This window comes from Rhizobium sp. 268 (assembly GCF_036571585.1).
Taxonomy (GTDB): Bacteria; Pseudomonadota; Alphaproteobacteria; order Rhizobiales; family Rhizobiaceae; genus Rhizobium; species Rhizobium redzepovicii.
Window position 1 is genome coordinate 226,714 of record NZ_JAPPSO010000011.1, and the last position, 92,967, is coordinate 319,680.

At 61.0% G+C, this 92,967-nt stretch carries 82 protein-coding genes and 2 pseudogenes (1 of these 84 only partly in view); 36 read left to right on the forward strand and 48 right to left on the reverse strand.

The genetic code is table 11. The features are described from left to right. The 6 genes from OS035_RS22470 to OS035_RS22495 all read right to left on the reverse strand — a co-directional run. Window positions 1–529: the beginning of a branched-chain amino acid ABC transporter substrate-binding protein gene (locus tag OS035_RS22470; protein WP_097629123.1), read on the reverse strand. The gene continues 593 nt to the left of window position 1, outside the view; 529 of the gene's 1,122 nt are visible here — the first part of the coding sequence; the start codon lies at window positions 527–529; its stop codon lies beyond the left edge, outside the window. Between the two features lie 120 nt (window positions 530–649). After that, window positions 650–1,003, reverse strand: coding sequence for a DUF6867 family protein (locus OS035_RS22475; protein WP_097629124.1), 354 nt, complete (start codon window positions 1,001–1,003; stop codon window positions 650–652). Window positions 1,004–1,020: 17 nt separating this feature from the next. Continuing rightward, entirely contained in the window at window positions 1,021–1,764 is a 744-nt protein-coding gene (locus OS035_RS22480; RefSeq protein WP_179867178.1) for an ABC transporter ATP-binding protein, read from the reverse strand. Next, the gene (locus OS035_RS22485; RefSeq protein WP_003581862.1) at window positions 1,764–2,639 is read right to left on the reverse strand and encodes an ABC transporter ATP-binding protein; all 876 of its coding nucleotides are present in this window, start codon (window positions 2,637–2,639) and stop codon (window positions 1,764–1,766) included. Before OS035_RS22485 ends, OS035_RS22480 begins: the two co-directional genes overlap by 1 nt. Next, window positions 2,639–4,030: a high-affinity branched-chain amino acid ABC transporter permease LivM gene (gene livM, locus OS035_RS22490; RefSeq protein WP_097629125.1), complete on the reverse strand. Its 1,392-nt coding sequence runs from the start codon at window positions 4,028–4,030 to the stop codon at window positions 2,639–2,641. The genes OS035_RS22485 and livM overlap by 1 nt, the downstream gene beginning before the upstream one ends. Window positions 4,031–4,034: 4 nt before the next feature. Then, on the reverse strand, window positions 4,035–4,937 hold the full coding sequence (locus OS035_RS22495) for a branched-chain amino acid ABC transporter permease (protein ID WP_049731672.1): 903 nt from the start codon (window positions 4,935–4,937) through the stop codon (window positions 4,035–4,037). 537 nt (window positions 4,938–5,474) lie between these two features. Here OS035_RS22495 and cysQ point away from each other — a divergent pair. Further along, the gene (cysQ, locus tag OS035_RS22500) at window positions 5,475–6,272 is read left to right on the forward strand and encodes a 3'(2'),5'-bisphosphate nucleotidase CysQ (protein WP_097629127.1); all 798 of its coding nucleotides are present in this window, start codon (window positions 5,475–5,477) and stop codon (window positions 6,270–6,272) included. Between the two features lie 530 nt (window positions 6,273–6,802). Beyond that, window positions 6,803–7,528 carry a sugar transferase gene (locus OS035_RS22505; RefSeq protein WP_003590533.1) on the forward strand — a complete coding sequence of 242 codons (726 nt, stop codon included), beginning with the start codon at window positions 6,803–6,805 and terminating at the stop codon, window positions 7,526–7,528. A 4-nt stretch (window positions 7,529–7,532) separates the two neighbouring features. Here OS035_RS22505 and OS035_RS33605 read toward each other — a convergent pair. Together OS035_RS33605 and OS035_RS22510 are read right to left on the reverse strand one after the other, a co-directional pair. After that, window positions 7,533–7,722, reverse strand: a pseudogene (locus OS035_RS33605) (hypothetical protein); the annotation flags it as partial. Between the two features lie 267 nt (window positions 7,723–7,989). Continuing rightward, window positions 7,990–8,178 carry a hypothetical protein gene (locus tag OS035_RS22510; RefSeq protein ID WP_131711333.1) on the reverse strand — a complete coding sequence of 63 codons (189 nt, stop codon included), beginning with the start codon at window positions 8,176–8,178 and terminating at the stop codon, window positions 7,990–7,992. Window positions 8,179–8,586: 408 nt separating this feature from the next. Between OS035_RS22510 and sciP the strand changes: the two genes are divergently transcribed. Continuing rightward, a complete protein-coding gene (gene sciP, locus OS035_RS22515) occupies window positions 8,587–8,862 on the forward strand; it encodes a CtrA inhibitor SciP (protein WP_007533628.1) in 276 nt (91 codons plus the stop codon). A gap of 20 nt (window positions 8,863–8,882) precedes the next feature. Here sciP and OS035_RS22520 read toward each other — a convergent pair whose 3' ends face one another. Next, the gene (locus OS035_RS22520) at window positions 8,883–9,350 is read right to left on the reverse strand and encodes a paraquat-inducible protein A (protein ID WP_097629128.1); all 468 of its coding nucleotides are present in this window, start codon (window positions 9,348–9,350) and stop codon (window positions 8,883–8,885) included. 140 nt (window positions 9,351–9,490) lie between these two features. Between OS035_RS22520 and OS035_RS22525 the strand changes: the two genes are divergently transcribed. Then, a complete protein-coding gene (locus OS035_RS22525; RefSeq protein WP_097629129.1) occupies window positions 9,491–9,769 on the forward strand; it encodes a GNAT family N-acetyltransferase in 279 nt (92 codons plus the stop codon). 152 nt (window positions 9,770–9,921) lie between these two features. On the opposite strand, the gene OS035_RS22530 is transcribed toward OS035_RS22525, so the two are convergent. Next, a complete protein-coding gene (locus OS035_RS22530; RefSeq protein WP_003566024.1) occupies window positions 9,922–10,272 on the reverse strand; it encodes a hypothetical protein in 351 nt (116 codons plus the stop codon). 435 nt (window positions 10,273–10,707) lie between these two features. On the opposite strand from OS035_RS22530, the gene ctrA reads away from it, so the two are divergent. Beyond that, on the forward strand, window positions 10,708–11,409 hold the full coding sequence (gene ctrA, locus OS035_RS22535; protein ID WP_003542362.1) for a response regulator transcription factor CtrA: 702 nt from the start codon (window positions 10,708–10,710) through the stop codon (window positions 11,407–11,409). Window positions 11,410–11,617: 208 nt separating this feature from the next. On the opposite strand, the gene OS035_RS22540 is transcribed toward ctrA, so the two are convergent. Together OS035_RS22540 and chpT are read right to left on the reverse strand one after the other, a co-directional pair. Next, window positions 11,618–11,980, reverse strand: a complete 363-nt coding sequence (locus OS035_RS22540) for a response regulator (RefSeq protein ID WP_097629130.1) — start codon at window positions 11,978–11,980, stop codon at window positions 11,618–11,620. A gap of 120 nt (window positions 11,981–12,100) precedes the next feature. Continuing rightward, complete coding sequence (gene chpT, locus OS035_RS22545; RefSeq protein WP_097629200.1) at window positions 12,101–12,751, reverse strand: histidine phosphotransferase ChpT; 651 nt, start codon at window positions 12,749–12,751, stop codon at window positions 12,101–12,103. A 195-nt stretch (window positions 12,752–12,946) separates the two neighbouring features. Here chpT and OS035_RS22550 point away from each other — a divergent pair, with 195 nt between their 5' ends. Beyond that, window positions 12,947–13,534, forward strand: a complete 588-nt coding sequence (locus OS035_RS22550; RefSeq protein WP_131711334.1) for a DUF1134 domain-containing protein — start codon at window positions 12,947–12,949, stop codon at window positions 13,532–13,534. Between the two features lie 117 nt (window positions 13,535–13,651). Next, entirely contained in the window at window positions 13,652–14,812 is a 1,161-nt protein-coding gene (locus tag OS035_RS22555; protein ID WP_097629132.1) for a hypothetical protein, read from the forward strand. A gap of 104 nt (window positions 14,813–14,916) precedes the next feature. Here the strand turns inward: OS035_RS22555 and OS035_RS22560 are convergent, their stop codons facing one another. Both OS035_RS22560 and OS035_RS22565 read right to left on the reverse strand, forming a co-directional pair. After that, window positions 14,917–15,741, reverse strand: a complete 825-nt coding sequence (locus tag OS035_RS22560) for a TrmH family RNA methyltransferase (protein WP_097629133.1) — start codon at window positions 15,739–15,741, stop codon at window positions 14,917–14,919. 7 nt (window positions 15,742–15,748) lie between these two features. Next, window positions 15,749–16,135: a hypothetical protein gene (locus OS035_RS22565; RefSeq protein ID WP_097629134.1), complete on the reverse strand. Its 387-nt coding sequence runs from the start codon at window positions 16,133–16,135 to the stop codon at window positions 15,749–15,751. A gap of 43 nt (window positions 16,136–16,178) precedes the next feature. On the opposite strand from OS035_RS22565, the gene OS035_RS22570 reads away from it, so the two are divergent. Together OS035_RS22570 and rpoH are read left to right on the forward strand one after the other, a co-directional pair. Next, window positions 16,179–17,204, forward strand: a complete 1,026-nt coding sequence (locus OS035_RS22570; protein ID WP_097629135.1) for an RluA family pseudouridine synthase — start codon at window positions 16,179–16,181, stop codon at window positions 17,202–17,204. A gap of 181 nt (window positions 17,205–17,385) precedes the next feature. Beyond that, entirely contained in the window at window positions 17,386–18,294 is a 909-nt protein-coding gene (gene rpoH, locus OS035_RS22575) for an RNA polymerase sigma factor RpoH (RefSeq protein WP_003566040.1), read from the forward strand. Between the two features lie 115 nt (window positions 18,295–18,409). On the opposite strand, the gene OS035_RS22580 is transcribed toward rpoH, so the two are convergent. Both OS035_RS22580 and OS035_RS22585 read right to left on the reverse strand, forming a co-directional pair. Further along, window positions 18,410–20,935 carry a hypothetical protein gene (locus OS035_RS22580; protein ID WP_097629136.1) on the reverse strand — a complete coding sequence of 842 codons (2,526 nt, stop codon included), beginning with the start codon at window positions 20,933–20,935 and terminating at the stop codon, window positions 18,410–18,412. A 60-nt stretch (window positions 20,936–20,995) separates the two neighbouring features. Then, the gene (locus OS035_RS22585) at window positions 20,996–22,294 is read right to left on the reverse strand and encodes an adenylosuccinate synthase (RefSeq protein ID WP_003590514.1); all 1,299 of its coding nucleotides are present in this window, start codon (window positions 22,292–22,294) and stop codon (window positions 20,996–20,998) included. 191 nt (window positions 22,295–22,485) lie between these two features. On the opposite strand from OS035_RS22585, the gene OS035_RS22590 reads away from it, so the two are divergent. Further along, window positions 22,486–23,403 (forward strand): DMT family transporter, encoded by a 918-nt coding sequence (locus OS035_RS22590; RefSeq protein WP_097629137.1) that lies wholly within the window; start codon window positions 22,486–22,488, stop codon window positions 23,401–23,403. Window positions 23,404–23,753: 350 nt separating this feature from the next. Here OS035_RS22590 and OS035_RS22595 read toward each other — a convergent pair whose 3' ends face one another. The 7 genes from OS035_RS22595 to OS035_RS22625 form a co-directional block, all read right to left on the reverse strand. Further along, the gene (locus OS035_RS22595) at window positions 23,754–24,602 is read right to left on the reverse strand and encodes a GNAT family N-acetyltransferase (protein WP_331814090.1); all 849 of its coding nucleotides are present in this window, start codon (window positions 24,600–24,602) and stop codon (window positions 23,754–23,756) included. Between the two features lie 265 nt (window positions 24,603–24,867). Next, on the reverse strand, window positions 24,868–26,694 hold the full coding sequence (locus tag OS035_RS22600) for a putative bifunctional diguanylate cyclase/phosphodiesterase (RefSeq protein ID WP_097629139.1): 1,827 nt from the start codon (window positions 26,692–26,694) through the stop codon (window positions 24,868–24,870). Between the two features lie 131 nt (window positions 26,695–26,825). Then, entirely contained in the window at window positions 26,826–28,610 is a 1,785-nt protein-coding gene (locus OS035_RS22605; RefSeq protein WP_183777501.1) for an IlvD/Edd family dehydratase, read from the reverse strand. Further along, window positions 28,607–29,518 (reverse strand): NAD(P)-dependent oxidoreductase, encoded by a 912-nt coding sequence (locus OS035_RS22610; protein WP_097629141.1) that lies wholly within the window; start codon window positions 29,516–29,518, stop codon window positions 28,607–28,609. Before OS035_RS22610 ends, OS035_RS22605 begins: the two co-directional genes overlap by 4 nt. 143 nt (window positions 29,519–29,661) lie before the next feature. Further along, window positions 29,662–32,862, reverse strand: coding sequence for an efflux RND transporter permease subunit (locus OS035_RS22615; protein WP_183777500.1), 3,201 nt, complete (start codon window positions 32,860–32,862; stop codon window positions 29,662–29,664). Window positions 32,863–32,976: 114 nt separating this feature from the next. Further along, window positions 32,977–34,167, reverse strand: a complete 1,191-nt coding sequence (locus OS035_RS22620; RefSeq protein ID WP_012558749.1) for an efflux RND transporter periplasmic adaptor subunit — start codon at window positions 34,165–34,167, stop codon at window positions 32,977–32,979. Window positions 34,168–34,213: 46 nt separating this feature from the next. Further along, on the reverse strand, window positions 34,214–35,029 hold the full coding sequence (locus OS035_RS22625) for an alpha/beta hydrolase fold domain-containing protein (protein WP_097629143.1): 816 nt from the start codon (window positions 35,027–35,029) through the stop codon (window positions 34,214–34,216). A gap of 163 nt (window positions 35,030–35,192) precedes the next feature. On the opposite strand from OS035_RS22625, the gene OS035_RS22630 reads away from it, so the two are divergent. Next, window positions 35,193–36,104, forward strand: coding sequence for a LysR family transcriptional regulator (locus tag OS035_RS22630; RefSeq protein WP_097629144.1), 912 nt, complete (start codon window positions 35,193–35,195; stop codon window positions 36,102–36,104). Window positions 36,105–36,369: 265 nt separating this feature from the next. Here the strand turns inward: OS035_RS22630 and OS035_RS22635 are convergent, their stop codons facing one another. Beyond that, entirely contained in the window at window positions 36,370–37,272 is a 903-nt protein-coding gene (locus tag OS035_RS22635) for an SDR family oxidoreductase (RefSeq protein WP_097629145.1), read from the reverse strand. 84 nt (window positions 37,273–37,356) lie between these two features. Beyond that, a complete protein-coding gene (locus OS035_RS22640) occupies window positions 37,357–38,100 on the reverse strand; it encodes an SDR family oxidoreductase (RefSeq protein WP_018243332.1) in 744 nt (247 codons plus the stop codon). 119 nt (window positions 38,101–38,219) lie between these two features. On the opposite strand from OS035_RS22640, the gene OS035_RS22645 reads away from it, so the two are divergent. The 3 genes from OS035_RS22645 to OS035_RS22655 are packed head-to-tail and all read left to right on the forward strand — an operon-like array spanning window position 38,220 to window position 40,153. Further along, window positions 38,220–39,128, forward strand: coding sequence for a LysR family transcriptional regulator (locus tag OS035_RS22645; RefSeq protein WP_097629146.1), 909 nt, complete (start codon window positions 38,220–38,222; stop codon window positions 39,126–39,128). A gap of 39 nt (window positions 39,129–39,167) precedes the next feature. Continuing rightward, a complete protein-coding gene (locus tag OS035_RS22650) occupies window positions 39,168–39,482 on the forward strand; it encodes a hypothetical protein (protein WP_097629147.1) in 315 nt (104 codons plus the stop codon). A gap of 53 nt (window positions 39,483–39,535) precedes the next feature. Then, on the forward strand, window positions 39,536–40,153 hold the full coding sequence (locus OS035_RS22655) for a DNA-3-methyladenine glycosylase (RefSeq protein ID WP_097629148.1): 618 nt from the start codon (window positions 39,536–39,538) through the stop codon (window positions 40,151–40,153). A 60-nt stretch (window positions 40,154–40,213) separates the two neighbouring features. On the opposite strand, the gene OS035_RS22660 is transcribed toward OS035_RS22655, so the two are convergent. From OS035_RS22660 to OS035_RS22670, 3 genes are read right to left on the reverse strand one after another with little or no spacing between them, the layout of a single operon-like run. Then, entirely contained in the window at window positions 40,214–41,755 is a 1,542-nt protein-coding gene (locus OS035_RS22660; protein ID WP_097629149.1) for a DHA2 family efflux MFS transporter permease subunit, read from the reverse strand. Continuing rightward, window positions 41,748–42,971 (reverse strand): HlyD family secretion protein, encoded by a 1,224-nt coding sequence (locus tag OS035_RS22665; RefSeq protein ID WP_097629150.1) that lies wholly within the window; start codon window positions 42,969–42,971, stop codon window positions 41,748–41,750. The genes OS035_RS22660 and OS035_RS22665 overlap by 8 nt, the downstream gene beginning before the upstream one ends. Beyond that, window positions 42,964–43,428, reverse strand: a complete 465-nt coding sequence (locus OS035_RS22670; RefSeq protein WP_003590495.1) for a MarR family winged helix-turn-helix transcriptional regulator — start codon at window positions 43,426–43,428, stop codon at window positions 42,964–42,966. The genes OS035_RS22665 and OS035_RS22670 overlap by 8 nt, the downstream gene beginning before the upstream one ends. A 244-nt stretch (window positions 43,429–43,672) precedes the next feature. On the opposite strand from OS035_RS22670, the gene OS035_RS22675 reads away from it, so the two are divergent. From OS035_RS22675 to OS035_RS22685, 3 genes are all read left to right on the forward strand, one after another. Then, window positions 43,673–45,217 (forward strand): cation:proton antiporter, encoded by a 1,545-nt coding sequence (locus OS035_RS22675; RefSeq protein WP_097629151.1) that lies wholly within the window; start codon window positions 43,673–43,675, stop codon window positions 45,215–45,217. A gap of 260 nt (window positions 45,218–45,477) precedes the next feature. After that, the gene (locus OS035_RS22680) at window positions 45,478–46,656 is read left to right on the forward strand and encodes an efflux RND transporter periplasmic adaptor subunit (protein WP_097629152.1); all 1,179 of its coding nucleotides are present in this window, start codon (window positions 45,478–45,480) and stop codon (window positions 46,654–46,656) included. Then, window positions 46,653–49,838 (forward strand): efflux RND transporter permease subunit, encoded by a 3,186-nt coding sequence (locus tag OS035_RS22685; RefSeq protein WP_097629153.1) that lies wholly within the window; start codon window positions 46,653–46,655, stop codon window positions 49,836–49,838. Before OS035_RS22680 ends, OS035_RS22685 begins: the two co-directional genes overlap by 4 nt. A gap of 32 nt (window positions 49,839–49,870) precedes the next feature. Here the strand turns inward: OS035_RS22685 and OS035_RS22690 are convergent, their stop codons facing one another. Then, window positions 49,871–50,647, reverse strand: a complete 777-nt coding sequence (locus OS035_RS22690) for a metallophosphoesterase family protein (RefSeq protein WP_172643269.1) — start codon at window positions 50,645–50,647, stop codon at window positions 49,871–49,873. Between the two features lie 261 nt (window positions 50,648–50,908). Here OS035_RS22690 and OS035_RS22695 point away from each other — a divergent pair, with 261 nt between their 5' ends. Continuing rightward, window positions 50,909–52,036: a monooxygenase gene (locus OS035_RS22695; RefSeq protein WP_097629154.1), complete on the forward strand. Its 1,128-nt coding sequence runs from the start codon at window positions 50,909–50,911 to the stop codon at window positions 52,034–52,036. 68 nt (window positions 52,037–52,104) lie between these two features. Here the strand turns inward: OS035_RS22695 and OS035_RS22700 are convergent, their stop codons facing one another. After that, entirely contained in the window at window positions 52,105–52,569 is a 465-nt protein-coding gene (locus OS035_RS22700) for an RrF2 family transcriptional regulator (protein WP_003590486.1), read from the reverse strand. A 201-nt stretch (window positions 52,570–52,770) separates the two neighbouring features. After that, the gene (locus OS035_RS22705; RefSeq protein WP_183777498.1) at window positions 52,771–53,559 is read right to left on the reverse strand and encodes an SDR family NAD(P)-dependent oxidoreductase; all 789 of its coding nucleotides are present in this window, start codon (window positions 53,557–53,559) and stop codon (window positions 52,771–52,773) included. A 143-nt stretch (window positions 53,560–53,702) separates the two neighbouring features. Between OS035_RS22705 and OS035_RS22710 the strand changes: the two genes are divergently transcribed. Next, the gene (locus OS035_RS22710; protein ID WP_097629156.1) at window positions 53,703–54,473 is read left to right on the forward strand and encodes a TIM barrel protein; all 771 of its coding nucleotides are present in this window, start codon (window positions 53,703–53,705) and stop codon (window positions 54,471–54,473) included. Here OS035_RS22710 and OS035_RS22715 read toward each other — a convergent pair. Then, the gene (locus tag OS035_RS22715) at window positions 54,470–55,006 is read right to left on the reverse strand and encodes a hypothetical protein (protein WP_097629157.1); all 537 of its coding nucleotides are present in this window, start codon (window positions 55,004–55,006) and stop codon (window positions 54,470–54,472) included. The two genes, OS035_RS22710 and OS035_RS22715, sit on opposite strands and share 4 nt — an antisense overlap. A 90-nt stretch (window positions 55,007–55,096) precedes the next feature. Here OS035_RS22715 and OS035_RS22720 point away from each other — a divergent pair, with 90 nt between their 5' ends. Further along, window positions 55,097–55,570, forward strand: coding sequence for a cupin domain-containing protein (locus OS035_RS22720; RefSeq protein ID WP_097629158.1), 474 nt, complete (start codon window positions 55,097–55,099; stop codon window positions 55,568–55,570). A 16-nt stretch (window positions 55,571–55,586) separates the two neighbouring features. Here the strand turns inward: OS035_RS22720 and OS035_RS22725 are convergent, their stop codons facing one another. The 5 genes from OS035_RS22725 to OS035_RS22745 all read right to left on the reverse strand — a co-directional run bounded on the left by OS035_RS22725 (window position 55,587) and on the right by OS035_RS22745 (window position 61,572). Then, on the reverse strand, window positions 55,587–56,696 hold the full coding sequence (locus tag OS035_RS22725) for a sn-glycerol-3-phosphate import ATP-binding protein UgpC (protein ID WP_097629159.1): 1,110 nt from the start codon (window positions 56,694–56,696) through the stop codon (window positions 55,587–55,589). Window positions 56,697–56,708: 12 nt separating this feature from the next. Then, on the reverse strand, window positions 56,709–57,623 hold the full coding sequence (locus OS035_RS22730) for an ABC transporter permease subunit (protein ID WP_097629160.1): 915 nt from the start codon (window positions 57,621–57,623) through the stop codon (window positions 56,709–56,711). Window positions 57,624–57,633: 10 nt separating this feature from the next. Next, window positions 57,634–58,518 carry a carbohydrate ABC transporter permease gene (locus OS035_RS22735; protein WP_012485023.1) on the reverse strand — a complete coding sequence of 295 codons (885 nt, stop codon included), beginning with the start codon at window positions 58,516–58,518 and terminating at the stop codon, window positions 57,634–57,636. 128 nt (window positions 58,519–58,646) lie between these two features. Then, on the reverse strand, window positions 58,647–60,002 hold the full coding sequence (locus tag OS035_RS22740; RefSeq protein WP_097629161.1) for an extracellular solute-binding protein: 1,356 nt from the start codon (window positions 60,000–60,002) through the stop codon (window positions 58,647–58,649). A 364-nt stretch (window positions 60,003–60,366) separates the two neighbouring features. Further along, a complete protein-coding gene (locus tag OS035_RS22745; RefSeq protein WP_331814091.1) occupies window positions 60,367–61,572 on the reverse strand; it encodes an ROK family transcriptional regulator in 1,206 nt (401 codons plus the stop codon). A gap of 197 nt (window positions 61,573–61,769) precedes the next feature. On the opposite strand from OS035_RS22745, the gene OS035_RS22750 reads away from it, so the two are divergent. From OS035_RS22750 to OS035_RS22775, 6 genes are all read left to right on the forward strand, one after another. After that, on the forward strand, window positions 61,770–63,008 hold the full coding sequence (locus OS035_RS22750; protein WP_097629163.1) for an extracellular solute-binding protein: 1,239 nt from the start codon (window positions 61,770–61,772) through the stop codon (window positions 63,006–63,008). A 74-nt stretch (window positions 63,009–63,082) separates the two neighbouring features. After that, on the forward strand, window positions 63,083–63,967 hold the full coding sequence (locus OS035_RS22755; protein WP_097629164.1) for a carbohydrate ABC transporter permease: 885 nt from the start codon (window positions 63,083–63,085) through the stop codon (window positions 63,965–63,967). Beyond that, on the forward strand, window positions 63,967–64,812 hold the full coding sequence (locus OS035_RS22760; protein ID WP_097629165.1) for a carbohydrate ABC transporter permease: 846 nt from the start codon (window positions 63,967–63,969) through the stop codon (window positions 64,810–64,812). The genes OS035_RS22755 and OS035_RS22760 overlap by 1 nt, the downstream gene beginning before the upstream one ends. After that, on the forward strand, window positions 64,809–65,831 hold the full coding sequence (locus OS035_RS22765; RefSeq protein ID WP_183777497.1) for an SIS domain-containing protein: 1,023 nt from the start codon (window positions 64,809–64,811) through the stop codon (window positions 65,829–65,831). Before OS035_RS22760 ends, OS035_RS22765 begins: the two co-directional genes overlap by 4 nt. After that, window positions 65,832–66,761 carry a PfkB family carbohydrate kinase gene (locus OS035_RS22770; RefSeq protein ID WP_183777496.1) on the forward strand — a complete coding sequence of 310 codons (930 nt, stop codon included), beginning with the start codon at window positions 65,832–65,834 and terminating at the stop codon, window positions 66,759–66,761. It abuts the gene before it with no gap. Next, on the forward strand, window positions 66,758–67,837 hold the full coding sequence (locus tag OS035_RS22775; protein ID WP_183777495.1) for an ABC transporter ATP-binding protein: 1,080 nt from the start codon (window positions 66,758–66,760) through the stop codon (window positions 67,835–67,837). Before OS035_RS22770 ends, OS035_RS22775 begins: the two co-directional genes overlap by 4 nt. Before the next feature lie 27 nt (window positions 67,838–67,864). Here OS035_RS22775 and OS035_RS22780 read toward each other — a convergent pair whose 3' ends face one another. The 5 genes from OS035_RS22780 to OS035_RS22800 all read right to left on the reverse strand — a co-directional run bounded on the left by OS035_RS22780 (window position 67,865) and on the right by OS035_RS22800 (window position 73,631). Then, a complete protein-coding gene (locus tag OS035_RS22780) occupies window positions 67,865–68,692 on the reverse strand; it encodes a glycoside hydrolase family 16 protein (protein ID WP_331814092.1) in 828 nt (275 codons plus the stop codon). A 54-nt stretch (window positions 68,693–68,746) separates the two neighbouring features. Further along, a complete protein-coding gene (locus OS035_RS22785; RefSeq protein WP_097629170.1) occupies window positions 68,747–70,228 on the reverse strand; it encodes a lipopolysaccharide biosynthesis protein in 1,482 nt (493 codons plus the stop codon). Window positions 70,229–70,306: 78 nt separating this feature from the next. Continuing rightward, window positions 70,307–71,551, reverse strand: a complete 1,245-nt coding sequence (locus OS035_RS22790) for a glycosyltransferase family 4 protein (RefSeq protein WP_183777493.1) — start codon at window positions 71,549–71,551, stop codon at window positions 70,307–70,309. After that, complete coding sequence (locus OS035_RS22795; protein WP_331814093.1) at window positions 71,548–72,894, reverse strand: glycosyltransferase family 4 protein; 1,347 nt, start codon at window positions 72,892–72,894, stop codon at window positions 71,548–71,550. Before OS035_RS22795 ends, OS035_RS22790 begins: the two co-directional genes overlap by 4 nt. Next, window positions 72,894–73,631 carry a Crp/Fnr family transcriptional regulator gene (locus OS035_RS22800; protein WP_097629173.1) on the reverse strand — a complete coding sequence of 246 codons (738 nt, stop codon included), beginning with the start codon at window positions 73,629–73,631 and terminating at the stop codon, window positions 72,894–72,896. Before OS035_RS22800 ends, OS035_RS22795 begins: the two co-directional genes overlap by 1 nt. A 469-nt stretch (window positions 73,632–74,100) precedes the next feature. Between OS035_RS22800 and OS035_RS22805 the strand changes: the two genes are divergently transcribed. The 5 genes from OS035_RS22805 to OS035_RS22825 all read left to right on the forward strand — a co-directional run bounded on the left by OS035_RS22805 (window position 74,101) and on the right by OS035_RS22825 (window position 80,621). Beyond that, complete coding sequence (locus tag OS035_RS22805; RefSeq protein WP_183777491.1) at window positions 74,101–74,802, forward strand: sugar transferase; 702 nt, start codon at window positions 74,101–74,103, stop codon at window positions 74,800–74,802. 116 nt (window positions 74,803–74,918) lie between these two features. Beyond that, window positions 74,919–76,685, forward strand: a complete 1,767-nt coding sequence (locus OS035_RS22810) for a GumC family protein (protein ID WP_183777490.1) — start codon at window positions 74,919–74,921, stop codon at window positions 76,683–76,685. Continuing rightward, window positions 76,682–77,644: a glycosyltransferase family 2 protein gene (locus OS035_RS22815; RefSeq protein WP_183777489.1), complete on the forward strand. Its 963-nt coding sequence runs from the start codon at window positions 76,682–76,684 to the stop codon at window positions 77,642–77,644. Before OS035_RS22810 ends, OS035_RS22815 begins: the two co-directional genes overlap by 4 nt. Window positions 77,645–77,648: 4 nt before the next feature. Next, a complete protein-coding gene (locus OS035_RS22820) occupies window positions 77,649–79,028 on the forward strand; it encodes a polysaccharide biosynthesis/export family protein (RefSeq protein WP_183777488.1) in 1,380 nt (459 codons plus the stop codon). Window positions 79,029–79,154: 126 nt separating this feature from the next. Next, complete coding sequence (locus tag OS035_RS22825) at window positions 79,155–80,621, forward strand: hypothetical protein (RefSeq protein ID WP_183777487.1); 1,467 nt, start codon at window positions 79,155–79,157, stop codon at window positions 80,619–80,621. Between the two features lie 188 nt (window positions 80,622–80,809). Here OS035_RS22825 and OS035_RS22830 read toward each other — a convergent pair whose 3' ends face one another. Then, a complete protein-coding gene (locus tag OS035_RS22830; protein WP_097629179.1) occupies window positions 80,810–81,106 on the reverse strand; it encodes a hypothetical protein in 297 nt (98 codons plus the stop codon). Then, window positions 81,100–81,345 (reverse strand): hypothetical protein, encoded by a 246-nt coding sequence (locus OS035_RS22835; protein ID WP_165503929.1) that lies wholly within the window; start codon window positions 81,343–81,345, stop codon window positions 81,100–81,102. The genes OS035_RS22830 and OS035_RS22835 overlap by 7 nt, the downstream gene beginning before the upstream one ends. Before the next feature lie 69 nt (window positions 81,346–81,414). On the opposite strand from OS035_RS22835, the gene OS035_RS22840 reads away from it, so the two are divergent. Both OS035_RS22840 and OS035_RS22845 read left to right on the forward strand, forming a co-directional pair. After that, on the forward strand, window positions 81,415–82,326 hold the full coding sequence (locus tag OS035_RS22840) for a glycosyltransferase family 8 protein (RefSeq protein ID WP_183777486.1): 912 nt from the start codon (window positions 81,415–81,417) through the stop codon (window positions 82,324–82,326). Between the two features lie 129 nt (window positions 82,327–82,455). Beyond that, complete coding sequence (locus OS035_RS22845; protein ID WP_183777485.1) at window positions 82,456–83,478, forward strand: glycosyltransferase family 2 protein; 1,023 nt, start codon at window positions 82,456–82,458, stop codon at window positions 83,476–83,478. Between the two features lie 79 nt (window positions 83,479–83,557). Here the strand turns inward: OS035_RS22845 and OS035_RS22850 are convergent. Continuing rightward, window positions 83,558–84,308: pseudogene (locus OS035_RS22850) on the reverse strand (Crp/Fnr family transcriptional regulator). A 454-nt stretch (window positions 84,309–84,762) separates the two neighbouring features. Between OS035_RS22850 and OS035_RS22855 the strand changes: the two are divergent. Continuing rightward, window positions 84,763–85,413, forward strand: coding sequence for a sugar transferase (locus OS035_RS22855; protein ID WP_097629184.1), 651 nt, complete (start codon window positions 84,763–84,765; stop codon window positions 85,411–85,413). A 31-nt stretch (window positions 85,414–85,444) separates the two neighbouring features. Here OS035_RS22855 and OS035_RS22860 read toward each other — a convergent pair whose 3' ends face one another. Continuing rightward, window positions 85,445–85,744 (reverse strand): hypothetical protein, encoded by a 300-nt coding sequence (locus OS035_RS22860; protein ID WP_183777484.1) that lies wholly within the window; start codon window positions 85,742–85,744, stop codon window positions 85,445–85,447. Window positions 85,745–86,116: 372 nt separating this feature from the next. Continuing rightward, window positions 86,117–87,226: an acyltransferase family protein gene (locus OS035_RS22865; RefSeq protein ID WP_097629201.1), complete on the reverse strand. Its 1,110-nt coding sequence runs from the start codon at window positions 87,224–87,226 to the stop codon at window positions 86,117–86,119. Window positions 87,227–87,478: 252 nt separating this feature from the next. Here OS035_RS22865 and OS035_RS22870 point away from each other — a divergent pair, with 252 nt between their 5' ends. Both OS035_RS22870 and OS035_RS22875 read left to right on the forward strand, forming a co-directional pair. Beyond that, complete coding sequence (locus OS035_RS22870; protein ID WP_183777483.1) at window positions 87,479–89,797, forward strand: membrane-bound PQQ-dependent dehydrogenase, glucose/quinate/shikimate family; 2,319 nt, start codon at window positions 87,479–87,481, stop codon at window positions 89,795–89,797. 57 nt (window positions 89,798–89,854) lie between these two features. Continuing rightward, window positions 89,855–91,651, forward strand: a complete 1,797-nt coding sequence (locus OS035_RS22875) for an adenylate/guanylate cyclase domain-containing protein (RefSeq protein WP_331814094.1) — start codon at window positions 89,855–89,857, stop codon at window positions 91,649–91,651. Between the two features lie 55 nt (window positions 91,652–91,706). On the opposite strand, the gene OS035_RS22880 is transcribed toward OS035_RS22875, so the two are convergent. Beyond that, on the reverse strand, window positions 91,707–92,732 hold the full coding sequence (locus OS035_RS22880) for a DUF808 domain-containing protein (RefSeq protein WP_183782592.1): 1,026 nt from the start codon (window positions 92,730–92,732) through the stop codon (window positions 91,707–91,709). Window positions 92,733–92,967 lie beyond the last annotated feature (235 nt).

Consider the following 92,967-nt stretch of genomic DNA (forward strand, 5'->3'; position numbering starts at 1 on the left):
CAAGACCCTGACCGTAAGGTGTCTTGTCGTGAACGACCGCGATCTTGGCGTCCTTGAAGTGATCGGCAAGATACTTGCCGGCGATGGCGCCCTGCTGGTCGTCACGGCCGCAGGTACGGAAAGTGTTCCAGAGACCGCGTTCCGTAAACTTAGGGTTCGTAGCGGCCGGGGTGATTTCGAGGATGCCGTTTTCGGCATAGACTTCCGAAGCCGGGATCGAAACGCCCGAGTTGAAGTGGCCGATGACGAACTTGACACCGTCGGCAACGAATTTATTGGCGACCGAAATGCCCTGCTTCGGGTCGGAGACGTCGTCGCCGAGCTCGAGCTTGATCTGCTCGCCATTGATGCCGCCAGCAGCGTTGATATCGGCGGCCGCCTGCTCGGCGCCCTTCTGGAGCTGAGCACCGAACGCAGCGTTCGGGCCGGTCAGCGGACCAGCGACAGCGATGAGAACGTCGGCCCATGCGTTGCCGCTGAAGGCGACCATCGCCGTCAGAGCCACCGCCGACAGAAGAGACTTCTTCATATTGTTACTCCCAATTTTTGGGCGGGTTCCGGTCCAAGGCCCAGCGCACTACCCACCATTGACTGCGCCAGGAAAGCTGTTCCACTCTGAAGGCAATTCATGCCTAGTTTCAACGGACTGTCAATGTTTGTCCTTCCACGAAAACGCGGAAGTTTTTTCGTACAGCCAGTAATAGTTGTTGACCATCTGATTGGTGCGGCGAAAGCGGAAGCCGGCGGTCGAGAAGACCAGCAGCGTCACGAAATCGATGCCGTAGAAGAGAGCGCTGAGCATCGGCCCATCGAACAGGGCGTGGTGCAGGAACTGCATCGCCCAGGCGAGCAGGAAAGTGTAGACGACAGTCAGCGGGTAGTTGTTCCAGCCTTCGGCAACCGCCTTGCCGGCGCGCCAGGCCGTCCAGAAGCCGATCAGCACGACGATCGCGCGGATGATCAACCGGGCACCGGTATCGCTTTCGAAGAAAAGTCCCTGCATGTCAAACTCCCTTCGAGCTAGTGTCTTCCGCCTTCGAGATAGGCGGCACGGACTTCAGGATTGGCGAGCAGCTCCTTGCCGGAGCCGCTCATCGTCACCTTGCCGTTCACCATCACGTAAGCGCGGTGCGAAAGCCTCAGCGCAGCAAATGCGTTCTGCTCGACGAGGAAAACGGTGAGACCTTCCTGTTCATTAAGCTTGCGGATCGCCTCGAAGATGCCCTTGACGATCAGCGGCGCAAGACCAAGAGATGGTTCGTCGAGAAGCAGCAGCTTCGGGCGCGCCATCAGCGCGCGGCCGATCGACAGCATCTGCTGCTCGCCGCCCGAAAGCGTGCCGCCGCGCTGGGCGTGGCGTTCTTTCAGGCGCGGGAAGAGCGTGAAGATCTTCTCGACGTCCTCGGCGAAGTATTTGAGATTATCGAGGCCTGCGCCCATCTGAAGATTTTCCAGAACCGTCATCCGCGGGAAGATGCGGCGTCCCTCAGGCGACTGCGCGATGCGCAGGCGGGCGATTTCGTGGGTCGGCATGTGTGTGATGTCGCGACCCTCGAAGACGACCGAGCCGGTACGGGCCTGCGGGCTGCCGCAGATCGTCATCATCAGCGTCGACTTGCCGGCGCCGTTGGCACCGATCAGGCTGACGATCTCGCCCTTGTTGACGTGGACATCGATGCCGGCCAGCGCACGGATATTGCCATAATAGGTTTCGACGCCATTCACCTGAAGGAGCGGTTGACCCGTCATTACTTCATCGCCCATCAATTTGCGCCTCCTTCGAGCTGCTCGACGGTTGCGATCACCTCTTCCACTTCTTCATCTTCGACACCGAGATAGGCCGCGATGACCTTCGGATCGTTCTTCACGTGATCCGGTGTGCCATCGGAAATCTTCTGGCCGTATTCGAGGACGACGACGTGGTCGGAGATTTCCATGACCACCGACATGTCATGCTCGATGAGCAAGATAGATGTTCCGGTTTCGGCACGGATGCTCTGCAGCAGCGCATTGAGGGTTGCCGATTCCCGCGGATTCAGGCCGGCGGCTGGTTCGTCCAGGCAAAGCAGCTCGGGGCCAGTGCACATGGCACGGGCAATCTCGAGACGCCGCTGGGCTCCGTAGGGCAGATCACCTGCCGGATCGTCGGCCCGGTCGATCAAATCGGCCTTCTCCAGCCAATGGCGCGCAAGCTCGATCGATGCGGCCGCCTCCCGCTTGTAGGGACCGATGCCAATGAGGCCGAGGATCGTATAACCCGACGCCTTCATCAGCTTGTTGTGCTGGGCGACGAGCAAGTTTTCGAGAACCGTCAGGCCGGAGAACAGCCGGATGTTCTGGAAGGTGCGCGCCACCTTGGCTTCTTTGGTGATGCGAAAGTCCGGCAGACGCTCCAGCAGATACTGCTTGCCGCTCTTCTGGTTAAGCGTGATCATCCCCATCGTCGGCTTGTAAAAGCCGGTGATGCAGTTGAAGACCGTGGTCTTGCCGGCACCGTTCGGGCCGATCAGCGCAGTGATATCGCCGCGCTTGGCTTCGAAGGAGAAGTCGTTGATGGCCATCAGGCCGCCGAACTTCATCGACAGGTGTTCGACCTTGAGAAGCGTGTCGCTCGACATGGTGTTGGTGACGGGGCTCATCAACCATGGCCCTCCTTGATGAAGCTTCCGGAAATTGCCTTGCGCGCCTTGAGGAAGGCGGTCGGTTCACGCGAACCGACGAAACCGCGCGGCTTGAACAGCATAACCACGACCATGGCGAGGCCGAAGATCAGCATACGATACAATTCCGGCGTGAAGGTCGGCCCGAAAACTACTTTCAGGAAGTCCATTTCGCGCAGCAACTCGGTGCCGCCGACCATGACGATTGCGGCGATCGCAATCCCGGTCAGAGAACCCATGCCGCCGAGGACCACGATGGCGAGGATCACAGCCGATTCCAAGAACACGAAAGATTCCGGCGAAACGAAACCCTGACGGGCAGCAAAGAAGGAGCCGGCGAAACCGGCAAACATCGCTCCCGTCGCAAAGGCCGTGAGCTTGGTCGTCACCGTATTGATGCCGAGCGAGCGGCAGGCGATCTCGTCTTCGCGCAGCGCTTCCCAGGCGCGCCCAATCGGCATGCGGCGCAGCTGGATGGTCACGTAGGCGGTCAGCATGCAGAGCGCCAGGATGAGGTAAAAAAGGAAGATCTTGTAGTAAGCCGAGGACATCGACAGGTGAAAGAGCTTGGCGAAGCCGCCGGCCGTCGCGTCGAAGGGAATGCCGAACAGCGTCACCTTGGGAATGCTCGAGATACCGAAAGTCCCCTTGGTGACATCCGTCCAGTTGATAAGCACGAGGCGGATGATTTCGCCGAATGCGAGCGTCACGATGGCGAGGTAGTCGCCGCGCAGGCGCAGCACCGGAAAGCCGAGAATAACGCCCCAAAGTGCGGCGAAAATGCCGGAGAGCGGGAGGAGAACCCAGAAGGACAGGCCGAAATGGCTCGAAAGCAGCGCATAGGAATAGGCGCCGACCGCATAGAAAGCGACATAACCGAGATCGAGAAGACCGGCGAGGCCGACGACGATGTTCAGCCCCCAGGCAAGCATCACATAGATCAAGATCTGGATGCCGAAATTGTCGACATATGTCAGCGACCCCTGCGGACCTTTGATCGCTACCACCACCATGGGATAAAGCAGCAGCGCGATCAGCGCGATCTTCAGGAAATGACGGTGGAAGAAGCTCTTCTCGGTTGAGATGGCGAGTTCGCCCTGTCTCGCCTTTGCCAGCTTGCGGCTGTCGAGATGTGGCCGCAGGAAAACCACCGTGGCGAAGCGCCCGATCGCGGCGACAGCGACGAAGACCGCAAGCAGCCCCCAGCGCTGGACGATGATCAACTCATTATTGATGTTCTGGTCGGTCTTGAGGCCGACATAGAGAACGAACATGCCGAACGAAAGGACGGCGGCGAAAAGGGCTTCGGTAAGGCCTTTACGGACAAGTCCGGCATCGGGCTTGCCTGCAGAATTTTCAATGTTTGCCATGACGTTATACCTTCTCGACTTCCGGCCGTCCAAGAATGCCCGTCGGCTTGAAGATCAGCACGAAAGCGAGGATGGCGAAGGTCGCGACATCCTTGTACGCGATGGTGAAATAAGCCGACCACAGCGATTCGATCAGACCGATCATCAGCCCGCCGAGAACGGCACCCGGCAATGAGCCGATGCCGCCGAGAACGGCTGCGGTAAAAGCCTTCACACCCGGCGTGAAGCCGTCGGCGAACGAAGCGACGCCATAATACATCAGATACATCGTGCCGGCGACGGCAGCCAGCGCCGCACCCATGACGAAGGTGATGGAAATCGTCTGGTCGACATTGACGCCGAGCAGCGCCGCCATCTTGCGGTCCTGCTCCGTGGCGCGCTGGGCACGGCCGAGTGCGGTACGATTGACGATGTACCAAAAGACGGCGAGCAGCACGACCGTGATCACGATGATGACGATCTGCTTCAGCGACACCGAGATGTTGCCGAACTGATAGACCGAGCTGATCATCGGCGGGATCGGCTTGTTGCGCGGACCCTGCGTCACCTGGATGAAATTGGACAGTACGATCGACATGCCGATCGCCGTGATCAGCGGCGCCAGGCGGAAGGAACCGCGCAGCGGGCGGTATGCGATCCGCTCGATCGTCCAATTCCACAAACTCGTCATCAGCATCGCCACGACAAGCATCGCCAGCAGCAGAATTGCCACCGGGAGACCTGCAAAGATGGATGTGAGGACGAGAAAGACGATAAGAGCGGCGAAACCACCGAGCATGAAGATATCGCCATGGGCGAAATTGATCATGCCGATAATGCCGTAAACCATCGTATAGCCAATAGCCACTAGGCCATAGATGGATCCGAGCGTCAGCCCATTGAAGAGCTGCTGGACGAAATACTCCATATGTCGTTTTCCCCTGGATGCGAACCACACGGGCTGCATCTCTTTTTGGTTCTTCGGTTCCCCGTTTCAGAGAACCTCATAGGCCGAATGCATACCGGTTTCGGTGGAAATGTGAAGACAAAAAGGATTTACTCCGACAAATTCTTGTCCGAACAGGCCTAAATGGCGCATTTTGAACCAAAATCCACAGAAAATCGGCAAAGAAAGGCCTATTTTTGATCAGAAACCGCCACTGAGTTAACGATTCGGAGATTTGGTCGGCGATTTCCCTTGTCCGCTTGGCGCGTAAGCTATTCCATAGAATTGGAAGATGGCGCAAATTCACACCCGAACTCCACCAATTTTGCGAATACCATTTCACATCAAGATACTCCTTCTTCGTCTGACAAGGCTAAAAACTTATGGTAGCTTCATGACACTGCGTTAGGGGATGCAGAGCGCGACGGGAAACACCATATCGAGGATCTGGTGACAGGGATGGTTTGCGGACGAGCGACAGTGGGGTGCTCGGCCCGCGCGGCGAACGGCAAAAGGACAATGCTGAGGACATTTGAAAGGGCGGCGCTCGAAGCCGGCAAGGCCATTATCACGGTCCTGCGCGAAGGCTTCCCGGTCGCCATGAAAGCGGATGCAAGTCCGGTCACGGTCGCCGACGAGGAGGCCGAACGCATCATCCTCGCTCATCTCGACAGAGATTATCCCGAAATACCGGTCGTGGCGGAAGAATCGGTCGCCGCCGGAAAAGTGCCCGACATCGCCGGCCGCGGCTTCTTCCTGGTCGATCCTCTCGACGGCACGCGCGAATTCGTCGACGGACGACAGGAATTCACCGTCAACATCGCTTATATAGAGAACGGCGTCCCGGTGGCCGGCATCGTCTACGCCCCGGCACTCGGGCTTGCCTTCTTGGGCGAACGCGGCCATGCCGAAAGGCTCGTAGTCACCGACGATTTCACCGTCGGCGCCCGCAGTGCAATTACCGTGCGCGAACAGCCGGAGGACAGGCTGGCGCTTGCCAGTCTCCGTCACAACAGTCCCGAGACCGGAAGCTTCCTCGCTCACCACGCCATCTCAAAATGCACCAATATCGGCTCCTCGCTGAAATTCTGCCTGCTGGCCGAAGGCAAGGCCGACGTCTATCCGCGCTTCACCCGCACGATGGAATGGGACACGGCGGCCGGCGATGCGGTATTGCGCGCTGCTGGCGGCTCCACGGTGACGCTCGACGGAGCGCCACTGACCTACGGCAAGACGGGCGCTGCAGCCGATTTCGACTTCGCCAATCCGAACTTCATCTCCTGGGGCGGCACGAAACGCGTCCTCGAACCGGTGTAACTACCCGCCGCATCGCCGAACTCGCCTCTATCCACGCGGCCGGGCCTCGGCGGCCAGCACTAAGAGTGATTCGCAAACGGCCGGTGATTCTCGATTTGAACCCCGTTTTTCCATTTTCCCGCGCCGGATCGTTACCCATCTCGCCTTGATTTTGTCATATTGTGACACAGTTTGGGAACGATCGAGCATCCCAGCCAGAAAAATTTGGTGTCGGAACTCGTTAACATACCGCCGGACGATGGTCGGTCGCGTGCCGAAACAACACGTCGCACCACCCCCGGAAGCCCTCGCCAAAGGCCTAAAAACCTTGACGAAATTCCAATTATTAACGAAATATCATGAGGTTGCCTCAACTTAACGCAGATGCGAAAGATTTATTGCGATGCGATATTTCTCTGGACAGCATTACACAATTGTCGCATTTTTCCGTTTTAGTAGGGTTACCAAGACCTGAGTGCAGCCCTGGTGACAGGGTAAACCATTGATCGCCTATTGCCGCCGCACCCCTCGAAGACAACAGAGTACGATCCTTGAGCATCACGGAACTAAACAACAGCATTTCGACTGAGTCCTTCCGGCCGAGCCGCCGCCAGCAGCCGAGCCTGAAGATCCAGACTCCCGTTATCCATAGCGACGCGTCCCAGGCGTCGTGGGTGGATCTTGCCCTGAAGCGGGCGTTCGACATCGTTTCGTCGTTGAGCGCCCTCCTCGTCCTTGCGCCTTTCCTTCTGTTCGTCGCCTTGCTGATCAAGCTCGACAGCCCGGGACCCGTGCTCTTCAAGCAGACCCGCTGGGGCAAGAACTGCAAGACCATCAAGGTCTACAAGTTCCGCTCGATGCGCACGGATCTCTGCGATGTCTCGGGTGTTGCCCAGACGGTGAAGAACGACCCGCGCATCACCCGCGTCGGTGCCATCCTGCGCCGCACGAATGTCGATGAGCTGCCGCAGCTGCTGAACGTGCTGATGGGCCACATGTCCGTCGTCGGTCCACGCTGCCATGCGATCGGCATGCGCGCCGGCGGCATGCTCTACGAAGAGCTCGTCCCGGAATACCACCAGCGCCACGCCATGCGCCCCGGCATGACAGGTCTTGCCCAGATGCGCGGCCTGCGCGGCCCGACCGATCGTCCGGCTAAGGCACGTGCCCGCATTGTGAGCGATCTCTACTACGTCGGAAATTTTTCGATCGGGATGGATATTCGCATCATTGCCGGCACCGTCGTGTCGGAACTGACCCGCGGAAAAGGCTTCTAAGCTTTTAAGAAAGGGGCCGGCAGCGAGAGCCGCCGGCACCCGACCGCTCCGGTGACCGCCTCCTGCGGCTGACCGAATCGAGCTTGCGCATCGCGCACTTCAAATAACCCGACCCCATATGCGACGAGAATTCGAGAATGATCGCAATCTCGTCGCTGCTTTGCCGGCGACCAGCGCAGGCATACGATTTCGCGCCAGGCGCGCCATCGCCTGCGGCCATGCCGGCATGAAACATCCGTCCGAAAGCGAAGATGTATTGTTTCAGGTCAGCGCTGTGTGGGCGCGAAGGCGAAAATATTGTTCGAGGCGTACATCTGAACACGGATTGAAGGTGCTTTTTTGGCGCCGCCGCCCGCCTCACTGAAAATCGGCCTCGATCGTCCGCCTTCTCGCGCTCACATCTGCCTCAAGACAAGAAAATCGCCGGCCCGGTGAAAAAACCGATTAAGCTTTCCGGCCAGTCAGCTGGTTTCCGTGAAAGCCGTGCGACAGCCTCTTGGGAAAGCTGAGCCCAGATAAAAATCGAAGCCCGCAAATCTCGCGATCTTGCCAAACCGCTCCCTGCCGCCGTTTGGCGAGATCCCATCGCGACCTGACTGCGAAGACAAAAAACCCAGCATGCTCAGCGCAATCACCGCGCGCATGCTCATCCATTTTCATCCTCACGCCACGGGTCTGCTTCAGTCTGGCCTCGCCGTCGGTAGTAAGAGGCCCTGTGCCGGGGCATCGACAGAGATGGCTTTTGCTCTCGCATGCCAAGCACACCAAGCATCAAAAGCGCGCGCTGGACTGAACCAGCGGGAAGAACAGAGACGATGTCTCACGTTCATTCCTATGCCCCGCGCGACAAAACTTATCACGGGAAATCAGTCATATTTATTCGGCAAGCCCCCATTCACGCCGCCCCAAGTTGACGGAGCGGAAGATGGCCATCCCGTATCGGCCGGGGGGCCCAGGGCATCTAAATTTGTTATCAAAGTCTTACGATGAGCTTAGGCAATTTTTAAATGTGGCAGGCTAGAGTGGCGTCCGTGGTCTTGCGTTGTGTAGAGAGTCCAATGACCGAAATGATACGTCCCCGAGTAAAATATGTCATCGGCCCCGATGGCAGCCCCCTGACGATCGCGGATCTTCCGCCGCCCAATACGCGGCGCTGGGTGATCCGTCGGAAGGCAGAGGTTGTCGCGGCTGTTCGCGGTGGCCTGTTGAGCTTGGAAGAGGCTTGCGAGCGTTATACGCTCACCGTCGAAGAGTTTCTCTCCTGGCAATCGTCGATCAACAGCCACGGTCTCGCCGGCCTGCGCACCACGCGCATCCAGCAATATCGCCACTGATCGTACGCCATCATCGAGATTTATTTCGGGCCGGACGCATTTCCCATCAGGGAATGAAGAAGGCCCGAAATCATTGACGAGGCTGCGTAGCACCAAAGGCCCGGCTGCGTGAAGGCATCCGCCAACCCCGTTGTCTTCGCCGCCGCAATGACGATCGCCACCAGCAGCACGTCCATCATTGACCACTTGGACAGATGCGGCACGACGCGACGATAAAACAGGCTGCCGGCCCCGCCGCCGGCACCTGCCGCTTCCGCGGAGATCCCGACCATCTTCAGTAGCGGAAGCACGATCGAGACCAATGCGACGATCGCCGCCAGCAGCCTATCCCCGCCCTGCCAGAGCGAGACGACGATTTCGATGAGCGACGGGGTCTGATCGAAGAAATACAGCGTCTCGAAACGGACCAGCGGCAGGATGAGGCCGAGCGCCAGGAGGAATGGCGCGGCCACGAGCAGGACGGGGCGGATCATCGAAAGCGCCCTCATAGGCCCGAACCTCGCGCCGACCCGACATTTTTCATGAACACTCCGTCTCCTCCAGCCATGGCCTTGCCGGCTTGGCACGATCGCGTCGCCGTGTCACCGTCGCCGACGACAATATCCCCATCCCTCAGCGAGGAAAGACAATGGACATTCGAAACGAGGAAGGCGCATCCGGCGGCCGTTATGCGGCCGAGGTCGAGGGGCACGAGGCGGCGATGACCTATTCGCGCACCTCGGCGAAACTCGTCATCGTCGATCACACCGCCGTTCCCGATGCGCTACGCGGCAAGGGCGTCGGCCAGGCATTGGCGCTGCACGCAGTGGAGGCGGCCCGGGCCGGCGGCTGGAAGATCATCCCGCTCTGCCCATTCTTCAAGGCACAGGCGCAACGCCATCCGGAATGGCACGATGTCGTGAATTGATCTTTGCGGCTCAGACGGCTGCGATTTCCGGGTGGGTGATAGAGTGTAAAACGGCGAAACACCAAAAGCCATGTATGACGGACAGCGCGCCCGTCATACATGGCTTCTCAGTGGCGATCCCAGGGCGCCGCAGCCGGCGCCCGCCGTTTTTTTTACGCCCTTGCGCGGGCGCTGGTGTCACGTTCTTCCAGCGCCGTCGCCCTTGCATATTCCGCCTGCATCTCTTCGAGCGCCATTTCCAGCGACTCTTCCTGCATCTTCAGTTCCTTGATCGAAACCTGCAGGTTGTCGGCCCGCTGACGCGCGGCCTTGGCGAAGGTCGGATACGCAAAGTGATTCGGATCTGAGATTCCGGACTTCTTTTCCTCGACGACGATCTGGCTCTCCAGATCCTTCGTCATCCGTTCGAATTCGGACATCATCATCTGCAACTGCTGCAATTGACGTCGTTTTTCGTTCACCTGAAACTCTTTCAGGCGAACGAGACTCTCTCGCGACTTCATACGCATTACTCCCGTGATGCGAGACCCCGGCTCAACTTGAAACCGCCCTGCGCGCCGCTTTGACACGGTTTGCTAAAAAATTTCCTGCGATATTAACAAATACCTACCGCTGGTAACCTTTCGTTTACGGGCATCGTTAATGATAGGCCCGATGATTTAAGGGTCGGTAAATGCCGCGGCATTAAGTTCGAACCTTTTCATTGGCGAGTCGGATGAATCACTTAGCGCATTTTCCTAATGTTGAAGATGAAGAGCGCCATTTGAGATTCCTATTGGAAAACAGAGAAATGGAAAAAATATTTAATAAATTCGATACTCCTTGCCAGAGTGAATTAGAATTTGTTAACCATTTCGTGGCAGCTTCCAAATTACGTAGCGTGTTCGGTATCGTGTAGGGGGCCAGACCACCTTTCGGCGGCGGTAAAGGGGATAATTATGCGGGTACTACTCATCGAGGATGATAGCGCGACGGCGCAGAGCATCGAGTTGATGCTGAAATCAGAAAGTTTTAATGTCTACACCACCGATCTCGGTGAAGAAGGCGTCGATCTGGGCAAGCTGTATGATTATGATATCATCCTGCTGGATCTGAACCTGCCCGACATGTCCGGATATGAAGTGCTTCGCACGCTCCGGCTGTCCAAGGTCAAGACACCGATCCTCATTCTGTCGGGCATGGCCGGTATCGAAGACAAGGTTCGCGGCCTCGGCTTCGGCGCTGACGACTACATGACCAAGCCGTTCCACAAGGACGAGCTCGTTGCCCGCATCCACGCCATCGTCCGCCGCTCCAAGGGCCATGCCCAGTCAGTCATCATGACCGGCGAACTCATCGTCAACCTCGACGCCAAGACTGTCGAAGTCGGTGGCCAGCGCGTCCACCTGACGGGCAAGGAATACCAGATGCTGGAGCTGCTTTCGCTCCGCAAGGGCACCACCCTCACCAAGGAAATGTTCCTCAACCACCTTTACGGCGGCATGGACGAGCCGGAACTGAAGATTATCGACGTCTTCATCTGCAAGCTCCGCAAGAAGCTCGCCAACGCTGCTGGCGGCGCCAACTACATCGAGACCGTCTGGGGCCGCGGCTACGTTCTGCGCGAGCCGGATGGTGCCGAATACGCCGAAACCGCCTGATATTTCCGATCCCCCTTATCGGATAACGAAATCCCGCCCTTCCGGCGGGATTTTTCGTTTCTGCCTGGCAACGAGAAGAGGCCTTAATAAAAGAGATGTGAGGCTGGATAAGCGGTCGAACCTTCTCCGTTGCGATCAAGAAAACGGAGTGCGGGCGGCCGAACGTGCTTACGCGTTCGGCGAGGCTGCATGGAAAGGCGACCTGGCGTCAGGCAGCGATCGCGCGGTTTCCGAAAACGGCGGTCAGGATCTTGCGGTCGAACGGCTTCAGCAAGAAGTCGGTGGCGCCGGCCCGTTTGCCCGCCATCAGCTTCTTCAGATCCGCCTCGACGACGCAGTAATAGATCTTGACGTCTTTGCCGCCGTCCATGGCGCGGATGGCGGCGATGAGGTCGAGGGCGCCCTCCATGCCGGAATCGACGATCAAATATTCCGGCAGCTCCGTCTGGCAGCGCTGCAGCGCCTCGCCGGCGTTGGAGGCCTCGCTGACGAGAAAATCGAGTTCGGAGAGAATGCGCTTGCCGACCTTGCGGACGATATCCGAATTATCGGTGATCATGAACCTTTGCATGGGCGCTCCTTTGCCCCTCGCATTCGTCGCAGCAAGAGGCCTCTTACAACCCTGGAGAATAGGTCCATCAGGCTAACGAATCGTTACCGGACGGGCTAAGACACCCGTCCAATCTCGAAATCAGGCCGCCGCCGCGGCCACCGCCGTGAACACCAGTTCTTCGGCACTGGCGCTGTGATCAAGCGTCATTCCGCACTCCTGCGCCAGAAGCACAGTGTAATAGGGCTGGATCGAATGGGCGTCGATCGCTTCCTCGATCGTGCCGGTCGAGATCTCGACGAATTTCGGAGGCAGGCGCATCAGCTTGCCTTTGGCCGTGAGCTTGAACCTGGCATCGAACTCGGGATTCTCAAGCGTTACCTCGAGCACGCCGCCGCGCGGAATTGCCGAATAGGCAACGAGAAACAGGTTGAGCAGCAGCTTGACGCGATTCTTGGCGACGATGGCGCGCGGCCCGTTCCAGATGACCTCGGTTTTCTTCTCGGCGATGGCGAAATCCTTGGCCGCACGCTCGGCCTCGCCGGTATCGATCGAAGCGCCGACAGAACCCGAGGCACCAAAGGCGAGACGCGCGAATTTCAGACGGACGGAAGCGTTGAGCGCGCTGGTGCGGATCAGGTCCATCGCATCGGCGTCGGCACCCCCCTCATCCAGCAGCTCCAGCCCGTTATTGATCGCACCGACCGGTGAGATGACATCGTGGCAAACGCGGCTGCAAAGAAGCGCGGCCAGATCCGGGCCGGACAAGGTGAGATTGGGGTTCTTGGACATCATCGTCTCCTGAGGGGCGGCAAGTTCATCGCGCCCGGGAATATGCTTCATCAAAATTGCGCGAAGTTTGCGATCGTACTCGGTGCCATAATGACACCATATTTGGTAAACCGATTGTTAAGATCATCGGCGCAAAATGCACCAATCGCCGCGAGCGGTTGCCCGCTCCCAGCCAAACGACGAACGGATGACACCATGCGCCCTCGATTTCCGCACCGATTCATCGGCTTCTGCAGGTTGCTTTCGGCCCTCGTCTTTTCCTCGCTGATGGTCGTCGGGCCTGCCTCCGCCCAGGACAACGGCCAGTACACGATGCAGGAAATCGTCGATGCCGGCCACTCCTTCTTCGGCTCCGCCAGCGGCGGACTTGCCAAAGTCGTCGAGAGTGCCTTCCAGAAATACGGCCTGCCGAATGGCTACATCCTCGGACAGGAAGGCGGCGGCGCGTTCATCGCCGGCCTTACCTACGGCGAAGGCCAGCTGAACACCAAGAACGCCGGCGAACATAATCTCTACTGGCAGGGCCCCTCGCTCGGCCTCGATTACGGTGGCCAAGGCTCACGCGTGATGATGCTGGTCTACGACCTGCCCTCGGTAAACGGCATCTATGCCCGCTTCGGCGGCGTCAGCGGCTCGGCCTATGTTATCGCCGGCTTCGGCATGACCCTTCTCAAGAACAACGACGTGCTGGTCGTGCCGATCCGCACCGGCGTCGGCGCCCGCTTGGGTGTCAATGTCGGCTATCTCAAGATCACTCAGGCGCCGACCTGGAACCCCTTCTGAGACCGCAAAGCCGCCGGAAAGCGCCGCCGTTCGCATCGGCGGCCTTGCCCATATGCGTCATGCGTGCTTAATCATCGCGGCTGACCTCTTATCAACCTTCGAATCGATGGCCGCGCCGTGATCGAATACGCTCTCTTGTTCGGATTGGGCTTCCTGACCGCGGCCTTCCTGGTCTTTCTGGTCTCGCCCGCCGTTCACCGCCGTATCGTCTGGTATACAGAGAACCGCCTGAAGGCGACCATGCCGCTCAGCCCGCAGGAGGTTCGCGCCCAGAAGGATATGGTGCGCGCGCTCTATGCGGCCGAAAACGCCCGCACCACCCAGGACCTGCTGCGTGAGCGCGAGAAATCCCTGTCGCTCCAGCTTCGCCACGACGCGCTCGCCGTCGATGCCGGCAGGCTTGCCGCCGAGATCGGCGAATTGCAGGCCCAGATCGGCGAGATGCATGTCGAGGCCGCCGAGCAGCGCTCGCGTCTGCGCAAGGATGAGAATTATATTAGTCAGTTGAAGACCAATCTGCATATTGCCGAACAGTCCGCGGCCAACAAGGAGAGCGAACTGGCAACGATGCGGACGCGGCTGAGCAAGCTCGGTGAACAGACCGATGGGCTGAGGATCGATCTGGCCGCACGCGAAACCGAGGCGGAGAGCCTGAAATCCCGCGTCAACGCGCTACGCGACGAACGAGATACGTTGCGCCAGGACGTCAACCTGCTGCAGAAGCGCGCCAAGGATGCCGAACAGAAACTGACGCAACAGCAGCACATGGTGATCCGCCTGGAGGACAAGGCCGCGCGCGACAGCGCTTCCGCCGCCGAAAAGGAAGCCCTGGTCGCTCGCCGCCAGCAGGAGATCGCCAAGGTGAAGGAACAGTTGAAGGCCGCCAATGCCGAGATCCGCAAGGTCAATCGCGTGCTGCGCGACGCCGGCCTTGCCGGGATGGCCGCGGAGCTGCCGGCGGAATCGACGGCCGAAGACCCGGCAACATCCACGCCCGACACCGCCGTCGTCACGGCTGAGATCGGCGAAGATGTCCGCAAGCGCAGCGCCGCCCTTGCCGAACGCCTGCAGAATGCAAAGACGGTGACCGGACGCGATGGGGAGATCCGCGAGGAAATCGCCTCAATCGCCGCCAACATGGTGGCCCTGACCGCACTCAAGGAGGGGCCCTCCTCGCCGATCCGCACTCTTTTGCCGAATGCGGCGGAAAAGACCCCGAGTGATCGCGTCAGCCTTGCCGACAGGGCGGCCGCCATCATCGCCGATCCCCAGCGCTAACGCATACCGCCCGGAAGCGTGCCGCGGTTCCGGGATAACGACATGCATCAAAACAAAGGACCGAAGCGCCCCCGCACTTATGCGACGCGCTTTAGGATCACAATTCAGATCCGATCCATCGCCGACGCCATCGAAAACAGCGCAATGCCGGTTGCCGTCGCGGCGTTGAGACTGTCGAGATCCTCCGACTGCGGGATGCGGGCGCTCTGGAAGCGCGCCAGCAGCGCCTCCGGCAACCCCTCCCCCTCGGTGCCGATGACAAGCGCCATGCGTGCCGAGGCAGGAATAGCGCGGATATCGGTCTTGCCGTGCGGGGAAAGCGTCCAGATGGCAAAGCCGCGATCGGCAAGCGAGAGCAGCACATCCATCGCCTTGCCGCCGCGCCGGTGCGGAACGCTCAGCACCGAACCGACGGAGACACGCAGCGCCTTGCGGTAGAGCGGATCACAGCAGGTTTCGTCGAGCAGCACCGCATCCGCCCGGAAGGCGGCTGCATTGCGGAACATCGAACCGGCATTGTCATGATTGGAAATGCCGCAGCCGACGAGCACCAGCGCCCGTTCCGGCAGCGCCTCGAGAAGGGCCGCCTCTCCGCGATCTTCCCGCCGGCCGAGCGCCAGAACGCCGCGATGCAGATGGAATCCGACGACGCCGTCAAGCACATCGGCCTCGGCGACATAGACCGGCACATCGGCCGGCAGCCGCTCGAGGATGGGCATAACGCCGTCGACGCGGTTGCGCAGCAGCAGGATCTTCTCGGCGAAAAAGCCGCGGTCTTGCGCATGCGCCTCAGCGAGCATGCGCAGCACGACGGTGCCTTCGGCGATGAAGCGGTTTTCCCGGCCCGTCAGATCGCGCTCGCGAATATTGCGGAATTCGGCGATGCGCGGATCGTCGGCGCTGTCGATGGCGATCGGGACGGCGGCCATGCCGGCCTCAATTGCCCGCGACGCTGACGTCGGCGACGGTGCGGCCGGTCCTGAGGTCGAAGACCAGCGCCTTGCTCTTGCCCTCGGCCGTTTCGCCGTAAAACAGGATCTGCCCCGCCGAAAACGAGGTGGACTGTACCTTGAAGCCGAGCGGTAGGGAAACTGTCGCCGCAAGCGGCGCATCCGAAGGCACGCCGGCGGCGGAAACGGTCGCCGCCGTCTCCTTGGGTTCGCTGTGCATCGTCTTATAGACAACCGCGCCGAAGACCGCCATAAGGCTCACGAACATGATGGCGCCGGAAACGATCTGCAGGCGGACCATCTTGCGCCGGACACTTTCCATTGCCGGATCAAGGGGCTTCTCTTCCTGGTCGTCTGGCTCGATTGCTGTCATCTGTGCGTCCCGTTCTAAAAAAATACGTCGGAGAAGAAGCGTCTTGAGCGACCCCTTTAAACAAGCAGCCGGCAATAGAAAAGTCCTGACCGCCGATGAAACGGCCGAAGGCCGGCTCGACGCCTGGCTGACGGCACAGGTCGGCGAGGAATTTTCGCGCAGCCGCATCAAGACGCTGATCAAGGACGGCCAGGTTTCTCTGCGCGGCGAACCCGTCACCGATCCGCAGCGCAAGGTGCGCAACGGCGATAGTTTCGAGATCACCCTGCCCGAGCCGGAAGACCCGACGCCGCAGGGTGAGGATATCCCGCTCGATATTCTCCATGAGGATGAAGACCTCATCGTCATCTCCAAGCCTTCCGGTCTCGTCGTCCATCCCGGCTCCGGCAACTGGACGGGGACGCTGGTCAACGCGCTGATCCATCACTGCGGCGATACGCTCTCTGGCATTGGCGGCGTGCGCCGCCCGGGCATCGTCCACCGGCTCGACAAGGACACGACAGGGGTCATGGTGGTCGCCAAGAACGACATTGCCCATCGCCACCTCTCGCTCCAGTTTGCCGATCATGGCCGCACCATGCCGCTGGAGCGGGCCTATCAGGCGGTCGTCTGGGGCCGTCCTCGCTCACTGACGGGCACGGTCGATGCGCCGCTCGGCCGCGCTACCGGCGATCGCACACGCCGCGCGGTCAAGCGGCCCGACAGTCATGACGCCGACGAGGCGATCACGCATTATGAGGTGATCGAGCGCTTCCAGGAGAACCCGGACGCGACCGCGCTTGCTTCGCTGGTCGAGTGCCACCTCGAAACCGGCCGCACCCACCAGATCCGTGTGCATATGGCCCATATCGGCCATCCGCTGCTCGGCGACACGGTTTACGGCGCCGGCTTCAAGACCAAGGCCAACCGCCTGCCCGAAGAAATCCGCAAGGTCGTCAACAGTTTCAACCGCCAGGCGCTGCATGCTTTCATGCTGCAGTTCGAGCATCCCCGCACCGGCGAAATCATGCATTTCGAAGTGCCGCTGCCGGATGATATGGTGGAACTGGTCGAGGCATTGCGGGGATAGGGGCTCGTCTCCGCCCCCTCTCACAGCTGCGTGAGCGGCACCTTGAACCGCTGTTTTGCCACACTTATCTGTATATTGACTTAGTGCGGGCTCGCAGCAGAGCCGCACGTCCCGGTTTGCCATTTTTAACGCGAGGGCGCGTTTCCAACGGGAACCGGAATTCACTTTAGGAGGGTGCACTATGGCCCGAAATACCTTGCCGTCCATTACCGCCGGCGAAGCCGGTCTCAATCGTTACCTCGACGAAATCCGTAAGTTTCCGATGCTCGAGCCGCAGCAGGAATACATGCTCGCCAAGCGTTATGCCGAGCATGGCGATCGTGACGCCGCCCACAAGCTCGTCACCAGCCATCTTCGCCTTGTCGCAAAGATCGCGATGGGTTATCGCGGCTATGGGCTGCCGATCGGCGAAGTCGTTTCCGAGGGTAATGTCGGCCTGATGCAGGCCGTCAAGAAGTTCGATGCCGAGCGCGGCTTCCGCCTTGCCACCTACGCCATGTGGTGGATCAAGGCCTCGATCCAGGAATATATTCTGCGTTCGTGGTCGCTCGTGAAGATGGGCACGACCGCCAACCAGAAGCGCCTGTTCTTCAACCTGCGCCGGCTGAAAGGCCGCATCCAGGCGATCGATGACGGCGACCTGAAGCCGGAGCACGTCTCCGAAATCGCCACCAAGCTGAAGGTCTCGGAGGAGGAGGTCATTTCGATGAACCGCCGCCTGTCCGGCGACGCCTCGCTGAACGCGCCGATCAAGGCGGCCGAAGGCGACAGCGGCCAATGGCAGGATTGGCTGGTGGACGACCATGACAGCCAGGAAGACGTGCTGATCGAACAGGACGAACTCGACACCCGCCGGCGCATGCTGGCGAAAGCGATGAGCGTGCTGAACGAGCGCGAACGCCGTATCTTCGAGGCTCGCCGCCTCGCCGAGGATCCGGTGACGCTGGAAGACCTGTCGACAGAATTCGACATCAGCCGCGAACGCGTCCGTCAGATCGAGGTCCGCGCTTTCGAGAAGGTGCAGGACGCTGTCCGCAAGGAAGCCCAGGAACGCGCCAAGGCCGTCCGCGTCGTCGAAGCAACAGCATAAACCTGGCTTATGAGAAATTGAAAAGGCGGGTCCTTGCGGCCCGCCTTTCTGATTCTCTGCTGTTCGCAACCTCGGCACCCCGTCAAAGGTCGAGAGTTCGAATTACGGCCAGTCGTCACTGGCTCGTCGACACGTCCCCGAGCGCGGTCCATTCCTTGATGGCGGTATTGAAGGCATCCGTTCCCGTATTGCCCTTTTCCATCGTCAGCAGCGCGCGGCGGCCGTTGCGGTAGGTGACGGGGATATCGATCCAACTGCGGGTCGACATCAGGTCGAGATTGGCCTTGCGCGCATCGGGATAGTCGTTGAGCGCGATCATGTGGAAATCGTCGGTGATTTTGGCCGGAACCGCGATCAGCGCGTCGCCGCGGTCCTGCTCGGTGCGCTTCATCGAAATGCGCTGAACGCTGTCGATGCTGCCGCCTTCGAAATTCGGCGGCAGCGAGAAGACGATCTCGACGAGATGGCTTGCCGGCAGCGACGGATCGGAATTGCGTTTGAAGGTGACGAGAGCAGAGAGATTGCGCTCCGGCACGGTGACGTTGCCCTGCACCGTCGCCTCCTGCCGGCCGCCTTGGCCTGCTTCGTGCTGCACGCTCCAGACCACCGATCCTTCGATCGCCGTCGGCGAGCTTTGGCCGATGCGCTCCTCATAGAGGAACATCTTTTGCGACGAGCCGACGAGAGCGGTTTGCTGCGGCGATGCTGTCGGGCCGTTCGGCGTCGGCGTTTCGGCCGGTGCGACATCGCCCTGCGCGGTCGCCGCCGGCGGCGTGTCCGCTGCCGCGACATTCTGTTCGGCGACCGATTTTCCTTCCGCGGTCGGCGTTCCCGGCACCGTCGCCGGTCCGCTGTCGACCTCGGTCCCATCGGTCAGCAGCCGCTGGGTGAATTTCGAATTGGCCGCGGCGCCGTCATTGTTCATTGACGCCACCTGCGGGTTCTGGTTCGGCGGAGCCGGCGCCGCTGGCGTATTCTGCGCTCCCGGTGTGGTCGGCTGGGCCGGCGTCGCTGCGTTCGGCTCGGCAGGCGTTGCGGAGCCGGCAGGCGGCGTCGCCGCCTCGTTCCTGGTCGCCTGCGACGGTGCCGAACTGACGAGCCCGTCGACCATCGCCACCAGCGCCTCTCTGTTCATCCAGCCGGCATAGGCGCCGCCGCCGATCAAGAGAAGCGCGAAGATGAGGGTGATGACGGTGCCGATGCCGAAGCGTCGACGCTTCGGCTCCATCCGGAAATTCTTGCCCTGCAGCTTGGAAGCGACCATCTGGTCGATATCCATCGCCGGATTGGTGTCATCGTCGTCGGCCGCGACAGAGCCGCGGCGGTCGTAGCCGCGTAGCGCCTTCGCCTCGCGCCAGTCCTCGCTCGGCGCGCCGCCTGCGGGGGCCGGCTTGCCGTTATGCACTTCCGCGAAGATATCGACATCGTCGAAATGCGAGGCGACCGGCGCCGCCTTTTTGTTGTTGTCTCCCTCGATCGGCGGCAGATCATCGAAGACTGCGGTCTCCCAGGAGAAACTTTCCTTGGCCGCCGGCATGACGGCCGCAGGTGCGACTTTTTCGAGGCTCGATATCACCTCCTCGAAGGCGCGCGCCGAGGTATCCGGGGTGGTCGGCGCCGTCTGCGAATACTGCCGGAGCTCCTCTTCCGTCCATTCGGTCTCCGCATCCTTCGGCGCCGGAGCCGGAGTCTCGGCGGCGGGCTCGGTCCAGACTGGATCGAAATGCGCTGCGGCATCAGCCTGCAGCGGCTCCTCGCGGCTATGCTCAACGAATTCCTCCGGACGATCGAACTCAGCGACGACCGGCTCTACCAGCCGATGGGCAGCATGGTCCAGGCCGCGCGCGACGCGTTGCGACGAGTCGATAGGCTCGTAGGCCTTCTCGGCAGCCGGCTCCTCGCTTTCCACCGTCGCCGGTTCGGCCGCGAGTTCTTCTGCCTCTGCGGGAGGCTGCTCGTCGGGATGATATTCGCCGGCTTCCTCGTGGCGATGGTCGGCAGGCGGTCCCCAGCGCTCATCATCTGCAGGCCAAGCCTCGGCAGCGATGTCGCGTCGCTCACCGGAATGCCATTCCTCGGCCGGCCCTTCCTCTTCATGCGAGGGATGCCAGTATGTTTCGGCAGGAGCCGGTGTCTCTGCCTGCGCGGGAGCAGTGGCCTCGGCCGCAACGGACGTGGGGAGGCTGGGTGCTTCTTCGGAGAGAGGCTCCTCGTCCGCGAACTCTTCCTGGGGCTCCCGCGGCGCGGCAGCTTCTACGTGATCCGGCTCGGCGGCGGCCTCAACCGCCTGCGGTTCCGCAGAGGCTTCGTCGACCGGCTCTTCGACGGTCGTCTCCGGTGCAGGCGCCGGTTCGCCTTCGTCGTGGACCGCTTGTTCTTCGGCGAATTCCGGCGCGACGGCGGCGGCAACCGGCTCATCGAGCGGCAGCGCCTCGGCGTGTTCGCCTTCCACTTCGCGGATGGCGGCCTCGAGCTTTTCGAGCTGGCGTTGCAGCATGGCTTCCGGCGGACGCGGCTTCATGTTCTCGAGCTGCCGCTGCACTGCGCCGCGGGCACGTTCGTAGACCTTCACCCGCATCTCTGGGGTATTTTCAGCCAGGCCGTCGACGGCCCGCCGAATAACTGCAATAAAATCCGCCATCAGTACTTTCTCAAGAAGTCCGGCACCCTACCGAACCATCCTCCATAGTGACCCGTGAGCTTAGTCCTCAAACGGATCGGTCACAAGTATCGTGTCATCCCGCTCCGGGCTGGTGGAAAGGAGCGCGACCGGCGCGCCGATCAGCTCTTCGACCTGGCGAACATATTTGATCGCCTGTGCCGGCAGGTCCGCCCAACTGCGGGCACCGACGGTCGATTCCTTCCACCCTTCCAGCGTGATATAGACCGGTTCGACCCTAGCTTGCGCTCCCTGGCTTGCGGGAAGATGATCAATCTGTTCACCGTCGAGCATGTAACCGACGCAAATCTTCAATTCCTCAAGGCCGTCGAGCACGTCGAGCTTGGTGAGCGCGATGCCCGTGATGCCGTTGGTGGCAATCGACTGGCGCACGAGGGCGGCGTCGAACCAGCCACAGCGCCGCTTGCGCCCGGTTACCACGCCGAACTCATGGCCTTTTTCGCCAAGGAACTCACCGATGGCATCCTTCAGCTCCGTCGGGAACGGGCCTTCGCCGACGCGCGTCGTATAGGCTTTGGTGATGCCGAGGATATAGCCGAGCGAGCCCGGCCCCATGCCGGAACCGGCGGCGGCCTGGCCGGCCACGGTGTTCGATGAGGTCACGAAAGGATAGGTGCCGTGGTCGATGTCGAGCAGGCTGCCCTGCGCGCCTTCGAAGAGGATGCGGGAGCCCTTGCGGCGCTCCTTGTCGAGGAAGAGCCAGACGGTGTCACGGAACGGCAGCACCCGATCGGCGATCGAGGTCAGTTCGTCCATGATCGTCTGGTGGCTGACTTCGGCGACACCGAGGCCGCGGCGAAGCGCATTGTGGTGCGTGAGAATACGGTCGACCTTGCCGGCAAGGCTGTCGAGATCGGCAAGATCCATCACCCGGATGGCGCGGCGGCCGACCTTGTCTTCATAGGCAGGGCCGATGCCGCGGCGTGTCGTGCCGATCTTGGTGCCGCTGTTCGAGGCCGCATCCTCGCGCATCGCGTCCAGCTCGCGGTGCAGCGACAGAATGAGCGTCGCATTGTCGGCGATACGCAGATTGTCCGGCGTCACCGTCACGCCCTGGGCTTCCAGCCGGCCGATCTCGGCGATCAGCGCATGCGGATCGACGACCACGCCGTTGCCGATCACCGCCATTTTGCCCGGGCGCACGACGCCGGAGGGCAGCAGCGACAGCTTGTAGCTGGTGCCGTCGATGACGAGCGTATGGCCGGCATTATGTCCGCCCTGATAGCGCACAACGATATCCGCGCGCTCCGAAAGCCAGTCGACAATCTTGCCCTTGCCTTCGTCACCCCATTGCGAACCGACCACGACTACGTTCGTCATCCAACTCTTCCTGTTACCGGCGGAAAACCGCGCACCTGCTCAAACCCGCGCATCTATAAAGCTTTGTTTTTGGGAAAGCGACCCTGTTGTCACAGGTGATTGGGCTTTTTACGTGACAAATCAGCAGCCGGCAGGCTATTGCCCGTCACAAAACGCCGCTCGGCGGTCGCGGAAAGACGGGAAAAGCGCTCTTGCAAGCCACGGCCTACATCTGCCTCGTTATCGCCACCCTCTGCTGGGGCGGCAACTCCGTCGCCGGCAAGCTCGCAGTCGGCCATATCAGCCCGATGATGCTGACCTTTCTGCGCTGGTTCATCGCCGTGGCCCTGATCGCCTTGATTTCGGTGCCGCAGCTCAAAAGAGACTGGCCGGTGGCCCGGAAGAACCTGCCGCTGCTCTTCTTCTACGGCGTCATCGGCTACACGCTTTTCAACGCCATGCTTTATTCGGCCGTGCAATATACGACGGCGATCAATGTCGCCATCGAGCAGGCCGGCATCCCGATGCTGATCTTCCTGTTGAATTTCATGTTCTTCCGCACCGGCATCTCGCTGGCGCAATGTCTCGGCTTCGGCATGACGCTGATCGGCGTCGCACTGACCGCCGCTCACGGCGACCTAGCAACACTGCTGCAACTAAGCCTCAACCGCGGCGACGGGCTGATGCTGATCGCCATTGCCGCCTATTCGGTCTACACCATCTTCCTGCGCTGGAAGCCGCCCGTCGACTGGCGCACGCTGATGGCGTTCCCCGCGCTCGGCGCCATGCTGACCTCGGCGCCGCTGCTCCTTTGGGAAGCCGGGCGGGGTGCCGCGCTGTGGCCGGATCAGGCCGGCTGGGTCATCACGTTCTACACGGCGACCTTCCCGTCGCTGCTGGCGCAGATCCTCTATATCAAGGGTGTCGAGGCGATCGGCGCCAATCGCGCCGGCCTGTTCATCAATCTCGTGCCGGTATTCGGAACTTTGCTTTCCGTCGCCCTGATCGGCGAGGCGCTGCAGTCCTTCCACATTGTCGCGCTGGCACTGACCTTAGGCGGCATCGCGATCGCCGAAAAAGGCCGGCCGAAAGCTTCGGCTCCGACCGTTCCAGCCTCACCTGTGGATTAGAGCCTTTCCTGGTTAGATTGAAGCATTCTGTTGGCGCAAACGGAGTCGGATGGTCGACCGGCTGGTGCGCGTCGTAGCCCAGCTCTACGGCCAAGCCGGCCGGTCGATCAGCCGCCCGTTTCAGCCAACCCTCCCGCAGATTTGCCAGGCAAATCTGCAAGACTTGGGAATCGCCGGACGCACTTATCGCTTCGCCACGGCGAAGCGGTGCGGCCGGTGGGCCGGGCATCTCTCCGCCAGGATCAGAGGCGATCGGCTCGAGCGTACCAACGGGCATGCCCTTCGCCAATCGCCTCTGCCCTGACGAAAACCGGCTCCGGCCGAATGCTTCAATCTAACCAGGAAAGGCTCTAACCAAGCTCCAGCGTCGTCACGCCGAAGACGTGCTTCAGCGGGGTGGCCGGCGCCGGGCCGCGATACATGCGCGTCGTCTCGAACACCGGTCGAAGGCCGAGGCCCTCGGCGAGTGCCACCGCCTCGTGGTTCTCCGTGGGGATATCGATGAAGAGAGCAGCCCCTTTCGCTTCGGGGATCAATTCGGCAAGCAGCGCTGCGGCGCTGTCGGCATCGTTGGCAAAGAGCGGCCCGATCTTGTAACCCTCGTAGCAGCGGCGGATCGTGCCGTAACCGCGGATCTTGCCGCTCTTGCGCACCACAGCCGAGCGGCGGCCCTTGCGAGCGGTGCACCAGGCGGCAAGGAAGGCATCCCGCGGCTGCGGAAAGATCGCCGAATCAAAACGCTGCAGGCCTGCGAGGCGCGAATCCATGACCGGGTGCGCGGCAAGCGCCGAGACAGGCAAGGTGGTGGCGACGCCGCCGTAGCGAATGGTGGAATAGGCGGGTTCGAAGCCGGCCTTGCGGTAGTTGTCCTGTTGTGCTGCGACGCCGTCGAGGCCGATCGTGCGGTCCCCCGCGCTTGATATGCCCGTCTCCCAGATCGCCTTGCCGTAACCCTTGCCCCGGAAATCGGGATGGACGATGTAGAGGCCCAGAAAGGCGAAACTCTCACCGTATTTGACGACCGAGATCGAGCCGACGGGGACTTCACCGACTGCGCCGACGAAAAATCCCGACGGATCGGCCTCAAGAAATGCAAGCGAATCGTCGAGGCCCGGGTTCCAGCCCTCCTGACGCGCCCATTCGAGCACGAGTTCCAGTTCGCCGGGCCGCATGGAACGAACGGCAAATTCCGAATTCATGCGACTTTCCCAGATTGAATGTCCCGCAAGTCCATCCCGGCAACGGCAAAGCAATTGTCAGGTCCCCAGTTCCCCGATTGCAGCTGCGAATGATGGAAAGTCGCGCTCATGATCTTGACCACGCGTATAATCATTTTTCGATGCAATGCAGAAAGCTTGGTTTCCGCATTAGCATGAAACAATGCCGATGCAAGCTCAAGAAAATTACTTGCGCCAATTATCTCTCCACGACCGCGAAAGCCTGCCGGCGGTCCCCACCGACGGATCACCGGGCCGTTCCGCCGACCGCCGCCTTCTGCTTTTCGATCCCGTTCGCCATAGGTGAGAAAAGACGAGCCGTCTCGGCCGCCGGTGCGGGATAACCAAACGCGTAACCCTGCAGGCCATCGCAGCCAAGCTGCGCCAGCACGACGGCATGCGCTTCGGTCTCGATGCCCTCGGCGATCACCTCGACGTCGAGCGCCTTGGCGATTTCCACGATCGAACCCACCACGCGCCGCTGCTCGGCGGAGCTGACGACTTCGGCGATGAGCTGCCGGTCGATCTTCAGCCGCTTTGGCCGCAGCTTGACGAGACCGATGAGCGAGGCATGGCCGGATCCGAAATCATCGATCTCGATGTCGATACCCATTTGTTTGATATCGCCGATATGATCCAGCAGTTTTTCGTCGCTGTCGTCGAGAAAAATCGTCTCGACCAGTTCGAAGACGATCACGTCGGGCGGAATGTCGAGTTTCCTCAGCTTGCCGAGCAACGTCGGATCGGCAAGGCGCGACGCCGAGATGTTGACGGCGATGCGCGGAACCGCAAATCCCTGCAACAGCCAGAACAGCCGGTCTTCAAGAACGTTTTTCAGGATCGCCGCATCGATCTCCGCCGCAAGCCCATGCTCGTCGGCGATCTTTAGGAATATCCCCGGGGCGAGCACGCCCTTCTCCGGGTGTTTCCAGCGCGCCAGGGCCTCGAAGCCAATGACTTCCCGCGTCCGGGCATCGAGCTGCACCTGATAATAGGGAACGATCTCGCCGCGCTCCAACCCGAGCTTCAGCTCTTCGGCGAGGCGACGCTTGGCGCGCAGATCTTCCTGCAATTGCCGCGTGAAGAATTCGACGCGATTGCGCCCGAGCTTCTTGGCCTGGTAGAGCGCCAGATCGGATTCGGCAAGCAGGTTGCGCGCCCGCCGATCGCCGCTCCAGGAAACGCCGATCGAGGCGCCGGATTGCAGCATCTCCTGACCGAAGCGGATCTTCTTCCGCAGCCGGCGCTGAAGGTCGTCGGTAATCAGCTTCAATTCGGCGAGATCGCTGAAATTAACCAGCACAATGACGAATTCGTCGCCGCCGACGCGGGCGACCATGCCATTTGCGGGAATGGCGGCGGTGATGCGAAGGGCTGCGGCCCTCAGAACCGCGTCGCCTGCGGCATGACCGTGACTGTCGTTGATCTGCTTGAACTGGTCGAGGTCGAGATGCAGGACGCCAAGCGTCGTGATGCTCCTGTCGGCCGGCAGCTCGGCGAGCCGCTTGTCGAGAAGGCGCCGGTTCGGCAAGCCGGTGAGATAGTCGTGATCGGCGACATGCTCAATGCGCGCATTGCTTTCCTCGAGCGCCAGCGCCCTCGCCTCGGCCACCATCTTCTGGCCGGCGAGTTCAGCGTTGAGCAGGACGTCGGCGGTGACATCCCATTCGGCGCCGATGAAGGAGGGCAGCCCCTCCGCATCCACGTAGAAATGTGCGCGTGACCGCAGATGGCGGATTTCGCCGCTCGGCAGCACGATCCGAAATTGCGAATTATAGGCGCCTCGGGTGGCGATCGCCTGGTCGAAGTCGTATTCGGCTTGCTCGCGGTCGTCGGGATGGATCGCATTCGACCATAACCATGCCGGCACTTCCCGGCATGTCTCGCCGGTCTCGTAGAGACGGTGCATCTGCGCATCCCACAAGATCTCGCTCGTTGCGATGCTGTGCTCCCAGACACCGATCCGGGATGCATCGAGAGCGAGTTCGAGCCGGCGCAGAAGATCCTGAAACTCTTGTTCGGATCGCGTGGGTCTATTTTCTGGCAACGCGGTCTCAGCCTTAGAAGCTTCCATAATCGCAATATGGTCTCAGGCCGGCATTAATGAAGCCTTGTTGCGATGATCGAACTAGTCACTAGGTGAACTGTCCGTTACGATTTTCCCTTTTTGGATCAAAGGACTTGCAGTCCGTAACACAGTCAAGATCAGTGGTTGTGCCGTGGCGGTTTTTTGGCAATCCCGCGGAATTCCGCCGCCCCTTCCAGAACCGCGCCGTCTGACAGTTGCGTGACCGAGCGCCGGTAGATCTGCTGCCACGGCGTCGCATCCGGGGGCACCGGCGGAATACCGTCGCCCTTGCGCCGTTCGATCTCGGTCTCGTCGACCAGCATGTCGCAACGCCCATGGTTGAAGTCGATGCGAATGATATCGCCGCTGCGAAGCCAGGCAAGGCCGCCGCCGGCCGCACTCTCCGGCGAGGCGTTGAGGATTGAGGGGCTGTCGGCCGTGCCCGACTGGCGGCCGTCCCCGATCGTCGGCAGGCTGCTGATGCCGCGCTTCAGAAGATGGTCGGGCGGCTGCATGTTGACGACCTCTGCCGAACCCGGCCAGCCGAGCGGCCCGGCGCCGCGGATGACCAGAATGGTATTCTCGTCGATGTCGAGATCGGGATCGTTGATGCGCTTGTGATAATCTTCCGACCCGTCGAAAACGACCGCCTTGCCTTCGAAGACGCCCTCCCGCCCGGGCTCCTGAAGGTAGCGCCGGCGAAAATCCTCAGAGACCACGCTCATCTTCATGATGGCGAAATCGAAGAGATTGCCCTTGAGAACGAGGAAGCCGGCCCGCTCCTTCAGCGGCTCGCCGAATGGCCGGATAACCTCGCGGTCGCTGGCTTCCTTACCCTGCAAGTTCTCGGCCATCGTCCTGCCCGTCACCGTATCACAGTCGCCATCCAGTTTTCCGGCCTGCAGCAATTCCCACATGATCGCCGGCGTACCACCGGCGCGGTGGTAACGTTCGCCGAGATAGGCGCCGGCCGGCTGGACGTTCGCCAGCAGCGGGATGTCGAAGCCGTGCACCTGCCAATCATCGGGATGAAGCTCGACGCCGGCATGCTTGGCCATCGCCGCCAGATGCGGCTGCGCATTGGTCGAACCGCCGATCGCCGAATTGGTACGGATGGCATTGAGGAAGGCCGCGCGCGTCAAGATATCCGACGGCTTCAGATCCTCGAAGACGATCTCGACGGCGCGCCGCCCGGTGCGGTAGGCCATCTGCCCGCGCTCGCGGTAGGCAGCCGGAATGGCGCCGCATCCGGTCAGCGACAGGCCGAGCGCCTCGGCAAGGGCGTTCATCGTCGAAGCCGTGCCCATCGTGTTGCAGTGGCCGACGGAGGGGGCAGAATCGAGCGCCGCCTGCAGGAATTCCTCCCGGTCGATCTCACCTGCCGCATATTTCCGCCGCATCCGCCAGATCACCGTGCCGGAACCGGCCAGCTCTCCCTCGTGCCAGCCGTCGAGCATCGGCCCGCCGGAGAGCACGATCGCCGGAATATCGACCGTCGACGCCGCCATGATCGCGGACGGCGTGGTCTTGTCGCAGCCGGTCGTCAGCACGACGCCGTCGAGCGGATAGCCATAGAGGATTTCAACGAGGCCGAGATAGGCGAGATTGCGGTCAAGTGCCGCCGTCGGGCGCTTGCAGTTCTCGAAGATCGGATGTGTCGGAAATTCGATCGGAATGCCCCCGGCATCGCGAATGCCGTCACGGACGCGCTTGGCAAGTTCGACATGCACCCTGTTGCACGGCGTAAGATCGCTGCCGCTTTGGGCAATCCCGATGATCGGCTTGCCGGAGCGCAGCTCTTCCGGCGTGATCCCGTAATTCATGAAACGCTCCAGATAGAGCGCCGCCATGTCGATATGATCTGGATTGTCGAACCAATCCTGCGAACGCAGGCGCCGCTTCGGAGACTGGCTGTCGGTCACCTCTTGCCTCCGGGCAGAGCATTCTTCTCTTCGAGGTGCAGGAGCAGGCCGCTATGATCCTTTTCGCCATTGCCGTTTGCGACGAATTCGCCGAATTCGGCGTGTACCGCCGCAGTCAGGGGCAGCGTCAGCGACAGGGCATTGGCCGTCTCCATGGCGGCGTTCAGATCCTTCAGCTGGTTGCTGGACGAACCGCCTGGAGTAAACTGCCGATCGACCATGCGTTTCCCGTGGAGGTCAAGGATACGGCTCTCGGCAAAGCCGCCGCGAATGGCGTCGCGGAAGGCCGCCGGCGAGCCGCCGCCGGCGGCAATCAGCATCATCGCTTCGGCGACGGCGCCGATCGTCACCGCGACGATCTGCTGGTTGGCGAGCTTGGCAAGCTGGCCCGCCCCGCTTGGACCGACGCGGGTAACGCGCCCCATCGGCGCAAAGATATCTGCAAGTGCGTCGATCACACCTTTCTCGCCGCCCGCCATGATGGCGAGCGTACCGGCGTCGGCCCCGACGACGCCGCCGGAAACCGGCGCATCGACATGAGCGATGCCGCGCTCAGCAAGCCTGGCAGCATGGTCGCGGGCAAAATGCGGGGCGATCGAACTCATATCGATAACGGTGGCCGCTGAGGTCATCGCATCGGCCGCTCCGCGGTCGAACAGCACGTCCTTCACCGCTTCGGCATTGGTCAGCATGGTGATGACGACGTCGGCGCCCGAAACAGCATCCGCGGGTGTCTCTGCACAGATCGCGCCGTCTCCCGCCAGAGCCTCGGCTTTGCTGCGATCGCGATTCCAGACGGTGACGGCAAAACCCGCGCCCAGCAGCCGGCGAGCCATCGGCGCGCCCATCAGCCCGGTGCCGAGAAAGGCGATCCGCCTGCCGTCATGACCTCTGCTCGAACCTGTCATTCAGTCCTCCCAACTGTTGTTCGTCTTTGATAACCCCCTCACCCATCGTTGCAACCGTTTTGATGACGCATCGGCTCGAAAACGATACGGGCGAGAACCGAAGTTCCCGCCCGATTTACTCGACAAAGGAAGGTTGAATTCCGTTATTCCGCCGCGAGCCGGATGACCTCCGCCTCTTCGTCCTTGTGTTCGTCCGGCTTGTGTTGGACGAGCGGACGGTTGCCCGTCAGCCGGCGCAGCAGCACGTAGAAGACAGGCGTCATGAAGATGCCGAAGAAAGTCACGCCGATCATGCCCGAGAACACCGCGACACCCATGGCCGCGCGCATCTCCGCGCCGGCGCCTGTGGAGACGACGAGCGGCACAACACCCATGATGAAGGCGAGCGAGGTCATCAGGATCGGGCGAAGACGAAGGCGGCTGGCCTCGATCGCGGCCTCCCGCGGCGTCCTGCCCTCGAACTCCAGTTCGCGGGCGAATTCCACGATCAGGATCGCGTTCTTCGCCGATAGTCCGACAAGCACCACAAGACCGATCTGGGTGAAGATGTTGTTATCTCCACCGGTGAGCCAGACGCCTGTGAGCGCAGCCAGCACACCCATCGGCACGATCATGATGATCGCAAGCGGCAGCGTCAGACTTTCATACTGGGCGGCCAGCACCAGGAAGACGAGCAACAGTGCTAGCGGGAAGACGACGACGCTCGAATTACCGGCAAGGATCTGCTGATAGGTCAGATCCGTCCATTCGAAGTCGATGCCTGCCGGCAGGGTCTCGTGAAGGATCTTTTCGATCGCCGCCTGTGCCTGGCCGGACGAGAAGCCCGGCGCCGGACCGCCGTTGATATCGGCAGCGAGGAAGCCGTTGTAGCGGTTCGCACGCTCGGGACCGGTGCTCGGCTCTACCTTCAGCAGGGCCGAAAGCGGGATCATCTGACCCGATGCCGAACGGACTTTCAGCTGGCCGATATCTTCCGGCTGGGCGCGGAATTTCGCATCGGCCTGCACCCGGACGCTGTAGGTGCGGCCGAAGGCGTTGAAGTCGTTCACATAGAGCGAACCGAGATAGATCTGCAGCGTCTGGAAGACGTCGGTGACGGAAACCCCGAGCTGCTCGGCCTTGGCGCGGTCGAGATCGGCATAGAGCTGCGGCACGTTGATCTGGAAGCTGGAGAACAGCCCGGCAAGCTCAGGCGTCTGATAGGCCTTGGCAAGCACCGCCTTGGTTGCCTCGTCCAGCGCCTGATTGCCCAAGCCGGCGCGGTCCTCGATCTGCAGCTTGAATCCGCCCGTCGTGCCGAGGCCGTTGACCGGCGGGGGCGGGAACATGGCGATGAAGGCATCCTGGATGGCTGCGAATTTCTGGTTCAGCGCCATGGCGATGGCCCCGCCCGAAAGATCCGGCGTCTTGCGCTCCTCGAAGTCCTTCAGCGTCACGAAGACGATGCCGGCATTCGACGAGTTGGTGAAGCCGTTAATCGACAGACCAGGGAAGGCGATCGCATTGGCAACGCCCGGCTGGGCGAGCGCAATATCGGTCATGCGCTTGATTACATCTTCCGTGCGGTCGAGGCTTGCGGCATCCGGCAGTTGGGCGAAGCCGATCAGGTACTGCTTGTCCTGAGACGGCACGAAGCCGCCGGGGACCGTGCTGAACAGACTGTAGGTCGCACCGACCAGCGCCAGATAGATCACCATGACAATGCTCTTACGCGACAGCAATCCGCCGACGCCCTTGCCGTAGGCATTCGAGCCGGCGCCGAAGACCCGGTTGAAGCCGCGGAAGAACCAGCCAAAGATGGCATCCATGAACCGCGTCAGCCAGTCTTTCGGCTGATGATGACCCTTCAGCAGAAGGGCTGCCAGCGCCGGCGACAGGGTGAGCGAGTTGAAGGCCGAGATGACGGTCGAGATCGCGATCGTCAGTGCGAACTGGCGATAGAACTGACCGGACAGGCCGGAGATGAAGGCGAGCGGCACGAAGACCGCGACGAGGACCAGCGCGATCGCGACGATCGGACCGGAGACTTCCTTCATCGCCTTGTAGGTGGCCGCCCGCGGCGACAGCCCCTGTTCGATATTGCGCTCGACGTTCTCGACCACGACGATCGCGTCGTCGACGACGATACCGATCGCCAGCACCAGCCCGAACAGGCTGAGCGCGTTGATCGAGAAGCCGAAGACGTACATCACCGCGAAGGTGCCGATGATCGATACCGGAACCGCGATCAGCGGAATGATCGAGGCGCGCCACGTCTGCAGGAACAGGATGACGACGAGAACAACGAGCGCGATGGCTTCGAGCAGCGTGTCGATGACCTTCTCGATCGAGGCACGCACGAATTTCGTCGTATCGTAGACGATCTCGTATTTGACGCCCTCGGGCATGGCGAGCTGCAGCTGATCCATAGTGGCGTGCACATTGTCGGCGATTTCGATCGCATTCGAACCGGGCGCTTGAAGCACGGCAACGGCGACGGCCGGCTTGCCGTCGAGCAGCGAGCGCAGCGTATAGTCTGCGGCGCCGAGCTCGATGCGGGCAACGTCGCGAAGGCGGGTAATCTCGCCACTGGCGCCCGTCTTGACGATGATATTGCCGAACTCCTCAGGCGTGCGCAGGCGGCCCTGGGCATTGACGTTGAGCTGCAGATCTACACCCGGCTGGCTCGGCGATGCGCCGATGATGCCGGCCGCGGCCTGGACGTTCTGGGAACTGATGGCGTTGCTGATGTCGCTGGCGGCGAGATCATGCTCAGCAGCCTTCTGGGGGTCGATCCAGACACGCATCGAATAGTCGCCGGCGCCAAAGACCTGCACCTGACCGACGCCGGCGATGCGGGCAAGCCGATCCTTGATATTCAGCGTCGCATAGTTGCGGAGATAGGTAATGTCGTGATTGTCGCCGTCGGAGACGAGGTTGACGACCATGATGAAGTTAGGCGAACTCTTGACCGTCGTGATCCCGAGCGAGCGGACTTCCGCCGGCAGCCGTGGTTCGGCCTGAGAAACGCGGTTCTGCACCAGCTGCTGCGCCTTGTCGGGGTCGGTGCCGAGCTTGAAGGTGACGGTCACGTTGAGCACGCCGTCCGACGTCGCCTGGCTGGACATGTAGAGCATGCCCTCGACACCGTTGATCTGCTCTTCGAGCGGTGTGGCCACCGTTTCGGCGATGACCGAGGGGTTGGCGCCGGGATAGGTGGCGCGCACAACGATCGACGGCGGCACGACCTCCGGATATTCGGAAATCGGCAGCGCCCTGAGGCCGATCAGGCCGGCAACCACGATGAGGACCGAAAGAACGCCGGCAAAGACCGGTCGGTCGACAAAGAATCTGGAGATGTTCATATCAAAGCCCTCTCCGGGGTGAACATGGATGCAACGTCCCTCTCCGGCGGTTGGAGCCGCCGGCGGGTCATTTATTTCGGGTATTGGCCCTCCCCCGCGAGGGAGAGCGAAGACTTATTGAGCGGTCGCGACCTTCTCTTCCATCTGCGGTATGACGACCGCGCCCGGACGAATGCGCTGCAGACCGTTGACGACGATCTTTTCGCCGGCGTTCAGGCCGCTTTCGACTACCCGCTGGCCGTCGGAAAGCGTGCCGAGCTGGACCTGCCGGTAGGCAACCTTGTTTTCGGCATCGACGACGAAGACGAATTTCTTGTCCTGGTCGGTGCCGACGGCGCGGTCGCTGATGACGATCTTGTTCTCGGCCTTCGGCTGGCCCATGCGCACCCGCACGAACTGGCCGGGGATGAGGCGACCGCCCGGATTGTCGAAGACGGCGCGTACGCCGATCGTGCCGCTTGCCGCATCGACCTCATTGTCGATCAGCTGCAGCTTGCCTTTGATCGGCGTCCCGCTGTCGGCCAGCGTGCCGACCTCGACCGGGATCTGCTCGACCGGCGGCAGGGCGCTATCGGTCTGCGGAAGCTCGGCAAGCGCGCGTGTCACCATTTCTTCGCTGGCGTTGAAGCTCGCATAGATCGGATCGACCGACACCAGCGTCGTCAGCGCCGGCGAGGCCGAGCCGGCGGCAACCAGGTTACCGGCGGTCACCTCGATCTTGCCAATGCGGCCGGAAACCGGTGCCCGCACCTCGGTATAATCGAGATCGAGCTGGGCCGACTGCAATGCGGCCTGCGCCGAACGCAGCCCCGCCTGCGCCTCGGCCAGCGTGCTGTGGCGCTGATCGAGATCGCTCTGGGAGATGGTGCGGTTGTCGGAAAGCCTGCGGCCGCGATCGAGCTCGGTCTGCGCCAGGCTGACTTTGGCTTCGGCCGAAGCAACCTGGCCCTCAGCCTGCGCCACGTTCGCCTGATAGGGAGCCGGGTCGATGGTGAAGAGCAGGTCGCCCTGCTTGACCAGGGCTCCTTCCCGGAAGGCCACGGACAGGATGGCGCCGGCGACGCGGGAACGAACCTGGACACGGTCGACCGCTTCGAGACGGCCGGAGAAACTCTCCCAGGCCGTTACGTCGCGCGCCGCGACGACGGCAACCGTCACCGGCACGGCAGGCGGCTGCGCCGGAGCGGAAGCAGCCGTGGCGGTTGTGCTCATCGGCAATTCGAAAAACAATGCGGCGCCTGAAACGGACGCAACAAGGCCCATGCCGGCGCCCACCAGGGCCCAGCGCTTACTTCTGGACGTCATCAGTACTCTCCTTGCGGCCCAAAGCCGCTGAAATATCAGATCATCTTCAATGCAATTGCGGTTGGTCGCTTACGTCCTGAAGGAAGCTTCCGAAATGACGGCTGACGTGTTCCTGCCAGTCGGGCACTCCTTCGGATTTCCCACCATAAAGCGAGGGCCAGCCCGTCCCGGCGGGAAGGACATGCTGGCGCACACCGACGCCGGCCTTTTTCAGGCGGGCACCGTAACCAAGTGTTTCGTCGTGCAGAGGGTCGTCCTCGGCGGTAAAGATCAGTGCCGGCGCGACGCCTGAAAGACGCGAACAGAGGCAAGGCGCCGCATAAGGGTGGCAGCCACCACCGCTCAAGTAATGGCTCCAGCCCTCCGTCCAGCGCTGGCGCATGCCGATCGCCTCGGCCTTGCGGATCGAGGAGGTGCCCATGAAGGGATCGAGCAGCGGCGAAATCAGCACCTGGCCGTCGAGCGCATCCGGCATCTGGTCTCGCGCCTTCAGCGCCACGCCGGCGGCGACATTGCCGCCCGCCTCTTCGCCGGCGACGAAGAGCAGCGACTTACGGTCGCCGAGACCGGCGGCGCGCTTGTTGGCGAGATAGCTGAGAACGGAGAAGGAAACTTCCAGCGCCTTCGGGAAGAGATTGCCGGACAGACTGCTATAATCGACGGCAGCGACGATGGCGCCGGCCTTCGCGAGGCTAATTGCCACCGGCCGGTCGACATTCGTCTCGCTGTCGAGAAAAGCGCCGCCATGCAGGTAAAGCACGATGGGCGGACCCTTGCCGTAATCGGCGCCCTGGTAGATGCGTGCGGAAACGGGGCCGATGGCCACCTTATCCAGCATCATATCTTTCCATGCCACCGTCATGTTCCGGTCTCTTTTGCGTCGGCCACAAGCAGGCAACGCCTGCCGCTTGCATTTTGTACAAAAAAGATATTGTTATTCCATTCAGGGAATAAGAAGCGATATCGCGATTACACTGTTCCAGATCTCGAACAATGGTGCAACGCAAACTGCGGATTTCAAACCGATGGATCAGCTCTCGGCAATGCGCGTCTTCATCCGCGTGGTGGAGACGGGCAATTTCACCCGCGCCGCCGACATGCTCGCCATGCCCAAGGCGACGGTCACCAATCTCATCCAGGGCCTGGAGGCGCATCTGCGCACCAAGCTTTTGAATCGCACGACTCGCCGGGTGATGGTGACCACGGACGGCGCGCTTTATTACGAACGCGCCGCCCAGATCATTTCGGAATTGGAGGAACTCGACGGTAGCCTCTCCAATTCGCAAAGCCTGCCGAGCGGGCGGCTGCGCGTCGAAATGGCCGGTGCTTTCGCCGATTGGATCGTCGTTCCCGCACTCTGCGATTTTTATCAGCGCTATCCCGATATCCGCATCGACCTCGGCGTCGGCGACCGCACCGTCGATTATCTTGCGGAAAATGTCGACTGCGCGCTGCGGGCCGGCACGCCGACCGACCAGTCGCTGATCGCCCGACGTGTCTCCGAAGTCGAGATGATCACCTGTGCTTCGCCGACCTACATCCAGAAGTTCGGCATGCCCGAGCGGCCGGAGGATCTGGAGGCCGATCATTACTCGGTCAACTATTTCCGCGCCCAGAACAACCGAACACTGCCTTTCGAATTTCGTCGGCACAACGAGGTGATCGAGACCAGTCCGCGTTACATCGCCTCGGTCAACGACAGCCGTACCTATCTGACAGCTGCGCTGACGGGTCTCGGCATCGCGCAGGTGCCGATCTTCATGGCGCGTGAGCCAATGGCAAGGGGCGAACTCGTCCGCGTGCTGCCGGATTGGCGTCGCGATCCGCTACCGCTTTACGTCGTCTACCCCCCGAACCGCCATCTCAGCAACAAGGTTCGCGTCTTCGTCGACTGGCTGGTGAAGCTTCTGGTCGAGGCGAAATTGAACGACGTCTGAGCGTTAAGACAAATACGGCCCGGAAGGCAGGGGAAACCTTCGACGGGCCGCAATGTACAACTTTGAACATCAAGCCTGTCGCACCATAGCAAGGGCGCAGCAGGCTTTGGAGGCCGGAAGAGAGCGGCAGGGAATTCCACTCTCTCGCGATAAAACAGATATACGCACTCCCCGCACGATTGTAAGGAAAAATTCCGCAATCACGTTCACAGAATTGCGATAACGGGTTGGCTCCCATGTTCCCGCGCCAGCGGCGGGCGGGATTTCAATTCCTGGCAGCCGGCTTCAGCAGGTCCCCGAGGCCGATGCGGCGGAACAATTCCGCCCGGACACGGTCGGCGATGCCGTTGACGATCTCCGCGCCGTCCTCGGATGGATCGATATGGACGCGGAACGGCCTCGTACCGAACGGCTTGCCGACGACATCGACGATGGCGACGGCTACCGTGCCGGCATCGGCGTCAGCAGGTTCGAGTGCTGCCAGGCCCTGCAGCGCCTGTTCCGGCACACCCTTGTAGGGTCCTTCATTATATTCGGCGGCGCGGGCGGTATCATCCGGCGAACCGGAATGGGCGAAGTGGTTGGTGCCCCTGGTGAAGGCGCCGGGCACGATGATCGAGGTCTCGATGCCCCAGCGGGTAAGCTCGCTGGCATAGGAGACGGCAAGTGAATCCATCGCCGCTTTGGCGGCGAAATAGGGCGAGAGGTAGGGAGGCGTGCCGCCGCGGCTGCTCGACGACGATACCCAGACCAGCAGGCCTGTACCCTGCTTGCGCAGATAGGGGAGTGCCGCGCGGTTGACGCGCTGGGTGGAAAGCACGTTGATGTCGAAGAGTTCGGCGAACTGTTCCGGCGTGAAGGCTTCGGCCGGGCCGAAGGACATATGGCCGGCATTGTGGATGATGACATCGAGGCGGCCCTCATCGGCGATAATCCGGGCGATACCGGATACAACCGAGGCGTCGGAGGCGACATCGAGTTCGACCGAGCGCAGATCGACGTTATTGTCCCTGGCGAATTCAGCCGCGTCGGCGACGGCCGGAGCGTTGCGGCCTTCCGTTGCGCGCATGCCGGCATAGACGGTATGGCCGGCCTTGGCGAGGGCGCGGGCGGTAAGAGCGCCGAAACCGCTGGAAGCGCCGGTGATGATAATGACTTGCTTGCTCATGATCCTATTCCTTCTGGGATTGGGGTTTGGTTGAAGTGGAAGCTTGAGATTGGCGGCGGCATCGAGACAGCCGCCAGCCCTTCATCAGATCACGCCGCCATTGGCGCGCAGCGTCTGGCCGTTGATCCAGCCGCCATCCGGACCGGCAAGAAAGGCAACCGCAGCGGCGATGTCTTCAGGTGTGCCGAGGCGTTCCAGCGGGTTCATCTTCGCCATGCGGGCGATCAGTTCGTCCGACTTGCCGTTGAGGAAGAGGTCGGTGGCCACAGGGCCAGGTGCGATGGCGTTGACCGTGATGTTGCGGCCCCGCATCTCCTTGGCCATGATCGCCGTCAATGTTTCCACGGCAGCCTTGGTGGCAGCGTAAACGCCATAGGTTTCGAGCTTCAGGCCGACGACCGACGTCGAGAAGTTAACGACCCGGCCGCCGTCACGCAGCCGCTTGGCGGCTTCTCGCAGCGTATTGAAGGTGCCCTTCAGATTGACGCCGATCTGCCGATCGAAATTGGCGTCATCGGCCTCGGCAAGCGAAGAGAGCATCATGATGCCGGCATTGTTGATAAGCACATCGACGCCGCCGAAAGCGGCTTCCGCGGCATCGAACATGCGGCGGACGGCTTCGGCGTCGCTGACATCGGCTTTCGCCGTCAGCGCCTTGCCGCCGGCCTGCTCGATCTCCTGGACCAATTCCTCGGCCGGAGCGGCATTGCCGGAATAGTTGATGACGACGGTGAAACCGTCCTTGGCGAGGCGTCGGGCGACTGCCGCTCCAATGCCGCGGGAAGCACCGGTGACCAGTGCCACCTTGCCGTTTTCTTTGGAAGCCATTGTCCTTCTCCTTCATCATGCGCCGCAGCGCGTTTTCAATGAGGAGAAGATGCACCTGTTCATTCTGCGGATAATCAGGCATTATCCGGCATCACTATCCGGGAATTACGAACAACTAGATGGACAGATTTGATGCCATGCGCGTGTTTTGCCGCGTCGTGGAACGCCGCAGCTTCACGCTTGCCGCCGAAGACACCGGCCTGCCGCGCTCGACCGTCACCGATGCGATAAAGCAGCTCGAAGCCCGCCTCGGCGTGCGTCTGCTCCAGCGCACGACACGCCATGTCAGCCCGACGCTCGACGGCGAAGCCTATTACCAGCGCTGCCTGTCGATCCTTGCCGATATCGAAGATGCCGAAGGCGCTTTCGCCGGCGCCAAGCCGAAGGGCCTGCTGCGCGTCGATGTGCACGGCACGCTCGCCCGGCATTTCGTGCTGCCGAGCCTGCCGTCTTTTCTAGAGACCTATCCCGAGATCGAATTCTACATGAGCGAGGGCGACCGGCTGGTCGATCTGGTGCGCGAAGGCATCGATTGCGTGCTGCGCGTCGGCACGCCGCAAGACAGCGACATGGTCGCCCGGCGCGTTGCCCTGCTCGATGAGGTGACACTCGCCTCTCCTGAATATATCGCCACCCATGGCCCGCCGCAGCACCCTGACCGGCTTGACGGCCATCGCATGGTTGGCTTCCGCTCCAGCAGCACCGGCAGTCTGTTGCCGCTCGAATTCATCGTCGACGGCACGGTGCGTGACATCTCCATTCCCGCCACCGTCGCGGTCAATGCCGCCGAAAGCTATATTTCAGCGGCGAGGATGGGCCTCGGCATGATCCAGATTCCGCGCTATCACGCCGAAAAGGACCTTGCCGCGGGCACGCTGGTCCGCGTGCTGCAGGATTTTCCGCTGACCCCCACGCCGGTTTCCCTGCTCTACCCCCGCAACCGCCAGCTTTCGCCGCGCGTGCGCGTCTTCATCGACTGGCTGGTAAAGGTCTTCGCTCGACAAAATTCCGAAAACGCGCTTCACTAAAATGCGCCTTGCTAATATGAGCGCCCGCGGAGAACGGCCATGGCACTCAACGATATCACCGTCTACCAGACGGAAGACGGCTTCGTCGTCGAATTCGGCGGCGAAGGCGAAGACAGCATTGCCGTGACGCTGCGCAGCACGCCTGAGCTGACGTCGGAAAACGCCGTCCTGCGTGCCAAGGCCCTGCTTGCCGCAGCGATCGAACCTGCCCATGGCGACGGCGCGCGCAGCAAGGACCCCGCTTTGCTCGAGGAAGAGCTGGAGGAGGGCCTGGAAGACTCCTTCCCAGCGAGCGACCCGGTCTCGGTCACATCATCCTCGATCCCGATGCGCGATCCGAGCGCCGGCCGCTGACCCCTGTCGCGCAAACAGATGAAACGGTTTTGGGATGACGATAGGCGCGTTGAATGTTATCTGCGTCTGATATGACCGATGGTGGAACGATATCAGGTGGGATCGGCACCGGCACGCTCACCGGCGAAAGCCTCAGGAAGTTTTTCGAGCGCGATGCGATCACCGTCTCTCGCGACCTGCTCGGCTGCCATCTGACCGTGGACGGCGTCGGCGGACGCATCACCGAGACCGAAGCATATTTCCCCGATGACGAGGCTTCGCACAGCTTCCGCGGCCCGACCAAGCGCAACCTCGCCATGTACGGCAAGCCGGGCAACGTCTATATCTACCGCATCTACGGCATGTACTGGTGCCTGAATTTCGTCTGCCATCCGGGCTCGGCTGCACTCATCCGCGCCCTGGAGCCAGAAACGGGAATTCCTGTGATGATCGAGCGGCGCGGCACCGATATGCTGACGTCGCTCTGCAGTGGTCCCGGCAAGCTCTGCCAGGCACTCGGCATCGATATCGAGATCAATGACAGGCTGCTCGATCGCCCGCCCTATGCGATCACGCCGTCCGCACCGGTGCCGATCGTCTCGGGAAAACGCATCGGCATCACCAAAAATGCCGAAGCACTATGGCGCTTCGGCATTCAGGGATCGCGTTATCTCAGCAAGCCGTTCCGCTAGAGCATGATGCCGAAAAGCGTGACGCAGTTTTCCGTCCAGAAGTGCGGCAACGCCTGGAGTTCATTCCATCACGGCGCTGTGGTCGACGGCAGGTGCTGCCTTCGGTTTGCGTAGCAATAGCACCAGCGGGATGACTGCAAGCGACATCAGCATCAGCAGCTTGAAATCGTCCATATAGGCAATGATCGTCGCTTGCAGGGTGATGACCTCGTTGAGCGAGGCGCGGCCGGCCGCAGTCACCGGGCTGAGCCCCTGCGCAGCCACCGCATTGAAAGCGTGATTGAACGGCGTCACATAGGCCGCGATCGATTCATGATTGCTCTGCGTGTTCTCGACGATCAGCGCCGAGACGATCGAGATGCCGACCGCCGAGCCGATGTTTCGCGACAAGTTGTAGAGACCGGTGCCGTCGCCGCGCATATGGGGGGGCAGCGTGGAAAAAGCGATCGTAGTCAGCGGCACGAACAGAAAGCCGAGACCGGCGCCCTGGATGAAGCCGACCGAGACGATCGTCCATTGCGAGACGTCGGGTGTCCAGCCGGTCATGTCATACATCGCCCATGCGGTGAGCCCGAGGCCCAGCGCCAGCAAGGCGCGCGTATCGACCTTGCCGACCAGCCGCCCGACGATGAACATGCAGAGCATGGTGCCGAGCCCGCGCGGCCCCATGACGATGCCGGCGGTAATGACGGGATAGCCCATCAGCGTCTGCAGATAGGGCGTCATCAGCGCCAGCGAGGCGAGATAGGTAATACCGATCACGAAGATGAAGACCATGCTGATCGAAAAATTTTGGTCGAGGAACAGCTTCGGATTGACGAAGGGTTTCTCCGCCGTCAGCGTATGCACCAGAAGCAGATAGAAGGCGGCGGCGCAGATGATCGCTTCCAGCATGATCTCACCGGAGGAGAACCAGTCGAGTTGCTCACCGCGGTCGAGGAAGAGCTGCAGCGAGGCGATGAACAGGCTCATCATCCCGAAACCGAACCAGTCCAGCTTGGCGAGCACATCCCTCTTCGTCTCCGAAACGAAGACGACGATACCGGCAAAGGCAAGCGCGCCGATAGGCACGTTGATGTAGAACACCCAGCGCCAGCTGATATTGTCGGTCAGCCAGCCACCGATGACGGGCCCGAGGACCGGTCCGACCATGACCGAGACGCCGAAGAGGGCCATGGCCGAGCCGCGCTCCTCGACCGTATAGATATCGAGGAGGATGCCCTGGGAAAGCGGCACCAGCGATGCGCCGAACAGCCCTTGCAGCAGGCGGAAGGCGACGATCTGATTGAGCGATTGCGCCAGGCCGCAGAGAACGGAGGCCGCCACGAAGCCGGCGATGGCAACGAGCAGCACGCGCTTGCGGCCGAACTTGGCGGCGAGGAAGCCCGACGGCGGCGTCATGATTGCCGCCGCGACGATATAGGAAGTCAGCACCCAGTTGATCTGGTCGGCAGAGGCCGACACGCTGCCCTGGATATAGGGCAGCGCGACGTTGGCGATCGTCGTGTCCAGCGCCTGCATGATGACGGCGAGAATGACGCAGGCCGTGATCGCACCGCGATTGGCAACCGGGCTCGCCGGAGAAGCAGAAGCGTTACTCATCATCCTTGCCCTGAGGCCGACCCAGAAGCTTGTTGACGAAGTCGGGCAGGCCGCGGGCATGGCCGGTCTCGACATCGACCACCGTGCTCATGCCGACGCGCAGCGGCGGCTTGCCTTCGCTGTCCTCGATGCTGACGCGCATCGGAATGCGCTGGACGACCTTCACCCAGTTGCCCGTAGTGTTTTGCGCCGGCAGCAGCGAGAAGCTGGAGCCGGAGGCCGGGCTGATGCTCTCGACCTTGCCCTTCCACATCACGCCCGGGTAGGTGTCGACATAGATTTCGGCCGTCTGGCCTGATTTGACATAGGTGAGCTCGGTTTCCTTCGGGCTGGCGGCGATCCAAAGGTGATCGGTGGCGACAAGCGAGAAGGCCTGCTGCGAAGCCTGCAGGTAGGAGCCGACCTGCAGCGCGTTGACATTGGTGACGATACCGTCGAACGGCGCCTTGACGACGCTGTGGTCGAGTTCGCGCTGGGCGTTGTCGACATTCGACTTGGCCTGCAAGTAGAGCGGGTTCTCCTCGATCGGCTGGTCGGCCGAGCCGCCGAGCTGGGCAAGCGTGGTTGCAGCTTCCGCCTTGGCGACGGCAACCTTCTGCTGCGCGGCTTCGAGATTGTGCTTGGCCTCGTCATAGGCCGACTGCGTCGCGCTGCCATTGTTGACGAGGTTCTGCTGCCGGTCGAACTGATCCTGGTAATAGGGCAGGTCGGCTTGCGCCTGCGTGATCTCGGCCAGCGACTGCTGATAGCTGGCCTTGAGGTTCATGATCTGGTTGCGCTGCACGCCGAGCTGCGCCTTGGCGCCATCGAGCGCGATCTTGAAGGAATCGGCCCTGAGGCTGAAGAGCACCTGCCCTGCCTTGACCGCCTCGTTCTCATGCACGTCGATCTTTTCGACGATGCCTGAGACATCGGTGGTGAGCCCGACCATATCGGCCTGGAGATAGGCGTTGTCGGTCGACATCACCTGGCCGCCATTGACGTAATAATAGCCGCCGACGACGAGCGCGACCGGCAGCAGGGCGAACAGGATCGGCCGCGTGAGACTGCGCCGGCGGCGGACCTTGTTGCCGCCAGGCGCAGCCACGGCAGCAGCCGGCGCTGAATTGGATGGAGGCGCTTCGGCTACCGTTTCCTGCTGTTTGGCTTGGTTTTCTTCGACAGGTGTCTTGGCATTGGCGTCGGCAACGACGCGGAGGGGGGATTGATCAGCCATCGTTCGTCTCATTCTCGTCGACCGGGCTCCGGCATGCCTGAACCAGGTTCGTCTTCATTACGGATAGGATGTGGAAAAGCTGCTCGCGCTGCTCGGCCGTAATGCTTTGCAACGCTTCTGCGCGGGTGGTGTCGCCAAGCTCGCGCATTTCGGCGAGCAGCGGGTGCGCCTCGTCGCGCATGTAGAGCAGCCAGATCCGCCGATCGGTCGGGTGCTGGCGGCGCTCGATCAGCCCACGTTCGGCGAGCTTGTCGAGGATGCGCACCAGCGTGATCGGCTCGACCTCGAGGATTTCGGCAAGGCCGCCTTGATGGATGCCTTCGTTATTCGAGAGATAGGCAAGCGTCTGCCATTGCGACCGGGTCAGCCCAAGGCACTTCGCACGTTGCTCGAACCGCTTGCGCAGCAGCCGTGCGACGTCGTGGAGAAGGAAGCCGAGGGTCGGAGTAGCGCTCATGAAGACCTGCGATCATTAATTTATAAGCATACTTATAATATCGGTAGATATATTGAGCATGCCGAGCGCGCAAGGGCACGGTCGCAGGATTTCGCAAGCGCAGCCAAAATGCCGCAGCTGCGACCGGAAGGCTCGCAATTCGCCACTCTTGTCCGTGCAAGACTTCCGTCCAGTGGCGGCAGCCCGGCTTCAGCCCTAGTTTCGGGCAGACATCGCCTCCGCCGGAGGTGCGCAGGAGGGTTCGATGGCGTTCTTCGAAAGCATGCTGACGCTGTTGCTGGTGGCGATCGTCTTCCTGCAATTCTCCAGGAAATTCCGCATCCCTTATCCAACCATGCTGGCGATCGCCGGCATCATCGTCGCCGCCGTCCCCTGGGCACCCGAGGTCGCGATCGATCCTCAGCTGGCGCTGGCGCTGCTGATCGCGCCGGTGCTTTTCGACGCCGCCTATGACCTGCCGCCGCGAACGTTGCGACGCAACTGGCTGCCGCTCTTCTCGCTCGCCGCCATCGCCGTGGTCCTGACAACCGCTGCCGTTGCCACCGTCAGCGTGACCATGGCCGGCCTGCCGCTCGCCGCAGCCGTCGCACTCGGCGCTATCGTCGCACCACCGGATGCGGCGGCGGCGACCGCCATGCTCGACCGTTTCGACCTGCCGCGCCAGACCTATGTGATCCTGAAAGGCGAGAGCCTTCTCAACGATGCCGTCGCGCTCCTGATCTTCAGCGCCGCGGTGGCGGCCGCCGCAAGCCCCGCCTTCTTCACCGGCGCCCTGGCGGAGCTGGCGCTCGCCGTGCCAGGCGGCCTCATCCTCGGTTATCTCCTTGGCCGTCTGTACATGGTGATCGGGTTGAAGCTCGCCGGCACGCTCGGCGGCACCCTGCTCGAATTCGTCGCCACCTTCGGCACCTGGATCATCGCCGAGCGGCTGCACCTTTCGGCGATTCTCGCCATCGTCGTCTATGCGATGGTGATCGCCCGCTACATGCCCGAGCGCCAGACCGCCCGCCACCGCATTCATTCCTATTCGGTCTGGGAAGCCGCGGTCTTCCTGCTCAACGTGCTCGCCTTCCTGCTGATGGGCCTGCAGGTCCGCCAGATCGTCCTCGACCTCGATCCCGGCCGGCTGAATTTCGCAATCACCCTGGCCGCCGCGGTCTTCGTCACTGTCATCGGCGTGCGCCTGGCCTGGGTGCTCCTCTATAACCGCGTGATCACCTTCCTCGCCGAGCGCGGCTACACCAGACAGGCCGTTCCCACCTTTGCGACCAGCCTGCTTGCCGGCTGGTGCGGCATGCGCGGCCTCGTGACGCTGGCGACTGCACTCGCGCTGCCGATCGACTTCCCCGATCGCGACATCATTCTGCTCAGTGCGCTGGCCGTCGTTCTCGGCACCCTCATCGTCCAGGGCCTGACGCTCGGACCGCTGATCAGCGTCCTGAAATTCGAGCCGGACACCTCGCTCGACCGCAACCTCACCAGAGCCCGGGTCGCGTTGATCGATGCGGCACTGGCCGAACTTGCCGGCGGCGAGGGTAAATCCACGCGCATCCTGCGCGACGTCTACACCTCCGAGCGCGAGATCACCGCCGACGGGAAACATCCACGCGAAGTCAGCAGCCTCGATAAGCAGCGCCGCAGCGTCATTGCCGCCAAACGCCGCAAACTGGCAGCGATGCGCCGCGCCGACGAGATCGACGACGATGTCTTTCACATGCTGGAACAGGAGCTCGACTGGGCCGAACTCGCCGTCCTGCCGCCCGGCCGCGACGAGATCGTCGAGAGCTGACGCCATCCATGAAGTTTTGATGGATTTCGCAATCCCGGCCAATTGGCATTTGCTATTTTTCGCCGCTGCCGTTTATATCCGGTTCCACAAGTTACGATTTTTCCGATGTGCATTGCGTGCCGGCCTTCCCTCCTATGGATTGAACGCCGGGGGAAATCGCGGGGGCCACGCCTTCGTTCAAAGCAGCAAAACATGAAATAACATCACCTTATCTTAGGTTCGGCGGCAGTCTATCGGCCGTCGCGATTGGAGGGACCGGTATGACTTACGTGCTTCGACGGATATTGATGCTCGGCTGCATCACCACGTTCATGCCCCTGGCCGCCATGGCACAGGGCGCACCGTCCGCCCCTCCTCCCGTCACCGTTGCCAAGCCGGTCGTTCGCGATGTCGTCGACAGCGACGAGTTCATTGGCCGCTTCGAGCCGGTCGACGAAGTCTCCGTTCGCTCGCGTGTCGGTGGATACTTGCAGGAAATCCATTTCCAGGACGGCGCATTGGTCAAGCAGGGTGACCTGCTGTTCGTCATCGACCAGAGGCCGTTCGTCACCGCTCTTAGCCAGGCGAAGGCGACGCTCGAAGCGTCGCAATCCGCTCTGGTCTTTGCCGATGCGCAGTTTAAGCGCGCACAATCGCTCACCGCGAGCGGCAGCCAGGCGGCGCAGACGCTGGACGATCGCCGCCGTGAGTTCGATTCGGCCGAGGCCAATGTCCGCGGTGCGCAGGCCGCCGCCGATCGCGCTTCTCTCGACATGGAATATACCGAGATCAAAGCGCCGCTCAGCGGCCGCATCGACCGCCGGCTGATCTCGGCCGGCAACCTTGTGCAGACTGACCAGACCGTGCTGACCACCATCGTATCGCTCGACCCGATCGATTTCTATTTCGACGTCGATGAGCGCCGCCTGCTGAATTTCGCCGACACGGCGCGCAAAATGGGTAAGGAACTTCAGCAGGGCGGCGGCGGATTGGATGTATCCGTCACCATCTCGGATCCTTCTGCCAAGCCATTCAAGGGGAAACTCGACTTCGCTGAGAACCGGGTCGACAATGAGAGCGGCACCATTCGTCTGCGCGCCCGCTTCCCCAACCCCGATCTCGTCCTTCAGCCCGGACTCTTCGGCCGCATTCAGGTTGAAGCCTCCAACACATACCAGGCCATTCTCGTCCCGGACGAAGCAATCGGCTCGGACCAGAATGAACGCGTCGTCTATGTGGTTGACGCGCAAGGAAAGGTTTCGACCAAGCCCGTGAGGCCCGGCCCGCGGCTCTACGGCTATCGTGTGATCCGCGAGGGCCTCGACGGCACCGAGACGATCATCGTCAACGGCCTGATGCGCGCCCGCCCGGGATCGACGATCACGCCTCAGATGACCAAACTGCCGCAGGAGCGCCAGGACACCCCGCCTGAAGCCGCCAATGCGGAGAACGGACAATGAGATTTGCGCACTTCTTCGTCGACCGGCCGATCTTTGCGGCCGTCATCTCGATTCTCTTTCTCGTCGTCGGCGGCATCGCATATACGCAATTGCCGGTCTCCCAATATCCGGAGATCGCGCCACCGACCATCGTCGTGCGCACCTCCTATCCCGGCGCCGATCCGCAGACGATCGCCGACACCGTTTCGACCCCACTCGAACAGCAGATCAACGGCGTCGAAGACATGCTTTACATGTCGTCCTATTCCAGCGCCGACGGCGCCATGTCGCTGACGATCACCTTCAAGCTCGGCACCGATCTCGATAAGGTCCAGGTGCTTGTCCAGAACCGTGTTTCGATCGCGCTGCCTCGCCTTCCGGAAGAGGTGCAGCGGCTCGGCGTCACCACCGACAAGAGTTCTCCGGACCTGATGATGGTGGTGCACTTGCTGTCGCCGTCGCACCGCTATGACCAGCTTTACGTCTCGAACTACGCCCGCAACCGCATCCGCGACGTCCTCGTTCGCCTTGACGGCGTCGGCGACGTGCAGCTCTTCGGCGAGCGCCAGTATTCGATGCGCATCTGGCTCGATCCGGAAAAGCTCTCGGCCTACGGCATGACCTCGGACGACGTCGTCTCCGCCTTGCGGGACCAGAACGTCCAGGTCTCCGGCGGCAAGATCGGCGCGCCGCCTGTCACCGGCAAGAACGCCTTCGAATATACGGTGCGAACGGACGGACGCTTCTCCGACGTCCGCGAGTTCCGCTACGTCATCGTCAAATCGACGGGCGCCGGCCGGCTCGTGCAGTTGCAGGATGTCGCCCGTATCGAACTCGGCGCCCAGGACTACGTCACCAACAGCTACCTCAACAACGACCCGGCGGTCGCCCTTGGCATTTTCGCCCGGCCGGGAACCAATGCACTGGATACGGCCCATCAGGTCCAGACATTGATGAAGGATATCTCCCAGAATTTCCCCGAGGGGCTGGAATATCGCATCGTCTACGACACGACCGAATTCATCTCGGATTCGATTAGCGAGGTCTATAGAACCATCGCCGAGGCCGCCATCCTGGTGGCGATCGTCGTTCTCGTCTTTCTGCAATCCTGGCGAACCGCGATCATACCGATCGTCGCCATTCCGGTCTCGCTGATCGGCACCTTCGCCATCCTGCTGGCGTTCGGCTTCTCGCTCAACATGCTCACTCTGTTCGGGCTGGTACTGGCGATCGGTATCGTCGTCGACGATGCGATCGTGGTCGTGGAAAATGTCGAGCGCAATCTGGCGCGCGGCATGACACCGAAGCAAGCTTCCCATGTGACGATGGACGAAGTCGGAACCGCCGTCATCGCCATCTCGCTGGTGCTGATCGCGGTGTTCGTGCCGACAGCCTTCATTCCCGGCATATCGGGCCAGTTCTACAGGCAGTTCGCCGTGACGATCTCGGTCACCACCGCGATATCGGCGTTGAATTCGCTAACACTGTCGCCCGCCCTCGCCGGCATATTGCTGAAAACCCACGACCACGAAACCCGGCGCGCGAATATCGCCGCACGGTTTGGCAGAGGTCTCGCGGACGGTTTCAATCGCGGCTTCGACAGGATGAGTTCCGGCTATTCATGGATCGTCCGGCATCTGGTCCGTAGTTGGGTCGGATTGACAGCCGCGATGATTGCCTTCGTCTGCCTGCTCGGAGCAACCTGGTACATGGGCACGCGCGTTCCCGCGGGCTTCATCCCGACCATGGACCAGGGTTACGCGATCGTCGTCATACAGCTTCCAGACGGCGCCTCGCTGGCGCGTACCGACGCCGTCGTCAAACAGGTGGGTGATATCGCCCGGACCGTGCCGGGTGTCGGCAACGCCGTGCAATTTGCCGGCTTCAGCGGGGCAACGTTCACCAATGCCTCGAATTCGGGCGTCGTCTTCGTGCCGTTCAAATCCTTTGCCGAACGTGAGGAAGGCGGAGAAAACGCCAACAAGATCATCGGCGAGCTTTACGGCAAACTGCAAAGCATCCAGGAAGCCTTCATCATTGCCATCCCGCCGCCGTCCGTGCGTGGCGTCGGCAACTCCGGCGGCTTCAAGATGCAGATTTCCGATCTTGAAAACGCCGACATGACGCGCGTGCTCGGCCTCGCCCGCCAGATGATGGGTGCCGCGGCCACCACCGAGGGGCTGACCGGCGTCTTTACGACATTCTCCGATGCAAGCCCGCAATACTTCCTGGCGATCGACCGTGACAAGGCACGCTTTCTGAATGTGCCGATCCCCAATATCTTCAACGCGCTTTCCATCAATCTGGGCGTCGCTTACGTCAATGATTTCAATGCGTTCGGCCGCGTCTACCAGGTTCGCGCGCAGGCCGACCGGCAATATCGCATGGACAGGGAAGACATCCTCGCCCTGAAGGTTCGATCGGCGACCGGCGCGCTGGTTCCGCTTGGAACGTTAATGGATATCCAGGATGCCAGCGGCCCGGCACTTGTCCAACGCTACAACATGTACGTCTCGGTGCCGCTTCAGGGCAATCCGACGCCTGGCACATCGACGGGCGACGCCATCGCAAAGATGGAAGCGCTGGCAGCGAAGATCCTGCCGCAGGGGACAACCTTCGAATGGACGGAACTCGCCTATCAGGAAACCCATACCGGCAACACCGCCGTCTACATCTTCGCCCTCTCAGTCGTCTTCGTCTTCCTGGCGCTGGCGGCACAATATGAAAGCTGGGTTCTGCCGCTCGCGATCATTCTCATCGTGCCGCTTGCGGTGCTCGCGGCGCTGATCGGGGTCTCGCTGAGGGGAATGGACAACAACGTCCTGACCCAGATCGGCCTGATCGTGCTGATCGGTCTTGCGGCCAAGAACGCCATTCTGATTGTCGAGTTTGCCAGGCAGGCGGAAGACGAGGGCAAGTCGCCAGTGGAAGCGGCCATCGAGGCCAGCCATCTTCGCCTGCGCCCGATCCTGATGACGGCATTCGCCTTCATCTTCGGCGTTCTACCGCTTGCCATCGCGACCGGCCCCGGCGCGGAAATGCGCCAGTCGCTCGGCACCGCCGTCTTTTCGGGAATGCTTGGCGTGACGATCTTCGGCCTGTTCCTGACGCCGGTCTTCTACGTCGTGCTGCGCGGCTGGCGCCGCAAGCAGCCGGCGGAAAAAACGGTGGAGGCCGTCCCGGTTGAAAGCGAAACGGTCTGATCCGCTCCGGCGGGAGGCCGAGAAGGCGGAAGTCAGGTGGAAAACAGATGCACCTGACCCTGCCACAGGCGGGCGACGGTCAGCTTGCCGCTGCGGTAGGCGCGCGTATCGAGATTGAGCCGTCTCGGCCGTATGTCGGGCTCGTCGTTCGGCGTGTGACCGTGAACGACGAGCTTCGGCAACGGCACCCGGCTTTCGAGAAACCGCTGTCGGATCATGACCAGATCCTCGTCCGTCTGCTCGTCGAGCGGCAGCTTCGGATTGATGCCGGCATGCACGAAAATCACATTTGGAGTCTCCAGCATCACAGGCATCGCCCGCATGAAATCGATATGCGTGCGCGGCAGCGACTGGCGCAGGAAGGAATCGAGCTTTGCGCCTGAAGGAAAGACCAGCGGCAGATGCTCCGGATCGAGGCCGTAGGATTTCAGCGACTCCGCCGAACCCATCCGCATCCACTCGTCATAGGAAATCCAGCCGTCGATATAGTCGAGCATGGCGATTTCATGATTGCCGGCAAGGCAGATACGGTCGAAATCATCCGGCGGCGGCGCCATGAGATGGGTGATGACCTGGGCCGATGCCGGTCCGCGGTCGATATAGTCGCCAAGCGTCACGATCAGTTTACGCCCCGGCAGCCGCGCGGCATCGCGCAGGATCGCCGCCTCGGCTTTCGCAAGCAGATCGAACCGCCCATGAATGTCGCCGATCGCATAGGTTGGGATCGCGGCAATATCCAGCGTCAGACGTGGTCTCGACTGGCGTGCCATTTTCGAAACCTCGCCGTTGCGAGCAAGAGTATCGCTCATCATGTTTCTCAATCAAGGAAGCCCCACTTGCCGGTAAGTAGAGGCGAAAACAAGGCAATCAAGCTGGTAAGAAAATTCAAAGCCTTGGAGTTTTGTAGAAAAACCGGCCTTATCATTCGAGGGCCGATCCCTCACTCCTGTATGCCTGCCATCGGCCCGACGATTGGAGCGATTTTCGGAAGGCACGAGGCGCCGAGTCAAACTGTTGCAGCGTTCTTCGCCATCCGAAAAGACGCAGAGCGCCGTAGGAAAGAGTGACCGATGGGAACGGTATCGCAGTTTCAGGATAGAAAAAGGCCTCCCGCGCATCGCATCGAAAGTGAAGAGGAGGCGATATCCACCGCCCGCGGCCTTGCTGCCGCATTCCGGCACCAGGCGAGCGAACGCGACATCAACCGCGTACTGCCCTTTGCCGAACTCGACGCGCTGTCGGCATCGGGACTGACGGCGATCACTGTTCCGCCCGACCATCAAGGGCTCGACGTATCGAACGCGCTGCTCGCCGAAATCGTCGCAATCATTGCCGAGGGCGATGCCTCGATCGGCGAGGCGCTGGAAAACCATTTCTGTGTGCTGGAAACGCTGCGCACCCAGGCGACCGAGGATCTGCAGGCATCGCTGTTTGCCCGCGTGTTGCTCGGGGACCGCTTTGCAGGCGCCACCTTTATCGAAGGAACCGAGCTTACGGCCGAAGGCCCAGGTTACCGCCTGAGCGGGCGAACGCGACAGGCGTCCGGTATTTTGTTCGCCGACTGGATCGCCGCTGTCGCCGCCGCTCCACCCAGCCGTCCAGTCACCCTTTACCTGGCAGGCGACGACGAAGGCTTGCAGGTGGTCGACGATTGGGATGGCTTCGGCCAGCGCACCAATGGATCGGCTACGGCCATCGTCGGCACGCTTTACGTCAGTGCCGATGCGATTGCGCCGCCCCCCTCCTCCGACGTTTCGACCGGTGTCTCGCTCAGCCTGCTGCTCAAGGCAAGTGTCAGCCTCGGCATCGCCCGGGCCGCCTGGAGCGACCTGATGACAGCAATTGGCGATCCCGGCACGACGGTCCTTCCCCGCATCGGCGAACGCGCCATCCGCATCGAAGCGACGGCGGCAGCCTTAGAACGGGCTGGCCGTAAACTCGACATTGCACAGGTCAATCCCGTCGAGGCCGCGATGGCGGACGCGCATTTCTCCGCCTCGGCGGCCGCGATCCTCGCCGGGGAAACGTCACTCGACACCGCAAACGCGCTGTTCGAACTGGCAGGGGAAACATCGGCCGGCATCGGGCTCAATCTCGACCGGCATTGGCGCAATGCCCGCATTTACGCTCTATCGCTGCCACGGGACAGGCTGGTGCGTGCTGCAGGCGAATATCGGTCGAAGCCCGGCGACGTCTAAAGCTCTTTGTCTTGATGCATGTCGTTATCCCGGAACCGCTACACACTTCCGAGCGACATGCATTCAATTCAGCTGGCGGCGGAGATCGGCAATTCTTCCTTGGGGCCGTCGATGCGGCCGCCGGCGGCGACGAATTGCTCGAGGCTCATATTGTCGAGAATGGCGGCGATCGCGTCACGAACATCGGTCATCGAGCGCCGCACCTGACAGGTTTCCGGATCGGCGCAGTCGTCGCAGGCCTCGTAAGCCGTACGGCTGGCACAGCGGATCGGCGCCAGCGGCCCGTCGAGCGTGCGGATGACATGGCCGATGCGGATTTCGGAGGCCGGCCGCGACAGGGAATACCCGCCGCCCGGCCCCTTCTTCGAGCGCAGAATGCCGACATTGCGCAGTTCGAGCAGGATCGTATCGAGAAACTTCTTCGGGATATTATTACGGGCGGCGATGTCATTGATGAAGGCGGTCTCGCCGGGCGCCAGCCGCGCCAGGTCGACCAGCGCCTTCAGCCCATATTTTCCCTTTTTCGTCAGCATCGTCATTGCCCTGTAGAAAACGCAGTATTCACCCCTGCCAATAGCAGGCAAATAGCGTCAAAAGCGTGAACATACAACAAAATAGCTATTATTTATAGCTTATATCGGCAACGTCACAGGCCGCCCGGCAGTCTTGGAACCGACCGAGCAATGCCGCTACCGCTAAGTTCAAAGTGTTACAGCGCTGCGCTGTCGTCTCGCTCAGATCGTCTTCAGCATACCGCCATCGACAAAATAGGTCGAGCCGACGCAATAACTCGCCCGCTCCGAACTCAGAAAGACGAAGACGTTTGCCAGTTCCTCCGGCGTGCCGAAGCGTTTCGAGGCGGCATGCTCGTTGGCGACGCTCTGCAGGTAGCCCTCCCAGTTGCCGCCGGTTTCGGCGGTCAACTGCTTGGCGGTCTTGATCCAGTCGGGGGTGAGGATCAGGCCGGCATTGACGCAGTTGACGCGGATATTGTCCGGGATGAGTTCGGTCGAAAGCGTCTTCGAAAACATCATCAGCGCCGACTTGCTGACATTGTAGATCGGCTCGTACCAGAGCGGCTGGACGGCGCAGATCGAGGCATTGTGCAGGATCACGCCGCCGCCGCGCCTCTTCATCTGAGGGGCGATGCCGCGCGCAAGCCGCACCGCGGCCATCACATGCAGGTCCCAATAGCTCTGCCACTTCTCATCGGGCGCCTCCATCACCGTCTCGTTCGATCCGGTGCCGGCATTGTTGATGAGGATATCGGCGCCGCCTCTTTCCGCCGCCGCCGCAATGATCGCCTTCGTTCCGTCGACCGTCGCCACATCGGCGGCAACAGCGACGGCGCTGACGCCGTACTTCTCGGCGATACGGGCGGCCTCCGCCTCGAGCCGTTCGCCGCCGCGGGCCGCCAGCACGAGATTGGACCCCTCAGCCGCCAGCCCCTCGGCGATCGCCAAGCCGATCCCGACAGACGCGCCTGTTATAACGGCGGTCTTTCCCTTCAGTCCCAGATCCATATTTTCCTCCGCGCAAGCGACCGGCGGTTCCGGCCTGATGTGCCAAATGTTCCGCCAATGAAACCTCGCGTCAAGCACTGAGATGCCTCTTGCGGAGGGCACCGATCTGTCGCAGCCTGCATCCCCACATGCGAGGAGTTTTCATGCGACGTTATTCAGCCTGCATAGAGTGGCTGTTTGCCGAAGAAGGCGACAGCTTTCCCGATCGCATCCGCCGCGCCCATGCCGGCGGCCTGACGGCCATCGAATTCTGGCGCTGGACCGACAAGGATCTGGACGCGATCGAGGCGGTTCTGAGGGAAACCGGCCTTGCCGTCACCAGCCTCGTCGCCGAGCCGATGATCGCGCTGACCGACGCCGGCAACCGGCAGGCATGGCTGAAAGGCCTTACCGAATCCGTCACGGCCGCAAAGCGTCTCGGCGCGCCGGTGCTGATTGCCCAGGCCGGCAACGATCTTCCGGGCGTGAGCCGCAAGGAGCAGCGCCGGGCGCTCACCGAAACGCTGAAGGCCGGCGCCGATATTCTTGCAGGCGGCGGTGTGCGCCTCGGCGTCGAGCCGCTCAACATCCGCATCGATCATGTCGGCTATTTCCTCGATTCGACCCGCGAAGGTCTCGACATCATCGATGACATCGCCCGCCCCGAGATCGGCATCGTCTACGACATCTACCATTCCGCGGTGATGGACGAACGCACCGAAGAGGTGCTGGACGGCCGTCTCGACCGTGTCTTCCACGTCCATGTCGCCGATCATCCCGGCCGCAACGAACCTGGCTCCGGCGGCATCGACCTAGCCCATCGCCTCGGCTGGATCTTCGCCAACGGCTATGACGGCGCCGTCGGCCTGGAATACCGGCCGACCAGACCCGGCGCCGACGCAGTCATGGCCGCGATCGCCTCGCTCGACGGTTAGGTCGGGTTTGCGCCTTCGGCAAAGGCTTCAAGCTCGGGGTCGAAATCGACCTCGACGACATTGTTAAAGACGGCAGTGGCCAGCATGATGCCGGCAAAGGCGACGAGATCGACCAGCACCTTGGTGTCGTAGCGCTGTTTCAGCTTCGCCCAGAGTTCGGTCGGGACCGCATTGGAATCGGCGACGATCGCCTTGCCGAAAGCGTCGAGCAAAGCTTCCTCCTCGGACAGTTTGAGCGCGTCGGGATTGAAAGCCTTGTTGATCAGCGCCCGGCGAAAGAAGGTGACGGCGATCTTCGATTTCGCCGCCTTCGAAATCGCATGCGAAAAGATCCAGATCGCCCGGTCGCTGATGATGGGGTCGAGCTCGGCCCGCAGCGTGAACCATTCGGCGTAGATGCGATGGGCGGCCGGCGAATGCAGCAGCGTCCGCTTCATATTGGTCATGCGTCCGCGCAGCCTGACTTCCTCGTCATGCGCCGCCCGAACCTCTTGTGAAGCGGTGTCGTAATCGATCTGCGGGAGGTGGCTCATTGGGTCCTCTTTCTGACGCACAAAGATAAATCCGCTTGGCCGCCGTGCCGCGCCCACTTAAGTTCCTCATATCGAAGGTGGAGGCAAGGCATGAGCGACGATCACGAGCATCACCACATCGACTGGCGGGAGCATGGCGTCAAGGTCATTCCCGGCAATTCGCTCGATCCGAACACCGCCCAGACGCCGGGGATGAACCGTGCGACGGCAATCAACAACGCCCGCGCCGGCGCCGAGAAGATCTGGGCCGGCACCGTGACGATCCACGCCAATGCCAAGACCGGCGCTCATCATCACGGCGATCTCGAAAGCATCATTTATGTGGTCAAGGGCAAGGCCCGCATGCGCTGGGGCGAGCACCTGGAATATACCGCCGAGGCCGGTCCCGGCGATTTCATCTATGTCCCGCCCTATGTGCCGCACCAGGAGATCAACGCCAGCCGCGACGAGACGCTGGAATGCGTGCTCGTCCGCTCAGGCCAGGAACCCATCGTCGTCAATCTCGATATCGAGCCGGTGGAAAAGCCTGAAGACGTGCCCTGGATCGACCCGATCCATCGCTGATGTATGCCGACATCCGTCAGGCGTGAACCGCATTCGCCCCACTCATGGCCGAGTTTTCGATGATCCGGCCGGTATCGGCGGCATAAAGATGGATCGCATTGTGGTCGATCGCGATGCCGATCGGATCGCCCGACTTCACGGTCACGGCCTCGGTCAGCGCCACAGCGAAGGGCAGCCCGTCGAAATCGGCGTGAACGACGCGGCTCGCGCCGAGCTCCTCGATGAAGTCGGCCGTTGCCACTAAGGCGCCGGGCGCATCCGGGGCCACCAGACGGGCAGCCTCGGCGCGCATGCCGAGCACGACGCGTTTGCCTTTCAGCGCTGCGGCGCGTTCGCGCGGCAGCGCGATCTTGCGGCTCTGGTCATAGACGAAGACGCCTTCATCGTTGATCGTGCCTTCGAGCAGGTTCATCGCCGGCGTGCCGACGAAGCCGGCGACGAAGCGCGAGACCGGATGATGATAGACTTCCTCAGGCGTGCCGACCTGCTCCACCCTGCCGCCATTCATCACCACCAGCCGGTCGGCCAGTGTCATCGCCTCGGTCTGGTCATGCGTGACGAAGATCGAGGTGGCGCCGAGGCGGCGGTGCAGGCGGCGGATTTCAGCGCGCATGGCGATGCGCAGCTTGGCGTCGAGGTTCGACAGCGGCTCGTCGAAGAGGAACACCTTCGGTTCGCGGATCATCGCTCGCCCCATGGCGACGCGCTGGCGCTGGCCGCCGGAAAGGGCGGCCGGCCGGCGGTCGAGGAAGGGTTCGAGGCTGAGCGCTTTGGCGACCTCGGCGACGCGGCGGCTGCGTTCGGCCTTCGCCACACCGGCCACCTTCAGGGCATAACCGATATTCTCGGCGACGGTCATATGCGGATAGAGCGCATAGTTCTGGAACACCATGGCGCAGCCGCGCTCGCGCGGCTCCAACTGGTTGACGACCCGGCCGTCGATGGCGATTTCACCGCCGCTGATTTCCTCGAGGCCGGCGATCATGCGCAGCAGCGTGGACTTGCCGCAGCCGGACGGGCCGAGGATGACGATGAATTCGCCGGACTGGATCTCCAGGTCGACGCCGTGAACGACGGGAGTCTTGCCGTAGCTCTTCTTCACATCACGGATTGAGATCGGTGCCACAGGACTGCTCCTTCATTTCTCGGTAGAAATAAGGCCGCGCACGAACCAACGCTGCATCAGGATGACGAGCACCAGCGGAGGCGACATGATGATAAGTGTACCTGCCATGGCGACGTTCCAGTCGGGCAGGCCGAATTCGGATGGGATGAGGGTCTTGAGCTGCGTCACCGCGATGCCGAAACTCGGGTCGGTAGTAATCAACAACGGCCAGAGATACTGGTTCCAGGCCCAGACGAACATGATGGTAAACAGTGCGATCATGTTTGGTCGCGACAGCGGCAGCAGAATGTCCCAGAAAAACCGGACCGGACCCGAGCCGTCCATCTTCGAGGCCTCGGCAAGCTCGTCCGGAACGGTCAGATAGAACTGGCGGTAAAGGAAGGTGCCGGTCGCGGTTGCGACGAGCGGCGCCACCAGGCCGGTATAGGAATTCAGCAGACCCCATTCGAGCTTAATCTGGATGCCGGACACCCAGGCGACCAGCGCGGTAATTCCGGTGATATCGAGAATCGTCTGGAAAGGCTGCAGCGCGTTGGCCGCGATCGAATAGGTCGGCACGATGCGGACTTCCAGCGGCAGCATCAGGGTGATGAAGATGATCCAGAAGATCAGATGCCGACCGCGGAAACGGAAGTAGACGATCGAGAAGGCGGCCATGGCGGAAAGGATAACCTTGCCGGCACCAACCGCAGCCGCGAAGATGATGCTGTGAATCAGCTTGTTGCCGAGATCGGCGCGGATCCAGGCGGCCTGAGCATTTTCCCAGAAATGCGAGCTCGGGGTCAGCGGTAGCGGCACTCGGTTGACCGTCTCCAGATCGAGCGTCGATGCGATAATGACGATGACGAAAGGCAGAAGCGCGATCACCATGCCGAGTGCCAGAAGTGTATAGCAGATGAAGTTGAATATCGGCGTGCGTTCGATCATGTCCGCGACCTCACTTGTAGTGCACGCGCCGCTCAATGAAGCGGAACTGGAAGATGGTGAGCAGGACGACGAGCGCCATCAGGATGATCGACTGGGCGGCGGCGCCCGAATAATCGAGCCCCCTGAACCCGTCGAAATAGATCTTGTAGACCATGAGTTCGGTCGCACGTGCCGGCCCGCCCTGCGTCATGACGTCGACGATGCCGAAGGAATCCTGGAAACTTTCGGTGATGTTGATGACGAGCAGGAAGAACAATGTCGGCGTCAGCAGCGGCAGCTGGAGATCCCACATCCGGCGCAGCGGCCCGGACCCGTCCATGGCCGCAGCCTCGATCAGCGAGCGCGGAATGCCCTGAAGCGCCGAAAGGAAGAAGATGAAATTATAGCCGATATATTTCCAGGAAAAGGCGATGATGACGGCGATCATCGCGTCCTTGCCGTCGAGTGCCGGGTTCCAGAGACCGGGCCAGACATGATTGATGACCGACAGGAGGCCGGCCTCCGGCGCCAGGATGAAGCGGAAGGCGAGACCGAGAGCGGGAGCGGCAATCGCATAAGGCCAGATGAAGACCGACCGGTAGATCTTGTGGCCGCGCAGCTCGCGATCCGTCAAAAGCGCCAGGATGAGCGCCATCCCCATGGCGATCGCCGTCGAGCTGAAGCCGAAGATCATGCTGCGGGTGATCGACTCCCAATAGATGGGGTCGCTGAGCAACTGCTTGAAATTGTCGAAACCGACCCAGGCGTTGCCGCCGCCCCATGGCTGCTCGAGCGTGAACGCCCAATAGAGCGCTTGCGCACTCGGCCAATAGAAGAAGACGAAGATCAGTAGCAGCATCGGAAAGGCGAAGAGCAGTCCGATCGTCGTCGAGGAGAAAGTGACGCGCTTTTCCATGAGTGGTCGTTTTCGCCATGATTTCGTTTAAAGCGGGCAGCAGCTTTGCATCCGCGACCGATGAAGAGAACTTGCGAAGACGCACCCGGCGCGCGCAAGGCGGGCCGGGTGCGTCTGATATCAGCCGATCAGGGGAGCTGAACGTTCTTATAGGTCTGCTGGAAGCGGCGCAGCAGCTGGTTGCCGCGTTCGGCAGCGCCGTCGAGCGAAGCCTGGACGTCGGCATTGTTGACGAAGATCGCCTGCAGGCCGTTGGCGATTTCGGTGCGGACCTGCAACAGGCCGCCGAGACGGATGCCGTGCGGCGCCGTGTCGTCGGCAGGCGATGCCGTCAGGCTCTGAATCGCCAGCTCACGGCCGGCATAAGGAGCCTTGTCGTAGAAGCCCTGCTTCTTGAGATATTCGAAGCCGGAGTTACGAACCGGGATATAGCCGGTGACCGTCGACCAGGTCAGGGCTTCTTCCGGCTTTGCGATGAAGTTGAAGAAGGCAGCGGCAGCCTTGTATTCGGCGTCGGTGTGACCCTTCAGAACCCAGAGCGACGCGCCGCCGACATAGGAGCTGTGGCGGGTTGCAGTGCCGTAGGTCGGGAGCATGGCAACGCCCCAGTTCATGCCCTGCTTGGCGGTGCGGCCGATATTGCCGTGGTCGCCGACCGAGGTCAGGATGACCTGGCAATCGCCGGCGGCGAAGGCTTCGACGAAGGTCTGGCCGACGGCCTTGTTCTTGATGAAAGCCAGCTTGTTGTCATACCAGGACTTGAGGTCCTTGATGTAGCTCACGAGCAGCGGGTTCTTGTTGTAGGTCAGTTCGGCGTCGAGGCCTTCAAAGCCGTTCTTCTTCGTCGCGATCGCTTCGCCGTTAACGGCTTCGAACTGCTCGACATATTGCCAGACTTCGTTGTTGGAGATGTCGAAGGCGAGCGGGCAAGCATAGCCTGCATCCTTCAGAGCCTTGAAATCTTCGCCGGCTTCCTGCCAGGTGGCCGGAGCATGGTCCTTGCCGATCTTGGCGAAGGCATCCTTGTTCCAGTAGAGCAATGCGGTCGAGGAGTTGAAGGGGAAGGAGTACATCTCGCCCTTGGACGTCGCGTAATAGTTAGCAATGCCGGAGAAGTAATCTTTCCAGTCGACGGTGTAGCCCATGTCCGTCATCAGCTGGTTGGCCGGGTAGTAGGCGCCGGAAAGCATGATGTCGAGCGTGCCGGCGTCGGAGACCTGAGCGATGGTCGGCTGCTTGCCGGCGCGGAAGGCGGCAATGGTGTTCTGCAGCGACGCGTCGTAGCTGCCCTGGCTGGTGCAGGCGACTTCGTAATCGGCCTGCGACTGGTTGAAGCGATCGCACTGTTCCTGGACACGCTTTGCGATGTCACCGGAATTGCCGAACCAGAAGTCAATCTTGGTCTTATCGGCGGCGGCAGCGGGACCGGCAAGAAACGCTGTAGCGAGAAGGGCGCCAACGGCGCCGAGAAGCTTGGCTTGCATGAGAACCTCGAACGTAAAAAAGGACGCGCACTTTCGGCGCACGCCCTATTAGCTGGTTCAAATTGCCGCGGCCAATGAATATTACATGACATGAAACGATCGAAATCGTTCCGTCACAAAACCTTCATGCGGATGTTATTTGCCACGGCCGAGGCTATATTTAGAGAAGCCTCGCCAGCCTCCCCAGCGCACTGCCGAACATTTATATTTGTATTCGAATATTTATGAATTTCAAGGGTTTTCAATATTTGCCTATATTGCGACGCAGCATCATTATTCGAAGCTACCGCCGCATGAAAACTTGCAAAATCGCCTATCTCGCCGCCATTGCACTGCTGTGCAACGCCTGGTTTTAACCCCAGATTTAAAGGAAATCCTTCAAAATTGCAGCGAACCGGGGATCGAATGCACGGCTGATCGGTCCGGCGGCCGCACCGATCGCCACCGACCAGGGATCGGCCATGCCGGGCTGCAGGCGCGGGAGCATGCGGCCAGGTCGTTCGGCGATCGAGGGCAGCAGCGGGCCGATGGCGGCGATCAACCTTTTCACCAGCGCTTCCGGGGCACTGCCGCACAGGATCACAGTCTGCGGATCGAAGACCGTTTCGATGAGATGGATGCTCCAGCGCAGGTCCACTGCCGCCGCCTCGATCCAGGTCTTAATGTTTGGATCGCCCCTTGAGGCAAGGTCGTTGATGCGTGCAGGGAGATGGGGATCGGCAGGATCGGCCGAGAGATGCTGATAGAGCGAGGCGAGCGAAGCGCGATGTTCGAGCGGCGTCGATTTGCCGTCGGCAAACAGCAGCGCCATGCCGATCTCGCCGGCATTGCCGTTGGCGCCACGGTAGAGCTCGCCGTTCAGAATGAGGCCGGCGCCGATGCCGTAGCCGACGAAGAGGCAGACCGCATGGTCGACACCATGGGCGGCTCCCACCATGCGCTCGGCGGTCGCCGCAGCAGCAGCATCGTTCTGCAGGCCAACGTCGAGCCCGGTGCCGGCGGCCAGCCTTTCCAGCAGCGGGAACTTTTGCCAGGCCTCCATCATCCACGGATCGTCGCCGCTACCGGCGACCCCGAAGGGCCCGGGCATGGCGACACCGAGACCGACCATTCGCTTTTCCGACTGCTGGACGATCCCGGCAAGCTTGGAGCGCACATCGGCGACCAGATCGAGGATGACCTTTGCTCCCGTCGAGGGACCTCCGGGCGGAAGGCCGGCTTCTGCGCGCATCAGAACACTGCCGATGAGATCGACGGCGACCGCTCGCGTCACATGCCGATCGATCTGCAGGCCGATCGCGAAGGCGCCTTCGGGCACGAGCCCGTAGGGCGTCGAGGGCTGCCCCCTGCCCTTGCGCACCGGCTCCTGCGAACGGACGAGACCATCGCGCTCGAGTTCCTCGATGATATTCGACACCGTCTGCTTGGTCAGCCATGTCGCCCGCGCCAGATCGGCGCGTGAAAGTTCACCATTGATCCTCAAGGCATCGATCATCACGCGCCGGTTATGCGCGCTGGTGCCTTCGTGGTTGGTGCCGCTCTTGGCCCGGATCGGCCGGCTGTCATTCATGTGCAATTGCCTCTTGACTCCAGTAGAATGTTGAAGAAGTAATAAGTCAAGACAATTGACTTAATAAGGGACCGGAGAGTTCCAGGGAACGCAGGACGCCGACACGGGCTCCGACGACGCTCCGAGACGACTTCTCGAACACCGATGGCGGAGGGCCGCCCTTGGCAATGCGTAAATGTCAAAAACTGGAGGCTGCAATGCTGAAATCCTTTACCAAGACGCTTCTGGGTGCGGCCTTGATCGGCGCATCTCTTGCGCCGCATGCTTTCGCCGAAACGACGCTGAACGCGCTTTTCATGGCGCAGGCCGCTTACAGCGAGGCCGATGTGCGCGCCATGACCGACGCCTTCGCCAAGGCGAACCCCGATATCAAGGTCAATCTCGAATTCGTTCCCTATGAGGGCCTGCACGACAAGACGGTGCTGGCGCAGGGTTCCGGCGGCGGTTACGACGTCGTGCTCTTCGATGTTATCTGGCCGGCCGAATACGCCACCAACAAGGTGCTGGTCGATGTCTCCTCCCGCATCACCGACCAGATGAAGAAGGGCGTGCTGCCTGGCGCCTGGACCACCGTGCAGTATGACGGCAAATATTACGGCATGCCGTGGATCCTCGATACCAAATACCTGTTCTACAACAAGGAAATCCTCGAAAAGGCCGGCATCAAGGCGCCGCCGAAGACCTGGGACGAGCTGACCGAGCAGGCAAAGGCGATCAAGGACAAGGGCTTGCTCGCCACGCCGATCGCCTGGAGCTGGTCGCAGGCCGAAGCCGCGATCTGCGACTACACCACGCTCGTCAGCGCCTATGGCGGCGATTTCCTCAAGGACGGCAAGCCGGCCTTCCAGAGCGGCGGCGGCCTCGATGCGCTGAAATACATGGTCTCCAGCTATTCCTCCGGCCTGACCAACCCGAACTCCAAGGAATTCCTGGAAGAGGATGTCCGCAAGGTCTTCGAAAACGGTGATGCCGCCTTCGCTTTGAATTGGACCTACATGTATAACATGGCCAACGACCCGAAGGACAGCAAGGTCGCGGGCAAGGTCGGCGTCGTGCCGGCGCCGGGTGTTGCCGGTAAAAGCCAGGCGTCTGCCGTCAACGGCTCGATGGGCCTCGGCATCACTTCCGCCAGCCAGCATCCCGACGAGGCCTGGAAATACATCACCTTCATGACGTCGCAGGCGACGCAGAATGCCTATGCCAAGCTGAGCCTGCCGATCTGGGCATCCTCCTATGAGGACCCGGCGGTCACCAAGGGCCAGGAAGAGCTGATCTCCGCCGCCAAGATCGGCCTTGCGGCCATGTATCCGCGTCCGACGACGCCGAAATATCAGGAGCTCTCGACCGCGCTGCAGCAGGCGATCCAGGAATCCCTGCTCGGCCAGTCCTCTCCGGAGGATGCGCTGAAATCGGCGGCCGACAATAGCGGCCTCTGATCAAACTCAGAAACCCGGGCGCCGCCTGCCGTCGCCCGGCCTCCAAAACTAAAGAATGAAGAAGGGTCGCCTCGATGTCGGGCACTTGGCTGACAACTCGCGCGTGGCTGTTGATGCTGCCGCTTCTCGTGGTCATGATATCCGTCATTGGCTGGCCTTTGATCGATACGGTCGGCCTCTCCTTCACCGATGCCAAGCTCGTCGGCACCGAGGGCAGCTTCGTCGGCATCGACAATTACGCCAAGATGATTTCCGGCTCGAATTTCCAGCGCACGCTGATCACCACCACATGGTTCGCGATCGTCTCGGTTGCCGCCGAAATGGTGATCGGCGTCCTTGCCGCCCTGCTGCTGAACCAGCAATTCCGCGGCCGTACTGCGCTTCGCGCCCTGATGATCCTCCCCTGGGCGCTGCCGACCGTCGTCAACGCCACGCTCTGGCGGCTGATCTACAATCCGGAGTACGGTGCGCTGAACGCCGCGCTGACGCAGCTCGGTCTTCTCGACGCCTATCGCTCCTGGCTTGGCGAACCCGGCACGGCGCTGGCCGCTCTCATCGTCGCCGACTGCTGGAAGAACTTCCCGCTGGTGGCGCTGATCGCACTGGCCGCGCTCCAGGCCGTGCCGCGCGACATCACCGCCGCCTCCCTCGTCGACGGCGCCGGCCCCTTCGCGCGCTTCCGCTTCGTTATCCTGCCCTATCTCGCCGGTCCGCTGATGGTGGCGCTGGTGCTGCGCACGATCGAAGCCTTCAAGGTATTCGACATCATCTGGGTGATGACCCGCGGCGGCCCTGCCAATAGCACCCGCACGCTGTCGATCCTTGTCTATCAGGAGGCCTTCTCCTTCCAGCGGGCGGGCTCGGGCGCCTCGCTGGCCCTGATCGTAACGCTGCTGGTGACCCTGCTGGCCGCCGGTTATGCCGCCCTGGTGCGCAAGACTGCCGGGAGTGCGGCCTGATGGAACGCCAAAATCCACTCTTTTCTGCCTTCATCTATGTCAGCGCGCTGCTGCTTGCCGCCGTCATCCTGGCGCCGATCCTTTGGCTGTTCATCATGAGCATCTCGCCGGCCGCCGATCTTGCGGCAAAGCCGCTGCGCTGGTGGCCGCAGGCGGCGGATTTCTCTCGCTACGCCGTGCTGCTTTCGACGCTCGAAAACAGCGCCGGCGCCGCGTTTACTTCGTCGTTGCGCAACAGCATCGAGGTGGCGGGCATGGCGACGATCGCCGCCATCGCCCTTGCCATTCCGGCCGGCTGGGCCGTGTCGCGCACGCCTTCTGTCGGATGGTCGCTGTCGATGGTGATCGCCACCTATATGCTGCCGCCGGTGGCGCTTGCCGTGCCGCTCTATATGGGTCTCTCTCATCTCGGCATGCTGAACAACGTCTTCGGCCTTGCCTTGGTCTATCTGACAATCCTAGCACCCTTCACCACCTGGCTGATGAAATCGGGCTTCGATTCCATCCCGCGCGAGATCGAATCCGCCGCGATGATCGACGGCGCCGGCCTGTTCCAGACGCTGAGGATTATCACGCTGCCGCTCGCCGCCCCTGTCGTCGCGACATCCAGCCTCTTTGCATTCCTGCTAGGCTGGGACGAATTCTTCTATGCGCTGCTCTTCACCTCCGACCAGCGCGCCAAGACGCTGACCGTCGCCATTGCCGATCTCGCCGGCGGCCGCGTTTCCGATTACGGACTGATCGCCACGGCAGGCGTGCTCGCCGCCCTGCCCCCGGTGCTGATCGGTCTCGTCATGCAACGCGCCCTGATTTCAGGGCTCACCAGCGGCGGCGTCAAGGGATGAATATGACGACAGAACGAACCCGGCCGGCCGGACTTGCCGCAATTGACCGCGAGATGGCGCGTCAGCACGCCGATGCGCTCGCCTCCTATGATGCCACCGCACCGATGGCGGCAAGAGCCGCTACGTCGCTGAAGAAGACCGGCCGGCTGCTCTTGCTCGGCATGGGCGGCTCGCATGCCGTCAACCGCGCCGTCGAGCCGCTCTACCGCACCCTCGGCATCGATGCCGTCGCCCTGCCGCTCTCCGAACAGCTCGGCCAGCCGCTGCCGATCGCCGGCAAGACGGTCTTCGTCACCTCGCAATCGGGCGAAAGTGCCGAAGTCCTGCGCTGGTTCGAAGAGACCGGCGGCCCGCAGGAGACCTTCGGCCTGACGCTCGAAGCCACTTCCTTCCTTGCCAGCACCGCCCCGTCGCTGGTCGGCAGCGGCGGCACCGAACTTGCCTTTGCCGCGACCCGCAGCCTGACGGTGACCCTCGCCCTGCATCTGGCAATCCTTTCCGCCCTCGGCGAAGATCCCACGGCCGCACTTGCCGTCCTCGGGGCACCCAAAGACCATGACATCGCCGCGGCGCTGGCCGCGCTCGAAAACGTCGCGACCGTCGTCACCTCGGGCCGCCGCCTGCAGGGTGTTGCCGAGGCGCTGGCGCTTGGGTTGACCGAATTATCGCGCCGTCCCTGTTTCTCGCTCGAAGGCGGCCAACTGCGCCATGGGCCGATGGAGATGCTGGGGCCTGAGATCGGTCTGGTGCTGTTCCGCGGCCTGGACGAGACGGCCGGCTTGGTGACGGCTATGGCGGTCTCCGCGGTCGACACCGGCGCGCCGGTCATCCTGTTCGACGCATCCGGCCAAGCGCCGGTCGCCGGCGCGGTGACGATCCGCTTTACCCCTGCGACGGGCCTTGCGGCGATCTTCGCCATGCTGCCGGTCGCCCAGCGGCTGATGATCGCCTTTGCCGACGCCCGCGTGGATAATGCCGGAACGCCGGTCCGTTCCACCAAGATTACCCGGAGCGAATGAATGCGGCCGCTTGCAGTCATCGGCAACGTCAATGTCGACCTCATCCTCGGACCGGCGGCCCCCTGGCCGAAAGCCGGGACGGAAATCATCGTCGATCATGACGAGCTCAGGGTCGGCGGATCGGCCGGCAACAGCGCGCTCGCCTGGCAGGCGCTCGGCATCGAATTCGAGATCGCCGCCAATATCGGCAGCGACCAGTTCGGCCGCTGGCTCGCCGAAGCCTTCGGGCATCGTTCGGAGAACTGGCCGGTCCGTCCTGAGAAGACGACGCTCTCCGTCGGCATCACCCATCCGGATGGCGAGCGCACCTTCTTCACGACGACGGGCCACCTGCCGCGCTTCGCGCTTGCCGATGTCTTCGCCGTCATCGACGGCGCAAGACTCCGGGGCGGCTATGCGCTGCTCTGCGGCGCCTTCCTGACCGAAGATCTGACGAGAGAATACGACGCTCTCTTCGATTGGGCCGATAGCCATGACATCACCGTCGCGCTCGACACAGGCTGGCCGCTCGACGGTTGGAAGGAAGAGAACTGCACGGCGACACGCGCCTGGCTCTCCCGCAGCGGCATCGCATTGCTGAACGAGGTCGAGACGACAACGCTTGCCGGCATCGCCGATCCGATCGAGGCTGCCCACGAAATCAGGTCGCACATGCCGGAAGGTGCGATCGTCGTCGTCAAACGCGGCCCGGACGGCGCCGTCGCCATCGGGCCAGACGGCCTGCCGGCTTCGGTGCCTGCACCCGTCGTCAAGGTCGTCGATACGATCGGCGCCGGCGATGTCTTCAACGCCGCCTTCCTCGCCGCGCTCGCAAAGGACGAGCCTTTGATCTCCTGTCTGAAAGCGGGTACCGAGATCGCCTCGCGCGCCATTTCCACCCTGCCCCGTAGCTACGGTAATCCGTCATCCCTTCAGGAGCCCGTGTCATGAGCGCGCTCGACATCCAGAACATCCGTAAGACCTATGGCGAAGTCGAGACGCTGAAAGGCATCGACATTTCGCTGGAAAGCGGCGAATTCCTCGTGCTGCTCGGCTCGTCGGGCTGCGGCAAGTCCACGCTCCTGAACATCATTGCGGGCCTTGCCGAGGCAACGAGCGGCGACGTCAGGATCGGCGGGCGCTCGGTGCTCGGCGTGCATCCGAAGGACCGCGACATCGCCATGGTCTTTCAATCCTATGCGCTGTATCCCAATCTGACGGTGCATCGGAACATCGGCTTCGGCCTGGAAATGCGCAAGGTACCGGCGGAAGAGCGCGACAGGTCGGTGCGCGACGCTGCAAAACTGCTGCAGATCGAGACCCTCCTCGAGCGCAAGCCTAGCCAGCTTTCCGGCGGCCAGCGCCAACGCGTCGCGATCGGCCGCGCGCTGGTGCGCAAGCCGGAGGTCTTCCTCTTCGACGAGCCGCTCTCCAATCTCGACGCCAAGCTGCGCATGGAGATGCGTACCGAGATCAAGCGGCTGCACCAGATGCTGAAGACGACGATCGTCTACGTCACCCATGACCAGATCGAGGCGATGACGCTGGCAAGCCGCATCGCCGTCATGCGCGACGGCCGCATCGAGCAGCTCGGCACACCGGAAGAGATCTACAACCATCCGGCAACGCTCTATGTCGCCACCTTCGTCGGCGCGCCGCCGATGAACCTGCTGAAGGCGACGGTGCGTGACGGCCGTCTGGCGCTTTCAAGCTCCGATGCCATCCTGCCCCTGCCCGCCCGCTTCCGCGGTACCGTCGGCAATGGCCGCGATCTCGTCCTCGGCATCCGTCCCGAGGCGCTTCGCACCGACGGCACCGGCCTGTCTATCGAGGCAACCGCCGAGGTTTCGGAACTGACCGGTCCCGAACTCGTCGTCACCGCGCTTACGGGAAATCAGCGGCTGATGGCTTGCCTGCCGCCGCGCACGCCGATCCGGGACAACGAAAAACTGACCCTCTTCTTCGACGAAGAGGCCATGCATCTCTTCGACCTGGAAACCGGTCTCAGCTGCCTCGGCGAGCAATAGGCCGACCAAGCACCCTGAGCTGACCGTTCAGTTCGCCGCTTCGGCGGGCTTTCGCTTGTAAACATGGATATAATCGACCAGCAGAATGGAAGGGTTCGGCGTTCCATCGATCGGCCATCCCGAGCCGAGCGCCAGATTGACCAGCGGATAGAACGGCATGTGGAACTCCTTCGGGGTGTCGAAGCTCCAAAGGTATTGCCGATCCAGATAGAAGGTCGTCTTGTCGGCCTGGATATCGACGCCGTAGGTATGATACTCGCTGTTTAGAATTCCGTCCTCGACCGTTTTCCAATAGCCGCCGGTCGAGTTCTGGCCGCCTTGGCTCTGACGCCAGATATGAAAACCCATGCTGAATTCGTAAGGCGCGCGGCCGTAATATTCCAGTACGTCGATCTCGGCTGTATATTTCGACCGGTCGAGCCCGATGAGCCAGAAGGCCGGCCAGACACCCTTGCCCGGCGGCAGCTTCATCCGTGCTTCGAAATAGCCGAACTGCTGCGAGAAACCTTCGCCCTTCGGGTTCACCGACGACAGCAAGCCCGAACGCCAGGTGCCGTCGGCCTCCTTGCGCGCTTCGATCTTCAAAATTCCCTGATCGGTTGTAAACGGAAAGCCGGGAGCCGGATCGGTGAAACGGGCATCACCGAAATCGCCGTTCCAGGGCGTATGGGCGATCCAGCGGGAGCTCTTCTCTCCCCAGGCCGAAACGTCGAGGCTGTCGAAACTCTCGTCGAATGTCAGCTGGTATGCATCGATATTGAGCGGTTCCTGGGCCACGCTGGGCTGGCCGGGCAGCGCGCCTAGACCGAGAACGACGAGCAGACCGAGCCACTTGGCAGATATCCCGTAACGCATTGTTACTCCCTTGAAAACGCTTGAACACAATCGGCGGGGGGGCATTTGCCTCGATCATGAGGTGAGAACCTCGTTTCGTCGCGGCATCAGCCTTTGAACGACAATGGTCTCGATGCCGTCGGGCTTTCCGACCATCTGCCACAGCAGCAAGGCGACAGCCCAGAAAATGCCCGCTGCCACCCCGCCGCAAAGCGCGACACAGACGACAAGAGTGACGCCGACAGGCATGGCGACGAGCATTGGCCCCACCCAGAGCAGGAAGGCGATCATCGGCAGGCTCGCGGCCAGCGGCCGGAAAAAGGAATTCAATTGCGCGGCAAAACTCGCGCCGATCAGCCGCCGTGTGATGACGAGCGATGCGCCATAGGCGACGAGGACTGCCACGATCCGCGCGCCGAGTGCCCCCGACACCTGAAAATAGGCGATGCCCAAAATGGTGACCGGGACCCTGACGGCGAACTCGACAAACATCCTGAGAGCGACATAACGGGTATTGTTCATGACCATCGCCAATGGTGGCATCATGTTTGTGGGAAGACCAAGCAGGCTGACAAGGCACAGCCACTGCAGGATTGGCGCGGCCGATGCCCATTTCTCGCCGACGAGGATGCGCACGGTCGGCTCGGCGAGAAGGGCAAGCGCAATGAGAATGGGTGCCGCGACGAAGGTGATCGCATTCGTCGCCTTCAGATAGGCGGCGATCAGGTTGCGGCGGTCTTCCACCGTGGAGAAGGCCGCCATCAGCGGGCGCAGCAACGGTCCGACGAAGGTTTGATACGGAATACCGGCGATATTGTCGGCGACGCTGAAGGCGCCGAATGTCGACAGGCCGGTAAAACGCGGCAGAAGCAGCCGGTCCAGCTGCCAGTTGATCGAACTCAACACCTGCGACACGGTATTCCAGCTGATCATGTCCTGAAAATGCTTCCATTCGGAAAGGCTGAACGTCGGTCGCATCGGCGCAAGAACATAGGAGGTGATCATCGCCGCGGTCGGGCCGGCGACCGCTCCGATCGCCAGCCCCCAATAGCTGCCTGTTGCGACAGCTACCCCCACCCCGAACAGCAATGTCGATCCCTTGGCGATGAGATCGAGCGCGAACTCGCGTTTGAAATCGAACCGCTGCATGAAAAGAACCATGCGCGGGCTGACCACGCTGCGCATCGCAGGCGCAATCGAGAGAACGGCGACAAGGGCGAAAAGCCGAGGATCGTTGTAGACCAGCGCCATTGGCCAGGAGATGATCATCATCAGCAGGCTGATGGCCAGCCCTCTCAGCAGGCTGAGGGTGAAGGCCGTGGCGAACATCTCGTCCGAAGGCGACGATTGACGCATCAGCGCCTGGGTCAACGGCAGGTCCAGGATTGCCTCGACGATAACCAGGACCGACGTCGCGATGGCGACTAGGCCAAAATCCGCAGGACTCAGCAGCCTTGCCAGGACAAGGAGGCTGACGAAATCAAGCATCCGCGCGAGGAATTTTCCACTGATCGTCCAGATGCTCGCCGTCGCCGTCCTCTGAGATACGCTTGACATGATCGGTTTATCTATTTCTCGTCGAGGGGTTGAGAGGGCGGTCGGGGCTGCAAGGCGGGCTGCTCCGTTCTTTTCCCCTCAACCCGCCCGTCTTCTGAAGACGCCGGCAGCTCCGTCTGCGTGGCTGGACAGTTGTTGCTCAATCAGACCGGACAGACGATCGCGGAATACGGCTGAGGAGAATTTCAGCGAATGCGCGCGGATTGCATGCGGATCGTTATCGTCCTCGACCTCTTCGAATGCTGCCATCGTTTCCAAAAGGGCTTCCGTCGTCTGCTCGGCAAAGCGAAAGCCGACCTGCGGGGCGGATACGGTTTCCCGGGCGCCGCCCGCATCGAAGGCCAAAACCGGCCGCCCTGATGCCATCGCTTCAACCGGCAGGATGCCGAAATCCTCCGTGCCCGGAAACAACAAGGCCCTGCATCGCGACAGGTGGTCGCGCAGCACGTTGAAAGGCTGATGGCCGAGAAACTGAACGGTCGGTCCGGCGATCGACTTCAGGTAAGGGAGTTGTTCGCCTTCACCGATCACCACCAGTTTCCGGCCGGCCTCGGTGCAGGCGCGCACGGCGATATCCGGCCGCTTGTAGGTGGTCAGCTGTCCCGCATAGAGGTAGAATTCGCCTTTTCCCTTGCCCACGGCAAAATCATCGGTCGCAACCGGCGGATGGATGACGACGGAGTCCCGGTCGTAGAACCGTCGGATGCGGCTTGCGACATATTCGGAGTTGGCGACGAACACATCGACGCGCGAGGACGTCGTCACGTCCCAGGCGCGCAGCATGGGCGCGGTAATCGACATCAGGGCACGTCCCACCCAGGGCAGGCCATGGCGATAGACATGGAACTGATCCCAGATATAGCGCATCGGCGAATGGCAGTAGCAGACATGGAGAGCGTCGGCGCGTGTGATGATGCCTTTGGCGGGGCCGGATTCGCTCGACAGCACTAGGTCGTAATCCTGCAGATCGAACTGCTCGAGCGCAAAGGGCATCAACGGCAGCATCTTGGTGTAGTGACGCTGCGCGCCGGGGATCTTCTGCAGGAAGGACGTGCGGATGTTGCGCGTCTTCAGAAAATCGCTGATGCGATCCCGGTTGCAGACGAGGGTGAAGATATCCGCTTGCGGAAACATCCGGCACAGCTCTTCCAGAACCTTCTCGCCGCCGCGCATCGAAACGAGCCAGTAATGCACGATGGCGACACGAAGTTGCCCGCTCTCTTTTGAGGTTCCCGCCTCGGTGACGCGTCTTTTCGCCATAACAGGCGCATCGGGGAGAAATGCCCTCGCGTCGGGGAGAGAGGTCGCTGCTTTAAGGGTCAACTGAGTACTCCTTGTATCGCCACACCGTATGCCGGCTCGGAAACCGCGTTCGTCGAAATCAGGCTTTGGTATTCGGCAAGAAGCGCATCGCGCCATTCCTCGTGTGTCGAGGCGAGATCCGGCGACAGCTGCAAGGCCCGCTCGCTCATGGCGCGAACCTCTTGCGCGGACATTTGACTGAATCGCGTCAAAGTCTCGGCAAAGGCGCTTTCATCGGCCGTATCGCAGGCAAGCGCCATGCCGGCTCTTTCCATTTCTTCGGCGAGAAAGGCGCTACGCGACATGATGACCGGCAGACCGCTCCTCGCCGCTTCGATAGCGACGAGACCGAACGGCTCGGGATAACGCGAGGGCATCAACAGCGCACGCGCCTTGCGGATGATCGGGCCGATCTCCGCATGCGACTGCCAGCCGACCGCCCTGACGTGATCTCCCGACGCTGCGACCCGCGACATCAGCGGCCCGTCGCCGATCACGCAGAGCCTGACACCGGCTCGGCGCGTGGCGGCGACGGCGTCCTCAACGCCTTTTTCCTCGTCTAGCCGTCCGATGAACACGAACTCGTCGTTGGCTTCCGCTTCGATGCGATTGATGGAGAGTGGAGCGACGGGATTGCGGATCGTCGTCAGCCGTTCCGGCCGATAGCCGGTGTCGACGAGAAAGCTCGCCATCTTCTCATGCAGCAGGATGATCCGGCCGAATTCGGCCTGCCCCTTCAGGAGCCGGAGGATATTCGAGCCGCGGGCAACCCGCCACAATTTGTGCGAATAACTTCTCTTGTCGCAGGCCGTCGCAATACAGCCTCCGCCAAGCGGGCGTCGCAGGCAGATTTCCTGCGCCTGATAGTCGAAGAAGGCGCCGTTGGGGCAGGCCGTGAAGAAATCATGCGCGTGAACCACGCATCGTCCGGCGACCGGCGCCAGCGCCTTGAAAATCGCGGGAGACAGGATCTGGTGCCAGCCATGCACATGGTAGACGGTGTTGGCGGTATCGTTTTCGGCAATCCAGTTCGCCACCATGCGGACGGCGGCTCCATTGTGAATGCCGGTGACGAATGCCTTCGCACGCTCGGCGCTGAGCAGGTCGCGGCTCTTCAGCCCGACCATCGAGACGCCGAGTGCGGCAAGCTCCGCATTGGCCGCGTCATCCCCGCTAATATAGGTAACGGGGATGTCGAGCCCGCGAAAAAGCTTGGCTGACAGTACCGCCAGGCCTGTCGCGCCGCCTCTGGCCACCGAATAGTCGTCGATGACGACCACGCGATCGATCTTTGCCGTGCGGGGGCCGGGAAAGCAGCCAATGCTTGCAGTGGATCGGAGGCCCTCGGAAAGCGACGGGCGCATTACTTCACCAAAACCGCGCCGTTGGCACAGGCCTCGAGCGCCTTGCGGTTGAGAATGCGGATCTTGCCCTGCCCCCCGTCGATGATCTTGCCTTCCCGCAGGCGCCGAAGGCATTGATTGACCTTCTCGCGCGACGCCGGCAACGTCGCGGCCAGGTCATTTTGGGAGATGATCAGTTCGTCCCCGTTGTTTGCTGCGTCTTTTCCATAAACAGCCGAAAGCCGGAGCAGTGTGCTGGCCAGTCTCGACTGCAGGCTCGACGCCGCATTCGAAATGATCCGGAGTTCAAGCTCCGAAATACGCGCCAGCGCCCTGGAAAAGACCTTTTCGCGGAAGGAGGCATCGCTGGCGTACATGTCGCGCAACAGGCGACCTTCGAAGAAATGCAGCTCGCAGTTGGAGCCGGCTCGGTATTCGAGGCTCAGCGTCTGCCTGCGCAGAACCTCGAGCTCGCCGATCAGGCCTGATTTCGGAATGATCTCGACAATGAATTCCCTGCCGTCGGGCAGCATCGTGCTTGCGCTGACCACCCCGGAATGTACGCGCGCGAACATATCGATCAGGACGCCGGCCCCGGCAATGACCTCGCCGCGCCGGAAACGCCGGACGCTCGATCGGCAGGAAAGAAATTCATCGTCAAGCACGATGCGGCTGCCGAGATGAATGCCGCCGCTCGCCGATATCGTCGGCTTGCCGATGCCGGCCCTGCGGTCTGATGCGTGCGTCACCCCGTCCATGCGCATAACTCCAATACTCGAATAACGATAAGAATGCTGCACTGCATCATTTATATTGCCTTAATATCGAAGTCAAATAACATCGCCGAGAGTTTACCTAAATATTGAGATTACAATTAGTTGAAAACACAAAAATACATCATTTGTCGCGTTAATAGCCTCGATAAGTTCAAATAAAGCCCATTTGACGGAAATTTTCGCTTATTAAAAAGTCTTGCTGATTAAAAATATCACTAATCCGAATGATGATATCATAAATATAGGTGTATCTGCGCGCCTTAACCACGACTGGGTAGTTTATATCCTGATTTAGAATGAAAATAATTTGCCAGACGCCACGATCGGATCTCTCTTCTGCGGTTTCGTAGCATAAAGTATTTATTAAGGATTATGACTTTGGTAACAGACAACAAGAGTGCGGCGCAGCAAACTTTGAACGGTTCTTAATCGGAAAGTTTTGGAGACCCCAATGGCATGGGATGCACATAGTTTCGAGGCATGGTCGCGTGTCGGAAGGCCTGCGAAAGACGGCGGCCTCCATGCGTCCCGACCTCGTGCAGCGGGTAGATCGGTCAAGCGCGCGCTCGACCTTCTGTTGGCGATCACCGCCCTGATCCTGCTTTCCCCGCTTCTGCTGCTCGTCGCAATGATCGTGAAATTCTCCGACCGCGGCCCGGTCTTCTATTCCCATACGCGCATCGGCTTCGGCGGAGCGCCGTTCGGATGCCTCAAGTTTCGCACGATGAAGACCGATGCGAGCGCGCAGCTTGCCGAATTGCTGCAAAACAGCGCGGCTGCGCGCAGCGAATGGGAAGCGACGCGCAAGCTGAAGGATGATCCGAGGATCACCGCCGTCGGCGACATTCTGCGACGGTCGAGCCTCGACGAGCTCCCCCAGTTGTTCAATGTCCTGCGCGGCGAAATGAGCCTGGTCGGCCCGCGGCCGATCACCGCTGAAGAATTGCCGCGCTACGGCGAGCACATCTGGGCCTACATGGCCGTCCGTCCTGGACTGACCGGTCACTGGCAGACCAGCGGGCGCAACGATGTCAGCTATGAACACCGGGTTTCCCTCGACGTGCACTACCTCAATAACTGGTCGCTCGGCCGGGACTTTATCATCATCGCCAAGACCATCCCAGCTCTGTTTTCGCAGCGTGGCTCGTACTGAGCATTAAAGGGGAAAGCTGCCGATCATGTCCGTCGGAAGATACGCTACCCCTTCGTCCTCTCCAGGCTGCCAGTATCTCGTAACTCCGTAATCTCGCCATTTTGGATTTGGACGACATGACCTCAAGCACGATCTTCAGCGGTGTTTCCCCGATATCCCTGCCTGCCGCCGCAGCCGCTGGCGGGAACTCACCGCTGACCCTGCGGGACATGCTGTTTTTTCTCAGAATGCGCTGGCTATGGATCCTGGCCACGACCTTTGCCTTCCTTGTCATCGCCGGCAGCTACCTTCTCACCGCCGCGCCGACTTATGTTGCCAGCACGCAACTTGTGATCTTCCCTCAGGTGAACAGCTCCGAAGCTCAAAGAGCCTTCGCGGAAGACGCATTCATCGAAGGGCAGCTGGAGATTGCCAGATCAAGCGATGTCGTCGACGGAACGGTAAGAGCGCTCGATCTTGATAGCGATCCCGACTTTGTCGATTGGAAACCTTCGCTTCTGGACAAGTCGAAGGACTGGCTTCTGGGAGTTTCTACTCAAGTGGATACGGGGCAGGAAGCGGCTGGCATCAGAGCGAGTGATACGCCATCCAGACCGCGGACGGAGCAGGAACAGCTGCACGACCTGGCAATTGCCACGCTGCAGAACATGATGGCCTTACGCCGGATCGGGAATTCCACGATCATCGAGATATCAGCCGCAGCGTCGACCCCTCAGAAGGCGGTCGCCATCGCCGATACGCTCGCAAGGCAATATATCCAGAAGAACATCGCAATGAAGGCCGATTCCTCCCGGCAATATAGCGACTGGCTGGAAAAATTCGTGAGGGAGCAGCAGCGCGGGCTCGCCGATGCCTCCAGCGCCCTGAACACATTCAACAGCAACCCGCGCGACCAGTTCAAGCTTGCGGAGCTGCAGAGCGCGACCGATGCCCGCCGCACGCTTTATGAAAGCACGCTGACCCAGCTTACCGAGGCCAAGCAGCGCATAACCTACCCCGTATCCGACGCCACGATCGTCTCGCGCGCCACGCTGCCTCTTTCGAAGGCGAGGCCGCGCAGCACGCTCATCCTCGCCTTTGCCGGGGCGGTCGGCCTCGGCGTCGGCCTGGCACTCGCCATGGTAAGGCACGCCGGCGACCGCCGGATCGTCCGTCCTCAGCAGATCGCGGATGTCGGCGGAGTGTCCATCGTTACCTTGCTGGCAAGATCGAAGCAGAACCGCAGTGGGCATCCAGCCGGCGTCCTCGCCGCCGACGCGGGCAGCATCGATACGGCCGCCTATCCCGTTATTCCCGGCATGGCGGAATTGAGCGCAACCGTCGTCGGCCTTCGGCGCAAACGCCGCGTCGTCATCGGAATCGTCGCCGTCGATCCCGGCAGCGGGACATCGACCATTGCATGCGAACTGGCAGTGCTATCGTCGATGTCAGGGGCGCGCACACTGCTCATCGATGCGGCAGCGCAGAATTCCTCGCTCAGCAAATCGATCGCGCCTGATAGTTCCACAGGTCTCGTCAATGTGCTCGACAATGGCGAACTCATCCGGACGGCGGCGTTGCCCCTCACCCCGACCCTGAAATTCCTTCCGCTCGGCAAGGTGGAAGCCGTGACGCCGGCCGTTCGGCTAAGCTCCCGACGTACGCAGTTGAGCTTCGCCGACCTGAAAAAGGAATTCGACGCCGTATTCGTCGATATTTCCGCCTTCTCGACTTCCCCCGATGCCAATGCGATCGCGCCGGAGCTGGATGGCGTCCTCGTCGTCACCTCGCATGGGCGCACCTCGATCGACGATACCCTGCGCGTCATCGAGACCATGCGCAATGTCGGCGCTGAGATCCTCGGCGCGGTCATCAACCATGCACCGAAAAGAATAGAGTCATGATCTCACCTTCGGCAGGAACAGCAAAACAGGGCCGTCCATTGCGAATTGCCTTGGGGATCGCCTCGGCGGGTCGCCCTTCGATATTGCGGGAGACGATCGATTATCTCACCGGCTTGCCGGATCAGGCGGAACGGCTCATCGTCTGCGTGCCCATCATCGAGGACGCGGCCGGGCTTGCCGACCGCCGCGATTTGGACGTCATCGTCGGCAGCCGCGGCCTGACCGCCCAGCGCAACAGGATCATCCAGGCCGCTGCGGCTGATACAGACGTTCTGATCTTCCTCGATGACGACTTCATTCCCGCCGCGACTTTCCTGTCGCGCATGGCGGCCGTCTTTGCGGCAAAGCCGGAGGTGGCAATCGCCACCGGCGAGGTGCTGGCCGACGGCGTCCTCGACGGGGGCCTCAGCATGGCGAAGGCCTTGGAGGTTCTCCATACCGCAGGCGAAGGCGCCGAGCATGTGGCGGATGTCTACAACGCCTATGGATGCAACATGGCGGTTCGCCTTGCGCCCGTTGTCGAGCACGCCCTGACCTTCGACGAGCAGTTGCCGCTTTACGGCTGGCTCGAAGATGTCGATTTCAGCAGATCCATCGCCCGCCACGGCCGGTCCGTCTATGTCGAAGGCGCCCGCGGCGTGCATCTCGGCGTCAGATCCGGACGCCAGCCCGGCCGAAGGCTTGGCTATTCGCAAGTCGCCAATCCTGTCTACCTGATCCGCAAGGGCACGATGTCGAAAGGCCGTGCAATCGCGCAGATCGGCCGCAACATCTTGGCCAATATGTCAGGCATCCTATTGAAGGATCGGCTGATCGACCGGTGGGGACGTTTGAACGGCAATTTACTAGCGCTATCCGACCTTCTTGTCGGTCGCGCCTCTCCGTCCCGCATTCTCGAATTCGGCACTCCGTCGCCGCGCGAAATGCGTTCACCGTCGATCGCAACGAAGCGGAGATAGACCAATGCAGCCGAGATCCTTGTTCGATCGCCTCGTTTCCACGGCACTCACCCTGCTGGCATTCGCCTGCCTGACCGGCTGGAGCGTCGCCCACGCGCAGACATTCACTCTCGTGCCGGAAGACAAGGTCAGACTGCGTGTCGTCGAATGGCGGTCGTCGGATTCCCGCTATGCCAGCTGGGAGGCCCTCGATGGCGTCTATACCATCGACGATGCCGGCAATCTGTCGATCCCGATCGCTGGCCACCTGCAGGCGAATGGAAAGACGACCGAGCAGCTTGCCGATGCCATTGCCAGCGCGCTGGCCGAAAAATCCGCACTTCCGGGCAAGCCGTATATCGCCCTGGAGATTGCCGAGCATGCACCGATTTTCGTGACCGGAACCGTGCAGACCCCCGGCCGCTATCCGTTTGAACCCAACATGACGGTGATGAAGGCCGTCAGCATCGCCGGCGGCTTCCTCAGAGAACGCGAGGACAACACCTATTTCGAGCGCGACCGAATCCAGGCTGCCGGCGCCTACCGGACGGCCGTTATCAACCGGCGCGATCTCCTGATGCGACAGGCGCGGTTGCGCGCCGAGATCGCCGGCCAACAGAGTTTCGAGATCCCCGACGAACTGGTGGGAACGCCCGACGTCGACAAGTTGAAGGCACAGGAATTGAACCTGATGCGGTTGCGGCGCGTCGATATCGACAGCCGGATCGAAGCGGCGAATGACCTGACCCGCCTCTATGGCCAACAGGTCGAATCGCTCACGGCCAAGATCAGTTCGCAAAAACGGCAGATCGACCTTGCCCAGAAGGAACTGGACAATGTCAACAGCCTGGTGAGCAAAGGCCTCGTCAGTAATTCCCGCCAGGTCTCTGTCGACCGCTGGGTGGCGGATGCGCAAGGCACCTTGATCGATCTCGAAGTCGCCCTGACCACGGCTCGCCAAGGCCTCAGCGAAGCCGACCGTTCCAAGATCAACATCGTCAACAGGCAGAACAGCGAAAACCAGGACCTACTGAACCAGGTCAATCTCGCGATCGGCAGGGCGGCGATCGATATCCAGGTAGCCCAGCTCCTCGGCGAACAGGCCGGCTACGACGCTCAGCTCGCCCAGATCAACACGGACGCGCCGGGGCTCGGCCGGGCAAAAAAGAACTACAGGATCGTGCGTCGCAACGATGACGGAACCTCCCGCAACATCGTGGCGGACGAGCAAACCGCATTGCTACCGCATGACCTCGTCGAGGTCGGTCTGGACACGGCCCCTCAAGCGCCATCCTCATCGCCGCAGACAGCACCGCAGAAGCAGAGCTCGACGGTCCCGTCATCCGATGTGGCCCGAGACAATCGCTCCGCTCCCGGCTGGATATCCCGGACCGGATCGAATTAGGAGGCGATTGTGATCATCGACGACAGCCGGCGGGCTTTCGCCTCGCACATCCTGCCGAAAGCTGGATGCCACTTTTCGGCAAATGCCAGGCCTCGGCCGCTCATTCTTCCGCTTGGGATCTGAAGCATGTCGATAGAGCCGATCGGTTTCGTGGTTCTGCTGCTTGGCGTGCTCAGCATGCTGAACGGCGCGCGTTTTGCCGTCACCGCCCTTTGCCTTTCGACGCTGCTCGGTGCCGCAGCGGCTCTGCAGTTGCCGGCGCTCGGCGGCAGCAGCATCCAGCCGAGCCATCTTCTGGTGCTCTTTCTGGTCATGACGGTCTTGCTGCGCCCGGTTCAGATGCAAGCGACGCTCGCCAGCATCGCCTATCCCGGCCCCGGCTTCTGGTTTGCCTGCTACATCCTGTTCTCCGTGGTGTCGTCCTTCTTCCTGCCCCGTATTTTTGCCGGCGCGACCCTCGTTTACTCCTCCGCCAGAGACCCCTCGGGGATGATGTCGACGGTAGCGGCTCCACTGGCTCCGGGTTCATCCAATATCAGCCAGTCCGTCTATCTTCTCGGCGACCTCGCCTGCTTCGCCGTCGTCGCCGGACTTGCCAGGTTGGGATATGGCCGGTTCATCGCGCGGCAGCTGATCGTCGCATCGATAGCATGTTTTGCCTTCGCGCTGATCGACCTCGCAACGTTCCAGATCGGCCAGGCCCAGCTGCTCGATATCATCAGAAATGCGAATTATACGATGCACACGGCCGAGACCATCCACGGTTTCAAGCGCATCGTCGGCCCCTTTCCCGAAGCAAGTGCTTATGGCGCCGTTGCATTGGCCTATTTCGCCTTCACACTCATGCTATGGCTGGAGCGCGTCCAAAGCCGCATGGCGGGGTTGGCAACTCTTCTGATCGGACCGACCATCGTGCTCTGCACCTCGACAACCGCCTATGTCGCGGGCGTCTTTCTTGTCTGCATGTTCGTGTTGTTCTGCCTGAAACGACTGATCGGCGGTTCCGCCACGACCCCGCACGTGACTTTCCTTGCGATCACGCTGTTTTTCATACCCTGCGCCATCACCGCGCTCAGCCTTGTCCCCGATGCGTGGAATTCCATCGCCGGTCTCCTGACCACCACCGTATCGGACAAACTGCAATCGCAGTCCGGCGAAGAGCGCACCGCCTGGAACACCCTGGCATTGATTGCATTCGTCGATACCGCCACTTTCGGCGCCGGATTGGGCACGGTTCGAGCTTCCAGCTTCATCGCCGCGTTGCTGTCCAATGTCGGATTGACTGGCACCGCCCTGTTCGCCGTCTTCGTGTACAGCTTGGTGAGGGCAGCCGGCCGGCACAAATCCGGCGACCGGGAAACCCACGCGATCGGAACCTCCGCTGTGATGGCATCCATCGCACAGATCGGCTCCGCAGCGATATCGGGAAGCGGCACGGATCTCGGCTTGCTGTTCAGCACTTCGGCGGGGCTGGCCGCGGGCTGCCTTGCCGGAGCTTATGTGCCGCGGCATCGGGCGGCCTCAGCGGCGAACCGACGTCCCCTGGAGGCATCGGCATCTCCTTTGAGAGCGCCGATGTTTTCAACACCATGACGCCCGCTCGGGACTTTCGCGATGGCGCCGAATGGCGGCCTGGCGCAGCCGGACTCGGGCGAACACAGGTTCGCGGCTGCTCGGCCGCGCCACATCCTCCAGGGATTACCGGTGAAATCAGGCTGCCGGTCGCAAACGATCCCAGACCGCGATCCGGGGAAGGATATGCTGCAGCATCCGTCTCAATTTCAGCTCTGCTGACGCTCGCTGGCGGCAGAGACCCTGTTTGCGGAATTGCTCTGCCGCAGTCTGGCATTCCGTCGCAGGGCACCCGACAGGAAGACGCCCGTGAGATAGCCGATCTCCATCAGCACGAGGATCGCGATACCGGATCCGATCGCCGCTACCGTGGAGGACCCATCCACGAAGGCCACGCCGCCGAAGCCGATTGCCACAAGCAATGCGAAGATCGCGAAAGCCCAGGCGCGGATGCAAGCACCGGCAGCTATCGAAATCACGGCGGCGATGAACGCGGTGATCAGCATCCAAATACCTCTTCTCGCTGCAGCCCAACAAGCGCTCCGACCCCCATCGTCGTGCCAGGCAAGAAGATATCGAAACGCAGCGTCATCGCAGGCAGGGCATTCTTCATGGTGAATATCTCAACAATGAAACACACGAAAATCGCCGGCAGCCATACGCCGATCAGCCAACGACCGAGACTGCATCTCGGCAATATATACCGGACCGGGCTTTCATACGACAGGCCCTTTGGCTCAATCAACAACTGTTCCCTCGACTTGGAAGGCGACAGCGATTCATTCCTGTTGCGGACAATCGGAAAGGTGAAGACATGAACAATCAGTGCGTCGTCTACGTCACGGATGTCGAATATTCATTTCCGACTATTCTCTCGGCGCTGCAGGCTCGCAAATTCACAAGCCCCGCGACCGATGTCTGTGTCCTCATGTCGGAACATCTCGATAATTTCAACGAACTGAAAGCCTTGCTGGCAACGAGCGGGGTCGACTTGATCGATGCGACCGAAGCGCTGCAGGATTCGCTCGGCAAGCTCGATGGATCGCATTTCCAGGGACGTATCAGCGTCAGCACCATGGCCAAGCTGGTGCTTTGCGAGATCCTGCCTGCCAACTATACCCAGATCATCTACCTCGATGGGGACACACAGATCGTCAGCGATCTCGGCGGGCTCGAAAATGCGGTTGTGCCCGAGGGCAGGTTTTTCGCGGCGCGCGATTACACGGCGATCCACGACTTTCTCGACACCGGAAAGAACAGCCACTATTTCAACGCGGGTGTCCTGAAATTCCACCGTAACGGCTGGATCGGACAGGAGGCGCTTGAGCTTTTTGCTAGAAATCCCGAGGCCTGCGAGGGCAAACATGACCAGGGCGCATTAAATTATGTCTGCGGTTCATCGCTCATCCTCGTATCGAACCGCTGGAACTTTCCCAAACAGTTCCTTCACCTGGTCAACATGTCCGCCCTGTCGATCGTCCATTATATGGCGCATCCAAAGCCCTGGCATGGCACCTTCTTTCCCTGGACCGATCGGGAAAGCCAAGTCTATGTCGACCTGCGCAAAGCACATCCGATTTATGACTCGCTGTATCGCGGCATAAGCATCGATCGTAAGGCCCTGTATAAGTACCGGTCGATGCGGGCGCGCATCAAACACGCAATCGAGGCGAACGGCCCCAATCCGCGGGTCCAGAGCCTGCTGGTTGGCGATTACGCCGTGTGAGCATTGTGGTCCGCCTGGGGGTGAATAGCCGCGCACCTGATATCAGCATGGCGGTCGACCCTTGGATGGCAGGCGGACGCGCAACTATTCATTTCTTCATTGCAGGATGGATAATGGTCAGGACAGAATATGAGTTATAGGGCTTCCGCCGCCAGTATCTCGCATTACGCAAAAGCCCGCCTGCGCCGCTCGCTCAAGGCTCGGCAGGTTCGCTACGACCTGCTGCGCGTCGGGCTCAAGCAGGCGCGTCACGTCGTCATCTGCGTCATCCGCGACGAGGGGCACCGGCTGGCATTTTTCCTGCAGTATTATCGCGATCTCGGCTTCGAGCACTTCATCTGTATCGACAACGGCTCGACAGATGGCACGGTCGAATTGCTGGCCGGCTTCGACGATGTGTCCCTTCTTTCTGCCCACGGATCCTACAAGGCGGCGAGATTCGGTAATGACTGGATCAACGAAGTCATCAACCGGCACTGCCAGGAGAAATGGGTTCTCTATGTCGATGCCGACGAGTTCCTGGTCTATCCGCATTGCGACACAAGGCCGATCGATCAACTGACCGCCTATATCGATTCCACCGGCGGCCATTCGCTGCGCTCGGTGATGATCGACATGTACAGCCCGCATCCCGTTCTAGAAAACATATGCGAACCCGGCCGCAATCCGCTTGAGGTCTGCAATCTCTTCGACCGGTCCGGCTATGTCGCGCATTTCGACGAACGCAACTGGACGATATGGATCAAGGGAGGTGTTCGTGGACGGGTCTATTTCCACGACCGGCTCTGGGACGGTCCCGCGCTCAACAAGATTCCTCTCGTCTATATCGAAGGTGAACGTCTTTTTCTCAAATCATCGCACCAGGTCTGGCCGCTCTCCCTGAATTTGGGCGACATGCGCGGAGCGCTCGGCGTCTCCGGCGCCCTTCTGCATTTCAAGTTCCTGTCGACCTTCGTTCACAAGGTTGCAGATGCCGCGCACCGGTCCCAGCACACGGAGGAATATGCCGTATATTCCTCGAGCAAGGACAAGGATGATTTCGTCTACGACGATACGGGCACCTACCGCAGCTGGAAGGATCTCTCCAATCACGGACTCATTCAGGGTGAAGGCTGGAAATACTGGAAGAATGCCTCCGAAAGCGACGTCTAACCACTATTATCGGGAAGCCGCTTCAGCCGAGGCGGGTTTTGTTGAGGCTTCACTGCCGCATTCTTTCGTCGAGGCGTCCTCAAGCGATGGACGCCACACCGTCGGCATAGACTTCCAGCGCCTTCCGATTGAGAATGCGGATTTTGCCCTGCGTCCCGTCGCACATTGCTTTCGCGCAAACGCCGCAGGCATTGATTGACCTTTTCGCGCGACGCCGGCAGCGTCGCTGCCAGATCATGTTGGGAAATGATCAGCTCATCGCCGCCATGTTGCGCATCCACTTTGTACACGGCAGAAAGGCGCAGCAGCGTCCGGGCCAATCTCTGCCTCAGGCTCGATCCGGCGTTGGAAATGATCCGCAGTTCGAGTTCGGAAACACGCGCCAGCGCCTTCGACAGGATCTTCAACTGAAATTGCGGATCGTTCGCACACAAGTCCCGCAGCAAACGACCATCGAAGTAGTGCAGTTCGCAGTCTGATGAGGCGCGATATTCCAGGCTGAGGGACTGCTTGCGCAACACCTCCAATTCGCCGATCAAGCCGCCTTTTGGAATCATCTCCACGATGAACTCCCGTCCATCGGCAAGCGGCGTGCTTGCGCTCACCATTCCGCGCTGGACGCGGACGAACATGTCGATGGCGTCCCCGGCGCCTGCAATCACGTCACCCCGTCGAAACTTTCGAACACTCGAACGGCAAAACGGGAACTCGTGATCCAGATCACCACGGCCGCCGTATATGACATCTGCAGGCCCTGAAGTAACCGCTTCGCCTACTCGCGCCGCGCCCGCGCCAGTCTTGTTATCTCTGATGCTAATCGCTCCGTCCATACGACGCAACTCCATGCAGACTAATTTAGCTATTGCTATTCGGCGATATTCGTAATTCATTAAATTGTAAAGTTAAATGATAATACTATAACATAGTCATCCGGATTTATACACAAATAGTGACTGATACTCACATTAATATATAACAAATTCAAATGGAATTCTAACTCATCGATCGATCTTAAACCACGACCTGACTTTTATACGTTTCATGACGATCAGCAAACTGAAGATAAGATCTACAAAATAGAAGAATAATATCGTCTCCACTAACTAATATTAATAACATTTTGTTTATGGATCCTCAAACGCAAAACAGTATCTTAAAATTTCAAAAGAAAATCTTTGGGAAATAAAGAATTTATTCACCATTATGACCTCGGTCACAGACATCAAACCTGTATTGAAGCAAGCTTCGGATGGTATTTCTGGGATTCGCCCAACGGAGACGCGGATGGCGGGAAAAAATCAGGGCATCAACCCGGCTGACCCTTGGCGGCGTAGCACCGGGGCGCGCAAGGAAGGGCGTCCATTCAATTCGTCAAAATCCCATACGATCAGCAGAATTCTGAAGCGCGCGTTAGACCTTGTCATTGCGGCATCTCTTTTATTTCTTCTGTCGCCGCTACTTCTGTCGGTAGCAGTCATTATAATGCTCAGCGATCGGGGCGCCGCTTTCACATCCCATCGGCTTATCGGCTATAAGGGAAAAGAGTTCGGTTGCCTCAAGTTTCGGACGACACGATCCGACGCAACGGCCAGCCTGCATGCGACGATCGTCGGCGACATCCTGACGCGATCGAGCCTCGACAAGCTTCCGCAACTGATCAACGTGCTACTTGGGCAGATGAGCCTCGTCGGGCCTCGCGCCATTGCCAAAGAAGAGCTGCCCCGTTACGGCGAACACACCTATGCCTACGTCGCAGTCCGTCCTGGCCTGACCGGTCATTGGCAGATCAGCGAACACGTCAGTTATCAGAATAGAGTTTTCCTCGACGTCGAGTATCTGCGCAATTGGACACTCGCGTTGGATTTCATGATCATGGCAAAGACTCTGGCGGCCCTGCTTTCCAGGCACGCTTTACTGCCCAAGACGGACCTGTAGGGTCATTCGATTTTCCCTCATGCTCATAGCATTATCCGTGGGGGCGCTTGCCGGTCATAGGAGCGGGCTCGGCAACAGAGTTCCGTTTCCGGCGCTTTTGCATATGCTCCCACAACGAGTAGGCGAATAGACCCGCCAAATAGCTTACTTCCATCAAGACGAGCGCTTGGAGGCAGTAGGCGATCGCATCCGAAAAGGAGGAGCCTTTCAACAGGATCACGGCACCCAAGGCAACGACCAGCAGAAATGCAAAGATTGCAAAGGCCCAGGCGCGAATGGTCGCTCCAGCAGCGATGGAGATGGCAACCACGACAAGCGCGCTCTTCAGCATTAATCCGCTCCTCTCTTCACACCTCCTTTAAGCCGCCGGCTGCCTCAATGACATGGCAAAAGCTCAAAGTCGAAACGAAGTTCGATTAAAGTATTTTATCTATTATTGTTAAAATATTCCTAAGACACGCTCAGTAAGCCGACCGAACCAAGCGCAGAATATTCGACTATTCATCCGCCAGGACCGTTCTATCGTCCGGGACCAAGAGATCTTTCAGCACGCAGCAAGATTAATGCACGTCGTCAACAAGCGTGTAGCAAGCCTCCTCCTTACCAAGACAGGTGATGATCCTCCCCCGACAATCGCCACGGTTCAACGAAACAGGGCTCGCCGGTGATTGGCGAGCCCTGCTGATGTCCGGCATTGATAAGGCTATTTCGAGACTGCGGCGGCCAACTGCCGTTTTGCGCCGCGTTGGATGCTGAAGTTTTCAAGCCATGTGACCTGTTTCCTCAATTTCAACGCCGGCTTTTCGATGAATCTCCACGAGAAGGCGGCAAAGCAGGTCGCAACGATGCTGCAGACAATGCCATTCAACCACCAGTTATGCGCCCAGGGTCCGAGCGCTACGAACGCCTGTTGAATGGGATAGCCGTATAGGAAGACGCCATAGGAATAGTCGGCCCCACTGAGAATGCCAAGCTTGCGGGGCGAGGTCAGGCCGAGGAAGACCGTGACATATCCGATTGCCGGAATGGCAATGAAATCCCCAAAGGAAGTGAACCAGTAGGCCCATAATATGATTGCCACCGAAGCAAGGAAAATTCTCACATCCCAGAGAACCTTGTCCTTGTACAGATAGAAGGTCACCCCCACGAGAAACGCGCAGATGAGCAGATTGCCCGACGCTGTCGTGGGCATGGTTGCCCAATCGCTCGAGTGTTTCCAATACCTTGCGATACCGAAGCTGATGATCAAAGCCGGCGTTGCGATCAGGGCGATCACCCGCCGCCTGACCACGCCGAGCAGAAACAGGGCGGCGATCGCGGCGTAGCACTCCAGCTCGAAGGGCACCGTCCAGAGCTGCCCATTGACCATTGCGGCGTCGGGATTATTCAGGAATACACCGGGGAGATTGAAGTGGATGTGGCCTGTGACATTCAGCAGATAGGTAAAGAACTGAGGATCGGTGAAATAGTCACGCAGGTCATACTCTGTATAGATTGCTCCGAGTATAAAGGCCGCCAGCAATACCTCCACCGCAAGAGCAGGGTAGATCCGGATAAATCGGTTGCCGAGAAAGGAGATCAATGTTTTCGACCGTTCAAGACTGCCAGCCACCAGGAATCCGCTCAAGACGAAGAACATCGGCAGCACTGATTTGATGGCAGGACGGAAAGGTGACTCCCAGAGAAACAGGTCATCGCCGTATGTAACGCGGGCCGTATGTATCCAAAGTACTGAAAAGGCTAACAGTAATCGCATATAATCGAATCCTGTCGGTCGCCCTTTCGCTAGATCAAGCTTTTCGCCGAGAAACATCTGTGGCCCTTTCAGAAGTATTGACTCGATTTGGATTGGCAAGCTGTCGCCGCAGAGCAGCGGCGGCATGATTGCCGGGTCGGGACCGCGTGTCAGTGACCAGAGCTACATTAGGAAAAATTGAACGAGAGAGCGCCCCTCTCCCGAAGAAGAGGCAACTGACCACAACCCAATAGCCCTGCGCTTTCCGCGGCGCCATGCGACGGTTGGAGTGGACCAGGCGATCGGGCGGCGAATACAAATGAGGAAACCATGAAATTTCTGGCTGGCCTGTTTTTTATTGTTCTCGCCTTTATCGGATTGGGCCTGATAGGAGGCGGCACCTTGCTGCTCAGCCTCGGCGGCTCGCCCTATTACGCAATCGCCGGGCTTGCCTATCTGGCTGCCGCGCTTCTGCTGTGGCGCCGGCAGGTGTCAGGCGCCCTCATTGTCCTGCTTGTCGCCGTTCTCACCCTTCCCTGGGCACTATGGGAGTCGGGTTTCAATTTCTGGGCGCTCTTTGCGCGTTTGATGTCCCCCATCGCGCTGGCGGGCTTTGCACTTCTCTTTGCGCCGTCGCTGTCGCCAACTGCCAACCGGAAACTCTTTTATGGCGGCACTTTGCTTGCGGCCATCCTGTTCGCGGCGGGGTTCAGCCTTGCTTTAACGCCGCATGGGCTGATCCGCCCTTCCACCGATATCCCCGCCTATAAGACCGCCAAAGGCGACAACTCACCCTCCGACTGGACATCCTATGGCCGCAGCACGGCCGGGGATCGCTACTCCCCATTCGATCAGATCAACCGCGGCAATGTTGCCAAGCTCGATCTTGCCTGGACATACCGCACCGGGAAAAGCGATGGCGCCGATCAAAACACGCCGCTGCAGATCGGCGACACGATCTACACCTGCACGCCGACGGACGTGATCGCAGCGCTTGACGCAGATACGGGCAAGCCGCGCTGGACCTTCGATCCGAAGGCGACGGCGCCATACTGGCAACGCTGCCGCGGCCTCGGTTACTACAAGATGCCACCGGAGGCCCAATCGGCCGACGGCCTTTGCAATGAGCGTCTGGTGCAGACGACGATCGATGCCCGCCTGCTGGAGATCGACAGGAAGACCGGCGCACCCTGCAACGGCTTCGGAGACAATGGCACCGTGCAGCTTTCCCAAGGCATGGGTGAAGTCAAGTCAGGTTATTATTTCCAGACATCGGCGCCGCTGATTGCCCGCAATCTGATTGTCATCGGAGGTTGGGTCATCGACAATCAGGAGGTTGGCGAACCCTCGGGCGTCATCCGCGCCTTCAATGTCGTTACCGGCGAGCTCGAATGGGCATGGGACCTCGGCAATCCCGAGATCACCAAACTCCCGCCTGAGGGCCAGACCTATACAAGGGCCACGCCCAACATGTGGACGACGGCGGCATTCGACGACAAGCTCGGCCTCATCTATGCACCGCTCGGCAATACCACCCCGGATTATTACGGCGTCAATCGACCGGCTTTCGCCGATCAATACAATGCCACGTTGGTGGCGCTCGATGTCACGACGGGACGGGAGAGATGGAAGTTCCAGACCGTGCATCACGATATCTGGGACTATGACTTGCCGGCCCAGCCGGTTCTGCTCGACCTGCCCGATGGCAATGGCGCCACCGTGCCGGCTCTCCTGCAGACCACCAAACGCGGGCAGCTTTTCCTGCTCAACCGTCAGACCGGTGCACCCCTTGCTGAGGTTCAGGAGAGGCCGGTGCCGCAGGAAGGCGGCGCACCGGAAGAGAAATTGTCTCCGACGCAGCCCTATTCCGTAGGCATGCCGACAATCGGCGCCGAACGGGTGACGGAGCAGACGGCCTGGGGACTGACGATGTTCGATCAGTTGGCATGCCGCATCGCCTTTCGAAAGATGCGCTACGACGGCGATTTCACCCCGATCGGCCCGCAATATGCGATCCAGCAGCCGGGAAATCTTGGCGGCCTCAATTGGGGGAGCGTGTCGATCGACCTGCCCAACAACCGGGTCTTCCTGAACGATATCCGCGTGCCCAGCCTCTTCGCGCTCATTCCCCGCGGGGAGTATGTCGATTTTGCCCTGACCACAACCGCTCACGGCCCCTCCGCCCCGCAGCGCGGCACGCCTTACGGCATGGCCACCGAAATGTGGACCTCGAGGCTCCGCGTTCCCTGCACGCAGCCGCCCTTCGGCACCGTCACAGCCGTGGATCTGAATACCCGCAAGATCGCATGGCAGGTCCCGGCCGGGACCGCCGAACAGCTCGGGCCGTTTAAGATCAAAACCAATCTGCCGATGCCGATGGGCTTGCCGAGTTATGCCGGCACGTCGGCGACTGCCGGCGGTGTCGTCTTCTTTGCTGGCTTCCAGGACTATTACATCCGCGCTTACGACGCTGCGAACGGTGATGAGCTCTGGAAATATCCGCTGCCGGTCGGCTCGAGCGCCACGCCGATGACCTACGTCTCGCCGAAAACCGGCAAGCAATATGTAGTGATCTCGGTTGGCGGAGCGCCATATTCCAGGGACAACGGCGACTACGTGTTCGCCTTTTCTTTGAAAGACGAAGATTAGCGCCGCCGCCGGTCACACTGTGCTATTTTGGTCCGATGAGGAACTGAGGCTACGAGCGTGACGCGAAAATTGGCGGCGATCCTGGTCGCGGATGTGGTCGGCTACAGCCGTCTCGCCGGTGCGGACGAGGATCGCATCCTGGCGCGCCTGAGAACCCTGCGCAGCGATTTGGTCGATCCGACGATCGCCGTGCACAATGGCCGTATCGTCAAGCGCACCGGCGATGGAAGCCTTATCGAGTTTCGCAGCGTCGTCGACGCCGTGCGCTGCGCGATCGAGGTGCAGACAGCCATGGTCGAGCGCAATATCGGCGTGCCTCCCGAGCATCGCATCGAGTTCCGGGTTGGGATCCATCTGGGAGATGTTGTCGAGGAGAACGACGGCGACCTGATGGGCGACGGCGTCAACATCGCCGCGCGGTTGGAGGGAGTTGCCCAGCCCGGCGCCATCTGCCTCTCCGAAGATGCCTACCGCCAGGTGAGAACGCGGCTTGAATGTGCCGTGACCGATCTTGGCAAAGTCCCTCTCAAGAATATCGCGGAGCCGATGCGGGTCTATCTGCTTCAGGTCGGAACCGTCTCGCAGCCGGCGTCGGCACGGCAAGCGGGAGAGCAGCCGGCGCCGAAACGGCCTTCAGCTATAGCCGTTCCCGACAAGCCCTCCATAGCCGTACTGGCCTTCAACAATATGAGCGGCGACGCCGAACAGGAATATTTCTCCGACGGGATCAGCGAAGACATCATCACCGATCTCTCGAAGCTGTCCGAATTGCACGTGATCGCCCGCAACTCATCCTTCGTCTACAAGAATGTAACAACCTCGGTACCTGAGATGGCCAAGGCGCTCGGCGTCCGTTACGTTCTCGAAGGCAGCGTGCGCAAGGCCGGCAACCGCGTGCGTGTGACGGCCCAATTGATCGACGCCAGCAATGGCGGACATATCTGGGCCAGCCGCTACGATCGCGATCTCACCGACATTTTTGCGGTTCAGGATGAGCTGACCCAGGAGATCGTCACAGCGCTGAAGCTCAATCTCACGCATGGCGACCAGGACCGCTTGGCCCATGGGCGCGCCGTCGATGTCGGCGCTTACGAGCTGTTGTTGCGTGGCCGTGAGCAGGCGTCAGCCCATAACCGAACCGGAAATAGAGCCGCCCGCAGCCTGGCGGCAGACGCTCTCGCCGTAGACCCGGACTATGCGGCGGCCCGAGCCCTCATTTCCTTCACGCATGTGCTCGACTACGTCAACGCCTGGAGCGACGATCCGGAGGGTTCGCTGCGGACCGGGCTGGATCTCGCGCAGCAGGCAGTTGATATGGCCGAGGAACAGCCCAATAGCCACTTCGCATTAGGCATGGCCTGCATGTGGAACCACGACCTGGACCGGGCGCGGGCAGAAGTCCTGCGCGGTCTGGCGCTGTCGCCCAACTCGGCTGAACTCCTGACACTGATGGCGCATATCCAGATCTTCTCCGGCGATCCCGCAGGCGCCTTGGAAACGCTCGATGCATCGATGCGGCTTGACCCGCACCATCCGGAACTTCTGTTCCAGTTTCTCGCCGATGCGCGCTTTTCTCTCGGTGAATATGAACAAGCCATCGCCGCGATCGCGCAGCGGCTCCAACAAAACGCGCAATCGGAAACGGCTTACGCCCTGCTGGCATCATGTTATGGCCATCTCGGCCGCGCGGAGGATGCCCGACAGGCGTGGGAGAAGGCGCTCCAGATCAACCCGGACTTCTCCATCGAACGCCGCCGCCGCGTCCTGCCATTCCGAGACCCCGAGGACTTTAACTGCCGCGTCGAAGGACTGCGCAAGGCGGGACTGCTGGTTCCGGATCTCCGTCAATGCTGACAGAAACTGCGGCTCAGTCCAATGTCGCGTCGCCGCCCGTCGATGCCCGCAGCATTCATTTTTTCCCGTCAGCCGCCAGCGCCTCTTTCCGCCGGCGACTCGGCAGGAGTGATTTAAGGCACCGCCACATCGGCGAAATGATGTAGCCTGCAACCGGAATTGTGATCAAGCCGGCGACAATACCGACGATGCCGGCACCTGCCGCCTCGACGGTCCAGCGCAGCACGGACGCCAGGACGGGAACGGCATGGACGGCCACCTCCCCGGCATCATGGATAAGATGCGCCAGGCCGGCCACGCCATAGGCCTCGAGGCCGTGAACGATGATGCCGCCGCCGACCCAGATCATCGCAGCCGTTCCGACAATGCCGAGCGCTTTCAGAAAATAAGGCATGCCTGTGACCAGCCCTCGTCCGATCACGCGCAGCAAAGGCCCCGTCGGAGGCGCCATCTGTCCACGAGCCATCATCAGCCCCAGATCATCGGCCTTCACGATCAGCGCCACGCCGCCATAGACCATGACCGTTATGCCCAATCCAACGACGGCAAGGATGAAGGCCTGCGCGAAGATGCTGCCTGCCGGAACCGCGGCGAGCGTAATCGCCATGATTTCCGCCGAGAGGATGAAATCGGTCTTGATCGCACCGGCGACCTTCTCGTCTTCGAGCGATTGCGCATCGAGGCTTGTCGCCTCGAGTGCCGATTCATGGGCGTGGGCTGCATGCGGCAGCACCAGTCCGTAGACTTTTTCCACGCCCTCATAGCAGAGAAAAAGTCCGCCGATCATAAGCAGCGGTGTTATCGCCTGCGGTGCGACGAGGCTCAGAATAAGCGCCGCCGGAAGCAGGATCAGAAGCTTGTTCTTCAGCGAACCCACCGCTATCTTGCCGATGATCGGCAATTCGCGTGCGGCCGAAAATCCGGTGACATAGCGAGGCGTGACCGCCGCATCGTCGATGACGACGCCTGCCGCCTTCGCGCCCGCCTTGGCTGCCTGGCCGGCAATATCGTCAAGCGAGGCCGCAGCCACCTTGGCCAATGCGGCGATATCGTCAAGAAGGGCGATCAAGCCAACGCTCATTCAAGACTCCGTTGAGAAGACACTCGGCAAAAAACGGAAAACCCGTCATCATCTCGAAGCGACACGCGGCATCCACCGCCGGGAAGATGCCACGCACAGATCGTGACGGCAATGCCGTTATTCGGCCGGCAACGGGCTCAGCCCGCTCTCATCCAGCGGAGGACGTGCCTGAACTGACGGATCCCGCTGTTGCGCGCTGAATCCCACGACCGTTCCCAGCAACGCCAAAACCCGC

What these genes read in the sequence shown, in the direction of transcription:
- OS035_RS22475 (WP_097629124.1), bottom strand. Translation starts at nt 1,003, where the DNA reads ATGCAGGGACTTTTCTTCGAAAGCGATACCGGTGCCCGGTTGATCATC.
- OS035_RS22480 (WP_179867178.1), bottom strand. Translation starts at nt 1,764, where the DNA reads ATGGGCGATGAAGTAATGACGGGTCAACCGCTCCTTCAGGTGAATGGC.
- OS035_RS22485 (WP_003581862.1), bottom strand. Translation starts at nt 2,639, where the DNA reads ATGAGCCCCGTCACCAACACCATGTCGAGCGACACGCTTCTCAAGGTC.
- livM (WP_097629125.1), bottom strand. Translation starts at nt 4,030, where the DNA reads ATGGCAAACATTGAAAATTCTGCAGGCAAGCCCGATGCCGGACTTGTC.
- OS035_RS22495 (WP_049731672.1), bottom strand. Translation starts at nt 4,937, where the DNA reads ATGGAGTATTTCGTCCAGCAGCTCTTCAATGGGCTGACGCTCGGATCC.
- cysQ (WP_097629127.1), top strand. Translation starts at nt 5,475, where the DNA reads ATGCTGAGGACATTTGAAAGGGCGGCGCTCGAAGCCGGCAAGGCCATT.
- OS035_RS22510 (WP_131711333.1), bottom strand. Translation starts at nt 8,178, where the DNA reads ATGAGCATGCGCGCGGTGATTGCGCTGAGCATGCTGGGTTTTTTGTCT.
- sciP (WP_007533628.1), top strand. Translation starts at nt 8,587, where the DNA reads ATGACCGAAATGATACGTCCCCGAGTAAAATATGTCATCGGCCCCGAT.
- OS035_RS22520 (WP_097629128.1), bottom strand. Translation starts at nt 9,350, where the DNA reads ATGAGGGCGCTTTCGATGATCCGCCCCGTCCTGCTCGTGGCCGCGCCA.
- OS035_RS22525 (WP_097629129.1), top strand. Translation starts at nt 9,491, where the DNA reads ATGGACATTCGAAACGAGGAAGGCGCATCCGGCGGCCGTTATGCGGCC.
- OS035_RS22530 (WP_003566024.1), bottom strand. Translation starts at nt 10,272, where the DNA reads ATGAAGTCGCGAGAGAGTCTCGTTCGCCTGAAAGAGTTTCAGGTGAAC.
- ctrA (WP_003542362.1), top strand. Translation starts at nt 10,708, where the DNA reads ATGCGGGTACTACTCATCGAGGATGATAGCGCGACGGCGCAGAGCATC.
- OS035_RS22540 (WP_097629130.1), bottom strand. Translation starts at nt 11,980, where the DNA reads ATGCAAAGGTTCATGATCACCGATAATTCGGATATCGTCCGCAAGGTC.
- chpT (WP_097629200.1), bottom strand. Translation starts at nt 12,751, where the DNA reads ATGTCCAAGAACCCCAATCTCACCTTGTCCGGCCCGGATCTGGCCGCG.
- OS035_RS22550 (WP_131711334.1), top strand. Translation starts at nt 12,947, where the DNA reads ATGCGCCCTCGATTTCCGCACCGATTCATCGGCTTCTGCAGGTTGCTT.
- OS035_RS22560 (WP_097629133.1), bottom strand. Translation starts at nt 15,741, where the DNA reads ATGGCCGCCGTCCCGATCGCCATCGACAGCGCCGACGATCCGCGCATC.
- OS035_RS22565 (WP_097629134.1), bottom strand. Translation starts at nt 16,135, where the DNA reads ATGACAGCAATCGAGCCAGACGACCAGGAAGAGAAGCCCCTTGATCCG.
- rpoH (WP_003566040.1), top strand. Translation starts at nt 17,386, where the DNA reads ATGGCCCGAAATACCTTGCCGTCCATTACCGCCGGCGAAGCCGGTCTC.
- OS035_RS22580 (WP_097629136.1), bottom strand. Translation starts at nt 20,935, where the DNA reads ATGGCGGATTTTATTGCAGTTATTCGGCGGGCCGTCGACGGCCTGGCT.
- OS035_RS22585 (WP_003590514.1), bottom strand. Translation starts at nt 22,294, where the DNA reads ATGACGAACGTAGTCGTGGTCGGTTCGCAATGGGGTGACGAAGGCAAG.
- OS035_RS22595 (WP_331814090.1), bottom strand. Translation starts at nt 24,602, where the DNA reads ATGAATTCGGAATTTGCCGTTCGTTCCATGCGGCCCGGCGAACTGGAA.
- OS035_RS22600 (WP_097629139.1), bottom strand. Translation starts at nt 26,694, where the DNA reads ATGGAAGCTTCTAAGGCTGAGACCGCGTTGCCAGAAAATAGACCCACG.
- OS035_RS22610 (WP_097629141.1), bottom strand. Translation starts at nt 29,518, where the DNA reads ATGACAGGTTCGAGCAGAGGTCATGACGGCAGGCGGATCGCCTTTCTC.
- OS035_RS22615 (WP_183777500.1), bottom strand. Translation starts at nt 32,862, where the DNA reads ATGAACATCTCCAGATTCTTTGTCGACCGACCGGTCTTTGCCGGCGTT.
- OS035_RS22620 (WP_012558749.1), bottom strand. Translation starts at nt 34,167, where the DNA reads ATGACGTCCAGAAGTAAGCGCTGGGCCCTGGTGGGCGCCGGCATGGGC.
- OS035_RS22625 (WP_097629143.1), bottom strand. Translation starts at nt 35,029, where the DNA reads ATGACGGTGGCATGGAAAGATATGATGCTGGATAAGGTGGCCATCGGC.
- OS035_RS22630 (WP_097629144.1), top strand. Translation starts at nt 35,193, where the DNA reads ATGGATCAGCTCTCGGCAATGCGCGTCTTCATCCGCGTGGTGGAGACG.
- OS035_RS22635 (WP_097629145.1), bottom strand. Translation starts at nt 37,272, where the DNA reads ATGAGCAAGCAAGTCATTATCATCACCGGCGCTTCCAGCGGTTTCGGC.
- OS035_RS22640 (WP_018243332.1), bottom strand. Translation starts at nt 38,100, where the DNA reads ATGGCTTCCAAAGAAAACGGCAAGGTGGCACTGGTCACCGGTGCTTCC.
- OS035_RS22645 (WP_097629146.1), top strand. Translation starts at nt 38,220, where the DNA reads ATGGACAGATTTGATGCCATGCGCGTGTTTTGCCGCGTCGTGGAACGC.
- OS035_RS22650 (WP_097629147.1), top strand. Translation starts at nt 39,168, where the DNA reads ATGGCACTCAACGATATCACCGTCTACCAGACGGAAGACGGCTTCGTC.
- OS035_RS22655 (WP_097629148.1), top strand. Translation starts at nt 39,536, where the DNA reads ATGTTATCTGCGTCTGATATGACCGATGGTGGAACGATATCAGGTGGG.
- OS035_RS22660 (WP_097629149.1), bottom strand. Translation starts at nt 41,755, where the DNA reads ATGAGTAACGCTTCTGCTTCTCCGGCGAGCCCGGTTGCCAATCGCGGT.
- OS035_RS22665 (WP_097629150.1), bottom strand. Translation starts at nt 42,971, where the DNA reads ATGGCTGATCAATCCCCCCTCCGCGTCGTTGCCGACGCCAATGCCAAG.
- OS035_RS22670 (WP_003590495.1), bottom strand. Translation starts at nt 43,428, where the DNA reads ATGAGCGCTACTCCGACCCTCGGCTTCCTTCTCCACGACGTCGCACGG.
- OS035_RS22675 (WP_097629151.1), top strand. Translation starts at nt 43,673, where the DNA reads ATGGCGTTCTTCGAAAGCATGCTGACGCTGTTGCTGGTGGCGATCGTC.
- OS035_RS22680 (WP_097629152.1), top strand. Translation starts at nt 45,478, where the DNA reads ATGACTTACGTGCTTCGACGGATATTGATGCTCGGCTGCATCACCACG.
- OS035_RS22685 (WP_097629153.1), top strand. Translation starts at nt 46,653, where the DNA reads ATGAGATTTGCGCACTTCTTCGTCGACCGGCCGATCTTTGCGGCCGTC.
- OS035_RS22690 (WP_172643269.1), bottom strand. Translation starts at nt 50,647, where the DNA reads ATGAGCGATACTCTTGCTCGCAACGGCGAGGTTTCGAAAATGGCACGC.
- OS035_RS22695 (WP_097629154.1), top strand. Translation starts at nt 50,909, where the DNA reads ATGGGAACGGTATCGCAGTTTCAGGATAGAAAAAGGCCTCCCGCGCAT.
- OS035_RS22700 (WP_003590486.1), bottom strand. Translation starts at nt 52,569, where the DNA reads ATGCTGACGAAAAAGGGAAAATATGGGCTGAAGGCGCTGGTCGACCTG.
- OS035_RS22705 (WP_183777498.1), bottom strand. Translation starts at nt 53,559, where the DNA reads ATGGATCTGGGACTGAAGGGAAAGACCGCCGTTATAACAGGCGCGTCT.
- OS035_RS22710 (WP_097629156.1), top strand. Translation starts at nt 53,703, where the DNA reads ATGCGACGTTATTCAGCCTGCATAGAGTGGCTGTTTGCCGAAGAAGGC.
- OS035_RS22715 (WP_097629157.1), bottom strand. Translation starts at nt 55,006, where the DNA reads ATGAGCCACCTCCCGCAGATCGATTACGACACCGCTTCACAAGAGGTT.
- OS035_RS22720 (WP_097629158.1), top strand. Translation starts at nt 55,097, where the DNA reads ATGAGCGACGATCACGAGCATCACCACATCGACTGGCGGGAGCATGGC.
- OS035_RS22730 (WP_097629160.1), bottom strand. Translation starts at nt 57,623, where the DNA reads ATGATCGAACGCACGCCGATATTCAACTTCATCTGCTATACACTTCTG.
- OS035_RS22735 (WP_012485023.1), bottom strand. Translation starts at nt 58,518, where the DNA reads ATGGAAAAGCGCGTCACTTTCTCCTCGACGACGATCGGACTGCTCTTC.
- OS035_RS22740 (WP_097629161.1), bottom strand. Translation starts at nt 60,002, where the DNA reads ATGCAAGCCAAGCTTCTCGGCGCCGTTGGCGCCCTTCTCGCTACAGCG.
- OS035_RS22745 (WP_331814091.1), bottom strand. Translation starts at nt 61,572, where the DNA reads ATGAATGACAGCCGGCCGATCCGGGCCAAGAGCGGCACCAACCACGAA.
- OS035_RS22750 (WP_097629163.1), top strand. Translation starts at nt 61,770, where the DNA reads ATGCTGAAATCCTTTACCAAGACGCTTCTGGGTGCGGCCTTGATCGGC.
- OS035_RS22755 (WP_097629164.1), top strand. Translation starts at nt 63,083, where the DNA reads ATGTCGGGCACTTGGCTGACAACTCGCGCGTGGCTGTTGATGCTGCCG.
- OS035_RS22760 (WP_097629165.1), top strand. Translation starts at nt 63,967, where the DNA reads ATGGAACGCCAAAATCCACTCTTTTCTGCCTTCATCTATGTCAGCGCG.
- OS035_RS22765 (WP_183777497.1), top strand. Translation starts at nt 64,809, where the DNA reads ATGAATATGACGACAGAACGAACCCGGCCGGCCGGACTTGCCGCAATT.
- OS035_RS22770 (WP_183777496.1), top strand. Translation starts at nt 65,832, where the DNA reads ATGCGGCCGCTTGCAGTCATCGGCAACGTCAATGTCGACCTCATCCTC.
- OS035_RS22775 (WP_183777495.1), top strand. Translation starts at nt 66,758, where the DNA reads ATGAGCGCGCTCGACATCCAGAACATCCGTAAGACCTATGGCGAAGTC.
- OS035_RS22780 (WP_331814092.1), bottom strand. Translation starts at nt 68,692, where the DNA reads ATGCGTTACGGGATATCTGCCAAGTGGCTCGGTCTGCTCGTCGTTCTC.
- OS035_RS22785 (WP_097629170.1), bottom strand. Translation starts at nt 70,228, where the DNA reads ATGTCAAGCGTATCTCAGAGGACGGCGACGGCGAGCATCTGGACGATC.
- OS035_RS22795 (WP_331814093.1), bottom strand. Translation starts at nt 72,894, where the DNA reads ATGCGCCCGTCGCTTTCCGAGGGCCTCCGATCCACTGCAAGCATTGGC.
- OS035_RS22800 (WP_097629173.1), bottom strand. Translation starts at nt 73,631, where the DNA reads ATGGACGGGGTGACGCACGCATCAGACCGCAGGGCCGGCATCGGCAAG.
- OS035_RS22805 (WP_183777491.1), top strand. Translation starts at nt 74,101, where the DNA reads ATGGCATGGGATGCACATAGTTTCGAGGCATGGTCGCGTGTCGGAAGG.
- OS035_RS22810 (WP_183777490.1), top strand. Translation starts at nt 74,919, where the DNA reads ATGACCTCAAGCACGATCTTCAGCGGTGTTTCCCCGATATCCCTGCCT.
- OS035_RS22815 (WP_183777489.1), top strand. Translation starts at nt 76,682, where the DNA reads ATGATCTCACCTTCGGCAGGAACAGCAAAACAGGGCCGTCCATTGCGA.
- OS035_RS22820 (WP_183777488.1), top strand. Translation starts at nt 77,649, where the DNA reads ATGCAGCCGAGATCCTTGTTCGATCGCCTCGTTTCCACGGCACTCACC.
- OS035_RS22825 (WP_183777487.1), top strand. Translation starts at nt 79,155, where the DNA reads ATGTCGATAGAGCCGATCGGTTTCGTGGTTCTGCTGCTTGGCGTGCTC.
- OS035_RS22830 (WP_097629179.1), bottom strand. Translation starts at nt 81,106, where the DNA reads ATGCTGATCACCGCGTTCATCGCCGCCGTGATTTCGATAGCTGCCGGT.
- OS035_RS22840 (WP_183777486.1), top strand. Translation starts at nt 81,415, where the DNA reads ATGAACAATCAGTGCGTCGTCTACGTCACGGATGTCGAATATTCATTT.
- OS035_RS22845 (WP_183777485.1), top strand. Translation starts at nt 82,456, where the DNA reads ATGAGTTATAGGGCTTCCGCCGCCAGTATCTCGCATTACGCAAAAGCC.
- OS035_RS22855 (WP_097629184.1), top strand. Translation starts at nt 84,763, where the DNA reads ATGGCGGGAAAAAATCAGGGCATCAACCCGGCTGACCCTTGGCGGCGT.
- OS035_RS22860 (WP_183777484.1), bottom strand. Translation starts at nt 85,744, where the DNA reads ATGCTGAAGAGCGCGCTTGTCGTGGTTGCCATCTCCATCGCTGCTGGA.
- OS035_RS22865 (WP_097629201.1), bottom strand. Translation starts at nt 87,226, where the DNA reads ATGTTTCTCGGCGAAAAGCTTGATCTAGCGAAAGGGCGACCGACAGGA.
- OS035_RS22870 (WP_183777483.1), top strand. Translation starts at nt 87,479, where the DNA reads ATGAAATTTCTGGCTGGCCTGTTTTTTATTGTTCTCGCCTTTATCGGA.
- OS035_RS22880 (WP_183782592.1), bottom strand. Translation starts at nt 92,732, where the DNA reads ATGAGCGTTGGCTTGATCGCCCTTCTTGACGATATCGCCGCATTGGCC.